The sequence below is a fragment of the Sphingobacterium griseoflavum genome, from assembly GCF_014653155.1.
GTDB lineage: Bacteria > Bacteroidota > Bacteroidia > Sphingobacteriales > Sphingobacteriaceae > Sphingobacterium > Sphingobacterium griseoflavum.
This window is the reverse complement of the sequence record NZ_BNAF01000007.1, coordinates 57,672-173,014: the sequence shown is the minus strand read 5'-3', so window position 1 is coordinate 173,014 and position 115,343 is coordinate 57,672. Positions and strand designations below refer to the sequence as shown.

Below are 115,343 nucleotides of genomic sequence, written 5' to 3'. Positions count from 1 at the left end.
GTTTATTAGGATCGTCAGCAGTTATCGTGAAAGTCCTGTTATTAAATGGAGTTGTTAACTGGTTAAGACCCGCAGACCAATAAGCCACACCAAATCCTCCGCCTAAATTATAAATACTGCCATCCAAAGAGATCCTTACTTGATTGTCGGTGCCAGGAACTAAGGTTATGTTGTGTGTAATAAGACCACCAACTGTACCATTTTGCAAAATATAAACCATACCAGCAAACCCTTGATAATTACCTATATAGTAATTATTTAAGCGAATATTATTATTCGCTAAATTGGTTCGAGCAACATTCCAGTAGCTACGACCGGTAGCACCAACATTACTATAGGACAACGACCATAAATTATTTCTAAACCATAAATTCAGCGGTGTTGCCTGCGGAACAACTTTGATGAGGTTACCCGAATCGGTAAAATATCCTAATGGATACGTTTCTGTGGGCTGGACATAGGATAATGTTGAAAATCTTACGCCTCCCAATTCAACTTCTCGATAAAATTCAAGACCGTTAGGTGTTACACGAAATGTATGCAAAGTTGGAACACCCCCGGAAACATCCTGAAATGTTCGCATATTGTATAATAAATCTGACAACTCGCCATCTTGGTTTTCAAGTTTGAAAACACCATAGTCGTCAAAGGAACGGCTAGCCTCTTGATAGTCAGCTGATAATTCCTCAAACTGATTACCCTGTAAAGGAAGCATCACAATCCTATTCCCACTTTTCTTACCTTTTAGCACAACCGAATCAGCGGAAGCTTGAAGAACAATAAACTCGAAGTCACCCTTTATTCCGGTATCGTCTGCTCCAATTCCACCGTTATCCATACCTGGTTCAGAAAAAAAGTGAATGACTTTATTATACCCGTTAAATGTCAATACCGGTCCAGACTCTTGTACAACCCCATACGTACTCGTAACAACATCTTCATTAACATCTGAAGTAAGTGTTACCTGTGCATTGGAGATAAATTTTGCAAAAATGGTATACCCTCCAAAATCGAGCGAATTGCTCGGGTAGTACTTCATCATCCAGCCAGCTTGATTTCCTTGTAGTACTTGGTAAGCTTTTTCAATAGCCTCGTTAACGCGTATTGTCGCATTCTTCTCAAAAATGGGATCTGTTTCCCGTTTACACGAATTGAAGACAAAAACCGGAAGCAATAGTGCTAATACTATATATTTAAGTTTCATAATTATCTATTTTAAGGATAGTTGATCAAAATCTGGTAATGACGCCTGTCTAGCCAATATTTCATCCCTCAATACGTCCAAATCGATGTTCCAAACGTTCATAAAATATGCACGAACAATATCCAATTTAGCTTCGATCTTTGCTCGACCAGCTGCTCCTCCAGCGCTAATCTTTTGCTCCCATTGAGCGGGCGATAATGTAATGTAAAATGAATAGGTCTCTACAAAATCTTCATTTGCTTCCTTAGATGCATAGGGGGAAATAAAGCCATCGGCGGCTGCGGTTGCGTCGGAATAGATAGAGTTCCAAGAATCGGCTACATAACCAGAACCGGTTATCTGATTGAAAGAGGATGGATAGTCTCTGGTTTGGTGTAGAATATGGGCAAACTCATGATGCATGGTATGAAAATAGTAGCGATTTAGAAATGTCGCATTGGTAGCGGAAGTTTCGTTAAGATCGTTCAATGCATAAAGCGTGATTTTTGTACCGCCTTCAGCTGTTCCTAAAACAAACGTACCGTTATTCCGATATGCAGGTGAGCCAATATAATTTAACAGCTTTGGAAAATACGAGTTAATGAATGCTTTACTCCCGGTAACCTTATCATAGGGTTCAATTCCCAAGTAATAAAGTAGCTTGGTCATGCGTACAGAACTTTCGTACTGCGCAGGGCTTAAATTGTAGTTCAAATCCGACTCGGCTTCCACAAATTTGTAAACGATCGCAATATTATAATCTTTTGTAAAATTATGCTCTATATAATTATCTAGATCGTTTTTATCGACCGTTTTATCAACGAAAACGCTGTCGGTATCCAAAGCATCCTCCGAGCAGGAAAATAGCAAAAATGAGGACAGAAGCAATATTGAATATATTTTCATAATTAATTTCATATTTATCTAGGATTAGGAGTTTGGCCAGCGGTAATGACGTCCAATGGTAATTGCAGAGCCTGTCTTTTATCTCGGGCGATCAATTTCGTATCTGTTTCTACGGAAGCAATTGTCGTTCCCGAGGTGACCAAACGGCGCTCAATTTCTATACCATAACGTTTAACATCAAACCAGCGCAAGCCCATGTGCATCGTCTCAAAACGACGTATGAAAAGCAATGCATGTAACATATTTTCTTGTGTACCGCTTTCATAAGGAATCATCGTAGGATCAAGTCTTTTCTTTGGTGTTGGTTGTCGAGCGGTAAAGTATTCCATCCCGTTGGCCCAGGTGTTGATACCTGCGACTGTAAATGTTGCTGGCGGACTTACCAGGGTATTGTCCACCCAACGCTTCATGTCTACGATAGCTTCATCGTATCGTTTCAAATGAATTAACGCTTCCGCACGAACTAGCATAGTTTCTTCTGTAGTAAACGGGGCATACGCTCCCCGACGAAACCCGATACCCGCCACCACATCGGTATACTCGAACATATAGGAAACGCGTGGCAACAATGATTTATCCAAGTTAGTTCCTTGATAAACAAACACTCGTGGCTTAAAGCCATTTGAGGCCCTTGCGCCGAAGGGAGCGCTAGCCAACAAAGTTTCTGTTGTAGAGATCAGCGTACCATGCGCAAAGCGTGAACCCGTATAATATGCGCCGAAATACAAACCATGGTTTGTTCCGGCTGTAGCTAGCATGAGGTTAGCATTGATTGAACTGCGGTTATAATAAATTGCTGCATCAGTTACACCACCTACTGCATTAGCAGAGATCGCATCATTATCCCGCATGATACTAGTTGGGTTCACCCCGATAGCAGCGTTGGCATAACTAACGGCTTTCTCCCAATCTTGCATATACAGGGCAATCCGTGCAGCCAGTGCATTAGCCGCGCGCGTATTCATATGGTACTTCGGTGTTGATCCATAAGAGGCATCGTCGATTAAAGGAATCGCTTCTTGCAAATCCTGTAACATATAATCGTACACCTGTTGAACGGTGTTGCGTTCGTATTTTGGATCGAGCTCAACTTCGGAACTCATCATATATGTTACACCCAAATCCGTAGCCGCATAATCTTTATGATAATGCTGCGCAAATAAATTCACCAAAATAAAATGTGCGTTAGCACGTGCGGCCAGTGCTTCTGCGCGTTGGGGATTTAAACTTGTTGGATTTCCTTTGTCTTGAATCGCGTCTAAAGCAGCATTAGCACTCGCAATTGCACTGTAACAAGCTTCCCACACCCTTTTTGGGCTGTCGTTCGTCTCTTCGGTTACATCATTCCAACGGAACAATTGCTCCAAATCCCGCTCACTATAGGGGTTATTGACCCCATAATCATCAACATTATCCGATGAAAATTCTGCTGTTACCAAATAAGCGGTACTTGGGTATGCAGACACCAACATTTTGTCGATTTTATCTTCGGTATTCAATATTGCCCGGTTGTCGGGCAACTCATCTAAAAATTTATTGCATGAGCAAAAACTCAGGCCGCAAATCAGGGCCAAGGCAATATATAATTTATTTGTTTTTTTCATTTCAAGGTATCTTAAAATTTCCATTACAATCCCAAGCGTAGCGTTAAGGTGTATTGTCTAGCTAACGGAGCAGCGACACCACCCGCGTTTACATATTCAGGATCTTGTCCATTTAATGCCTTATCGGCATAGATCAGAAATACGTTAGATGCATTCAATCTAAGCCCCAAAGAATTGACATTCCATCCGCTCAACCAAGCTTTAGGTAGATCATAGGTTAAGGAAACATCTCGCAATCTGATGAAATCTCCTTTGGCAGTACGTACTGATGAATAGTTGTACGTATTGTAGGCATATTGCAGGTTATTGCTGTAGGCACGATTCTGCCCCACTGTAGCAATAATAGGCACGTTAGTTCTATCCTCATCCCCCGCAATCATCCAACGGTCTGCAAACTCCTTCGTGGAAGCCGTAAGATCATTGTACTCATGCCTAAATACTGGATTCAATCGTACTACATTACCAAAGGAACCGCTTACAAAAACGTTAAGACTAAAGTTTTTGTAGTTAAACGTGTTATTCCAACCGCCGGTATGTATAGGGTCTATAGAACCTTCGTATTGTAAATAATCTAACCGGTCACGCTCCTGAAAATAGATGCCGGTAATGGTTTCTTCGTTATCTGGCCCGATAAATACAGGAAGTCCTTCATCGTTCAAATGAGAAAAAGGAACAGAATACAATCCACGAACTGGGCCGCCCTCTACTGCAAATCCAGATCCGGTTATCAGATCAATAACACGGCTACGGGTATCCAAGCGCGTTACCTCTGTTTTGACATTGGAGTATATCAAATTCGAAGTCCATTTAAACGGACCGTCCCTGAGGATATTTCCAGTTAAGCTAAGCTCTGCACCATTGGATTTCATATCTGCCACATTTCCCATTTTGGAAATTGTCCCACCCAGACCTTGCGTATTTACATAACCAATAAGGTCAAAGTTGTTCCGCGTAAACCAATCGAACTCCAAGTTGATACGATTATCTAAAAATCCAACTGAGGTACCGATATTGAGCTCATGCTTTTTTTCATACGTTAGCTCACTGTTGGCAAGATCCAAAATCTGCAACCCTGACTCCGAGTCTCCAGCAGTTGGACGCCAAGGGGTATACGAGCCATACACCGCAAAAGAGTTGGTCACATTTGATGGTCCTCTATCTCCAGTTAGACTGTAAGAAGCTTTTAGCATCAAATGAGACAGGGCCGGCGATAAGGTTTCGAAAAAATTCTCCTCATGCACATTCCAAGCACCGGCAATATTGTAACTAGGCATCCAACGTGCGGAGGTTGCCTCACCCAATTTGTTCGCTCCCTCGTAACGGAATGTTCCATTCAAAGTATACTTTCCGGCGAAAGAGTAGGTTAGATTTGTAAAGAAGGCTGCTTGTTTATAACGGCTATTTGAGGGATCATTGGAAGAATTTCGATTAACGTAGTAATACGGCGTACTCTCCTCTTGACCTCTTTTAAAAACCCTATAATCGGTAAACGGACTTTCTCCAAGTTCGTATTGCAATCCCCAACCACGGAACCAAGTGTTATTTCTGTCCGAGGCTGTGATTTCCGAGCCCGCAAACGCGCTTACAATATGGTTTTGATTGAACGTTTTGTTAAACTGGGCGGTAAAACGGAACAATTGTTCGAACATGGTATAATCCGTACGGTTATAGATACCGCCTTCGGGCAATACTGAAATCGGTCTTGCATATGGATCATCTGGATCTTTATACAAAAACGGGTTTGCGTCTCGAATTGTCGCATTTTCCGGGCTGATCCCCGCTCTGTAGGCCATCGCCTGATTTGACAAGTCTTTCACATAATGGTGCTGTGAGGTAGACTGATAACGTACCGAACCAAATGCACCCAGCTCCAATCCGGTGAAAACCTTCCACTTTAGATCTCCCTGAAAGCGTAAATCCGCTACATTCACATCCATGTAGTTATTTTCCAACTCATGCAAAATATTGAAGGGGGCATAGTTGCGTGTGTAAAAAACGTTCGGATCCAAGGTACGTGATGTATTCATTGCATAGGCATAGGGGTTAATATCAAAGTCACGCTTCACCTCACCAAAAACCACATCTGTCGACTGTCCTAATGTTCCAGGCGCCTGTTGGCTACGGTAAGATCCATTAGTGATAATGTTCAGCTTTAGTTTATCAGAAATATTATAATTGGCATTTAAATTACCCGTGTAACGGTTTACACCGCTGCGCTTGGTCCAACCCGGATCAACTAGCGCACTAAGTGAGCTATAATATTGTGATTTTTCAGTACCTGAAGACATGCTCACCGAATGATTATGCTGTAGACTTGGCTGAAACAATTCGCTAAACCAATCGGTGTTACGAGATTCTGCTTCCCTCAAAAAGTTATTCACATGATGTCTGTCGCCAAACAAGTCATTATAGATCTCGCCGCTCTGAATACGTCTATACAAATCACCATATACGCCACTATTGCTCGCAACAGGCAAATTAGCAAATCTGATATAGCCTTTCTCATACATATCCTGATAAACAGACATTTGCTCTTGTGAATTCATAATATTAAACTCGGAATAGCGAGGGATAGCACGCGTAGTATATTCTCCGGTATAATTTAGAGAGCTACGTCCGGCTGTACCCTTTTTTGTGGTGATGACAATTACACCAGCCATTGCACGTGCACCATAGATGGAAGTCGCAGAACCATCCTTCAAAATCTGAAACGATTCGATATCGTGTGCGTTCAATCCGGCAACCGCCGAGCTGATCAACGTTAATGCGTCACCCGAGGATAGTGCGTCTGCATTTACATCTGCAACATCTTCAATAATTACGCCATCCACTACCCACAAAGGCTTTGAACTACCATAAATGGATGTAGCTCCGCGGACACGAATTTTAGGCGCAGTACCGAATGTTCCAGTAACGTTTTGTACTGATACACCGGCAACCCGACCTTCCAATCCGCGACTGGGATCAATTAGCCCGCCTATCTGTGCGGCCTCGCCCGAAATCTGCGATGTTGCTCCCGTGAACAAGCGCTTGTCTACCCGCTGCCCCATACCTGTTACCACGACTTCTTCTATGGCTTGATCCTCAGAAACGAGTTGGACATTAATCGACAGTTGCGCACGCACCGTCACTTCTTTAGCAATGTAGCCCACATAGCGGAAGGATAAAACACTTCCTTCACTTGCAGAAATGGAATAGTTTCCATTCTCATCTGTGGAAGTTCCGATAGATGTACCTTTAACACCGATCGAAACACCTGCTAGAGCCTCACCGCTTAGGCCCGTTACTTTACCAGACACACGGTTCTGCTGCACAGTGGTTGACAACACACGAGCAGGGAGTTCCTTATAGTTCACCGATATCGTTTCCGCAATAATTTTAAAGGAAAAATGATCCTCCGGCAAAACAGCCCTGAGTACATCAAGGACATTCGCGTTACGCATGTCTACGTTGACTCTGGATGATTTTTTTAGGACCTCGTCGCTATACAGAAATTTGTAGGCCGTTTGATCCGAGATTCTTTTAAAAGCATCCTCCAGCTTTGCATTTTTTAAGGAGAGCGTAACTTTCTGTGCTGTCCCTTCCGCGTAGGCACAAGTCATAAAAACCAACAAGAAGAATGTTGTAATTTTCATAATCCGGTAGATTAAGACAATAGGCGGCTTCCATGCTTCCGCACGCCTTTTGTCAAATGAGAAGTTATTCATACATTTGAATAGTTGAGTTAATGGTTAAGGGTTAGTATTCTTTCATTTAACTTAGTGATTTACAGGGGTGCTGCAACACTCCTGTTTTTTTTGATGTTTTAGTACAATTATGTCATGTTTTATTTTTTGGTGATTAATAATTTATTTTTGTTCAGTTTGAAATCTAGATCGCTAACAAATGCCATCATACGTAAAACTTCAGACAGACGTACATTTCTACGAATCTCTCCAGAATAAGTGGCATCCAACGCTACGTCAGTAGAGATAGACACCTCCAAATCGTACCAAAGCTTCAATTGATGCGCAATGTTGAGGATATTATCTTCTTTGAAATAAAACTCATTGTTTTTCCAAGCTAGATCTTTCTGTAAATTTGTTGGCTTGACCTTAAGTTCGCCATTCAACCATTGTACACTTTGACCTGGAAAAACCAATACGGTTTTATTATTACTGGAAACTTCCACCCGTCCTTCTTCCAAACTTGTTTTACTAGCTTTTCCATAAGTCGACACGTTAAAATGTGTACCCAATACCTTTACCTCAGCATCCTCCGTTTTCACGTAAAAAGGCTTTTCAGCATTTTTGGCAACCTCAAAATAGGCCTCGCCACGCAGAAATACGCGTCGTTCGGATCCAGAAAATGTCGTTGGAAAACGTAACTCGCTTTTCGAATTCACCCACACCGCAGTTCCATCAGCTAGTGTCAACTTAAAAAAATTAGCTGCCGGAACGAGTAAGGTGTGGTAGACTAATTGGTCACTTTCGATAGCAACATCCCCATCGATTGCACTCTTCGTAAATTTATGGTCTGAAACAATATCTAAAGTGTCTTCGACTTGAAGTTCACGTCCATTGGCTAATATAATCTTAGCGCCCAAGTTCGCTGGCAGCACATCATGCTTTTCTTTGCCGTCCACCTTTTCAACAATATGTCGGGTTTGCTCCTCTTGCGATTTTAGAAAAAACCAATAGCTTGCAAAAGCGAGAAAAACCGCCATAGATGCCGCAGCTGCAAAAATCTTAAATCGGTATTTCCTAGGTCGACGCTTTCGCTGCACACTATCCCACGCTTCTTCTTCTTTTAATTGATCTAACCAAAACAAATCAAAATTAGCTCCATCTTGCATCAATTTATTGAAAAGCGCTTGGTTTTTCACACTTCTATTCAACCAAATTTCCAAAAAAAGCGCCTCTTCCTCAGAAACTGGAATCATTTTGAATTTCTTAACTAGAATATCCGCTATATCGAAAGGGTTAGTATCCATAATTTAAGCTAAGAAACTTAAACTTGGATTCGGGGTGACAAGAAATTTGTTTTTTTAAAAATTACTTAGGAATAATGTAAAAACTATCGAGAAATAGTCTGAACTCAACTTCGAACGCAACACACGCAGCCCTCTTTTCTTTTGAGTCTTAATTGTATTAATACTGATTTTAAGCTGCTCGGCTATTTCCTCATTCGAAAAACCGTCAACGTAACTCATCGTCATAATTTTCTGGCAGCCATCCGGTAACGTAGATAAGGTAGCATGAATAGCGGTCATAAATTCCGCTCGAATGACTTGGTGCTCATAATCTATATCATCACGTTCCTGATATCCCGTTCGTTGCCAAAATTTTTTTACGGTTTTGCTCTTACGGCTTAAGTTGTAGACTGCATATTTGATTGCAGTATATAAAAATGCTTTAATTGCTTTCTCATCGCTAGCTATACGATCGCGTTCTTGGAAATAGCTGACAAATGCATCCTGCGCTAAGTCTTCGGCTAAATTTTCGTCTTGCACCATTTGCCAGGCAAAATAGCACAAAGATCGATAATACTTGCCAAATAATAATTTATCAGGATCTAAATCATTCATTTCCTACAGCTAATATTAATATATGTTAGTTAGTAAAGGCATCAAATTGAGATTATGAGCCTTTGGTCGAGCCAAGATATTAAAAAATGTCAACATAACGGATAAAAAAAATAAAATATTCACTTTTATTTGATCTATAACACTTTCGATTCCGCTCGCTGAAGCATTCCCTTTAAATTGCTCACCATACAAAAAACGCATCGATTTTGTCCGATGCATTTTTGTATACCTATCTCGATAGCAAGCTATCAATTTGTTTGTAAATCTATTTCTCTATTTCCCTTCCCCTTTATCAATCCGTTCTTGGATCAGGTTCCAGTCGTAATAATGAAATACTTTACCATTGCTCATCGCGACCAACATCCCGTTAGGAAATTTACCTCCAAGATTCAAACTGCTTGCGTCTGCCCCATCACACTCTATCGCTGACACGGGGATATCGGCCAATTTCGTATAGCTATTGGAATTTCCGTTGCTGCCCTCGCGCGGGTATACGACAAATGAATTGTTTTGCTGATTAGACAACAGAATATAACCGGTAGAATCGCCCGTCTTGTAAATCGCGATACCTTCATGGTCTGATTTCACATCTTGCTGTGCGAAGAAGGCCAGTTCTGTGTTGTCTTTCTTTTCCGGATCGGCATAGTATTTACGCACGCCCACGGTTTCATCGGAGTAGTACACATAGCCTAATTCATTGTCGACAGCTATTGCTTCAATTTCTTTCTTCCCACTGTAGGTACCAAATTTACGCACCACCTCAGCGGTAACGATGCCATCCGCGCCTGCACCAATCTTATATTGCCAAAGGTAGGTGCCCGATGGGCCATTTTTTCGTCCCACAATGGCATAGATTGTAGATCCAATAGAATCTTTCTTGGTATAGATCGAAATACCCATACCATCTTGCTCGCCCTCTCCACGTTCGCCTTCGAAGATAGCAATCCCGCCGTTATCAATCGGAGTAAGATCGGGCAAGCTGAATACCCGTATCTTGTGCGCCTTGCGCTCTGTCGTTATCGCTATATCCACTTTTTTGCCATTGATATCTAAGCCGTAGGCGATATCTACATTGTTAGGCCGCTGCAAACCCGTTACTTTTTTAACAATTTTACCTGACAGATCGTAGAGGTAAAGCCCACCCCCAACTTCCTTGTCTGTTCCGAGGATCAAACTTTGAGAGGGATCGGTTGGGTGTATCCAGATGGCAGGATCATCGGTATCAAATGCCGTCTGCTCGGTGACGACCGTCGGTTTGACCGCATTTTCGGCAACGGGTGCCAAGCCCGACGAGCACGACCCAAAAAGTGTCAAAGCAAGTAAAGCTACGGTAGGTATATTTTTGTTTTGCATGTTATGTGTTATATATGAGTTGAAAATTCCTAGGGCAGTAACTTAACGCCCTAAAGGATGCATTACAAATCGAATTTAACCCCTAAATTAAACCGGGCTTGATAATATTCCATCTGCATGGTGCGCGACACAATCCCTTGGTAATAACGAAGGGGCTGATTTGTCAAATTGTTTGCCTCGACAAATAGACGAAACTTTGGCGTAAACTTATACGCTGCATTCGCGTCCAAAAACAACTGCTTGTCGTAATACCGATCTTCAAAGGCGTTTCCGCCCAGCTCGTCAATATAAGACGAGGTATAATTTAAGGAAACACGGGAAGTAAATCTATTGTTTTCCCATGATAAAGAACCGTTGAACATATGGGGCGCTGTTCCGGGCAACTTCACGTCGGTCCGTTGCTCGCCATCTGCATTGGTTATCCCACGTGCGACAGAATTGGTGTTTGTATAGTTCAGGTATATGCCAAAGCCTTTTAGGAAACGTCCGGGCAGAAAATCCAGCTGCCGCTGGAAGGCTACCTCAAATCCGTAGACATCCACATTGTCACCGTTTCTCTGTTGTACGAATCGATAGTTTTCGCCAGCGGGAATAGGGTTTTCTTGGTTGGGGAAGTCTTCCGCAAAATTGGCCGCTGTATATTGATTATTCCGGTAGGTATAGATAAAATCTTTCAGGTTTTTATAGAAAACGCCTCCGGAAAGGATACCTACCGACCGGAAATAATGCTCGGCCATCAAATCAGCATTATAAGAGTAGGTTGCATTCAGATCGGGGTTACCTGCCTGAATTTCGGTGTCGCCAGGCAGCGCGCTGACGTAAGGAGCAAGCGCATAGTAGTTTGGACGTGCAATTGCTGTAGTGAAAGCGGCGCGTAAGACTGTTGATGCTGTTGCCATGTACTTCAAAGAGATGTTGGGAAGCACGTTTGTATAGCTATTTTTATTGTTCACTTCACCCAGCAGCTCCTCTTCGTCCAAGACGAAGTTTCCAGTGTAATCGATTCCTGTATGCTCGATCCGAGCACCCACGATCATCGAAAGTTTATCCGTAAAGTCTTGGTCCCATCGCACATATCCCGCAAATATGCGTTCTTTAGCCCGATAATTTAGGGCTAAAAACTCCGCAGCATCGGCTTCTTCACTGTATAGACTACTGTTTGTTAGATCCAGATGACCTAGGTAATTCCTATCCACAAAATATCCCGGGACATACTGTGAGCCTGCTTGGTACCCTTGTCCTCCATAGAAAACATTCGGTGTTTCGCTTAAAGAACCTAGCGCATTTACCGGTTCATATTCGTAGAAGATATTATCGCGCATTTTATCTTTCAATCGTAAACGCAGTCCCGTGCGCAACCTGCCTTTTTGGCCGTCGATTACCGATAGCGGAAAACGGACGTTTACCTTCGAGCCAAATTCTTCTTCTTTCGTGAAATTATGGTTTTCGGTGATTTTGCGTAGGCTAAAGTCAGACGGATCTTCATCAGCAGTTACCAACGGCCTTCTCGTATCAAATAGGTTTTGTCCCATGTCTACCCCACGCTGCTGAAAATCTATATAGCGCTCATTTGGTCGGTCTTCACTTGCTGTAGCATAGTTGGCTGCCCAGTCCAGATCCAGCTTGGATCCCAGCAAATGCTCCCCGCCAATGGCATAGTTCTGTACGGTTTGTCGCTCTAACCGTGTGTTCCTATTCTTGGAGTTGTCGATACCACCCTTCGTTTCACGACGGATATTGCCCGTATAGCCCGTTATATTTTCGTTCGCATCGTAGACTGCTGCAATATCACGATAGCGGACACGGTACCTATTTTCTAGATCATCGCGCCAGTTGTACATGGCATTGGCGTATAACATATGCTTATCATTGATTTTATAGTCGAACGCCAAAGCCGTGCTTCTCCGTATCCGTTGCACATCATATTTCCGGATATCCATCTCTTGCAAAAAAACATTTCCGTTATCATCCTGATCCCAAACAGCTTCCACATTATCTGATCCAAAACGGTTGTTGTTATAGGAACCGCTGAAAACAACGCCGATCTTGTTGTTTGCAAAACGGTTACCGTATACCAGCCCCGCGGTATAGTTTGCTTTATCGCGGATAGGGCCATAGCCGCCAGCCAATGTAGCCGAAATCCGTTGCCCATTTGGGGAGGCTCTTGTAATGAGATTAACCGATCCGCCGATGGCATCTGCATCCATATCGGGTGTCAACGTTTTGTTCACTTCGATAGTGGATATCATATCCGCCGGGATCAGGTCCATCTGTACGTTTCGGTTATCGCCCTCTGCAGAAGGGATGCGATCCCCATTTAAAGTAACCGAGTTTAGATTGGGGGCCAAACCGCGAATGATAATGTTGCGCGCCTCACCTTGGTCGTTCTGCATGGTGATGCCGGGGACGCGTTTTAAAGCGTCGCCAATGTTAGCATCGGGAAAACGCCCCACCTGATCGGACGAAATAATATTAGAGATATTTTCATTGTTCTTTTGTTGGTTTAACGCGCGTGCCTGACCCTTCAGCATGTCGCCCATCACCACCACCTCCGAAAGTGTGTTGCTGGCCGTAAGCAACCGGAGGTCTATGTTGTTCTTTTGTCCGCGTTTGACGGTAATTTTCGTTTCCAAAGGCTGATAGCCCAAATAAACAACCGAAAGTGTATACGTCCCTTCAGGAAGATCAAGAAATTCAAAATTCCCGTTTTGCCCAGACACCGTGTAACGGTTGCCCTCAGCAATGCGGACAGTGGCCCCAGGAAGCGAAAACTGGTCCGCATCGTCTAGCACCTTACCTGTCAGGACCGTGCTTTGTCCGTAGATCCAGGTAGCAATACTTGTGAATAATAATGTTGTAAAAAATTTCATGATTTGTTTTTTGACATTGCGACAAACCTATGAAGTTAAGATAAACGGAACATGACTATTGTGTTAAGAAAATATTAATTAAGAATGGCTTAACGTACGGATTAAGTACCGCTTCTTATTCATCTCTTCGTCCATAGCAAAAATATCGCTACCTTCTATAAATTAAAAGATATTGAAAAGCTCGACAATGTACCTTGGATCCATACAACATGTCACTAAAAAAGATATCTTGCAGAAAGGAATAAATTCCATATTTTTCAACAACTAAGATTCGATTCGTATGAAGACCAAACTACTTGCTGTTTCTACCCTCTTATTCGTTACCGGCTTTGCTATAGGACAAGAGGTTCCGAAGCGAAAACTTCCTTTAGAAATATCGTTTGCCGCCGGCTTTGAACACGCTAATTTCAGCAACCTCAATGCGCGATTGAAAATGCAGGGGTTGGACAAACAGAGCGCGTTTTTAATGAGTGGTGGCGTCGGCATTGCCTATCGTACCAAACCGCTGATCATCGGTGTACAACACAACATTTCCGGCGATTTTTCGGATAATGATTTCAGCCAAAATTATCTACGGTTTTACCTATCCACCAACACCATATCGTTCGGCTCCATCATTACCGCACCCGAGTTAGGAATCGGCTACCAAGATACGCGCGTACACGTCGTCCAAAGCGATATGTCGGGTACTTTCGATGATTTCCTCCAAACAAGAGCGAACCGTATCCGTGTAGATCAGCGAGGCGCTGTCGCTGATGTAGGCATCACGTTTAAACGATTTGTGAAAGAACGTAGCCTCTACTTACCTTTTTTCCGCGTGGGTTACAAACATGGCCTACATCCAGGCAAATGGCAAGTGGCGAACGCCGAGGCAACAGGTGCACCAGCTGATCGTGTACGCGGTTTCTATGCGCAGCTCACAGCAGGATTTGGGAGATAACAGGCAACTCAAAAAAAGGTTGGCATAGATAACCTATACCAACCTAAAATTCGATTTTGATAGCAGCTGACCGTTTACTTCGTCAAAAACACCCTAGCTTGCACAGGTATGATCTGCTGGCCATCATCGAGCGTGACCAAAAACATAAATGCGATTTCTAACCTTGTCAGTGCGGCATTATTGAGAAAATTTTGAACCAATGTATTGTTGGCAGCGCTACTCGCTCTAAATGCTGTTACCGAGGTATCAAACACCACTCGATTTCCGTTACCAGGTATGGGCGCGCTAATATAAGTGGCAGCTCGAACCCCTCCGGCATTGATATTAGTCGCTCCGCCGAGCACCCTACTGATTTCCCTGATCTGCCGACCTGATCCCTGCGGTATAACCATGGTCAACGAAAAGTTGTCCTGCGATATAGGAACCTCAATAAATGGGTTAAAACCATGCGTAGTGGCACCCTCGAACGTGACAGGGATAGCGGGGCGATTATCGGAATAAAGTTCCGTGTAACTTTTTTCACATGCGCTAAAAAATACAGCAACCAACGTGAATAATATAGATGTATATTTTTTCATTTCCTAAAGATTTTAAGTTAATTGACGTCCCACCATACCGGAACGTTAGACATCGGAACCGCAGTACCTTGCGGAAAATTCGGGTTTCTCTGTTGCTCGGTAAATAAATAAACAGCTCGAACGGGGCGGGTTCCATCAATCCCCCCAGCATTTTGATGTTCAGCCAAAGTGGGATAGCCAGTGCGCCGCCAGTCATTCCATTGCTCTAAGCCATTTGAAAACAAAGAGATATATTTCTGCGTGATGACTTGCTCAATTTGTTGCTCCATACTGCCCGAAAGGGTAACAATACTAGGATTCCCGTTGAAGTATCCGTCTATGTCGCTGGCGTTGATGCCCGCCTCGGCCATAGACGCTCTAATTCCTTGCGCATACAAGGCTTGGGCATCACCGGGCAAGCCGAACCGCAACACTGCTTCCGCAAGAATAAAAGATGTTTGCGCATAGGTCAGCAAGCGTACAGGCCCTTCACCCGATACACCTGTCGCATAGGTATTATATACCGAACGCCCCTTTCTGGCCGGGTTTGTTAACGCCGCAAGGGGCAAAACACCTCGGAAACCGTTATCAATTGTCACATACACAGGCGTTGCACCTGGCGTCCGCTCAACGCGCGTTACAAAATTAGGTAGCCTTGGGTCGTTCAGGCGCTCCAATAGATTCAAAAAACGTGTGCTGATCATCAGTTCATTTTCGAATAGCGAATTATGGGTCAATGTCCACAGCGGCGAATGGCTGCCCACCTGACCACCAAACCTTACCGACAAATTCCCGGCGTTTTCGTTGATATACTGATTAGCGTCCATGACTTCCCGAATGACCTGCGCGGCGATTGCAGGTTCAACCTGGCTGATTTGCATCGCTAATTTGAGCAATAACGAATTTCCGGCACGCCTCCATCGCTCTATATTCCCTCCATAGACAAGATCCGTCGCGCCCGGACGGAGAACACTTTCGCGACTTAGATCGGCTAATCCCTCTCTAACCATGTCCATAAGCCCGCGGATATTTCCCGATGTATTGCCTAGGTAAATATCCCGCTGGGAATCCAATCGAGGTGTTGTGACTTGCATGTCGCCCTGAAGCGCTTCGGAATAAGGCACATCGCCCCATACATTCGTTACAACCGAAAAGGTATAGGCCATCATAATTTTACCGATTCCTACATAGGCAGGCCCCTGCTGCGCTTCGGCAGCTTCAATCATCTTCTTATAGTTGATTAATGCACCTCCGTACAATTCAAAATTCCACTGGTTGCCAAATTCCGCTCCCGTCAAACCCGCGTATATATCCCAAGCAGCAGGACTACCGGCTGCGCCGGCCGTCACGCTCATGATGGTTGAGGCAAAGCGGTTTAACTCATTGGAAACAGCGAAAGCTGTACCGGCCAAGCCGGTGGACAACAGTGTAGAAGGAGGAACCGCCAATGGATTGTTGGGGGTATCGTTTACATCTAAAAATTTGTTGCAGCCAGACCATGCGATTGTTGTCGTCATCAAAACTGCTAGTATTGATCTATTTTTAACGAATTTCATATTGATTTCCAGATTAAAAGGTTGCACGTAAATTAAATCCATAATTTTTGGTAGTCGGCGCTCCATTCAAGTCAAGACCTTGCGCATTGCCGGCACCCTGCGTATTTACTTCGGGGTCGCTGGGGAAACCTGGTGCAAACATCCATAGATTACGGCCGCTAAATCCAACTGACAGCTGGCCAAATGGTGTATTTTTGATCACACTTTGCGGAAGATTATAAGTGAGCGACACCTCTCTCAACCGATAAGAAGTAGCATCGAAAACAGCGGCTTCAGAACCAATACCGCCCAACCCTTGCCAGTAACTTTGGGCAGAGATCTGGATATCATTTGGCCGAAATGTACCGTCTCCGTTATCAATGACACCAGGAAGGATACGGGGCTGCTCGCGATCTATTCCCGTTTCGAAAATCATCCCATTGGATCGCATATCCACCTGGGAAAAGGAGAATAACTGTCCACCTTTTTGAATATCGAACAACGCATTCAAGTTGAAATTTTTATAGGTCAACGTATTAGCTACACCTAGTGTGTAATCTTTTTGCGGATTGGCAATCACTCTATTTCCAACCCCTGGCATGAATTGACCTGTAATAGGATTGATGAGAAGCTCTCCGGCCTCATTACGTGCATGAGCCGCACCAACGATGACTCCGTAAGGATATCCCTCGGCTATGGAAGGGGAAATACCGATAAATGAATTGATTGCAGGAATCACCGTGCTGGTCAAATTATCACCCCCCACAGGCTCGTCACCAAAAATAGAAACCACATTGTTGCGTATCCGGGTGAAATTTAGATCGACCTTCCAGCTGAATGCCGCATTACGAACCGGATATCCGCCCAGCAAAACCTCGATCCCTCTGTTGGTCATTTCGCCGATATTATCGGTCCGATTGTCGAAACCCGATGCATTGGATACCGCGACGTTGAAAATTTGGCTTCTGCTACGGGTACTGAAGTAGGTAAAATCTATGTCGATCCGGTTATTGAACAACCCAAGTTGCGTTCCAAACTCATATGACGTCACAAACTCGGGCCGAAGGTTCGGATTACCGATTCTGGTGCTGATATTAAATCCCGGAATTGCAGACCCGCCCACCGATAAAGGGAATTGGATACTAGCGGTATTGTTGCCAAATGTTCCAATATTGTAAACTGAATACAAGAGGTAAGGATCTGCATCTCGTCCCACACGGGCGGCGTTAGCCCGAATTTTCCAAAAAGAGAGCACGTCAGACCGCAGGCTTTGGAAAGCTGTCGTCGGCACAAAGCTTAACGAAGTCGATGGGTAAAAATAGGTGTTGTTATGTGTGGGCAATGTGGACGACTTGTCTGCACGACCGGTTAATTCGAGAAATAAATAGTCTTTATACCCTAGGCCTAGCTGAGCATAATGCCCTACCAACCGACGCAATTGCCGATTGGCATAGGATCCTGTAAATACAGAAGCGTTACCAACGTTGTCAAATCCAACCATCGATAATCCGCCACCTATGACGCCTGCCTCTCGGAAGATTCTGCTATTGATATTTTGTCCCAACAACAAGTTCGCGGTGAGTCCTTCTAGGAAGAGGTCATCTTTACGTGCATTCACCATCAGATCACCATTAAGCTCACTTCGAAATCGACTCTCCTCATTGATGGAACCCTGCGGCGCGCGTGCAGCGCCTATCCGGAGCACCTGTGATCGCTGATCGATATACGTGTCGCCGGTCATGCGGTAGGATACGTTCAGCCAATCCGTGATATCGTAACCTATGGTTAGATTACCGAACGCCCGATCCACTGCCGATTCAAAAAATTCATTCTCTACACTCCACAAAGGGCTGTTCTGGTTAGGGAGGAAATACTGTCTATTGCCGGCAGCATCTAAAATAGGGGTGCCGTTCAGGTCATACGATACTGGAATACGGGTAATTTGCCCAAAAGCACTCCCCCCATTTCCCATCGTAGAACCACGTTGGTTCGTCTTCGAATACGTAATCGTTCCACCTATCTTGATACCATTGTTTAGGGTACGATTTCCGCCCAAATTTGCCGTATGTCGATTGTATTTGCTATTCGGTACTATCCCCTCCTGTATCGTACTCGATAGTCCTGCAGCAAAATTGCTTTTATCGTCACCACCGGCTAAGTTTAATGAATTTTGAAAAAATGCGCCTGTATTGTAGAAGTCACGAATGTTGTTTGGATAGGCCTGATATGGAACCGTCAATCCTGTACCGCCCTGCACCACTTCACTAACGCTACCGAAAATAGGGCCCCATGAACTGGTGACTTGATTGTTGTATAGATTTTGTGTACCCTGCCCATAAGAGGTTTGGAATCTGGGCAAATAGGCTACATTTTGGAAGTTAGCCGACGAATTGAATGTCACCTCCGTCTTCCCGGCCATTCCTTTCCCACTTTTAGTGGTTATCATCAAGACACCGGCCGAAGCTCTGGATCCGTAAAGGGCGGATGCGGCAGGTCCCTTCAAAATATTTATCGACTCGATATTGTCTGGCGGAATATCGTTCAGCCTGTTGGCCGGCTGCGAACCGAACAAGGTGTTCTGGCTATTATCCGTATCATTACTGAAAATAATACCATCAACAACAATCAGGGGCTGGTTGTTTCCTCCGAAGGAGGTAATGCCCCGGATATTGATATTGGTAGAGGCACCCGGCTGGCCCGACGAGCTCGAGATGTTTACCCCGGCGACCTTGCCTTGGAGTGCATTAAGCACATTTGTTTCAGACCGCTGCACCAAATTTTCACCGGTAACCTTTTGGGTAGCATAGCCAATAGATTTCGCTGCTCGCTCAATGCCCTGCGCTGTAACAACCACCTCTTCCAATGACGTCTCATCCACGGCCAAGCGAACATTCAGTACATTTTGGTTGTTCACTTGAATCCGCTGGCTTACATAGCCGATGTAGGAGAACAGCAGGGTACTGTTTGGCGGCACACTCATCACAAAACTTCCAGCTGCATCGGTTTGCGTTGCTGTAGTGGTCCCCAATAGCGCAACGGAGGCACCGCTAATAGGCGAACCGTCCGTTGCCGAGGTGACCTTTCCACTCACCTGTCGATTTTGTGCAAACCCCTCTCCTAAAAAGCAGGTCAGCACCACAAGAATACTGAGTAATTTTTGTTTCATTTGTTTATTGTTTAGTTAATGAACCTTCTCTGCAGAAGGACTATTTGATAGTAGAAAAATGCTAAGTGGATTCGCAAAAACGGCTTCCAATACAAACAGGCGTGTAATTAATCACGTTGTCCAGTGTTGCTAGCGAAGCGTCAGCACAAAGCTTTTAAGCAAATCATGCTCGGACGTCTGCAGAATAAACGTTGCCTATTCATTAGTCGTCCGGCGGCTTCGCGCGCTAAAGAAACGGTACAAACGGATTTGAAAACCTCTGTCGCATCATAATTTAACCAGTTTAAAACCTACCAAAAAAATGCATCAAAACACAACTAAAAATTAATTATACACACTAATTAATTTCCATGATACATTTAATCACTGCAATGATAAATTAAAATTTTAAAAAAGCAAAATTTCATGAATAAAAAATTAATTGTACAAAAAACACTAATTATCCACAAAAACGACATAAAAATGATTAAACAAACGGCTCAACGCCGTATATACGCTGGAGATACTAATGAATATATTGTATTACAGCGGCTGCACACAAGCAACAAAACAAGCTGTAAATGACAAAAAATTTTAACAAAAAATAAAATGTTATTTTAACAATTGCAAAGTCAAGTTAAAACTAATTGGATTTTCCATTAAACAAACAAAGAAAATTAAAGCGTTAATAATAGGGAAAAGACATGCCTTTAGGAACTTTTATTTCTCAAGAAACGTAGAGGGGGGGGGGGGGGAGCTGACTGGGCTTTTAGGCTTTAAAAAACATTACAGGCATGGCAATACGCTGAAAAGTAATGCCATCGTATTGCGTACATCTAATGATCGCAATCAATGGTTTATAGGTGACGTATACCGGTACTATCCCAATGGAAACCTGGAAAGTTTTACGACATACAATGCTTTTTTCCGCTTTCATGCTTGCAAAAAACACAAGATGAAAATTCACATGTCCAAATCTGTTTGATCATTTAAGTTGTAACAGCAAGAGTACCTAAAACACATCAAGGAAACTTGTAATAGTGAGGTAACAGCAAAGTTTTATAGGAATCAAATGTTGCATATGTACGAAAAGGAGGTGTACTTTTACAAGCACACCCCCCTTTTCGAAAAGCATATAGTAAACCGTCGGTTAATTCATGCCATAGCCACGATTCTGAACAATATTTTCATTAGCAAATATCTCTGACTGTGGAATTGGAAGAATATAGTTTCGATCTGATGTGTTTAACTGTAAAGGAATAGCTGCTCCGCTAGCGATATCCTGCGCGGTACGCACTACCGGCAAGTTACGTCTTCTTAGGTCGAAGAAACGATGACCTTCAAAAGCTAATTCCTTGTAGCGCTCTAGGTAAACCGCCTCGATCAACGCGTTAGCATTGGCAAAAGCCTGGCTGGTATAACCATTAATACGCGCAGCGCGTAAGGCATTCAAACGACTTGTTCCCTCCGCCAAATTATTGGTTTCCGCATAGGCCTCGGCCAATATCAAATACATTTCGGAAACGCGGTAAACTTTAATATTATTAAACCGGTTTGTCGCATTCTGACCGGGATACTTGTTTACTTTCCAATTTTCTCTCGTCACGGGCACTGATGTATCATCCATAAAGAATCTTGCATAACGAATGTCATTTGTTTGATCAAAAGTAGCCATCAATTTATACGAAGGCGAGAAAAACACATCAGTATTATCATCTGTCCATAACGTTCTGATAGATCCTGAATTAGAATTTCTTCGCAATTGAAAGAATACTTCCGACGTATTGGCATCTGTCCAAATACCATTGTATGTTTCGCCCGTAGCTAATGTTCCTTTAGAAGCCAAAGCTTGGTTTGCATAGGTGATCGCATTCGCCCAGTCTTTGTTATAAAGAGCAACTCGAGCGCGGATTGCCGCTACAGCAGGCTTTGTAATCCGGAAAATATCCGTAAATGCCGACGGAATCAACTGATCAGCTTCCGACAAATCAGCTTGGATCAGGGTCATCACCTCAGCCCATGTGTTTCTCGCGGGCTTACCTGTTACCGTCGACGCAGTCATGGCCGGAACTCCTAACGACGTAGGCGTGAATTCCTCCGTAAACCAACGCAACAATTCAAAATGTGCGAAAGCACGAATAGCATGTAGTTCTCCCTTTAAACGCGGCAATGCACTTGCCTCTTCCGCAGTTGTCGTTGTAATATTATCATATAAAGCCAACGCTCTATTTACACGGTCGATAACGTTGTACAAATTTCCCCAACCATCGGTGGCCGTAGCTTCTCCAGCATCAAATGCCCATTTATGTGCACCGGCGCTATAGTTACGTGCATTATTATCAATTGCCCACCGAGATTCATCAGCTAGAACAGTGTTGACGTTGATAGTTTGCTGATAGGCGATATTTGAGTATGCTCCAATGACAGCTTTGTCATAATCCTGATAATTTTCCAAAGCCGACTCCGAGGGAATCGTATCGCTTGGCACTAAATCTATGTTCTTTGAACAGGAAGCCAAAAAAACCGCACCTGTCAAAAATAATTTTACAGTGGAATTAAATATTTTTTTCATCGTAATCTCTAATTAAAATCTTACATCAATACCAAATGAATAATTTCTTGGCGCTGGATATCTAAAGTTATAGATATTGATACTGTTTTCTGGATCGAAACCAGTCCATTTTGTCCAAGTTGCTAGGTTTTGTCCCATTGCAAATACACCTACCCCCTTGATATAATTGGTACCTGCAAACCAAGACGTTGGTAGATCGTAACGGATGGTGATGTTTCTTAAACGCAGGAAAGAAGCATCTTCAATATCAAATGAGCTGAATTGACGTTGCGAGCCTAGGCGGGCAATATTTGTCACATCACCTGGCTGTTGCCATGCATCAGCCATCCTCGTCTGTTGGTTATAGGCGCTAAAGTTTGACGTACTGGCCAAAAAGAATGATTCGTTATTAAACAAATGCTGATCTTTGAAGAAAGCAAACAAGGTACTGAAAGACAGTCCTTTATATCGAAGAGAAGTACCAAAACCTCCAGAGGTTGGTGCAACAGACGTGCCCCACTGTGCTACTGACTGGCCCGCATTATCAAAAACATTAGTTGTTGTTCCGTCCATCTCCTTCGTTTCTTCGTTTCGGTTATAGTATAACGGATCTCCTGTTTGAGGATCAACCCCTGCATAGCCTACCGCATAATGCGAACCAATAGGCAGACCTACACGGATGATTGACGTACCTTGTGGGTATTCCTCTTCTTGTCCCAACGAAGTGATTTCATTCTTGTTATAGGCGATATTTGCATTTACTGACCAAACAAAAGTTGACGTAGAAATTACATCTGCTATAAGGTTAACCTCAACTCCCTTGTTTTGCAAATTTCCGGCATTAATCGCCAACGATCCAAATCCAGATGTTCTAGAAAGCTGCTGATCAATAAAGAGATTATTTGTCTTACTGTTGTACACGTCAACCGATCCTTTTAAGCGGTTATTCCAAAATCCAAAATCTAACCCGACGTTAAGTACGGAAGTATATTCCCAATTGTAATCTGGGTTACCTGGTGTGGCAGGCGCGATACCTGCTACGCCAGCATATGAAACATTTCCGTATGTAGGCAAATAACCAAAGTTGCTTTGGTTCTGCCCGGTTGCTGTTTGACCATAGCTTAGCCGAACAATCAGTTGGTCAAGAAAAGAAACATTTGCTAAAAAATCTTCTTTTTTGGCGTTCCAATTTCCCCCAATCGCATAAAAGCTCTGCCAACGGTTAATAATGGGAAGCTTCGACGATCCATCACGACGGTAGGTTCCTTGCACAGTGTATTTGTCTGCATAGCTATAGTTTACGAGCCCAATATAAGAATTTATACCAAACTGAGTTTTTCCACCACCTACAGAGGGAATCATACCATTTGTATTGGTACCTCCAGTGATACCCGCCGGCGTATTCAACAATTTAGGGTTGATACCATAGCCTGTATAGAAAAACTCAGAATCTCGCCTACGAATCGTTTCAAACAGCGCGCTTGCAGCAAGGCTGTGCTCACCAAAGGACTTACGATAATCGAAGCCGCTTGTTCCTATTAAATTCAATCGTCTGAATACATTATTATTATAGGATCCTTGGTTTCCTTGCTGCACTGCTACACCCGCATGCGATCCAGGGTAAATACTCCGCTCCTGCACCGTTTGGCGGTAATCTAAACCCAAATTCGTTTTAAATGATAGGCCATCGTAAATATCGTAAGCAAAATTAGCACCTACCGTTCCTTTTAACTGATCAGTTTTCAACGTTGTATTATCCAAACGATCCAAAGCATTTGATCCTATACGACTATCACCCAAAACACCATATCTTGAAGTGAATGGATTGAATGGACTAAAACCATTGGTCGTGTTGTTAGTCGTGATAATCCGTCCATCGGGACCGTATGGATTCTCCCAAGGAAAGGCTAAATATGCGGCTGCAAATGGATTTGCTAATGCTACAGCTGCTTCGGATTCGATAAAATTAGATTTTGACCAACCAATGTTGCTTTGTACACCTAGCTTAACACGTCCCGATTGGTGATCAGCATTCAAACGCATAGTGTACCGATCCAATCCGGAACGTACCGCAATACCATCTTGCGAGTAGTAGTTAAAACTGGTAAAGAATTTTGTTTCCTCATTACCTCCTGAAGCAGAAACTTCATGAGATTGAAACTTACCATTTTGAAAAAAGAGTTCATCCCAACGTGTATTAATCTGAGAAATCGAATCGCGCACTTGCGCTCTTCTTTCTGGCGCCAAGGATGAGTTTGTATTATCTGGTGACAACGTCCAACCTAAACCCGCTCGCCCTTGTTCCTGCAAAGCTAGAAGTTGACTGGTGTTCATCATTTCAAAGTTACCTGTAGTACGCACATCCACACCACCTTGGTAGCTATAATTCAAGCGAAGACCGCCTGCTTTTCCTCTTTTCGTCGTAATAACTACAACACCATTACCTCCTCGTGAACCGTAAAGCGCCGTTGTGGATGCATCTTTCAAGATACTGATGTTTTCGAAATCATTTGGATTCATTGTGGAAAAGGTTGCCTCATCAATTGGAATTCCATCTACTACGTATAACGGTGCAGTTGATCCCGCGATGGAGTTTACACCGCGAATCCTTACGGCAGCATTGGTGCCCGGTTGTCCTGTTCCTGAAAGCACATTGACACCCGGCGCCAAACCTTGCAGCCTCTGTGTGAAAGACGCCATGGGAATGTCTTCGAGTTTTTCCCCACCGATAGAGGATGTAGCTCCGACACTCTTTTCTTTCGAAAGTTGCGTATAACCCGTAATTACGACTTCTTCCAGCGAAGCTTCATTGGAGACAAGTTGCACATTAACCATGGAACGGTTCCCTACAGAAACGCGTTGTGAGAGATAGCCAATGTAAGAGAAGTTCAATTCTGCGTTAATGGGAACTTGAATGGAATAATTTCCAGTTCCATCCGTTTGTGTCCCTGTGGAACCACCGACCAAGGTGATAGATACTCCACCTATGGGTGATCCATCCGTGGCGGACGTAACCTTCCCACTCACCTGCCGATTCTGTGCGAAAGAAACCCCTACCACACAGGTCAGCACAAAAAGAATACTGAGTAATTTTTGTTTCATTTGATTTTTGTTGTTTAGTTAGTAAATTCCCTCTCGGGATTCGTAATTGCAATGTTAAGGCCTATAGATCGTGGGAACCACGATAGGCGGTATACGGCGAAAATTGGACATAATCATCTAGGGCCATAAAAAATACAGCAAATATCAGAATAGCAAAAAATCGAATAACGTGATGATTACACCGAAAAGATAATTCGCTGATCCGAAAAAGAAAATATGTAATGATCAGTCCGCTTCGACTAATGTAGTAAAGCGCAGATTTGAGTTAGTGAATTTTGTTCCATTGTTGTTCGTTGTTGTTTAGTCAATAAGTCTCCTTGTCTAGGGGAGTACTTTCAAATTCTAGTTAGTAAGTTGCAAATTTTAACAATCGTTAACATTTACGTTTGCTAATATAAATGCAAAAACAACAAATTCAAAATAAAATTTATTAATAAAAATACAAAAAATTTTGAAAAAAAGTATTTTACGTCGTTAAAACGCTAGAAATGCAGAAAAAACATTTTTCCCAAAATCAAAAAAAAATGTGAGGCGTCCGTAGTTGTAATATAAAATCTACACCAACATGAATTTTCTACTATTAAAATGAAAAACATTAAAAAACAAACGAGATTAGATAGCGCGAAGCCGATATTCAACTGCTGAAACAGCATGCAACAAAGAAAAATTCACCTGCAAAACAGAATTCAAGCCAATATTTAAAAGTGTCAAAATAACAACTATTGAATTTTGCATAAACAAGCAGAACCGAATGCCGTTATAAATATTAGTCTCCCTCAAGTAGACTTTTTTTGAAAATTCGAGAAAATCCGCGGCAAAGTTTAGTACTGCAATCTAAATAAGGTCGTAAACAGAAGGAATATGCGATAAGTTTTTGAATAAAGAAATAGCTTGAAAACTTCACACTTTCATCTGAAAATTCTGCCATAATCAATATTATAGCAAAAAAAATGACCTTGATAATTAAATCAAGGTCATATACTTTTTTCCTTTGGGAACGTATTATCGCTGCAGAACCAGCAAGAAATCTCCAAAAGATCCTGCACTTACTGTATACCCTAAACGGACACTTATCCGACCATTACACGGATCCACGAAGTTGTCATTTCCTGCTACAGAGGTAGCATACAACATTCCATATGGCCATCCAGGACCGTAATCTCCCAATTCTTGTCTAGCCACTTGAATCGTGTTATCCGCAGGATCAACCTTTAGCAAAATAGGTTTGAAATCTGCTATTGGATAGGTAATGGACAAAGTACTCTCGTCTACCTTGGTTACCATTGCAGTACTTCCTTCGCCAAAATCTGCCCAGCCATCTGTCACCACCGTAAAGTTGCCTAAGAAATCATCCGCCTCAAATCCACAAATTGCTCCATATCGGACGGTAGGTGAGGCACCGGGCTGCCCTGAAACGCCAGGTCCGTAGGAAGCGCCACCTCCTAACGGAAAAGCCAAATAGGTCTTTCCCGACTTAATGTAATTTGCGCCAATATCAAATTGATCGCCACTTACAATCTGCTCCTCAAAAAGGTCTGTGAGCATCTGTCCCGTGATATCGATCTCTACCGGATAGGCATTCACATTGCCTTTAAGAACCTTCGCATTGGCCGCATCACCATTTTTGACGACGACTATGTCTAAATAGTCAGGTTTCTCAGAGTCCTTAAAGTATAGATCTACGCTTACTTTGGAAGCAAATGCAAGCGGATCAGTATCTAAAATGGCAGGATCACCACCGGCAACTTTAGTTATTTGAGGTTGATTGATATAGACAATCCCGTCTGGCATAGTCGCATTATCACTCTTTGAACACGCTGAAACCACAACCAATGAAATCAGCATTATAAGGTTTAAAATTCTTTTCATTTTTCAATTATGATTTATTAGGGCATCCAAAAAACCTTAGCAGCACTAAGATCCGTCTTCTGTTCCGGGGCGTTTAAATTCAAATTTAATTCTGATTGTACATAAGGCAAAGAATTAGGGAATCTCCTATTTGAAATAACCCGAACAGCAGGCAGATTCTCTCCCCCATTTCCACCGGCTGGTGGGGTAACAGAACCGCCTACAGCAGCAGGATCAAACAACACAGGATATCCTGTTCTTCTATAGTCAGTGTATTGATCTACCCAAGAGCCAACGCTAGAAAGCCATTTTTCTGTCATAATATACTCTAGCTTTTTAGCGGCATTTCCGGCATTAAATCTTGTCATAACAGCGTCAATATATTCTGTTTCAGCATCTGAAGCAGCTATAGCAGGAATTGTTTGTGATGACCCATTTCCAGCGACTACCTGATCAATCATCCTAAAAGACTCTTTCAAAGCATCGCTCAACGCTGTAGCAGCATTTCCAGCCACAATTCCCTCTTGGATTAATTCGGCTTTCAAAAACAAAATATCTGCATAAGTAATCAATCTATAAGGAGCAGCTCCAGTACCGGACGACGCCGAAGCAGTACCGCCCTGTCCATCATCATAACGGCCACCGACCGGGTATATTCCAAACAGGGTAACCTGATTTTGTAAATTTGCCCCTCTGTTGGGACCTTGGCTTCCAAAATATTTCGAGACAAAAGCACCATCCCTGTATTCCACATCCGCTCTAGGAGCTGCAGAAGCTGTTAGCTGGTTATAAAAGTAATAAGGAATTCGAGGATCTTCTATGCCCGTTAAGATATTTGTATTGTACCCCTTCATAATTTCGTACAACCAAGGGCTGACATGCATGGTACGCTGCGTTGCGTAATACTCACCAAAGCCGGGATTTCTATCATCAGTGGCTGCGTTTGGCCCATAAGGAATCTTAAAGGATTCTGCAGTAGTCGCAATCAAATCGCCGGCATTCAGCAATTGATTGACATCGGAAGTCACGTCCGACACTTTCCTTTGCTGTACTAGCAATTTAAATTTCAACGAATTTGCAGCTTTTATCCAATTACCTGCATTACCTCCGTAAATAACGTCGTCCGCACCAGGGACAAGAAGATTAGGAGCATCGGTATTTTCAAGATCAGCAATGGCACTATTAATGAGCTCGATAAGCTGCGGATAAATTTCCGCTCCATTATCATATTTTGGATACCTGATTTCCTCGACAAGCATATTTGCTTCGGTAAAAGGTACATTTCCGAACAAATCCACCAAGACAGAAAATGTATAAGCCTTCAAGACTTTTGCAATTCCTGCATAGCGTAAATCGCCAGATTCCGTACTTTGCTTAATAATTACATTAGCATTCGTAATAACGTTTCGATATGAGTACGTCCAAGCCTGCTCCCAATAAAAATCGTTTCCGGCCGCACCATATTGGTCTGCACTTCCGTAATGGACCATTTGATGTGTATAGGCCGATAGGTTGTTAGAAAAACCAGAACCCATCGCCATAGCATCCCCGACAAATCTTTCTACACGAGGTAGCAAAACAGCAGACGAGAGTCCTGTGGGGTTATTAGGGTCTTCGTTGACATCAAGTTGGTTGGAACAAGACACTGATGAAATGGCTATTCCAATTAATAATATATTTTTTATTTTATTTATCTTTTTCATAATTCCTCTTATTAAAATCTAGCTACCAAATTCAAACCGTACCGTCTTGTTGTCGGTGCAGCAGATAAATCAATTCCTTGGGTAGACGTAGATCCATAGCTATTCACCTCAGGATCAAAATTCGAGTATTTTGGAAAATTAGGCGCAAAATGCCATAAATTTCGTCCAGTCAAACTCACTGTCAAACCTTTAAAAAAGGAGTTACCAAGCGCAGAACGAGGGATATCATACGCAATGGACACTTCACGCAAACGGTAAACCGTTGCATCATAGATGTTCCATTCTGTCGCCGTATTAATCGCAAACGTTTGTCCTAAAGTAGCCTCGGGCGAGAAATACAAGTCGTTAACAGTCAGCTTAGTCTGGTTAGCAATCTTATTTCCGTTTGCATCCAATATTGCTTGTCCGGTAAGCGGATCGCCATAAACTCCTGGAAGAATAGCATTCAACTCTCTGTTTTCCGTATCCATGGTCACACCACGTCCTAACAATGAGCTGTTTGTTACCGAATACATTTTACCACCTTTCGTCCAATCGAATAAAGCTTGGAAAGAGAATCCTTTGTATGTCACAACATTGTTTATACCCAATTTGAAATCAGGATTTGGATCACCTAAATTATATTCTTGGCTTTGATCCTCGATCATTGCGCCGGTGGCTGGATTAATCAGCAGGTTACCTTCGTCGTCACGAAGCGACCTTGTTCCCCGCAAATAACCGAAAGGAAGACCTGGCTCCAAGTAAGCGGATATCGTCCCGCTTAAGATGCCACGTAGCTGTATTCTTTCTGTGCCATCGATCAGTTCTTCCACCGTATTTTTGTTCCTAGTAAAGGCAGCTGACAAAGTCCACTGTACCGGACTAGATGTTGCAAGAGGCTTCAATTGTAACGAAGCTTCGACACCTCTATTTCTGATCTTCCCGAAATTGGTAAAATACTCATCGTATCCAGACGAGACAGGTACAGAAATAGGCGCCAATAAGTCGGTAGATATCCTATTATAATAGCTTAAATCCAGATTTACTCGGCGGTTAAAGAACGCCAATTCCGTTCCAACTTCAAATTCTTGTGTAAACTCTGGAGTTAGATTAGGATTATTCGAACGAATTGACAAGGCACCATTTGGTTGCCCCAAAAAGTTTGTGCTGATTCCATATAAGTTTTGCAGATTGTAAGGATCAGTATCCCGACCGACTCTAGCCCAGGCTCCTCTAATTTTACCATAGCTCAGAATATTGCTTTCTAATTTAAATGCATCTGTGAAAACAAAAGAGGTCGATACGCCTGGATAAAAATAAGATCTTGAAAACTGTGGCAGCGTAGAAGACCAATCATTACGCGCCGTTACGTTTAAGTACAAGTAATCTCTAAATCCAACTTCCGCATCAGCGAATAACCCCATAATACGTCTTTTCAGCATATCATCTGTAATGAAAAGTTGTTGGGCGTTATTTGTGAGCGTGTAAATACCTGGTGAAATAAATCTTTTGCCTTCGTTTGTCATACGATCGGTTACGCGCTGATTATAGTTAAATCCAAGAATTCCTCGGAAAGAAAAGTCTTCAGAAATCTTTGGCGTAAAGGTTGTGCGAAAAGTAGATTCCAACTCACGGTGGTTTCTTTGGTCAGTAACCAAACCTCCCAAACCCTCATATGCACGTGATGATATTTCATAGATTTCTTTACGATCAAGGAAACTTAAGTTTGCACCCAAATTATAATCCAATTTCCACCAATCATTAATTGCATAATCTGCAGCAAAGGATGTCAAAACTCGGTTTTCAAGAGTAGTCGCATAATTGTTAAAGGCGGACCACGTTGGGTGATCAAATTGTCCACCACCTAACCAGTTGAGGTTTCTACCTGTAAGTGTTTCATAAGGCAACGACCCATCCCAATTTCTTCCAAGAAATAGCGATCTTGCGAAAGAAGACGCCGCTCCATCAACTTGGTTTTCTCCAAAATACCCCCCCACTTGGTTCGAGTTCGTAAAGGCAATATTACCTCGAACATTCATTTTATCGGAGACTTTCAAGTTTCCTCCAGCAGATAAATTATAGCGTTTAAACGAAGAATTCGGCACGTAGCCTTTATGATCCATTTGGGACAACGTTACATTAAACCCAGATTTTTCGCCACCGCCCGCAAAATTTACCGAATTTTCCCAAACACGGCCTGTCTCGAACAGATCGCGCACATTGTTCGGATAGGCTCTATATGGCACGTTGGCACCAAACATATCCGGGTAAGCAGCTAAGTAGTCTGGCCAGGTAGGGATGCTGTCGCGACTACCAAACTTTGGCCCCCAAGAACCATTGGAATTTGAATAGTTGAATTGCGATCCCGCACCATAAGAATTCTGATATTTAGGTAAATTTGCTACATTTTCCAATGAAAATGAACTCCTTAACGTTACGGAGGTAGGCCTGTCTAACTTGGCAGCGCCCGACTTAGTCGTGATAATAACTGCACCGTTTGAAGCTCTAGACCCGTACAACGCTGCCGCTGCCGAACCTTTCAAAACATTCATGGACTCAATATCGTTTGGATCTAAGTTCGAGATACCAGAACCGTAAGCACCACCGCCAGAGGTCATGCTACTTGTTGTTGTCATGCTGTTGTCATAAGGTACACCGTCAACGATAATCAAAGGCTGGTTATCTCCGAAAAAAGAAGTGTTACCCCTTACTTGAAATCGCGTTGCAGCCCCAGGAGTTCCTTGAGATGTTCTAATATCCACACCTGCAACTTTTCCTTGCATAGCTTTCAACACATCTGGTTCAGAGTTTTGCAACAAATCGTCAGGGTTGACCCGACTCGTTGCATAGGTCAAACTCTTCGCAGACCTTTCGATCCCCATCGCTGTCACTACAATTTCCTCCAATGATGTTTCATCAGGCTGCAATTGAACATTCAGCACAGACTGCGTTCCTAAAGGCAATCGCTGTGTCGCGTACCCTACATAGGAAAATGATAAAGTTTGGCTACCACTCGGTATACTTAAGGTATAATTCCCGGTCGCATCCGTTTGAGTTGCGGTGGTAGTGCCGACAACAGCAACTGAAACGCCGCTCACTGGCGTACCATCACTAGCAGAAGTTACCTTCCCACTCACTTGCCGATTCTGCGCGTGGGATACACCAATAAGGCAGGTCAGCACAAAAATAAAACTGAGTAATTTTTGTTTCATGTAAAATAGTGTTTAGTTATCAATTATCAATAATTATTGGCTATTACTCACAATAATAGGAAAAAAATATTGATTGTTAAAAACCGTTAAAACATTTGTTAAATTTTGTTAAACGGTCGGCAAATATAAAATCAATAAGTTGTTATTGCAAGTTTTGAATTATAAAACAGGCTATTAAATAAAAAATCCAATAAAACATGGGATAAAGTAAAAATTAATTAAACAACCGATACATCGTTTTTAATTCGTGTAAAACGATTCATTCCGAATATTATTCTCCAGTATTCATAATTCATGAAATAATAAAAGATATCAAATTTGGAATTATCACTTCAGCGGATTGGCTTAAAGCTGGTATGTATTTGTAACATTTTTAGCAATGCAAAACAACTGTTTCTGTAGCATACGTGATCTCAAACCCACAATATATCAATGAGTTAATTTCAAAAATACTGATGAACACGTACTAATCATCTAACGATTAAGTAAAAATACGTTCACTTATTATTTAACTTGACGCTATTTAGGTACTGGTATAGCGCTATAAAATGCAAAGGCATATCGTTCGGACTCCCAATATCTTCCTATCTTTGCAGCATGCGTTTCGATATCATTACGGTGCTGCCTGGGTTACTGGAAAGCCCCTTTGCACATTCTATTTTACAGCGTGCCCAGAAGAAAAACCTTTTAGAGGTGCATGTGCACAACCTGCGCGCCTATGCCACCAACAAACACAAGTCGGTAGACGACTACCCCTATGGCGGCGGATCTGGCATGGTTATGCAGATCGAACCTTTCGCAGCCTGCATCGAACAGTTACAAAGCGAACGCAACTACGATGAAGTAATCTATATGACCCCGGATGGCACTACCCTCAACCAGCAGATCGCAAACGAACTATCCTCGGAAAAAAACATTATTATTCTATGCGGGCATTACAAAGGAATAGACCAGCGTATACGGGATATTTTCGTTACGAAAGAAATTTCGATCGGCGATTACGTACTATCTGGTGGCGAGCTTCCTGCGGCGATCTTGGTGGATGCCATTGCTCGTTTAATTCCGGGTGTGCTATCCGACGAGACATCGGCCCTATCCGACTCTTTTCAGGACGGTTTGTTGGATGCCCCTATCTATACGCGCCCAGCGGACTGGCGCGGGCATAAGGTACCCGATATCTTGCTGAGTGGACACGAAGGGAAAATTGCCGCTTGGCGCGACGAACAACAGTTGGAACGCACCAAACAACGTCGCCCCGATTTGCTGAATGACTAATATTTGCCCGCAATCGTTGGTTTTTTTTTAAAAAAATTTGATAAACAAAAAATAATGATAAATTTGCGGTATACAAATGACAACAAGAAAATTACATACAAACTGGTGGTGGCTCGAAGCAGATAGCGTCGGGACTTAATTTGGTATGTTATAAAATATTCATAATCAACCAAAACCATTGTGAAGATCAGCCCGACGTTTAAATGTCGGGCTTTTTTTTTGATGGCAATTTTCTTGAAACAGGATATAAGATTTATTTTTAAAACGTTTACTTTTGACCGTGAAAATATGCAATACAAACTGATAACAAACCATAAAAAGCTGCTGGCCGATACCACCACGCCGGTCAGTATCTACTTGCGCCTGCGGGATATCTTCCCGAATAGCCTGCTCTTGGAGAGCTCCGAATATCAAAGCCGTGATAACAACATCAGCTATATCTGCTGCGACCCGATCGCAGGCATCACGTTGAACAAAGAGCACCTGCGCATTACTTACCCGAACCGAGAGGCGTCCGTAAAAGATGCTGCAACGGTTGATCTCCGCGAAGAGGTATCCTTTTTCAGGCAGCAATTTTCGCAAAGTGATATCCCCGGCATCAATGTCTTATCTTCTGGATTATTTGGGTATTTTACCTTCGATACCGTCGCACATTTTGAAGATATCAGCCTTACCTGTGCCCCGAGCGAAGCGCGTGACATTCCACACATGCAATATCATGTGTACCGCTATGTCATTGCGATCGATCATTTTAGGAACCAGCTTTACATTTTCGAGAATCTTTTAGAAGAAGAACCTACTCAATTGGACAGGATGGAATACCTCATACAGAACAAAAACTTTCCTGAGTACCAATTTAAGCGTCAGGGAGCAGAGCGTTCCAACATGGCGGATGAAGACTTTAGGCAGCTGGTAGACAAAATGAAGACCCATATACAGCGGGGCGATGTATTCCAGATTGTTCCTTCGCGTGCCTTCTCAACACCTTTTTCTGGCGATGAGTTCAATGTTTACCGCGCGTTGCGGTCTGTCAATCCATCGCCCTACCTTTTCTACTTTGACTACGGCGATTTCAAGCTATTCGGCTCGTCACCGGAAGCCCAGTTGACAATAAAGAAAAAAGAAGCTACGATCTACCCGATTGCTGGCACATTTAAACGAACGGGCGATATGGATGAGGATGAAAAAATTGCGGAGGCCTTGAAAAACGATGCCAAGGAATCAGCCGAACACGTCATGCTGGTCGACTTGGCACGGAACGACTTAAGCCGACACTGCACGCAGGTGGAAGTGAAATCGTACAAGGAGGCTCAGTATTATTCCCATATCATCCATTTGGTATCTAAAGTTTCCGGCAAGCTGCATGCCGATGTCAACCCTTTCGATGTGGTTGGCGATACATATCCCGCAGGAACCCTCTCAGGCGCACCAAAACATATGGCACTTACCCTTATTGATCGCTACGAAGGCCTGCAGCGGTCCTTTTACTCTGGTGCACTGGGCTATATGGGTTTTAACGGAGATTTCAACCATGCCATTATGATACGCTCTTTCTTGAGCAAACGCAATATGCTGCATTACCAAGCAGGCGCAGGCATTGTGCTGGACTCCGATCCGGAAAAGGAATTGCAAGAGGTAAACAACAAAATCGCGGCATTGCGCCGAGCACTTGAAATTGCAGAAACATTATGATCAGGCCATTGATATACTGTGAAACTATCACACAGCTCGAATCGTCCATTTTGACAATCGATTCGCGCATCGAAGAACTGCTAACGCTACGTCAGCAATACTTGGCCGCGCACGAAGCCCTGAGGTCCGCTGAAGACCTTACATCAACAGTAGAAGACCGACCTGCCCCGAGCGAGCGCGCCAAAACATCTGTATCCATTTAGCATAAATTACTGCCATGAGCAACAATAAAATATTGGTAATTGACAATTACGATTCGTTTACATACAATCTAGTACACCTGCTCCAAGAGCTCCAGCAAGACTATGTGGTGTGGCGAAACGATAAGTTCCAGTTGGAAGATGTCGCCACGTTCGACCATATCCTTCTTTCCCCCGGCCCGGGCATACCGGCAGAAGCTGGCCTCCTGCTTGATGTGATACGAACATACGGGCCATCCAAGCATATTCTAGGCATTTGCCTCGGCCAACAAGCCATCGCCGAAGTGTATGGCGGAGATCTTTATAACATGTCTAAACCACTGCACGGTATCGCGACAGGGATTGTGGTTACCGATAAATCGGAAAAACTATTTCAGGATTTCCCCGACGATTCAAAAATAGGACGCTACCACTCCTGGGCTGTCAAGCGCGAAACACTGCCCGCCTGTTTAAAGGTTACTGCCATCGATGAACAAGGGGTGATCATGGCGCTCTCGCATGTACAGCATGATGTCAGAGGCATGCAGTTCCATCCCGAATCTATCTTAACGACAAATGGGAAGAAACTAATTGAAAATTGGTTAACGAAATAAACAAATAACGAAGTTTAGCAGTTGGATAATATGTCGCCATGCTAGCAACGTGTTCATATTGAAGGAAAAAAATGACTATACTGGACAAAATTGTCGCAAGAAAAACAATCGAGGTTGCTGCGGCCAAAGCGAAAGTCTCGCTGGAACAACTGATGCAATATCCGCTTTTTGATCGAACCTGCCATAACTTAAAGGAATCGGTACTCGATCCTGCCAAAACGGGAATTATCGCAGAATTTAAGCGTGCATCACCGTCCAAAGGCCTTATCAACGGAAGCTCGGCGGTGGAAGACGTTGTGCTGGCCTACCAAAATGCAGGTGCGTCTGCCATCTCGGTATTGACGGACGGTGATTTTTTCCAAGGATCACTAGAGGACCTCACTGCCGCCCGAAAGGTACTTTCCATCCCTTTGCTAAGAAAGGAGTTTATTGTGGATCGGTATCAGATAGCGGAGGCCAAGGCCTATGGCGCCGACATCATTTTATTGATTGCGGCATGTCTGTCGCCCGATACCATCCGGGATCTCTCGGTCTATGCAAAATCGCTAGGACTCAACATTCTTTTAGAAGTACATAACGAAGAGGAACTACTTCTCAACATCATTCCGGAGATCGATGCCATCGGAGTTAACAATCGAAATCTGAAAGACTTTTCGGTAGATCTGCAACATTCTTATAATTTGGTTAACAAAATCCCGGACAACTACATCAAGGTATCGGAAAGTGGGATTGCCGACCCAACCACCATCAAATTACTGAAGGCTACGGGGTTCCATAGCTTTCTGATCGGCGAAAATTTCATGAAGACAAAAGATCCTGCGGCAGCAATTATCGACTTCGTGGCGCAATTGGATTAATCGAGGAATGGTTTTACCAAAAAAGGAATCGATATGATTCCTTTTTTGTCAACTTCTTTTTCGAATAGCGCGCTTAGCTCTCTTCTCGGCCACTTCAATCTTGTAATCCAGCCATTTTTGTTTGAAGAGTCTTCGCATTGTATCATCAAAATGCCTGGTTACAAAAAGATTTCTGGCACCTTTTATTTTCTCGCTCAGCGAATTGGCCAACGCTCTGACCGATATCGAGTAACCTTCCGTGTCGTATTGAATATAGTGCCACCAGCCAGCGGGCATATACAAAGTATCTCCAGGATGGATCAATGCTTCATAGCCGTCCAACAACCTGAGAGCCGGGTATCTAGCTGGATCGCTCGTTTTCAGGTTCGCAATGCTATGAAAGTTGTACGGCAATTTATACATGAGATCCGATTGATCGTTTGGGAAAAGCCAAATACGCTTTGTTCCCTGAAACTGCGAAATGAATACATGCGACATATCGATATCAAAGTGATTACGCGTAGCAGATCCTTCTCCGCCAAAAAACATGTAAGGCAACCATTGCAAAACTTTGCCTCCCGTTACATCGTTGTAAACCACATCTTTTTTCAGTTCCGGTCTAATTTTCAGCAAATTGAACAAAAATAAACGCAGCTCTGTGGGTTCTGCACTTATTTTATCCAGATATTCACCGAAACTCATACGACCGATAGGTGGACTTGCTGCATGATTTTGAGATTCTTCTTCGCGCCCATAAATATCGACTTGCTCGTTACCAGCTATTTCCTTGAAATAGTCGTAACTCCATTTCGTCCAACAGGCACTATCCTTACTGATAAAATCCTTGATAATGACAGGCTGGCTTTTGTTCAGGTAATCCTTCACAAATTCAGCTGGAGCAACTCCTGATATACTATCTACTGGTTTTAGTTTCACTCGTTCTTTTTTACTTATCGTCTATGCACAAACTTAAAAAAAAATAATTCTATCGAAAGAACAAAATGCACGCTATTTTTAACCCATCTAAATAAGTGCCATCTACAGCCTTTTCCAAACGCCAGCAATCGCGCACAGCATCTTTTTTAATAGGACCACAAGTCCTGTTCGTAGTCCATCAACGATTTCTTGATGCGTTCCGATTCATAAAGCCGCTCGACGCCCTCGTTCAGGTAGTCTTTAATACGCAGGTCGTCCGGATTGGACTCTTTAACGATATAGCTAGCAAACATGCGCCGAATGAACACATCATCATAACTTAGTCCTGTTGCATCGTTACTGCGGTTGACAACTTCTTTGTTGACCAGTATATGTCTGGCTTCCGGAAAATAAATCCAAAAAGCGGGTGTGGGATCGATTTGCGGTACAAAAGCATTGTTCCCGGCAGATACCGGCATCACCGGAGCTGGGTTGTTTTCTGCTGATTGTTGTGCAGGCGGCACAGAAAATGGATCAAATGGATCGAAATCTGTGGACGGCGCGCCCGGATCCCCGGTCGAAACGACGCCTGCACTACTTTCCAAACCCGGTATCTGCGGCACGATAAGTGGAGCAATGCCTACAATGCGCGGTTCAAAAACAGACCGCTGCTTATCGAAAATCCAATCTTCCTTAATCCGAAATTTAACGATATGATCACCACTGAATGTCCTTGATTCGTAGCGAGAAGAGACGACTTCATTGTTTTCGTTAAATTCCTCCACCAGCACACTGTCTCCACCAAACCGTGCCATCACCTGATCGATGGGCAAGACATTTTTAAAACTATCGCCGTTGGGGTCATTTTCGGAAGGTGTCGGGTCGTATGCCGTTAGCTCGCCCTTCATCACCGCATCAATTATAATATCGATCAATCTCGATTTCGGTGAGGCAAACGCCTTGTTCATCTTCTCCCGCAGATCGATCTCGCGCCATACCCGCTTTGAATACGCTATGTCGGTTTGCCGAATATTCGCATAAGGCACGACTTTTCGGTTCTCCAAGTCTGTTTTGGCCACATAACCATCTATCGGCTCTTCGATATGGATCGGCTTTGTGCTATTGGATAAATTTTCCTGCTGTCCAAAAGCAACAAAAAAATATCCTAGAGCCAACAATGAACATACTATTTTTTTCATCTCACCAAAATTTTTCAATCTAATTCGTCACTTGAAACGTTATCGGGTCTAAGTTTTGAGCCACACCATCAGGCCCCACACCTACTATATCGTAGATCATCACGACCGATCCGGCCGTCACGCTGCCTAGACCAGTTTTCATTTGAGCGGAAAACGAGGAGCCTCCAGCTTGGTAAGGGCCGATAGGATCTACCCTAGGCTTGGCAATGTACATATTGAATTTCGATATTTTAAACGTCGCATCAAATTCAAAATTGTCCAAGGATGCCGATACCACATTTTGTCCACGTAATTGCGCGGCCGAAATACGCCCTCCTGTTTTCCCCGCCACACGCGCTGTGGGCTTTGGAATACGCTTCACCCTAAATTTCGAACTTCCTATCTGTTGTGCTTTACCATCTACCCGTGCCGAAACATTAACCGTCGCTTCACCAGCACTGCTAACCCGCGCGATATAGCGGCCCCCCGCTTTACTGATCGATACCCCTGTACCCGACACGTCCAAGTTCTCGTTGGCAATTCCCGGAGCAGAAACCGATATCGGGTTGTCTACGCCGATGTATAGTACGTTCATCGCGTCGGGCGAAACAACCGCTGAAGGTTTAGCGACTTGGTAGGTCATGGGTTCGGTTTGGTAAGTCTTCACGCTACCATCTGTTTGCTGCACACGTATCGTCCCTTGCCAAGTAAAGATGCCCGGAGAGCTGGTATTCACTTGGTAGAGGCCTTGCCCATCGCTAACAGGAAGACTGCTTCCCCCAACAGATATCTGCGGACTTGCTTTGGAATCGTAAGCAGTTAAAAAGACTTTTGCTGTGTAGGGCTGTCCTTGAATCAAGTAGGACGTAGGTGCCACTGCCACAGCCGCAAACTTATCCAAATTAACGACCGCCTGATCCATCTTTCCGAAAATATGCTTTACCACGGCTGATTCCGCATTTTTCGCATCGGCATGGATCTTCTCCAACGCGGTTATGGCCGCGGTAAGGGGAATTCCATCACCGAAGTTGGCTTCCTCCCAAGATTTTGTTATCCCGCCACGTGCAGCCGGATCTGCGGCATCCAGCGACAGATTGATCTCATTGTTCGTAAGCTTCAGTAAAGCGACTTTCGTTTCCGTAATAAGGTCGCGCAGCTCCTTACCGCGACCCTCGTTGATCATCAACCGTGCCGATATGTCCGTAGACCCCCTGTATTTAACATCGCCGGTTTCGTCGTCCATACCTCCTCCTTCACTGGTCAATAAACTATTATATTCTTTTACCTGATTGGTCAGTTTCTGAACTAAGGCTTGCGCTTCTTCAGCACGACGGAGGATTGGCTCTGCCCGTTCGGGATTTTCTTTCATCTTTGTTTCCCGAAATGCCAAAAACATGTTGTCAATGCCAGCCTGTGTGTTCTGCGTCGATGTACCCAAACTATTGCCCAGGTTTTTAAAGGCATCCAAAATAGAATCACTTACATTCAATGCCACCAAGCCTAATAGCACGAGATATAAGATACCGATCATCCGTTGCCTAGGCGTTTCTTTCTTACCTGCCATAATATATCTTGATCAATAAATAAGAACAATTAACGAACATTAGGAACGGTTGGTGTTCATCGCAGACAGCATATTACCATAGATCGCATTGAGCGAACTCAAATTCTTATTGAATGTGCTGACTTGTTCTTTAAACTGCTGCATGTCGGCAGATGAGTCGTTGAACGTTTGCAAATCGGCTGCCGCACGCTCAAAAGCGTGGCTTAATTGCGCGGCGCCCGTAGATGCTGCATTGAGCTTGTCCGCAAATTGATTGGTGGCTGCCGCTGTATCTGCTACCTTTCCAATAGCTGCAACCTTATCGCCAAATGTACGCAGGCCATCGCCCAAATTACCGATTAAATGTTCATCGATCTTCGCATCCTGTAGCAGCTTATCCAAAGCCGCCGTATTGCCCACGGCAACTGGCTGTGCCAGGGCGGGCGACGAGGCCGAGCGGATCGGCAAGTCGCCCCGAAAATCTTCATCCAACTCGGGGTAAACCCTCGTCCAGTCTGGTTCTGGTTCAGACTGCACAAAACCTAATACAAAAAATAGCAACGCCTCAACAGCCAGGCCGATACCAATCATCCACTCCCCTCCTTTGAAATGAAGAATCTTAAACATTAATCCAATAATTACAACCGTTGCTCCCCAATTGATCAACGTATTGATGCCGAATTTAAATTTTCGTTTCTTTGCCATATTTAAGTTTTTAAAATTGTAGTAGAATCTTATCTCATCGATTTGCCACGCCCACATATCGGGTCACAGACCGAAAACCGATATAGGATTTCGCCGTATCTTGGTATTCATACTGCCGGGCTCCGTTCTGCAGGAAAAAACCAACATCTTTCCACGATCCGCCACGGATAACTTTTCGCTTGAGTGCTTCATGGTCGGAGGCCTTAGCATGATAGGTATAGGTGGGGTTCATATCGTGGACAAAAGAGTTGGCCGACTCACTGTAACTCGATTGCGTCCATTCTGCGACATTGCCAGCCATGTTATATAGCCCAAAATCATTTGGCCAATAGGAGTAGACCGGTGCGGTGTAGGCAGCACCGTCATCCATGTAATTTCCGCGTCCAGGTTTAAAGTTAGCCATCAGACATCCTTTTGCGTTACGTGCCGTAGGACCGCCCCAAGGAAATTGCATACCGACTTTGCCACCCCGGGCGGCATACTCCCATTCTGCTTCCGATGGCAATTGGTAGGGCAATCGTTGCATCTGTTTGTTCCCTGACGCTGCGTCATTGAACAAACGTGTCCGCCAGGTATTGAATGCCTGTGCCTGACGCCAAGTAACGCCCACGACAGGATAATCGTCAAAAGAGGTATGCGAAAAGTAACCTTCCACCATAGGATCGTTCTGCGCGTAGCTAAAGTCATTCAACCAAACGGTGGTATCAGGGTAAATAAGCATGGTGTCACGCATAATGAATTCAGACCGCGACCTGCTCCGATCGTTACGTGCTGCCGTAGCAGATCGCAGGTCGTACCACTCAAAATGATATTTTAACAAACGTACATCCAGCTCATTTTTCCCGAAGATTCGATCTTCACCTTGATAATACATACTGGATAAGCGATCTCGCACCGAGGGATCGTTGGTGCGCCAGGGAGAATTGCTATTTACCTTTTTCCAATCGATGTATTGTTCATTATTAGGGCCACTGATAAAATAGCTTTGATCGCCAAGAAAATTCGTAATCAAGATAGAATCACGCACCCAGTTTACAAATTGTCTATATTCGCTGTTGGAAATCTCCGTATCGTCCATGTAGAACGATGCGATGGTAACCTGTCGGTTTTGAGCCGTTTGTGAATAGGTGATATCTTCATCGGATTGGCCCATAATGAAGGTACCTCCCGGAATGAGAACCATGCCATAGGGTGTTTTATTTGCTTTTAATTTATGAAGTCTTACACCGATCAATTCCCCGGAATTTGTCGGCCCCTTGCAACCGAAAAGCAATGTAAGACAAAGAATTAACACTACCAATAGCTGGTATCGATGCAATCTCATAAGCGTGTGATGTCAGTTTTTTAGTCTAAAAATCTCTTAAAGATATAAATAAACAATCAATAAGTACAATTCCTTTTTTAGAATTTAAAGAAAGCCAAAGGCCTCCCCATCTGCTTATCGCGACAGAGAAACGTAAATAGAACTGAAAAGGTGGTGATAGGAGCGAAAAATGGAAAAGATAAAATGCAGGCTCTATGGCAGAAAAAAAGCAAGATCGGTGGCATGACATACCGCTCTTGCTTTCTTTCAATCGCTTTCTTCGACTATTTGTTAACCTGTTTGATATACTGTTCAACAGCCATCGTCATGCTAGGTGCTTCTGGTGTTGGAGCCGGGATATCGAGGATCAAGTCATGCTTGAGTAGCTCTTGTTGCGTGCTGGCACCGAAAGCCGCGATGCGGGTATTGTTTTGTGTAAATTCCGGAAAGTTCTCGTAAAGAGACTGTACGCTAGACGGGCTAAAAAACACGATTATATCGTAAAAAACGTCCTCCAAATCCTTGATATCACTGATTACCGTCCGAAATAATACAGCAGGCGTAAAATTGTATCCATTGTCTTGCAGCCATTTCTGGGTTTCTTCATTGGCCACATCTGAGCAAGGAAATAAAAATGCTTCTTTGCTGTGTTTCTTTAATACCTCTTCCAAATCTTTTGCCGTTTGTTTGCCAAAGAAGATCTTCCGCTTACGGTATTGAATATATTTCTGAAGATAGAGGGCGATGGTTTCCGAAATGCAGAAATATTTCAGTTCAGAAGATACTTCATGACGCATCTCTTCACAAACGCGAAAGAAGTGATCCACAGCATTTTTACTAGTAAAAATAACCGCAGTAAAATCGGCAAAGTTTACCTTCTCCTTCCGCACTTCTTTAGCCGGAACACCTTCCACATGAATAAACCCCCTAAAATCAAGCCTCAAATTGTATTTTTCCGCGAGATTAAAATAAGGAGACTTGTCATTTTCAGGTTTTGGCAACGTAACTAAAATGCTCTTTACCTTCTTAGCTCTTGCTAAATCTACTTGCATATTCAATTTTTTTAATTGCTCAAGGTTTTCACCAATATTAAAATCGGCGCTACTTCGAGTGCGCAAAGATACAGAATTAAATAAAAAACCGAAAACTTAAGATTTCCGAAGAGGCGAAACGCCGTTCGCAAAAACCTATATATAAACAAGATAGAAACGACTACACTAAATAAAATTAACACAAATTTAAAATAGTTCGCTGGAACCAGCGTGACAGCCAGCAGAATAGGCATCAAAAACAGCATACTGTTGAAATACACGAGGTATAACACCGTTACGTACTCCCGAACGATACGACCAATGCTGAAGACAAAAGATAAGAAGCGGATCAAGATAATCTTTAAAATGAACAGTATAGCCACCACGGCGGTGGTGCGCAGGTAGTTGTTCCAGTTTAATGCTTCGGTGTGTAAAAAGGATGAATCCAGCAGCAGGATAAAAAGTCCTAAAGCGAGGCTAAAAATCAAGTACAGTAGAATGTAAGGCCAAGAGGTCAGCATGTTATCCTCCTTGCTAATCTGCTGCAAGGTACGTTCATTATAGTAGGCCTGCACAATCATGGCGAAATCTCCCGGGAACAGCAAGCGCACTATGCCTACCGCCAGCAACAATCCAAACACGCTCCATAAAACCCACGCCGGACGCGCTAACTTCTGGGTGCCTGCTACACGCTCACCTGCCCCCTCACCTTTTCCGAAATCCAAGGCCGCCGTCAACTGCGTACTCCGTTTCACGACATTTTCCATCAATTGCTGCAAGAGCTGGTGTGGCCGATTCTTTGCTGGATAGACATAGTTGAAGGCATCCGCCGGTGCATCGTGCTGTGCCATGCTATCAGTCAATGTGACCATGGGCAACGAATCCACTTGAGCAACACCAAGCAGCGTGAACATACTAAATAGCATACTGAATACAAGTGGCTTTACCCAATACATGCAAAAATTTCCTTAATTTGCCGTAAAGTTAGGATAATATTATCAAGCAAAAAAAGAAAAACATGAAGCAAACCGAGCCAACACGCTGTCCTTGGTGCGGAACCGATGAACTCTACGTGAAATATCACGACGAGGAGTGGGGAAAGCAAGTTACCGACGACCACGTATTGTTTGAATTCCTTGTACTGGAGTCTGCACAGGCCGGACTCAGCTGGATTACCATATTGAGGCGTCGCGAAGGCTACAGGAATGCCTTCAGCAATTTCGATTACCATGCCGTCTCGCAATATGGACCAGAAAAAATCGAAGAATTGGTCCAAGATAGTAGCATAATCCGACACCGTGGCAAAATAGAGGCTACCGTAAAAAACGCGCAGATTTTTATGGCCATACAACAAGAATTCGGGTCTTTCTACAGCTACCTTTACGGATTTATGCCGGGCAATAAGGCTGTTGTCAACGCGCTGAAAGACATGAAATCGGCCGCTACGCACACCGAGATATCGGATGCCATCGCCAAGGATTTGAAAAAACGTGGCATTAAATTTTTCGGCACGACGATTTGCTATGCCTTTATGCAGGCGGTGGGCATGGTAGACGACCACTTGGACACTTGCGATTTCAAGCACCGCAACTAGCTTTTATTTCAATTTTATTTTTTTCGTACCTTTGTAGAAATTTGAAGTGATGGCCGTTAAGATAGGAGAACATATTAACCTTGGTGAATTCCCGCTGTTGTTAGCGCCTATGGAAGACGTCAGTGATCCGCCATTTCGTTACGTTTGTAAGCAGAATGGCGTGGACATGATGTACACCGAATTTATCTCTTCGGAAGGATTGATCCGCGATGCAGCCAAATCTCGCCAAAAACTAGACATTTTCGAATACGAGCGGCCCATCGGCATCCAAATTTTTGGTTCCGATATCGAGCATATGCGCCAGTCTGCTGAAATATGCACCTTAGCCAATCCAGATTTAATCGATATCAATTACGGCTGCCCAGTAAAAAATGTAGTATGTAAAGGAGCTGGTTCATCTCTTTTACAGGATGTGGACAAAATGGTAGCCATGACCAAAGCCGTTGTGGAAGCCACACATCTGCCCGTAACGGTAAAAACACGACTGGGCTGGGATGACAACACCAAAAACATCTATGAGGTGGCTGAACGCCTTCAAGATATCGGTATCAAAGCGTTGGCCATTCACGGACGCACGCGCGCGCAAATGTACAAGGGACAGGCCGATTGGCGCATGATAAGAGATGTCAAACAAAACCCTCGGGTTAAAATTCCCGTGTTCGGAAATGGCGATGTAGACTCGGTGGAAAAAGCCGCCGCTTGGCGTCAAGAGTTTGAAGTAGATGGCATCATGATTGGCCGAGCATCGATTGGATATCCTTGGATATTCCGAGAGATCAAACATTTCTTCCAAACAGGAGAACGCTTAGAGGGACCAACCATCGCCGAACGGGTGGAAGTTTGCAAAACGCACCTCACAAAGTCCATTGAATGGAAGGGAGAGAAGACCGGTATATTCGAAATGCGCCGGCACTATGCCAATTACTTCAAAGGCATTCCAAACTTCAAAGAGTATCGTATGCAACTCGTGGGTCTGCAACATCACCACGAAATACAGGAAGTATTGGAAGAAATTAACGATAAATTTGCGGAAGAGGTCGTTTCCTAAGAAACGGCCTTATTTTTTTCGCAACAGCTGTATCGCCTCCGGACAGCTATTTCCGAACAACTTTTAAAACGAAGTTCCGTTCGGAAACAAAAATTAGCAGCATATATACTAAAAGAAAGGCATTTCCCGACCAAACGTTGCGATTAAAAAACGCATAATTCAGGTAGACCAAAAATGATCCTATGCACAGATGCGCCAATATCTTTTTTAGACGATAGGGAATAGCATAGTTTCTTTGTCCCCAATAGTAGGATAAGACCAACATCGTCATATAAGCCACAGATGTGATAAAGATGGCGCCCGCATAACTCCACTGCGGGATAACTAGGTAACATAAAACAACCGTAATGATCGCACCAAAACCAGAAATATATAGGCCATATCTCGTCTGATCAGAGAGCTTATACCAAACGGAAAGGTTCATGTATATCCCCAGCAGAACGTAGTTAAACAATATAATAGGAATGTAGCCTATACCCGACCAATATTCCGCCGTTTCCTTCGCACTCCCTCCTTCAATAAAATACTTTAACCATTCAATATTCATGGATAAGCCCACCATGACCAGCATCATAGCGATAACGAAATATTCCATGATCAACGCATATGTTTTTCGGGCATTTTCGTTTTTTGCATAAGAAAAGAAAAACGGCTCCGCCCCAAGCCTAAAAGCTTGAACAAAAATACTGAGGAAGATCGCAATTTTACCTATCGCCCCATAAATACCTAAGTCACGTTCGCCGATTTGCTCAGGCAGTAAGCTGGGCATTAGGATCTTATCCAAGTGTTCGTTTATGATAAAGGAAACGTTGGCAACAAATATTGGAAAACTATAGGACAGCATAGACCGCACCATAACAATATCCATGCGAAGTCTAATCCCTTTCATATCCCGCATTAACATTAGAAGCGTTACCACACTAGCGACCAAATTTGAAAGAAATACATACCCCAACCAACCCTCGCGAAACCAAGAAAAATACGCTTGATAATCGCTATACTTCCCCAACACCCACGGCAAGACAAGCAAAAACATGATGTTGAGACCTACGAAGACCAAGATGTTACAAAATTTTAGGATACTGTAGCGAATAGGTCTATTTTGCGAACGCAATCTTGCAAAAGGAACGACCGCCAAGGCATCTGCAGCCAAGGTGAGCCCCATACATAACACATAAAATTTATAGTCCGAGACGGGTTGCATCCCTTTCCGACCAAACCAAGATGCTATCGGATCCAGCAGCGACACTAAGCACACCAAAAAAGCCACAGCAGTAACAAGGGTGATTAAAAAAGTATTGTTGGCAACTTTAGGTCGATCTTCTGCATCCACTTTCTGTAGATATCGGAAATAGGTTGTCTCCATCCCGAAGGCTAAGAACGTGTTGATAAATGCTGACCAAGAATAGACATTTGTAAAGATACCATACAGCGATGCGGAGAATTTCGCAGTAAATAGCGGTGTTAACACGAAATTGAGCAAACGTGAAACAATCGTGGACAGTCCATAGACTGCAGTATCACCTAAAAATCTTTTAACGACAGACACTAGGAAGTATTATTTGATTCTTTTTAAAACTTCGAAATTCTTGAAGCCCTGCAGATCGCCTTCGGTTGATTTAACTTCTGTCACCTCTGCACGATCAGGCCCTTCTTGACAAAAGTCCAATAGGGAAACCAATGCAAAGTCATCCGCTTCCGCCTCGATATAAACACTACCGTCTGGCTTATTCATCACGAAACCTTTAACCCCTAATTGGTCAGCGACGGCTTTCGTTGTTAATCGGAAATAGACATGCTGTACCTTGCCAAAAACATGTATGTTCAAATGCTTCATCAGCAACAAATGTACGCAAGAAAATTCAACAAATTAAGCGATTCTTCTTAATGTAACACGATCATGCAAACGCAAATTATTCATTCCTTCCAATAGCACAAGCCCCGGCCGTTTTCCCACTTGAATGGATCCCAGCACATCATCCATCCCTAATGCTCGCGCGCCGTTCAGCGTCGCCCAAGGCAAGATTTGCATAAAATCCAAGTGCTCAAAATAACGAACCAAGATTTTCATCTCCTCCAATATGTCCAGTCTATCGTTCGAAGCGAGGCTGTCCGTACCGATAACCATCGCTTGGCGATCGGGAACGAAATTTAATATCTTTGGAAGCTTATCCTCTATGTAAAGATTTGCATTCGGGCAGATACAGTAGTAAACATCTCGATCTTGACGGTTCACAAAATCGATATCCTTTAGTGAAGTGAAGGTATTGTGCACCAAAATAAGCCGATTGTTCTTCGGCAGATGGGAAAGATAGGATTGCACAGAATTCCGTGCCTGCGCTCTAAAACCTTCCGCGTTTAAGCCCATCTCTTTGTAAAAATCCAGAAAACCTCCCTCTCGATAGCGAAAAAGCTTATTTTCTTCGTCACTTTCCTGATTGTGAATACTGAAGATATTATCTTCATGCACCGTTCGCCGAAAGGCTTTGAACAGATCTTTTGTGCATGAATAGGGTGCATGCGCCGTTATTGATGAGTGTGCCGCATTAAAGTAAAATTCTATATCCCGCGCACGGTCAATGCGTGGTTGTATATCTTCTTTGCTCAAAGCCATAATCTCGACAAAGGTATGATAGAGGATCCTGCTACTGGCTTTAACTTCTGCCGAAAGTTCGGTGTTAACGTGGTCCCCCACCGCCTGTATGCCATTTTCCCACATTTGGGCGTCAGCTTCTGCCATAGCCCGCAAAATATCTTTTTCCTTGCTGCCCCGCATCTTCATCACTTCCGCCAGAAATTTAGGCAAACCGGTGCCCCGTTTTGTTTTCCCAAGCATATGCGACAACTCGATATGGCAATGCGCATTCACAAAACCAGGCACCAAAACGCCGTCGTAAATTTCTTTCTCTTCCTGAAGAATACGCACATCTCCCTGCTCATAAACACCTTTTATGACACCAGAATCATCGATTGCCACCACGCCATTCTTCAAAAAACTGCCCACTACAGGAACTACTATACTTGCTGAAATATACCTCATTACCCTACAAAACTAAATTTTTGTGTATGAAAAGAAACCACCCATCGCTGAGCAGCCCTATTCTTACAACCTTTAGAGAAAATACATTTGCTAATTTATAAATTTTATTCGAAAAACAATAACTCTCCGTAATCTAAAATTACATTTAACATGTTTAAAAAAAAAGATTAACAATTTGTGTTTATAGAATTAATGTTTACTTTTGCTCCTATCAAAGGGGTGCCTTGTTATTTCAACACAAATACAGGCTGAGATTATACCCAGTTCCGTCGTTCATGAAGGAACACACCTGATCCAGGTAATGCTGGCGTAGGGAAAAAGGTTTAGTTAAATAAATAGCTATTAGTAACCCCTGGTAATAGTTGGTTTAACTTTATAAAATTACATTGTTTATGTCGAAGTATGGATGGGTCACGCTTACCTTTTTAATGTATGCAGCTTTGACCTTCGCCCAAACACCATTCCGGGTCGTTGTGGAAACGCCCGATCACAAACCGCTCCGTGGCGCAACGGTTGAAATACAAGGCTTGATGCAATCAACCGATCATGAGGGAACAGCCAGCTTTAATAATGTACGCCCCGAGGCTTCTACACTGAAAGTACGCTATATAGGCTATGGCGCGTTCGCAAAGCATGTTGACCCCACACAAGAGCATACCATTAGGGTAGTATTGCAGCCTACCCACCGCATCACGGGCGACGTACTGGTGATGGCCACCCGTGCCAGCGAGCATGCAGCAACAACATTTAAAAACATTACGAAAGAAGACTTGCGACGCACAAATTTGGGTCAGGATATTCCTTTTCTTTTAGATCAAACGCCGTCTGTCGTAGTCGGGTCAGACGCTGGTGCAGGCATTGGATACACCAATATGACCATTCGGGGATCCAACAGCCAACGGATTAATGTCACCTTAAATGGCATTCCGCTAAACGATGCCGAGAGCATGGGTTCTTTTTTTGTCAATCTTCCGGATTTTGCATCCAGTACCGAAAGCATCCAGATACAGCGCGGAATAGGTACCTCCACTAATGGCGCAGGTGCATTCGGCGCTTCCTTAAACATCCAATCTGATGGTTTGGAGACAACGCCTTATGCCGAATTAAACAATACCTACGGATCCTACAACACTTGGAAAAATACCGTCAAAGTGGGCTCCGGTCTTATCAACAATAAATTTGCCTTTAATGGCCGGCTGTCGCGCATCAGTTCCGATGGCTATATCGACCGAGCGACGTCTGACCTAAAATCCTTTTATGTTGACGCTGGATATTACGGCAGCAAACATCAATTGAAGGCGACGGTTTTCTCTGGCAAGGAAAAAACGTACCAAGCTTGGGACGGCGTGCCGGAAGAGCTGTTGGAAACAAATCGCCGTTACAATGGGTTTGAATATGCAAACCAAACAGACAACTATATACAAACACACCACCACCTGCATTACAACTATTTCGCTTCGGAACAGACGACGCTGAATGTAGCGCTGCACTACACCCGTGGGCAAGGCTATTACGAGGAATACAAAACGGATGAATCTTTCACCAAATATGGCTTGGCGCCTATCACCATACGCGATACCACGATCAACACGACTGACCTTGTTAGACAACGCTGGCTGGACAATCACTTTTACGGAACGGTTTTTTCTTTAAGCCACAAAGTTAATGAACGCCACAGTTTGATTTTTGGCGGGGCAGCCAATCAATATCGGGGCGATCACTACGGCAACGTTATTTGGGCCCAATATGCGTCGGACAGCCAACTCGGCGACAAATACTATTTCAACGATGCGGAAAAGAATGATATAAATGTTTATGGAAAGTGGAATGGACAGTTCGGTGATCTCCGGGTATACACCGACCTACAGTACCGTTTCGTCGACTATACCTTCGAAGGCTTTGACCACAATCGGGAGCTGGCAGATATAAATGTGAAACACCATTTTTTCAATCCTAAGTTAGGGGCTACCTACATGATCTCGCCACGGTCTAATGTCTACGGTTCATACGCATACGGCAGCAAAGAACCCGTCCGTGATGACTTTGTGGCTTCTGCGGCCAACGCGCGTCCGAAGGCCGAAAAAATGCACAATGTAGAAGCCGGCTATCGAATACGGACGGGTGCCATCAATTTAGGAGCAAACGTTTACGGAATGTTTTACAAGGATCAGCTCGTACTCACGGGGGCTATAAACGATGTAGGCGCCTCTATCCGTGAAAATGTTCCTGCAAGCTATCGGATCGGTTTCGAATTCGACGGGGCATGGAAAATGTCGGAGCAGTTCCACTGGAAAGCTACTGCAGGACTCAGTGAAAACAAAATCAAGAACTATACCGAGTACCTCAGCGTTCTTGACGAAAACTGGGAACCAACGGGCGCTCCCCAAGTTGCTAATACCTACCGTTCGACCAATATCTCGTTCTCGCCATCCGTTATCTTATCCAACGAGCTCTCGTACTACCCTGTTGCACCGCTTGAACTTGCTTTGGCCAGCAAATATGTATCAAGACAGTATTTGGACAACACAAGTGCACAGGCACGGAGTGTAGATCCATTTTTCGTCAACAACTTCCGTATTCGATATGGCTTTTCTTTACTGGGCATCCAGCATATAGACGCCAATCTGGCCATCAACAACATCTTCAATGAAAAATATGAATCCCACGGCTACACCTATGGTGGCATCGCCGAATCCGATGGGTCCCGGATATTCGGCAATGCCTTTTATCCGCAAGCAGAAACAAATTTTCTTTTCGGACTGAACGTCAGGTTTTAAAAGATCCGAGAAGCAATGAAAAGAGCATGGTGATATAGCCATGCTTTTTTTATACAGGAGAAAGCAAATGAAATGCATTTAACTCGGTTTGGAGCCCTTCAGCATACTTCAGCCATGTTACCTGATCGCTTTTTTAATCTTTAATTTTTCGCTTTTTATGTGAATACTTTTTTACTTTGCAAACCATGAGAGCAGTCATACAACGTGTAACAAAAGCGAGCTGCACCGTCGAGGGAAAATGCACAGGAGCAATTGAAAAGGGATTATTGGTTCTTTTGGGCGTAGAAGAAAACGACAGCCAACAAGAGATGGAATGGCTCGCACAGAAGTTGGCCAATCTCCGCATTTTTTCCGATGAGCATGGGCTGATGAACAAATCAATTCGGGATGTCGATGGCAATATATTGCTGATTTCGCAGTTCACTTTATTTGCGCATACCAAAAAAGGGAATAGGCCTTCCTTTATACAGGCTGCAAAACCTGCGACAGCAGAACCCTTCTATTTGCAGATGGGCACCATGCTCAGCACCTTATTGCAAAAAAAGGTACAGATGGGGATGTTCGGCGCGGATATGCAGATCGACCTGTGCAACGATGGCCCGGTTACCATCATCATGAACACCAAGGATAAGGATAATTTTTAACAAATCAACAGATGGATATGACGATAAAGGAAGCACAGGCCCTGATCGACAAATGGATCAGCACCACGGGTGTTCGATATTTCAATGAACTAACCAATACCGCCATCTTGATGGAAGAAGTGGGTGAAGTAGCCCGTATCATGGCCCGCAAATATGGCGAACAGTCGTTTAAAAAATCAGATGAACAGGTTGATCTAGCCGATGAAATGGCAGACGTGCTCTTTGTTTTGATGTGTTTGGCCAATCAAACCGGCATTGACTTGACCGAAGCGCTAGCGAAAAACCTCGAAAAGAAATCGATCCGTGATGCAGAAAGGCACCTAAACAACGACAAGCTGAAAAGCTGATCGCTATGCCGTCCTTTCCACCCACGTGGCGTCACTTGAACTCGATTTCCGCAAAAAGGGGAAAATGGTCAGAAGCATCGCTTGACAAGGTTTTGTACGTCCTCCACACCACATTGCTGTGCTTCCCGACCATGATATAATCAATTTCCGAATCGGGGGCTTGATTGGGGTATGTTGGTCCATTGAGCTCCACGTTCCTTGCGAAACAGGTATCCAATAATTGAATTGCTTTACTCTGCGGCTTAGCGTTCATGTCCCCGACCAAGATAAGCGGACGATCATACCAATCACCAAGCTCATTGATGTACCCCGCTTGCGCTACCTTATTTGTTTCGTTCAAATCTAAATGGGTATTTGCGAAAGAGATTGTCCTGCCATGGGGCAACGCCACATCGACAATAGCCAGTGAACGTCCCTCGCTGCTTTCCGGCATGGGGAGTTCATAGCGACGATTACCAACAATCGGATACCGAGAGAGGATGAGCGTACCGTATTCGCCGCCGTCGTAATCAATCCCTTTGGAAAAGAAGTAATACATACCCGTGAGCTGCGCCAGTTGATGTGCCTGATCGATACCACCTGACCGCGGGATCCGCACATCGACCTCCTGCAGACCTACCAAATCGGCTTTCGAATCGATGATCACCTTTGCTATCGCCTCTAGGTCAATCTTACCCGCCTGCGCCGGTGGGTTTCCATGGTGGATATTATAAGACACGACGCGAACCCGCTGCCCAAAAACAGCGGCGAAACAACATAGCAATGCAAAAGTCAACAAGCTTTTTCTCATCATGATCAAGTTGGTTATGTTTCCGTTTGTTAATTGGCTTAAAGTTAAAGAACTTCGAGTCAAAATCGACGATAGCAAGCTATAAAAATTAGGAACAAAACCTTATTTTCAACTATATTTAACCCATGAAATCTTCCGTTTTATTTTTTGTCCTGTTTTTATTGGGCGGCTGTCAAGTGCGACAAAACGAACAGCACGCGCAACATAGCAAAGAATTTTCGCATGTAGCCGTCGTTACGGCCCATCCGTTGGCATCCGAAGTGGGGGTCGCTATACTTCGGGATGGTGGCAACGCGGTAGACGCGGCAATAGCCGTTCAGTTTGCTTTAGCGGTAGTGTACCCCAATGCGGGAAACATTGGCGGTGGCGGGTTTATGGTGTACCGCAGCCGATCCGGCGAGGTCAATTCCTTGGACTTTCGTGAAAAAGCACCGGCCAACGCACATCGCGACATGTACTTGGACAGTTTAGGCGAGCCCATCACGCAGCTGAGCCTCGACGGACAATTAGCGGCAGGCGTTCCGGGAACGGTAGCCGGCATGGAGGAAGCGCACAAAAAATATGGTACCCTACCCTGGTCCGCACTGTTGGCACCGGCAATAGCTTTAGCTGAAAAAGGCTTTTCTCTCACCGCTAAGCAGGCCGAAGAATTTAACCATATGCAGTCCCATTTTAGGGCCCTGAATGCCGGTGGAGCGGCCATTATTCGGGATAAACCTTGGAAAAAAGATGATGTCTTCGTTCAAGCACAGCTCGCCAGCACGCTAAAACGTATTGCAAGCCAAGGAAGTGCAGGTTTTTACACGGGTGAAACGGCCGCGCTAATTGTTGCAGAGATGAAACGTGGGAATGGCATTATTTCGGAGGCAGATCTTGCCAACTACCGAGCCATCTGGCGGAAACCTATCGTCGGATCCTACAAACAATACCAAATCATTTCCATGCCCCCTCCCTCCAGTGGCGGGATAGCACTGCTCGCGCTGCTGCAGTCTGTGGAACCTTACCCGTTAAAGCAATGGGGATTCCAGTCGGACAGCACCGTCCGTGTCATGGTAGAGGCGGAAAGGCGCGTATATGCCGACCGGGCGACACATCTCGGGGATCCCGATTTTCATGATGTACCGGTCGCCTTTCTGACGGATAAGGCGCTGAACCAAGCGCGCATGCGCAAGGTAAACCTACAGAAAGCGACACCGAGCGATCAAGTAAAAGCGAACACATTTCCGGGATATGAATCCGAAGAAACCACGCACTTCTCCATTGTCGACACAGATGGCAATGCGGTCTCTCTGACAACCACATTAAATGGTTCCTACGGTGCTGGTGTATGGGTAGATGGAGCTGGTTTTTTGCTGAACAATGAGATGGACGATTTTTCGGTAAAGCCAGGAACGCCCAATTTGTATGGGTTGCTTGGCGGGAAAGCCAACGCCGTAGAGCCCGGAAAGCGTATGCTGAGTGCCATGTCCCCCACAATAGTTGAAGAGAATGGACAACTTAGGATGGTAATTGGCACGCCGGGTGGCTCAACCATTATCACATCGGTGTTTCAAGGAATCCTGAATGTTGTAGAGTTTGGCATGGATGCCCAAGCATCGGTGACGTCACCGCGCTTCCATCACCAATGGAAACCCGATCGTATCGATGTCGAGGAAGGTGCCATCCGGGCTGGTATTCGCAAAAAGCTAGAAAAAGATGGCTATCCGTTCCACAAAAGGGGCAGCATAGGACGAATGGAGAACATCATTGTTTTACCGAATGGAAAATTACAGGCGGGAGCTGATCCGCGGGGCGATGATTTTGCCGCTGGATATTGACATGGGTAGACATCGAATCAGCGGTTAATCAAGCGGGCGACTACGCAAAAACGCCTGCGCGTCACGACGCGGCACTAGTCCAAAAACCGATTGTCAATCTGTTTGTTCGCTTTTGCGCCCAACGCTTTCAAATGTTCGATTTTCCGAACCACGTTTCCTGCACCTGTGGAGAGTTTCTTCATGGCATCCTGATGCTTTTCTGCAGCTCGTTGTATATGGCTTTCCACTTGCTGCATATCGTTCAGAAAACCGACAAACTTGTCGTATAGCGCGCCAGCTTCTTTCGCTATTTCCAATACGTTTCTATTCTGCCTTTCCTGCACCCAGATACTGGCTATGGTCCGCAAAGTCGCCAGCAATGTGGAGGGGCTCACAATAACGACCCGTCTATCCCAAGCATCAGAAAAAAGATCTGGCTTTTCCCGCACCGCAACACTCAATGCCGATTCTATAGGCATGAATAGCAGCACGAAATCCGGCGAATGGATACCATATAAGTCTTGGTAATTCTTCGCAGATAAATCACGTACGTGGTTTTCGATAGATTGGACGTGCTGTTTCAAGAAGGTGGCTTGGTCGAGTTCCCCCTCCGCGTTTACCCAACGCTCATAGGCCACCAAGGAAACTTTGGAATCAACAACCAAATGTTTATCCTCGGGCAATAAAATGATCGCATCCGGAATCTTTCTTACCTCTTCCTCCCGAAAAATAGACTGCAGCATGTATTCCTGGTCTTTAATCAATCCCGAACGTTCCAAGACACGCTCCAATATAATTTCGCCCCAGTTGCCCTGCTTCTTCGCATCGCCCTTCAGGGCGTTGGTCAAATTATTCGCCTCATTTTTAATGAGCACACTCTGCTGCATCAGCTGCTCGACAACCCCTTTCAGTACATTCCGCTCGGCAGCCTCTTGGTGGTAAGTGCGTTCGACCTTCTCCTCGAATGTCTTTATTTTTTCCTTCAAGGGTGTTAGTATAAGATCCAATTGCTGCTGATTCAGTGCGGTGAATTTTTGTGTTTTCTCTTCCAAAATGGTGTTTGCCATATGTTGGAACTGTAGGTTAAATTGCTCGCGCAGGCGCAAAATCTCCTCTTGCTGTGCATGAAACTTTTCTTGCTGCGCCTGCAAAAATGCATTCGTTGCTTCTAGGGTGCGTTCGACGGCTGCACGCTCATTCCGCTCTCGCTCCAGTGCCGCATCCTGCAAGCCCTTTGTTTCTAACAACAACCGCTCACGTTCCAACGCTCTCGCCAGTTCCATCTGCACCACATGACGCTCATCGATAAGCTTACTGAACTCCGTTTTATCAACTTTTCGCGCATTTGAGCGCACTAATACCAGTAGGAAGAGTACTAAAATGCCAATAACTACGACTACGATTATTTCCATGGATAATAAAGATAAAGCAGGCGCAAAAACAACCAACTTGTTGCTGATGCCCCTCCTTAGATATAGAAAAGGTTATTGCAACTTTTGATGTGTTTTCCACCACAGATCAGGCATGTCACCATCTACCGCCTGCTGATAGTCTTCATAGCGACAAGGAACCCAATAATAACGCTCGTTGATCGATTTAGACCCGAAATAAGGCACTTGCATCCACCAGCGGTCCGATTTCTTGCTCTTTACAAAAACCAGCTCATAATCATCATTTTCCAAGCTCGTTCTGTAAACAATATAGGCCGACTTTGGTATTAATGGTGCGTCATTTTTTCGATTGTAGAACCCATCCACAAAACACCAGACCATTTGAGCCACAAGACTGGCCGTGTGTCCCATGGGATCAAAAGTCGGGTTATACTCGTAGAATCCTACCGAGGAACATTTATCAGACATCCCTGCGTATCGTGCAAGTTGACAAGCTTCATCGCCGAATAGGCCATTCGGAGTAGCATTTGCATTGCCCGGCGCCTCCGATGCTCGGATAGCGCCAATATCGAAACTGAGCATATCTGCTGCTCGAATCAATGGTTCTGCCTGATCCAATCGGCCCGTCATCATACCAATCCGCATGGTATTGAAGAAAAGCTTATCATACATGTTAATGGATTCCTTGCTGACGAGGTAAGTTTGATAAGCCAAATTGCTTAAATTAAAAAGATAATCGGGCTGATGGAGAATAATATGGTTGAGGTAGGTGTGTGCATCCAATGCTGTGTTTTCGGCGTGATCTTGATCCAGATCGAACTTAGCATCCACAATGGCAACCTCTACCCGCTGTTCCAATGCCTCATACGCTGTATATTGCGCGTAAGTAAGATCTTGTCCGCCGCCGATGATAATGGGAATAATATCGAGCTTGATGAGTTCCTCGACAACGGTTTTTAGCGCTACATAGGTATCCCTAATCGTTGCTCCTGCTTGAATATTTCCCAAATCGGCAATACGTACAGCATAATCCCCTTGATACAAGTTGTAAAAATACTTACGGACGGCATTAGGAGACTTTTTAGTACCGCTATTTCCCACAGCACCACGTTCCTCCTCCACACCAATCAAGGCCAAATGGGGCTTAGTGCCCACCGTTTCCAAATCGGGAAACGTCCGTTCATAGGCTTCAATTACTTTCCCGAATTGTGAGTTGTAAAAGTCGGATGCAGCGCAAAATTCCGTACGAGATATGGGTGCAAAAAAATCAGCTAAAGACATTGTATCGTGGGTATAAATAGTACTAAAAAACGAAAACAATACACTATGTATTTCACAAATATGCACTTAAAATACCTCTTTTGGAAGCAAAAACAATCCACAAACTGTTGATATCTATCCAGCAAGCCTAGCCATTCCCCTTCAACCGCGACTATTCCACGAAACGATTTGGATACCAATCCACAATAATCTATCTTTGGAAGGAACAAATTTCAACGATAAGTTAGCTCGTGGTACTCGTAACAGGTGGAACAGGTTTTTTGGGATCAACCTTGATCAAGATATTAGTTGACCAGGGTACTGCTGTCCGAGCCATTAAACGCGAACATGCTGTTATTCCGGACGCTTTAGTTTCGTCATCGCTCGTGCAATGGGTCGATGCAGACATCACCGATTACTTTGCTTTATCCGCAATTTTTACTGACGTTACCCAGGTTTATCACTGCGCAGCCAAAATTTCCTATCAGCCAGCGGACCACGCAGCCATGTTACACGTCAATATTGAGGGCACCAAACATATGGTCAACCTTTGCTTGGAGCATGCGGCACGCCTCGTGCATGTCAGCTCGATCGCGTCGCTTGGCGTCAGCAAAAACGGTGAGCTTATCACCGAAGACAGTAAATGGGATGACGGAGCTGACAACTCGAAATATGCCGTTTCAAAATACGAAAGCGAAATGGAAGTGTGGCGAGCCATCATGGAGGGGCTGGATGCCGTGATCGTCAACCCTTCGGTTATTATGGGTGTAGGATCTGGCAGCAAAGGTTCGGGCGTAATATTTAACATGGTTCAAAAAGGTCTCCAGATATATCCACCGGGAACTGTCGGCATTGTGGATGTGGAAGATGTTGCGCAGCTCATGGTTATGCTCATGAACAAACCGGAGATATCTGGCGAACGCTATATCCTAAACAGCGAAAACATGAGCAACAAGGAACTCTTGGATCGCATTTCGAAGCTTTTGGGCAAGCCATCTCCGACCATTGAAGCCAAGCCTTTTATGTTGGGCATTGCTTGGCGCGCGGCGAAGCTGGTATCGCTGATCAAGCGGGAGCGTCCCTCCCTGACGCGGGAGGCGGCTCTAGCAGCGGCGTCCAAACTGGCCTATTCCAATAAAAAGATTGTCGACGCGACAGGATATCTTTTCAAACCCGTCGATCGCACGTTGGAAGAAACTAGTCGACTATTTTAAACCTTAACCATAAATCAAATACTGTGAAAAATTATTATATCATTGATTTCGACAGTACCTTTACACAAGTGGAAGCGCTGGATGAACTAGCGCGCATATCATTGGAAAACCATCCGGATCGCGAGCAGATCTATCAGCAGATCGAAGATTATACCAACCTTGCCATGGAAGGGAAGATCTCCTTCCGAGAAAGTCTGGCCGGACGTGTACAGCTGCTCAATGCAAACAGGTCGCACTTGGATAAGCTAGTATCGCAACTAAAAAAGAAAGTTTCGCGTTCCTTCGGTCGAAACAAAGAATTCTTCCGGAAAAACGAGGACACCGCATGGATCGTATCAGGTGGCTTTAAAGAATTTATCACGCCTGTCGTTACGCCCTACCACATCAAGAAAGAAAATATCTACGCCAATACCTTTAAATTTGATAAGGAAGGAAACATCGTGGGTTACGATGAAAATAATCCACTTTCGGATGAAGGAGGCAAAGTAAAATTATTGAAAGCGTTGCAAATTGACGGCCGCATCTTTGGCATTGGTGATGGCTATTCCGATTTTCAGCTTAAAGAGTCTGGGCTCATCGAAAAATTCTTCGCTTTTACTGAAAACATTTCCCGTCAGAGTGTGACGGAAAAAGCAGACCACATTACGCCGAGCTTTGATGAATTTCTTTACGTAAACGACCTCCCACGCGCCATTTCTTACCCTAAAAATAGGATTTTATGCCTGATTATTGGTGATGTACCCGAAATAGCCGTACATATTTTAAAACGAGACGGATTTTCCGTACGCACGAAAGATACGTTCGAAGAGAAGTACACGAAGGATGTGGGGATGCTGCTGTTGGCCAATAACATCCGCATCGATGATGAACAGCTCGCCCGTGCCGACAAACTGAAAACGATCGGATACCTCGGTGACAGTAAAGGGCATTTAAGCCGCTTACTTTGTACCGAAAAGGGGATTGTCGTATTTGACGACAAGAAGATCAAAAAGCGCAATGCAGAATTCATCCCCCGTCGAATGGCTGACTTTATCAACAACGGTGACACAGCGATGAGCCGAAACTTTCCAAATCTCATTCTACCACGTTTAAGCCAAGCACATCGGTTACTGCACATCCACCAAAATGTGCCAGGTATAATGGCGCAGATAAACAACGTCTATGCTGAAAACCAAATCAACATCATATCCCAGTTTCTGATGACCAAGGGAGACATCGGATATGCCGTTACCGACATACACGCTGCATACGACAAAAATCTATTGAAGCAGCTCAAACAGATTGATAATACAATTAAGTTTAGAATTTTATACAAATAAAAAATAATCCCGGAAGGGCTGGTCTCTTCCGGGATTATCTACAAGTTTAGCGGATTTCCATTGCGCTACATAGCGACTGTTAAAGAGAAGCTGTAGGTCGCTTTTGGTGTAATCAACATGTCTAGCGGAACATCGAAGGGTTGCACATCTGCTATCTGTTCAATAGGATCAAAATACGAGAGGCCAATTTTCACGCAATCTGGACGGCACGCTGCCAAAAAGCGATCATAAAAGCCCTTCCCATACCCCACGCGATTCCCTTTACTATCGGCAATCAAAAGCGGGATGATCACTACGTCCAGCGCAGTTTCGCTAACGCGCTCGCCCGCTAGGGGCTCCACTATGCCCCAAGCATTCTCCCGCAATACCAAGTCGTTGTGCAGGACCACATGTTCCATGGAGCAATCTACTAGGTTTGTTCGGCTAACAACGACATGACTACTTGGATAGCGCCGTTTAAAAAAATGGATAAACGGCCAAACATCGGGTTCTTTGTGCCTCAAGATTGGAAGAAACACATGGACATAACCTTCTGAAGGCCAGCGTAGATCCTGCAGGCGCGCTATCAGCGCCGCGTTCCCCGCACTCAACTCGTCGACGCTAAGTGCCTGTCGACGCTTTTTATATACATCCCGAAGTTTCCCCTTATCCATATTAAAAAAAACGGCCCCGCGCCCGAAAGCAAACAAGACCGTACAATCAACCTAAACCTGAATATTTACTTCACACGCTCGATATAATCACCACTGCGTGTATCCACTTTCACTTTATCCCCCTGATTAATAAACAATGGTACGCGGATCTCCACGCCTGTTTCTACGGTCGCACTCTTCAACGCATTGGTCGAAGTATCGCCTTTCACGGCAGGCTCCGTATAGGTTATCTCCAATTCTACGGTAGCTGGAGCCTGCGCCATAATGGGTTCCTCGCTTTCAAACGCAATAATGACATTCATCCCTTCTTTTAAGAAACGTGCCGTATTGCCGAACAAAATTTTTGGAATATTAAACTGTTCATAGCTGTTGTTGTCCATGACGACAAAAAACTCACCGTCATCATATAGATACTGGTAGTCGTTAGTCTCTACGCGCGCAATTTCAACGTCCTCATCCGTTCTAAAACGGTATTCTACCAATTTTCCGCTACGGATGTTCCGCATACGTGCCTGATAAAATGCACGCAGGTTTCCCGGGGTACGGTGAATAAATTCCTCCACAGCAACCAACTCTCCGTTAAAACGAAGTATATTTCCTGATTTTACTTCAGATGCTTTTGACATAACAATCTTTTTGAATTTAGCGATACAAAACTACAAAATATAAGGGTTTAAAAAAACCGCTATCATCATTTATACGTGAGCATATTCAGAGACTCTTCACAAAATACATATTCCCGCTCTTGATTTGAACCGACGAGAACAATGCGATGGTTGTGGCTGGTTTCTGCCACAAGATCCAAATACCACTGTTCTCCGGCAACATCTAAATTACTGGTCGGCTCATCCAAGAGTAGCAGCTTCGTATCAGAACAGCATGCCAGGGCAAGCTTCACGCGTTGCTTCATTCCTGAAGAAAAGAACCGAATCTCTTTATCCACTGCATGGTCCAACTTCAATAGCTGAATGATGCGATTGGTATCATAACCGGCAAGAAAGGGCTTAAACTTGAAATGAAAGGCAATCATCTCCCGAAGGGTAAACTCCTCGATCAATTCGAGATACGGGGCAGCTATAGAAACATCGCTAAAAACATCTTCTACAGCGACGTGTATGCTTTCGGATGCTCTGTACAGCACCTGTCCTTCGCTGGGCGATAAACTCCCAGCAACAACCTTTAAAAAGGTAGATTTTCCAGAACCGTTGGGTCCCAGTATCGCATATTTCTTACCTGTTGAAAAGGTATAATCGACATGGCGAAAGATCCATTCTCTATTATACCGTCTGCCTAAATCTTGTAAAGTTATACTCAATAAACGCTACGTTAAAGTGAGGAAATACGACCTTGGTTGAAGCCTTTGATCACACCGCGGTTGGAATTACGTACGAAAGAAAGAATCTCGTCCCGTAGCTCGGTTGGTGCAAACTCCGCTTCAATCAAATCCAATGCTTTGCTTAAGTTCCTGTTCTGTACGAAAAGTACCCGATAAATATCCTGTATTTCGGTGATCTGCTCTGCCGTAAAGCCGCGGCGCCTCAATCCTACCGAGTTTATCCCAGCATACGAAATTGGTTCGCGGGCAGCCTTGATAAACGGTGGAACATCCTTACGTACCAAAGTACCGCCTGTCACAAAAGCATGGGAGCCTATTTGACAAAATTGGTGAACAGCGACCATGCCCGCCAATACCACATAATCTCCGATGGTGATATGTCCGGCCAAGGTACTGGAATTGGAGAAAATACAGTTGTCACCGACAAAACAATCGTGCGCGATATGGCTATAGGCCTGAATCAGGCAATTCTTTCCGATCACTGTTTTATAGCGATCTTTGGTGCCTCGATTGATGGTGACACATTCTCGAATCGTTGTGTTGTCGCCAATTTCTACCGTGGTGACTTCGCCTTCGAACTTCAAATCCTGGGGCTCGCCGGAGATTACCGCTCCTGGGAAAATACGGCAGTTTTTGCCTATTCGAGCACCATTCATGATCGTTACGTTGGATCCGATCCAAGTTCCTTCGCCGATCTCGACATCCTTATAGATTGTCGTAAACGGCTCGACCACCACATTTTGGGCGATCTTCGCCTCGGGGTGGATGTATGATAAAGGTTGTATCATGTTAATTACCTTTTACTTTTACAATTTGGGCCATTAATTCGGCCTCGCTTACTACCCTGTCGCCCACCATACCCACAGCTTTCATGCGAGCTATACCGCGGCGGATAGGCTCCAGCAACTCACAGTTGAAAATAATGGTATCTCCTGGGGTTACCTGGTTCTTAAAACGGGCATTTTCTATTTTTAGGAACAGTGTCAGCCAATTTTCTGGATCAGGCACCGTATTCAACACCAAAACGCCGCCGGTTTGCGCCATGGCCTCGATTTGCAAAACCCCCGGAAACACCGGCGCTCCCGGAAAATGGCCCATGAAAAGATCTTCGTTCATCGTCACGTTCTTTAGTCCCACCACGTGGGTTTCCGAAAGCTCCAGGATCTTATCGATCATCAAAAATGGTTGTCGGTGCGGCAAGATATTCATAATCTGGACGGTATCGTACACCGGCGTCATATTGGGATCATAAACCTTCATGTTTTTACGGTTTTTGTCTCGTTTTATTTGGGCCTTTATCTTCTTCGCAAAAGCAGCATTTGCCGCATGGCCAGGACGAGCGGCCATGATGTGTCCCTTCAATGGTCTACCCACCAATGCCAAATCGCCGATCATATCCAACAATTTGTGGCGAGCAGGTTCGTTTTGATAGCGTAGCTGTATATTGTTGAGGATTCCCTCATGCGCTACTTCCACGGTCTTATTAAATAGGCCTGAAAGTTTATCCAACTCTTCCTTACTTACCTCCTTATCCACGATGACAATAGCATTTGACAGATCCCCGCCTTTGATCAAGTCGTGGTTCAACAAACTTTCGAGCTCATGTAGGAAACAAAACGTGCGGGAAGAGGATATTTCATTTTTAAACTCCGATATATTGCTGATTGCCGCATGTTGGCTTCCAAGCACGGGCGAATTGAAATCGATCATACAGGTCAATCGATAACCATCCAGCGGCATCGCGATGATTTCCACCTTACGATCTTTCTCTACATAAGCGATATTATCTTTGATTTCATAATAATCGCGATCGGCCTCTTGGTCTACAAATCCGATTTCCAACAGTTTCTCTACATAAATCTTCGAGCTTCCATCCAAAATGGGCACTTCCGGCCCATCGATCTCAATGAGGATATTATCAATTTGCAACCCAACAAATGCAGCCATAAGATGCTCAATCGTACTGACAGAGGCCCCATTTTGGGAAATGGTCGTGCCGCGGGAGGTATCCGATACGTTATCTGCATCAACAGCAACCACAGGCGCACCGGCCAAATCTACCCGCTTAAATTTATACCAATGAAACTCTGGAGCGGGCTTGATGGTCATGTTCACAATTTTTCCTGTGTGCAAACCTATTCCCGATATCGCTATTTCGGACGAGATCGTCCTTTGTTTCACATTCATATCTAACATATACTATTTAGCCAAATTATCGCGTTTCGTCGTCCAATTTTTTCAATCTCGCTTCCAACGCGGCCAGCCGCGTTTCCAGCGCCGGCAATTTACCATACAATACTTGTGAACGGAGGTTGCTGCTATAAGGCATGGCCGGCGATCCTCCCCACTTTTTGTTTTCCTGCTCGATGGATCGATTGATACCCGACTGCGCCTGTACTTGTGAACCGGCCGCAATCTGTATGTGGCCTACGACACCAACCTGTCCTCCCAAAATCACCTGCTCTCCAACCTTTGTGCTACCCGAAATACCGGTCTGTGCAGCGACGACCGTATTGGCCCCTATCTCCACATTATGTGCTACCTGAATCAAATTATCCAGCTTGACCCCCTTCGCAATGACCGTTGAGCCCAATGTCGCGCGGTCAATGACTGTATTCGAGCCGATCTCCACATCGTCCTCAATCACGACATTGCCAATCTGCGGCACCTTGCTGTAGGTACCGTCCGGCTGCGGCGCAAAGCCAAACCCATCACTCCCGACGACCACGCCACTGTGCAACACCACGTTTTCGCCAATGCGGCAATCGTAGTACACCTTGACACCGGGAAAGATAATGGAATTATCACCTATAACGACGCCATCACCGATATATACCTGCGGATGGACTTTTACATTGTTGCCAATCTTTACGTCGCGACCTATGTAAGAGAAGGCCCCTAAATAAAAGTTGGAGCCTACAGTGGCCGATTCATGCATAAAGGAGGGCACCTCAATGCCATCGCGCTCATTGCGCAACTTATGGTAGATTTTCAGCAATTCGGAAAAAGCCAAATAGGCATCTTTGACACGGATCAATGTCGCATCAACATCCTTTTGGAGTTGCAAGTCTTCGTTTACGATAACAGCTGAGGCATTGGTCTGGTACAAAAAATGTTCGTATTTTGGATTGGAAAGAAACGCTAACGAGCCACTCGTCCCTTCTTCGATCTTAGCCAACTGATTTACAAGAACATCGGGATTCCCCTCAACGTATCCGCCCAATAATGTTGCTATTTGATTTGCAGTAAATTGCATCTTACAAATGTATACTTTTTCTTAATTATTTCTTATCCTTTTGTTAACCTTCGTATAATGGAAAACCAATCTCCTTGGGGTAAGAAATAGCAAATTTCTCTACCCTTCTTGCCAAAGCTTCCAGATTTGACAAATCAGATGCCTCAGTAATATCTTGAACGCTACCCATTTTGTTCAAAATCTTGATATTGTTGTAGCGAATGTCATACGCACTGTTTTGGATGGTTTGCACGAAGACAAAATAATCCACTTCCCTATCGTCCAACTCAAAATAATGCCTGACCATTTCCTTTACCCGGGAGACCTCCGCGTCTGAATAAGGCACATTGCGAAGCTCCGTACGCAATAGATCTCTATTCATCAGCCGCTTGCAAAGCATGCGCAAGATCCGATCATCCGCATACACCCAATCCTTCACTGCCGACATAATATCTGTATCGTCCAAACGAGTAAACCAAAGTAGATGATCCGGATTGTCTAGAAAATTGTGGCTATCGATCTTGTTTTTTAAAAAATGACGGAGCGCCTGGGTAGCAAACATCTCCTGCCCCTGCATGCTTAATTCTTTGGCCCTGTACAAAATTTTAATCAGCATCTGTTCGGCACCAATAACAGTTTTATGCAAGTAGACCTGCCAATACATCAGCCGCCGCGCAATCAAAAATTTCTCTACCGAATATATGCCCTTTACTTCCACCACGAGATTATCGTCTTTGACGTTCAGCATTTTGATGATCCGGTCAAAAGAAATCACACCTTCTGAGACCCCTGTAAAAAAGCTATCTCTGTTGAGGTAGTCCATACGGTCGGTATCCAGCTGGCCAGATATCAGCTGATGGAAGAATGGCCGATGGTATTTGTTGTTAAAAATAGTAATCGCCAGCCGTAAACGACCGTGGAACTCGTCGTTTATTTTATCCATAAGCCATGCGGAAATCATCTCGTGGGACACCCCCTCAACAAGCGTATGTTCCAAAGAATGCGAAAAAGGACCGTGTCCTACATCGTGCAGCAGGATTGCCGCCAACGTGGCCTCCTCTTCATCGGCGCTGATCTCCACCTCTTTGCTGCGCAACGTATCAAGCGCCAAGCTAGTGAGATGCATGGCGCCGATCACATGCTGAAACCTGGTATGTAAAGCACCCGGATAAACCAAGTGCGTCATGCTCACCTGCTTGATATAACGCAACCGCTGAATGAAAGGATGTTGGATAAGATCAAAAATAAAAGCCGACGGAATTGAAACAAATCCGTACACGGGGTCGTTGATTATCTTTTTCTTATTCAATTTTCGGCAACCTTTTATTTATTATTATTTTTGATATCACGCTGTTCCCCGTTTATTATTCGTCTAAATTAGCGCAAAGATAAGGAGAATGAAGTTAATTAATGTTAAAAATAAAAGTATTAGCGCCCTATTTGGCTATTTTGTGAAAGGTTTGTGAAGGACAATTTCCCCAAACCTGCCTACAGCCTCGGGATTCTCCAAAGGTCAATAAAAAGCACACAAATGATCAATAAGATACATATACTTTGGGCCGATGATGAGATAGATTTTCTTAGACCGCATGTTATGCTGCTGGAAGAGAAAGGCTATCGCGTCAAGACGGTCAACAACGGCAACGATGCCGTGGACGCTTTCCAGAACGAGCCTTTTGACTTGGTCTTTCTAGATGAAAATATGCCCGGAAAGACAGGTTTGGAAACGTTAGCGATCTTGAAAACCATCAATCCAACCATACCGACGGTTTTGGTTACTAAAAATGAGGAAGAACATCTCATGGAGGACGCAATCGGTTCCAAAATCGACGACTACCTCATTAAACCCGTCAATCCAAAGCAGATCCTGCTAACCATCAAAAAGTTTACCGAAAACAAACGCTTGGTTAGCGAAAAAACCTCTATGGCCTATCAGCAGGAATTTAGGAACTTGGGCATGACCATCAATGATGATTTGGACTTCCGGCAATGGATTGATGCGTATAAAAAACTGATCTATTGGGAGCTCTCCTTGCAAAAGTTGGAAGATGCGGGCATGCACGAAATCCTCACCATGCAAAAAGCAGACGCTAATGCTATTTTCTCCAAATTTATAGAAAAAAAATATCTCAATTGGATACAAAACAAGGAAGAAGGTCCGATCCAGTCGCACCAGCTGTTCAAGAAAAAAGTATTCCCAGCGCTAGAGGCCGAACGCCCTACGTTTTTCTTTCTGATCGATAATCTTCGCTACGACCAATGGAAAATACTTAATGAGGTGATCACCGATTATTATCGGCTGGAAGAGGAAGATGCGTATTACAGCATTCTGCCCACCGCAACACAATATGCGCGAAACGCGATTTTTAGTGGATTGACCCCCTTGGAGATGGAGCGTCGTTTTCCGGATCTTTGGCAGAATGACGATGAGGAAGGCGGGAAGAACCTGAATGAGGACAAATTTTTGGCGGATCAGATCGGCCGCTTGTATCGCCGAGACATCAAACATACCTACCATAAGATCTTGACATTGGAGCAAGGCAAGGAAATTGTGGAGTCATTGAACAATTTGATGCAGAACGACCTGAATGTACTGGTCTACAACTTTGTAGATATGCTTTCCCACGCGCGCACGGACATGGCGATGATCCGCGAGCTGGCCAATGACGAAAGCGCCTATCGATCCATTACGTTGTCTTGGTTTGAACACTCGCCCCTGCTTGATACGTTGAAATGGCTTGCACAGCGAAACGTCAAGGTCATCATCACGACCGATCATGGTACCATTCGGGTAAAACGCCCCAGCAAGATTATCGGCGATCGCAACACGAATACCAACCTGCGCTACAAACAGGGTAAAAACCTCAACTACCAAGCCAAGGAAGTATTTGTCATTAAAAATCCCCACGATGCTCAATTGCCGAAGCTGCATGTAAGTTCTTCATTTGTATTTTCCAAAGACGATTATTTCTTTGTTTACCCCAATAATTACAACCACTTTTCCAACTATTACAATGGAACTTTTCAGCATGGGGGCATCTCGTTGGAAGAAATGATTATCCCGTATGCAGTTTATACGCCAAAATAGATACATTTGAGCATGGAAATCCATGTTAACAATCTTGAAGAATTGCCAGCTGCGGCGCGCAAAATCCTATCTGCCCATCAGAACGATAGGATATTTCTGTTAAAGGGCCAAATGGGAGCGGGCAAAACAACCCTCGTACATGCGCTATGCACTGAACTAGGGGTTACCGAAGCAACATCTAGTCCCACCTTTTCTATTGTGAACGAATACGACTCGCCCAGTGGGCCCATTTTCCACTTCGATTTTTATCGGCTAAAAAAAGAAGAGGAAGCGCTAGATCTGGGCTACGAAGATTACTTCTATTCCGATTCCTACTGTTTCGTTGAATGGCCCGAAAAAATCCCCAATCTCATTCCCCACGATGCCCGAGAGGTAAGCATCGAAATCATATCGCCGAGCAGCCGAAAAATTATCCTAAAATAATTTATTATTTTTTTAAAAGCGGATGCAACCTTCCTCTCTTTTTGCTCGTCTTCCCTATAAAGACTAATCAACCTTGGAAAAGCAACAGTTAGAAAGCATATGGAATAAGTGCCTAAACGGCGACCGAAAGGCACAATTCGCGCTCTATCAGCTGTTCTCCAAAAAAATGTATGCCGTTTGCCTTCGCTATGCTCCGGATGAGCAACAGGCAAAAGACATCTTACAGGTTGGTTTTATAAAGGTGTTTCGAAAAGGCAAACATTTTGAAAACAAGGGATCTTTGGAAGGCTGGATTCGCCGGATCATGGTGCATACCGCCATTGAAAATCACCGGCGCAACCAAATGAGCAGCGTGGAATCTTTTGATGAAAGCCACGAAAGCCTAGCGGGAACGATGGAAAGTACGGACAACGTGCAGTACAAAGACCTGCTAGCACTGATTCAGCTACTACCACTTGGCTACCGCACGGTTTTCAACATGTACGTGATCGATGGTTATTCCCATCGTGAAATAGCTGAAAAGCTGAATATAAGCGAAGGCAATTCAAAATCACAGTTATCCAGAGCCCGGCAATGGCTTCAGGAGAAACTACTTAAAATGGAAGGAAAGGCATCATGAACAACGAACAATTCGACAAGCTCTTCAAACAGGAAATGACCGATTTCGAAGTCGATCCAGGGGCAGATATGTGGGCAAAGATCGAAGCCGAATTGCCGGCGGAGCGGAAAACTGTTTCGATATGGAAGAAAAGCGGATTACGATATGCAGCCGCATTGTTATTGTTGGGTGGGCTTGCCGCAATGATTTTCCGACAACAAATCGAAGCGCCGCCGGCACGGGAACAATTGGTCAAGGTTCGTGAACAACCCGATCAGACGGAGAAAACAGAACAACAAGTTGAAGTTTCGGAAAAAGGGAAAGAAAATACGTTGACGCAACACGCACGCATCATCAAGGCTAACAAAAGCCCGCATAAAGAAAGAGAAGCTGCGATCGTTAAAGTACCGGGGTTGGCGAATAAGGAGGCAAAGTCCAAACTGGATTTATACATTCCTGATCTACATATCGCCAAGATAGAAGCTGTACAGGCAGATACCATTCCGCCAGCGTTGGTCAACACGCAAGTCGTAGAGATCGACCCAATCCAGCCATTGGTCGAAAGTCCTGACGAAGAGGAATCCATGCTGGCGAGCGGCTCGAAAGGGAACGCTAAAACGCAACAGGGCCTCGTTACGGGTATCCTGAATCGAATTTCCGACATGGTGAACCCTGACCAAAACAAAACCATACACTTTAGCAATGACGAAGAAGGATCCCTTCGAATTGACATATTACAATCATTCGTAAAAAACCGTAAAAAAAACAGAAGATAATCCTATGAAAAATACATGTATAACCTACATCCTATCCAGCGTTATGGTAGGCCTGCTTTCCTTAACGTCCGTCTCGGCACAGGATCATAAAAACGATAGCACGGAAAATAAACACCGTGATTACATCCCCACGATTGGAAAAAAAGACTATGATGATCAAGGCAAGAAAATCATCTATCCCAGATTCTTCGGCGGCCCTACTTTTGCCCGTGTAGATTGGGGCTTTTCCCGACTGATCGATAATGGAAGCTTCAGCCTCTCTGCGGATAACCAATTTCTTGATTACAGCAAAGCCTCCAACTTTGGCTTTGACGTGGCCCAAGTGGGTCTTCGGTTCAACGACCTATTCAAGATATATGTATCTACTGGTTTTGAGTGGAATTACCTTCGCCTAAAGAATGACATAATTTTAGATACCAAAGAAGTTCCATTAACGTATGCCGAATCAGAAACAGACTACCGGAAAAATGTATTTACGTCGACCTACTTACGGCTACCATTGACATTTGAGTTCAGGAGTCGCAAAAATCGGCATGGCGATCGCGCAAAGATCGCGGTTGGTGCGATGAGCGGCATATTACTCAAAGGCACGCAACGCCTGAAGAGTGAAGAGTTTGGCAAGCAGAAATTCCGCGACAATTATAATTTGGCAAGTTTTCAATATGGGGCCTTTGCGCGTGTAGGCTACAAATCCATGGGGCTTTTCGCCAAATATTATTTAAACGACATGTTCGAGAATAGCCCTAACCAACAATCATTGAACAATTTTACGTTCGGATTGAGCCTGTGGTTTTAGCATAACGAGACCTCAATCAGCTTAAGATATAAATGCTTACTTTTGTGCCGAACAAAAAATGTTCGGCACTTTTATTTATGGCACAAAAAAATGCTTCCTGCTCGTATATTCCGAATGACACACAACGGACCGACGTCCCCTTCATCTTTGGGGATCAATTATCGCACACCTTTGCTTCCAAGGAAGAGGTCATTGCGGTGGACCATGTGGATTTCGGTATTTCCGAAGGGAAGATAACGGCCATCATCGGCGAATCGGGCAGCGGGAAGAGTACCCTACTAAAATTGATCTATGGCCTGCTGGAGCCAACAACCGGAGAGGTGCGCTACCAAGGTTGGCTCGTGCCTACGCGAAAGGACAAACTCATCCCGGGGCACGATGCCATGCGGCTCGTTTCTCAAGGTTTCGATGATCTTAATCTGTATGCCAAAGTCTGGGACAACATTGCGTCACAATTGCCTAATACAAATTTGGCACGTAAGGAGCGTAAAACGCAAGAGACCTTGGCGCGTCTGAAAATAGAACACCTTGCCCAACAGCGCGTGGCCGACCTCAGCGGTGGCGAAAAGCAACGTGTAGCGATCGCCCGTGCTTTGATCAATGAGCCCGAGGTTTTATTGATGGATGAACCCTTTAACCAGGTGGATGCCGCATTTCGGGATGCCCTGCAACAAGACATCCGCCATATCGTGGCCGAAACGGGGATCACCATCCTCTTGGTGTCCCACGATCCCACCGAAGTATTGGCCATGGCTGATGAGCTCATCGTTATGAAAAATGCCAAGATTATCGAACAGGGATCACCGGAAGCGCTGTACTTTAACCCATCCCATAGCTACACGGCGCAGCTGCTTGCAAAAAGCAATATTCTAACTCCAGATTTAGCCGCTGAACTTGGTATCGCATGCCACACCTCTGTAGGCATTCATCAGGAAGATATTGCCTACCACATTCACCCCGATGGTCAGTTTGTTGTGAAAGACATCCGTTTTCGTGGATTCTTCAATGAATTGGTCGTTCGACGCGGACCGCTGAAGCTGCATGCCATCCTCCATCCCATCATCGACATACCGATCGGTACGCGCGTCGATGTGACCATCAAAAGACACATCGTTTTCGAAAACAAGTAGGGGATTAGCTTCTTTATTCCAACTCGTTTAGCCAAATAAACATCCTGTCTGACCACCTACGCGCATCACTTTTGTTCAACAATCCGAACCCATGCCCGCCGACTTGGTACGCAAACAACTCATTGGCAATCCCAAACTCGTTTAGTGCCTCTTGGTAACGGCTAGCATTTGCAAATACCACTGCCTTGTCGTCGTGCGCATGCACCAAGAAAGTTGGAGGCGTCTTTTTGCTCACCTGTTCATCCAGTGAATAATACCGTACATCAGCCTCCTCTGCCTGAACGCCGATCAGCTGTTCTTTCGATCCTTGGTGCGTAACTTCATCCCGCATGGATATCACCGGATAGATCAATACGGAAAAGTCTGGGCGTAGATTTGTTTGTTTCGGATTCTCGATCTTGGTGTCCTCAAAGTGGTTGGACAATGTAGCGGCAAGATGTCCACCAGCAGAAAAGCCAATGACACCAACGCGGTCAAAAGCATAGGTTTCCCGGATGTACTGCATCGCCCGCTGCGCATCTTGCAACGGTCCGATTTTGCGTATGGGCATGGTTTCATCTTTTGGCAAGCGGTAATAAAGCACAAATGCGCTTATACCATGCTTGTTAAATTCTTTGGCCACTTCGTGCCCCTCGTGGTTGATGGCAACGTGGGAATAGCCGCCGCCCGGAATAATGAGCATACCCTGCTTGGAGCCCTCCACCTCATAGCGGTACAAGACCGGAATGTTTTCGTCGTTCAAGCCTTCCTTCGGCACAGTTGCGTTGGGTATCACATCATAAAGTGCGACTTTCTCTTGCGCCAACGTATAGTAATTGAGGAGTGCAACCATTAAAAGAGCATAGATAAATTTCATAGTTTTATTGATTAGCCACAATGAGTAGATCCAAATCCTTGGAGGTCAAATTGAACTTATCGCCGATATCCTTGTTGGTCAGCATGCCTTGGTACAGGTAAATAGCGCTTCGGATGCATTTATCGGACCAGATCATGTTGTTCATACCACCGCTTTCACCAATCTGCAGCAATAGCGGCGTAAAGATATTCGTCAAAGCATAAGTTGCGGTACGCGCAACCCGAGACGCAATATTAGGCACGCAGTAATGGATGACATCATGTTTTCGAAAAACAGGCTTGTCGTGGCTGGTCACCTCGGAAGTCTCGAAACACCCCCCTTGGTCGATACTCACGTCTATCAGTACCGAATTGGGTTTCATCTTTGAAACGGTTTCTTCGGCGATGATGCACGGAGAACGTCCGTTGCTTGCCCGTACGGCGCCTATCACGACATCGCAAGACCGCACTGCCTTGTTAAGGACAATGGGCTGAATCACCGAAGTAAAGACGCGGCTCCCCACGTTATTCTGCAGGCGCCGCAGCCGGTAAACCGAGCTATCAAATACCTTCACCTGCGCGCCGAGGGCGATTGCGGTGCGGGCAGCATATTCGCCCACTGTTCCCGCGCCGATAATAACCATCTCTGTGGGCGGAACACCTGTTACGCCGCCCAACATCAGGCCTTTCCCATCGAAGATGTTGCTTAGGTATTCTGCAGCGATGAGCACCGAGGTCGCTCCAACAATTTCACTCATAGCCCGAACAACGGTCAGGTGCCCGCCTTCATCTTTCAGATACTCGTAAGAAAGGGCCGTTATCTGCTTTCTGATAAGCGCCTTCAACACCTGAAGATCCATTAAGGAAGGCTGATGGGAGGACATCAGTACCTGCTTGTTGCGCATCAGGCCTACCTCCTCCAACGTCGGACTAGCAATTTTAATGATGATATCACTCTGAAACACCTCATTCCTGTCATGGCTGATCCGTGCACCTTGTTCGGCGTAATGCTGATCCAAAAAATTTGAAGCATCACCCGCCCCGGCTTCGATAATCACCTCATGACCGTACTCGATCAAGAGCGCCACGGAAAGTGGAGTCAAGGGAATTCGCTTTTCTTGGAATGAAACCTCTTTAGGAACGCCTATCTTCAAGGCGTTTCTATTTCTACCAACATGTGCCAGCGCTTCCTGTGTCTGGAAAATGGCTTTATGGGCGATTTTTGACATATCATTCATAAGATCGATCTTTCCCTTTTGTAACCAGTGAAATTAAATATTATTATTGATATTCAGCGCACAGAATATTTAAATCCGTTTTTTTTTATACTTTTACCATAGTGTAATATCGTGTTAATGCAAAAATTACCTGTTTTCAACCAAATCGGCATTGTCCCAAGGTGGACTATATTTCTTTTCGACCTATCCATTGCGGCTATTGCTTTTATATTTGCGTATGCATTGTACTATTCGTTCAATTTGCATGCCTATGCCCGAGCGGAATTCGCAATAGAAATTATCTACTGCCTCGCCACTACATCATTTTCTTTTCTGGTATTCAAGCTCTATTCGGGCATTGTACGCTATACCAGCGCGGTTGATTCCATCCGTATTCTGTCTACCCTGCTGTTCAACATCATTATCCTATTTGCGATCAAGCTGACCTTGATTGCATTGCATATCCCATCACTACTCCCAACCAACATCATCATCATCTATAGTCTGTTTGCTTTTACGGGGCTGACTACCTACCGTACGCTGATCAAGATTGTATTTCAGTACAACAAAACAAAAACTTCTGAAAAGAAAAACGTGGTTGTCTATGGTGCCGGCGACCTTGGTATTGCGGTGAAACGCACGTTCGACCACGACCTAAAATCAAATAAAGTGATCGTAGCCTATATTGACGATAATGAAAGTAAAATCGACAAGTATATTGATGGCGTGAAGATCTTCAAGTCCAAAGATCTGGAGCGTTTGATCGAGAAACTGGGCATAGACGAGCTGATCTTTGCTTCGCATCGAGTAGATCCAGAAAAGAAAGATGCCGTGACAGACATTTGTCTGGAGCATAACGTGAATGTGCTAACCTTACCGCCTGTCAGCGAAATCATCAACGGCACCTTGTCGCCAAACCAGATCAAGAAAATCAAGATCGAGGATCTTTTGGAGCGCGCGCCCATTATTCTATCACACGACAATATACGCGATCAGATCGCGGGCAAAAGAATTTTGGTAACTGGTGCTGCGGGCTCTATCGGTAGCGAAATTGCCAAACAACTAGGACTTTTCAACCCACAGCTAATCATCCTTTGCGATCAGGCGGAATCGCCGCTGCACAACCTTCATCTTGACCTGCAGGAGCGATTCAAGAATCAATCCTACCAATCTTTTATCGCTGACGTAAAAAATGAAGAGCGGATGCGGATACTCTTCGAAACATTCAAACCGCAATATGTATACCATGCAGCAGCCTACAAGCATGTGCCGATGATGGAAAACCATCCGATAGAGGGGGTGCGCACCAACGTGTTCGGCACATTCACCTTGTCCAATCTCGCAGTGGAGTATAATGTTTCGAAATTTGTTTTCGTATCCACCGACAAAGCTGTCAACCCGACGAACGTCATGGGTGCAACCAAACGTATCGCGGAGATGTATGTTCAGTCGTTGAACAACCGCATCATGCAGCAGAACAATGGTGTACAGACCAGATTTATCACAACCCGATTTGGAAATGTACTGGGTTCCAATGGGTCTGTAATACCACGCTTTAAAGAACAGATAGAAAAAGGGGGGCCATTAACGGTGACTCACCCCGATATCACCCGTTACTTCATGACGATCCCCGAGGCCTGTCAGTTGGTTATCGAAGCGGGCTGTATGGGCAATGGCGGAGAGATTTTTGTTTTTGATATGGGAAAATCCGTAAAGATTGTCGACCTCGCCGAGAAAATGATCAAGCTCTCCGGATTTACGCCCTACAAAGAGATTGATATTAAATTCACAGGCCTACGGCCGGGAGAAAAGCTATACGAAGAGCTCCTGAACGACCTAGAGAACACCTTGCAAACGCACCACCAAAAAATCATGATCGCCAAGGTTCGCGAAAACAATTTCGATTTTGTCGCCGATCAAGTGAAAGTTTTGTTTGACCAAACAAAAACAAACAATAACCTGGAAGTTGTCAAGCAAATGAAAGTGATCGTTCCCGAGTTTAAAAGCCAAAATTCGATTTATGAGCAGCTGGACAAAGCGGTTTCAAGCTCAACTAATTGATATAAAGCCGAGATTTTTTATTAATACTTGCAATAAACTTTTAAAAGTGTAATTTTGCGTTCCATATTTATTATACGATCATAGCAGATGTCAAACACAAATGTAAATCCAATAGAGCCTAAAAAATCAACTGGTTCATTTTTTCAGGACAACCAAAAGAGCATAATCTTCATCGTTGGCGCAATCATCGTCTTGATATTGCTGTATTGGGGTTATCAGAAATTATACCTGGCTCCGCGTGCAGAGAAGGCTGCCAATGAGATTTACAAAGCTGAGGAATATGCCATGATAGACTCGCTACAGGCCAAAGCAATAAATGGGGATGGATCGTTTATGGGCTTTAAAGAAATCGCCGATGAGTATTCCAACACCAAATCTGCAAACATCGCCAATGCATACCTTGGTGGATTGTACCTGCGTCAAGGCAATTTTCAGGAAGCAATCAAGTATTTGCAAAAATATTCCGATACAGGAAGCGAAATTTTAGATCCTTTGGTTACCGGATTGATTGGTGACGCCTATTCAGAGTCTAAAGATTATAAATCTGCAGCCGATTATTATAAAAAAGCCGCTGACAAAAGTAAAAATTCATACACCTCACCCCTATTCCTGAAAAAACTAGGACTGGTATATGAAGTATTAGAAGATTTCAAAAACGCTGAGAAAGCCTATCAATCGATAAAATCGGACTACCCGGAAAGTCCTGAAGCTAATATGATCGATGGGCCATTGGCACGTGTGCAAGCGAAACAATAGTCATTGATTACCAAAAAGACGCGGAGGCTGCTTATTTCATAAAGCAGCCTTTTTTATTTATCTTTGCCCGCATGTCAAGCAGCATAAAAAATCTTTCCGACTTTTCTCATTTAGAAGTCGGGAATGCAGAGGGGTTAAAATTTGCCATTGTCGTATCGCAGTGGAATGCCCAAGTAACGGGCGCATTACTGGAGGGCGCTATCACAGGGCTTAAAAAGCATGGCGTCAATGATGGTGACATGGAGGTGTTGCAGGTTCCCGGCAGTTATGAGCTGGTGTCTGGGTCTGATATCGTGCTTCGGAATAAGGCATTTGATGCCGTTATCACTTTGGGCTGTGTCATCCAGGGCGAAACAAGACATTTCGACTTTATATGCGACGCCGTGGCACACGGAATAGCAAATGTTGCCATCAAATACAATAAACCGGTCATTTTCGGCGTATTAACAACAGACAACCTGCAACAGGCGCTTGATCGCTCTGGCGGAATACATGGCAACAAAGGCGAGGAGGCGGCTATTACCGCTATCCAAATGGCCCTTTTAAGCCAACGGTTCCCTTCGGTTTAACCAAAACATGGCACATATGAAACGTAATTTCGTCCTCCTCATCGGAACCCTCTTTTTGGGATCTATCATCCTGTCATCCTGTTCTTCGCAAAAACAATGCGCGGCATACAGTACCTATCCCAAAAAAAAGCACAGGACGAAATAGCAAACTCGTTTAGGCATCCCATATTCAGTTAGTGTGGAAGTGGGTGCCATCTCTTTTTTACTCAGCAAAAAACTATGAAAACATATTTAACGGCAGCGATTATTGGTCTTCTCGCTTTAACAGGAGAACAGGTTGTGGCACAAGCTAGCCAAGAATCTGTTTCTTTACTATGGAAAGGTGTTGGTGGAAAAAACCGTTGGGACAATACCAACTACATCTTATTTGCGGCTAGTGGCAACGATTCCAAACACGTTCAAAGCGGCCGTAAGTTCCTTATCGACAAGCGATCCGGTCAAGTACGTTTTGAAGGCCGACTGGGCGATGGCGACAACATCGTCGCTATTTTCAATTGCAAGACCGATAAACTGCTGAAGCTTTCCAGCAATGGAAACGAAGGCAAGCCCAATTCCACGGAGGCAGATGACGTTTTCGCCAAAATAAACGAACAGTTTAAGAAAGACGCACGTTTTATTTTTCTGCCTACCTTGGTCGATAAAGCCGGAAAGGCAAGCTTGAAAATTGTTAACGCCGAAAAACTGCAGCACATCACCTTCCAGCTAAAAGACAACAGCTTGGGTGGGGAGCTCTATTTCAATCCGGAAACCGGCTATATAAAACAATTGGTCGATAAGGATGGAAATGAGTTTTATGTAAACGGCTACAAAGATATCGGCGGAGGTTTGTTTCTTCCCACGACCTTCAAAAGCATAGACAACCAAGATAAGAGCACATCGTTTACCACCGTTGCCGCATTTACGGAAATGGAAGATTCCAAATTTTCAACCCTTTAATCATGAGCTGGAAAAATTTAACCGGGCTACAACAGCTCGAACAACTGAGGGCATCGAACGAGCCCTTCCTGATTTTCAAACATAGCACACGCTGCTCTGTGAGCAGCATGGCCAAACGCAATGTGGAGTATGATATGGATATCCTGCCTGCAGATGTATCGTTGTATTACCTAGATCTTATCCAATTTAGGGAGATATCCGCTTACATAGCGGAAGCGTGGAAGGTCACACATGAGTCTCCCCAGCTTTTGCTGCTCCAAGGAGACTCGTGCTTGTATCATGCTTCGCATCAGGACATCGAGCTTAAAGACGCTGTTTCCGTTATTTCCGAATAACGGAAACCGTTCCGGCCCTGCCCTCGGCATCCAGTACAACAAAGCTATACACTTGCCCTGCCTGCAACACAAGTGGCTCCGTATACATTTGGCTACCTAGGTTAGGCTTGGTTCCATCCGTGGTGTAATAGATTTTAAAAGTGGGATATTCCACATTGGCGTGCAGTTTTCCATCCATTTCCTTCACACCCACTGCCGGCAACCTAAATTTCACCAATCCCGCTATTTTGGGCAACTCTACCTCACTTACTTTGTTGAGGAATTCGCTGTAATCTTTGTTGAATGCATGGATATCAAATTTGGCATCATCTTCATAGCGCTTCCGGGGTGCCCAAGCTCGCTCGGCTAGCGAAAAAAGCCTCGGAAAAACCATGTAGTCCAATCGTTCTCCCGTCACGACCGTTTCTGCCCATAACCCGCCTTTTATACCAAGAAGATGAGATCTGCCCTTTTCATTCAGCCGCTTTTTTCCACGGAAATGTCCCTCTTCGAACTTGGAACCATTGATGCTGTGCTGTATGGATGCGAAGAAATTTTCGGGAAGAAAGGTATAGGATTGGTAAAGATCTGCATAGGATGCCCATTTCAGTCCCGGTTCTTCAAAGTTCGTATCCCATGCCATATCAAAGTAATTATTGTTGGCACTGATATAAACAGTTGGATAACCCGCATTGGCCAAGCGATAGGCCAAATCCTCTTGGCCCGCACCGATGAGGTTGTTCCATACATCCAACTGTATATTGGCCGAAGCGAGTTCTTGGTTCACTTCCATTCCATTACCCTTGTTCACCATACCCATTTCCTCCCATCCGGCAAGCTGCAAACCCTTGTTTTGGCAGAGATGATTTATCTTATCGATATAATAAGGCCAAACTTCGTAAACGGACGCCATGCCTAAACTGTCCATCAATTGCTTGATCTTCGGAGACTTCTCCCAAGCGCCGCTCGGCACTTCGTCGCCACCTAGCGATACCTTCTGCAGTGTTAATCCTGCATCGGCATACATGCTTTTGAATTCATCCAAAACAACAGAAATGAAGGCATAGACGGAAGGCAATGCTACATTCATGACATTGTCGTTCCAATATTGCGCAGAGCTGTAAACCGAACGATCTTCCAGATCGTGTAACAGATATCGTTCTGCCTCTTTCTTGTCTCCTTTCGCTAGGTAAGCATGGTAGCGCGCCTCCATTGCCTTGATCGATGCACGTGCATGGCCCGGCGTTTCGATCTCGGGCACCACGGTTATATGGCGTTGTTTGGCATAACGGAGTATATCGATAAAATCCTCTCGGGTGAGAAAATTATGAGGCGAGGAGGAAGCTCCCGAGCCGTAAGAGGGCTGAATGCTCTGTCCTGAAGCAAACATCGCTGTACGATTGGCACCTACGGCAGTGAGTTCGGGTAAAGCCGCAATTTCTATGCGCCAACCTTCATCATCAATAAAATGGAAATGGAACGTATTGATCTTATAGCGGGAAAGGAGATCGATATATTTCAGGATCGTCGATTTTTCCTTGAAATTGCGCGCGATATCCATCATAAATCCGCGATAGGCATATCTTGGCTCGTCATCGATATCCACCAAAGGTAACGTCACCTTGCTACCTTGAAAAGCAGCCGGCGAAAGCAGCGATCGTAGGGACTGCAATGCATAGAATACGCCCGCACCCTCACTCGCCTCGATTCGTATACCATCTTTCTGGATACGCAGGCTATAGGCTTCGTCGCTGTAACCTGCAACCTGCTTAACGCGTATCTGCGCCTTGTCCGCTTCGGATCCTGTAAAAGTCAGCTGTTCAAAAGCATTGGCGAATCCCTGCAGGTTATTCCGCTCTACCTCAAACGCTGGATCTATCCAATAGGAAATGGTTCCCTCCAGTACGAGCTTGCCCTGACGCTCGTTCATTTTCTTCGGCGTCGGCAGCACCTGCTTCCGGGCAGTAGATAGCTGGCGCGTTTCATTTTTGGTATACAACCGTGCCCAATAGGCCGCCTGCTGGCTATCATCCGGCTGTATCGCAGTAACACTCAGCGAGAGCGGAGAAACGATGTCCGGATTGGATCGATCTTGCAGGTAAAAGCCATTGGGTATGTTGGAAACGTTCAAGATCGGATATTTTGAAGCATAGGTGATTTGCAGCGAGTCTTGTGGTTGGATCTGTGCGGCGTCTGCAAAACGCACCCGAAACAGATTGCCATTTTCATCGCTCAACGTATAGTTCGTCGTCTGCCTTTCCTCAATTGGAAAAATAGCGTTGAACCACAGATCCGCATTGCTTAGATCAACCACCTGTGCACTCGTATTTTTTAGCACCAAGTCTAGGTTAAGGCTATCTTTACCATTATAGGATGCGGTCTTCCGCCAGTACAGGGCAATGGGGGAATTTGCAACCTGCGCATAGGAACAGAAAGAAAGACTTGCGAAACCTACCGTCGCCAAGGTCATCAAGAAGAGAGGTTTTATTTTCATGTTGTTACTGCTATCCAGCTTTTGCTATGGGCTAAATGTACCGTATTTTTTTAAATTATATTTTTTTTAGAATAAATTTTGGAGAATAGACAATCCTTCCTATATTTGCACACCGAAACACAAAAAAGGCCCGTTCGTCTAGGGGTTAGGACGCAAGATTTTCATTCTTGAAACAGGGGTTCGATTCCCCTACGGGCTACTTAAGGAGACACTGCTTATTGGTTGTCTCCTTTTTTTATGGCAGCAAAAAATCTGTGACCCAAACTGTTAGCGTTAGGTCATTTATAGTTCAATATTTTAAGAGACCTATACTAAGTCCAGTGCCTGTAATTCAGCAACAAGCCGATGAAGCCCTTCCTCTATTTTTTTCAGTTGGGGCTGGCGAGGCTTCTTTAGCCCAGAAGAATAATGCTGTAGCTGTCGTTGGAGTTGGAGTTGGAGTTGGTAAATAGTACTTTATAGTACTTTAATAGGCTTTCCACATCAAAATGATATATATTTTCATAATCACTTTTCTCCTCCCCCATAGATGCCTTCGGCATTCTCTGCATAAACACCGAACATATCGGCACGGCGCTCGATGATGATTTTCAAGGTTTTCATAATGTTGTCCCTTTTAGGCTTCATGAGAACCTGATGCTTATTTAAGCCCCAGATCCTTCATGATTTTTTTGCGAAGGCCTTCTCCAATTTCCTTAAAGGCATTTGCATCCAAAGATCGATCAGATCATTCCAAAGATATACATCCTTAAAACGCGTGTTCACTGAGTCCAAAATAGATGGTTTTTCCCTCTCTCGGATTAAGAGGCTCGGGCAACTTTCGTTTACATCCTGCCCAGAATAGGCAGGTTAGCAGACAGCATATACCGTTCAGTCTAGGGTTTTTCATTTTACGTAGGTTATAAATGTCACCAGCAGCACCTTTAGCATAATGCTGCTGATGGCATATTGGGTTATGTAGTCCTATTCTACGACCTCTATATCGATAAACGTCTTATCGTTATTCGTAAAATACATTATTGCATCAGTACGATATCCTCTAGGTTTTCTTTTTCCTGAAAGTATCGTTATACTCAACGCACTGTAAATTATATTACCCTGAGCATCCTTATTGTTCCATGTGTTCTCTACGCCATGATTTATATGAAAACTCCCTGCTCTTTCAAGCCGATATGATCTTTTAAAGCTATAAGATAGGTAATCTGATGAAAAACTTTCATTTCTAAAGTTGTCATTTTGAATAATTGAAATTACATCATACAGGATATCATGCGATCCGACTTTAAAAAACATGAAATCCTTCACCCAAGGGCTGTCTTCTATCATCGAAAAATCTTCCATCCCAAAATCTTTTGGTAAAAATGTCCCCTCGATCGAGACCGTATCCCCTACCGTATAGCTTGTTTTTTCTGGCAATAGAGTTACTAATACTTTAGCTCCGTCAATTCTATTTACACTTTCATATACATAATCATCTTTCTTGCACCGCATAGCAGTGCATATCGATAGCGCTAAGACAGAACTATACAAGACAAGTCTTTTGCAATTTATTCTAATAGCCATACAACCTAAATAACTCGGTATTTTTCATACACATCCTTAAAACGCATGTTCACAGAGTCCAAAATAGATGGTTTTCCCTCTCTCGGATTAAGAGGCTCGGGCAACTTTCGTTTACATCCTGCCCATAATAGGCAGGTTAGCAGACAGCATATAACGTTCAGCCTAGGGTTTCTCATTTTACGTAGGTTATAAACGTCACCATCAGCACCTTTAGCATAATGCTGCTGATGGCATATTGGGTTATGTAGTCCTATTCTACGACCTCTATATCGATAAACGTCTTATCGTTATTCGTGAAAATTAACGGAACATACCCCCGATACCCTTTAGGTTTACGTTTGCCTGTCAATACGCTTATATAAATCAAACTGTATATATTTTGACTCGAAAAGGAAGGATCATTCATTATTTTATATAAACCTGACTTCTTAATTACGTAGGTATACTTTATGTTGTATGCCGTTTTATCGCTATTAAATCCTGTTTTGACACCTACTAATCCAAATGCGTCATAGTCGATATTTGGTAAATTGTTTTGATCGTAAAAACGGAAATCCGAAAGGCTTGGATCCTCTAAGCTCTTAAAATCATCAAGACCAATATCTTGCGGCAACATCGTCCCTGTGATCGAAATCAACTCTCCTACTTTATACGACAAGTTGGTTGGAGTAAGGCTAATATCTATTTTTTTTCCTTCCAAACCCTGTAGGTCATAATAAACATAATCATCTTTCTTGCACCGCATAGCAGTGCATATGGATAGCACTAAGACAGAACTATACAAGACAAGTCTTTTGCAATTTATTCTAATAGCCATACAACCTAAATAACTCGGTAACTTGATTGGCGGTATTCTTAGGTGGATACTGCGCAACTATCTTTTGTCTCAATACTGTCATAGAAGTAACATCAGGAGTCAACAGGTCATAGAGCTGTTTATATGTAAACCCTGAAACCCTGTCTGTTCCGCTGTCCACTATGGAACTATAACTTGTGCCACTTCTAAGCTGCAAAGCATTGTTGTCACTATCCATCAAATCTCGGAATAATCCGGATGGGATCCAACGGGCAAAACTTGCGGCGTCACTCGCACTTCCCGGAATAGTGGAGGGATCACCGTAGTATGCTGTCATATTTCTATTATACCTACCATCCCTTATATTTGGGATTGTTGCGCTTGTAGAACTTGGAAACGTTTGATACATCAGCTGATATTCAATAAAATAAGACCATGCTTCAGCTACGCCAGTATACGTTGCGTAGGCTGGCGATCCATCCCCATAAGTGCCATTTGTTTTATCGAACATAGCTTGATACTGCACATTTGCCCAATAAGCATTGCTTACTTTTGCCTTATGGCTGTAATGTGCCGCTTCATGAAATACCATAGCATAGATCTCACTGGTATTCTTGCCGGAAGTACCGATGACAATATCGGGAAGATTGCCATGGCTAATCGTTGCGCGCGTAATAAGATCCATGATAGGACTGAGGGAAAATATACCTGTCTTCCCAACGAGTGATCCAAAGTTTTCTCCGTTCCTACTTGCAATCCCTGGATAATGTACACTGTAAGATCGGAGTGTGCGGTTGTGGAGCAATGGAGCTCCACCGTAATTCGAACTTTTAAAGACCCAAGTTCTTAAACCATCCGGACGAGCTATCTGATTAGCTCTCGTGAAATCATCGTAAATCACATAAGCATTGTTTATTGTTGCCTTAACCCATAAGTCGCGTTTGCTTCCCGTGGTGTGTTCTATCGTGTAATTGAACACTTTTCCCTCGCCCAATTTATCGCTGACCAAAAATCCAGCATGTTCCGTCCATCTCTGCGTCGTATAGTTCGTGCTGTTCCTATTCCATATCTTAACGGAAGGAGTATGCTTATATCTCCTATTTACAAAATAATAACCGTTATCATTTGTCTGGGATACATCATTCCACCAAAGCGTTTTTATGTATATTGCAGCTCGCCGCAAGGGCACTGATCCACCAAAGCTATTTTGTACCATTATTGTCCCCGAAGGGTTGAACCTCCTGCTGAATAAACCGAGAAGTTCCCTGTCGTTCAGGTTGCTCGACATGAGCTGATGCCCGTTGACAACTTCATTTTCAAGATTATCGGTCATCTTCATCGCTAAGGTCTCAAGTTCATCCTCGCCATCTTCCGGCATGTATATTTCTTCCAAAACCTCGTACTGGACATCGGGGAAACTATAATCATGAGGAACAAATGCATAAAGCCATGTTATTTTATCTTCCGGTATTTCAGGATCATGGTAGTAATCCAAATCCATGGAGTTTTCATAGCCAAACGGAACGGGATCATACAGCAGTGTACTGTCCTGCTCCAGAACTTGCATTTCCTCATAGTCTGCTGGTAGGAACCGTACATATAAATGTGTCGGCGACAGATCACTTACACTTGGAAAATCTGCATCGGGAGCAACAGACATCAATAATTGTATAGCTCTTTTCATATTTGGGAGTGAATAGGGGTTTTCAAGTTTTTCTCCCAGACCCGAAGCAGTTTTCCTAAGATCGTTCCCTGCCTCGGATACGATTTCCTGTCTTTGACATGCTCCAATAAAGACGGTGAGTATGATAATAATCAAGATAAATTTTTTTTGCATATCGGCTTTATTTCTTTAAAGCTATATGGAATTTATTTCAAAAGTGGTAACATTTCGTTAATTAACAATAACATCATTCAGTCTTGATCTTCAATATACTCCTGCATTTGCGCCTTGATGAACGAAACAGTCGAAGAGGGAATCTTGACTTCTTTGTTTACAACTTCATGGGCTATATGCAGGGCTTTATCCCGACGATGTGTTTTCACATAGACATCATGCAAATAGAAGAGAGGTAAAAAACGGTTCGGACACATGTTCGCCGCCAGCTTCAGGTGCTTTTCGGCACTGCACCAGTCTCCCGATCCCCTGTGATTGTCGGAAAAAAGCATCTGGATATCGTAATCATTCCAGTAGTTGAGTGTACCATCGAGGATTTCTAGACTTTGTTGGTACCAACCCCGATGGTTCAGTTCTGCAGCATAATTATATAAAAACATGTGATTCCCGTTCCAAGAGCGGTGGAGTGCTTCATATGCAGGCAACATTTTCCCGGTCTCGCCCGCAAAAGAACGCTCTGCCACCCGATTCCATTTGTATTCAAATCGAATATCTTTGATCAATAAGTAAGCGGCTATACAAATAAGAGAAAAGGTCGCCAGTCTGCTCCAGCTGCCCGAAATAATTGCTATCGACCTGCTTTCTTTGGCTATCTGCACCATACAGTACATCAAAACTACCCCTGTAAGTGGGTATTGAAACGGATACGAAAACAGGGAAAAGATACCGATCGAAATGATGGAAAGCAGATATGGTGAGCACCATTGCGTCTTTCTGATCAACAGCATCCACGTATAGCTCGCCATTAAAAGTGCGCATATTCCATATCGGACAGTTAGCATCAAATATTCGTTAAAGGAATGCATCATATTGTCTGCCAACAGCTTACAACTACTTTCCGGATACCTGGCAAAGTACTCTGCCTGATACAGCATATATTCCTTATGAAAACCGTAGCTTCCTCCTCCAAAAAGGAAATGATCGGCAATCAGATTACCGCTTATTTTCCAAATCAGTGTTCTGCCGATGGCTGAGTCTTGTTTGAGCAAAAATAAGTAACCGCAAAACAAAACGGACACGAGGATCATACCAGCTCCTATATACTTTTTATAGGGTTTGAACTTTGCTGGAAAGTTATGGAAACACCAAATCCCGCTCACGACCGTTATTGATAGCAATCCCGCCCTTGATTCCGTCAGCACAACCGTCAACAACAAGATTAGCGCACAGCAAGCGGACAAGACCTTATACCGCTGGATAAACACCAATAAAAATGGGAACGAAAAAGCCAAGTTTGCCGCCAAACCGGAAGGGTTGCCGTATGATCCCAAAATTCGAAACTCCTGGCCCGTCGGCAAGACCAATATATATTGCAACAATCCATAGCCTGCTGCCAACAGGGAAATTCCGAGACAAAGAAAGTCAATGACTCTTGCCGGAACTACCTGTTGTTGAAAAAAAAGGTACAATACAGATAGAGAAATCAATACGGCAATTTCTATCACCGGTATTTCAGCCAAGACTCCCCTGATCAACAGGTAGAGCAAGAGAAGTGTCAACATCAGCCCTATTTTGTCGACGGCTATCTTGTAATTTCGATCAAATAAGGTCAACAGTCCACCCATACAGGACAGCAATACAAAGGCATACCACTTCGACGTCAGTTGGCCATCCACCAAACAATCCAAGCTCAAGAACATGACCGAGGACAACAATAGCACGATAATGGTGCCGCACGAAATGACCTTGTAGCTGTTCATCTGAAAACAACTTTAAAACTTAAATATCCAGCCCCAGTTCGGCCAGCATCTTCATGTGATTATTCATAAAATATTTGGTTAATCTGTATTGTTCGGTATCTTTGTATGCAATCGGGTGGATTCCTTCAGGAGATACCTGATAGATGTCCGCATCCGGGTAAGCCATCAAGATAGGCGAATGTGTAGCGATAATAAATTGGGAAGACCGATCCACCAATTGCTGAATACGGACCAACATATTCATTTGGCTGATCATGGAGAGCGCAGATTCCGGTTCGTCGAAAATATAGAGCCCGTTTCCATGCAGACGATTGTGCAAAAGGGCCAAAAAGCTCTCGCCATGCGAACGCATATGTAGGGATCCACCATATGCCCCTTGAACGAGATAGTCATCTACCGCGGTGGCTACATTGTAAAAACTCTCCGCGCGCAAAAAAAAACCATCTCTATTACGATATGCTGTACGTATAAGCTGGATGTCTTCGTACAACACAGAATGGGAATCTTGCGTAGAAAAATTAAAATTACGGCTCCCGCCCTCGGGATTGAAACCGGCATTTATGGCAATGGCCTCCACCAAGGTAGATTTTCCCGATCCGTTCTCTCCAATAATGAAAGTGACTTCTTTGCGCAAGTTCAGCTCTTCCAGATTGATAATGGAAGGAATACTATAGGGATAAGTTGTACGGCTCTCTTGCGGCCTGCGATTACGTATCTTGCTGATATAGATCATATATTCTTTATGATGGCAAATTTCATTCGTACGGAAGCCTTCACCTGCTCACGGGTTAATGCAAATGCTACGTATTAAATGATGCCTTCTTTCCTAAGCAATGCTTCCAACGTGTGAAATTTGGCTGTCATTTGTTGAAAGTCTTCCTCTACCAAGGGGAAAAAATCGACAGCTTCCACCACATTGTTACTTAATTTGGAAACAGTAGTTTTTTCTATTATTTTAAAGTCCACCTGTATAATGGTATCGGAAGGTAGGGTCAGACTAAACCGTTTTCTAGGAATAATACGCTCTTCAGGCTTTATTTCCCATCCCTCCAAATCGACGTAATAATATCCATACCTCTGATAGATCAGAACAGCTGTCCATGGCTCCGCAGAAACAATAAAAGTTCGGTCACTACATCGTATTTCAAATCCTTTCATTTTAATCTTCCTTCTTTAATTAGAAACTCTTTTAAATTTTGATATGCAGCGAGCATATGCTGTCTGTCAATATCGCCTCTCTCTACAACGGAACTCACGACCTCTATCTCCGTCGCCATTATTTCAATCTTGTCTCCGACGTGGAGGTTAGCTTGCTTCCATTGCAAAGAAACTCCTAACTCTTCATCTTCGCCATTGATATCGATACCATCGTTGCTGGATAAAGTAATTAAGACAACGCCGGCGTAGACTGCAGCCGTTATTTTTTCCTTTTTTATTTACGGTAATTTCAAAACCCTTCATATAACTGATTTATAAACTGGACAGGTGTTTATCATGATAGATTAGGTATCGTCAAATTAAACCTTCTTCCATCAATTCGTCTCTAAGTTGATAGTATGATTCCAGCGCTACGCTATCCATCTCTTCTTGGTTTGTATAATCCAAAACATCTATTGGGCTTAACTCTTCATAAATATTTTGATAACTTATTTTCAATTTGTCTTCGAAAGATAAATTGTCAGCGCACCAGGTATACGAGAGCATACCCGTCTTATCCATGCTATTAAAGAACACCTGAAGTTTCCCATCTTTGTGTGACACAATAACACCGGTACTCCCGTCTTGGATACCGCCCATTATAGCTTTATGATCATTGATAGATAGTTTAAATCCTTTCATAATAGTCCCCTTTGTTTTAAATCCTGCTCTAATTCAAGGAAAACCTCCCGTTTAGATTTTTTATCTATCTTTTCTACTGTTACTGTTTCCAAAGGCTTGCTTACCTCATTTGTTTCCATAATTTCTAACTCTAAAACATCGCCGATATCTATCGTAGAATCCAACCATACATCCTGTGTAAGAGAATCTTTGTTCAATGAAATCGCATACAAGAAGCCAACTCCGCCATTGTCATAGACATGGATAGTGGTATTTTCCTGCTGCGATATTGGCAACACAAAACTCTCGTTCTTAAAAGTCAATTTAAAGGCTATCATAACTATTTACGTACATATATAAGCTAAACATGAATGGCATTAAGTGCTACAAAAACCATTTTTTAGAAAAAGCAATCGAATGTTCTCCTTATAACAGCCCCTTTTTGATTAATATATTTTGAAGCTTATAAAATTTATCAAGCAGTCGGCTATGGAATTCTTCGTTATTTTCTTCCAATAACGTTACAGATTCAGGAAGTTCAGCTTTTTCCGTGACGGTGCTTGATAAGGTCTTATTTTCATTCCCTACTATGTTAACTTCTATCGTCTCTCCTAACGCTATTTTAGTGTCTAACCATTTATAAGACATTCCGGTCCCATCAGGATTCCTCTCCGTTCCCCCAACTTCGACAAAATACGTCCCATAATCTTGGTATAGGAAAATTGTCGACAGGAACGCTGTTGAAATATTGATCTCTTGGCCCTTATAGTTAATTATTATTCCATTCATTTGATTAAACCCTGTTTAGTGAGATACCTTCTTAAATGATGATACTCGGTAAGCAACGTCTGCACATCTCTATCCTCAGATTCAGCATCTACCGTATTACATGCAACATCAAGCGCGGTGACGGAAATTATGTCACCCGCACTGAGCTCGAACTTTCCCCAGTCCAACTTCTTTCCGGAAACATCATCGACGCCGGTAATTGTTAAGCCTCCCTGATCGTTGTGTATAACAATGAGTAGCATACCTAAGTCTACTCCAACGCGAAAAATTCGCTCATTTATGTTTATTTCAAAACCTTTCATAATTTACAACCAACCATTCACGATACATCTAACGTCCCACCGACCATGATTTCCTATACAATAACCATAACAACTGCTGTAATCCATTTTTTGGCTTTGTGATAAACGACTATTTTTGCGAATACAAGCTTGAAGGTATGGCTGACATCTTGCGTGATAATCAGGTGTATCCCACTCATTAACAAACAAGCCGTCACAATCCAAAGTGCACTAGCGGTAGGAGATTTGTATTAGATCATTCCTTCCTGTTTTAGTATGGCTTCCAGTCTTTTAAACTTCTCCAATCTCTTTTGTAGTTGCCACTCTTCGTCATCTACTAATTCTCGATATGCTAAATCCACATGTGAAAAATCTGGATTTTCTAAAACTTTGCCGGTAGCCTTATCAAAACTGGAAATCGACAACTCGAACACCGTTCCTACTGCAGCTGTTTTCCAAATAGAAAGATATTCAGACTGCAGAATTAGCGTGTCTTGATTTAAGCTTAGATAAACATCGGCAGGAATTCTGTATTCTTGACCGTCCCAATTCGTCATTATCCCAATCATATTTTATTAAATTAATCCTCTTTTTTCAAGCTCTGGCTTCAGATGTTCATATTCTTCTTTAAGGCTAGCAAGATCTTCAGCGGGAGTAACTTTCGGTACCGTGCCCGCCTCAAGGTCCTGAACTTGGATGTCAATAGAATCGCCCTCTTTCAAAACTTTTGCTTCCCATGCAAACCGATTGTTTTGCTCATCCCCCCCATACATCAAAAGATGATACCTATTGTCTATTTTGGTCAAGATAACATGGCTGAAAAAGCTATGGAGTGTTATGGCAGCATGACCATTGATTGCAATTTTAAAACCTTTCATTTTTATCAATTTTATCTATAAGGATTTTTAAAATCCGTGCTACATCTCCATTGGCCATTTGACCGGTTACATTGATTCAAGCATTCGGCACATTTGGACATACTGGTGCCGGGTTTGCTATTTACCTAGGTCGGATGATTAGCGGGGCTTTGACATACAGAAAAAATTTGTGAACATCGCCCAGTGTTATCTAATATCCTATTTACACACCGAGTAATTATATAATGCACCTATCGCCGCTCCCGCAGCTCGTGTCACCCCTTACCGCTTTTTCGCCCACAGCGTTGATATAACCAATAGCTATGGCAAATGCCGACCGCTCTGCTCTACAATTCCTCGATCCTCCGCCATCACCGTTCTCGAAGAATGATTTTAGCCGCGGCACATTACTTCGAACTAAATCGTTCCTTCTTCTTTCAATATCGCTTCCAGCCTTCGAAATTCTTGCATATCCTGACGTAACTGATAATCATCGCCCTCAATCAATTTTTCATGTTCAAAATCTACTTCAGAAAAGTCATTATCTTGGGACAACATTTCCGAAGGCCTATCGATTTCCACCAGTTCAAATTCGTATTCGATGTTTTCCTCTAACTTTTGACGCGAATGGATATACCCGCCACCTTCTAAAATAAACCCATCGCGTGGAGCGGCGATACATAGTACTACGGCACAGGGTATTCTATAATCCCTTCCGTTGCGCTTTGTGATTAATCCTTTCATAGTTTTATTTATAATAGTCCTTTCTTTTTAAGTTTAACCTTAAGTCTGTTATAAGATTCCAGCAATACAGCTCTTTCTTTTGGATTACTGGCTGCAGGAGGAGAAACGTTTTCTATTTTTGCAATCTTAATCCTTATTTTGTCTCCGATCTTTAACTTCTGGTCGGGCCAATTGATATAATTGAATGAGGAATCTGAACCTACCACAGATAAAGAACTCTCTTCGCTTGATTCCCCAGGGTCTAAAACCACTATTAATGTATTATCAGTGGCTACATTAAGTACTTTTTGTGCGCTACCAATAGCTATTTCAAATCCAATCATTTTAAAATTTATTAAGAATTACGACTACGTGATCAATCCCTCTTCTTTGAGAATACGTTGAATAGCAAGATAATTTAACATACTGTCATTCAATATTGTCTCATATTCATGATCACTAATCTCCACGACATCCGAAAAAGCCATTTTTTCAATCATTGGCGCTGAAGATTGCTGAATATCTCTTATCTCTATCTCTATAAGCTCACCGATAGACAAGGTTGAATCAAGCCAATAAGAAAACTCTGCCTTATCGCGAGCTCCTTCTTCCATTCCGTAAACCCGCATATGAAATTGATCGTCTTTTTGATTAATCATAATTATGCCGTTATGTTTAGGCGAAATATTGATCATGCGACCGGCATATCTTATACTAAAGCCTTTCATTTTATTTTTCCCTCATCTTTAAGAAGTTTTTCCAAACGGTAATATTCCTCCAGAAGCGCTGATTTGTGCATTTTTGTATAGTAGCTTTCCGCAAGGTTATTCAACTTCTCGGAAACCATAATCTTAATTTTATCGCCATCATTAAGCTGCGGAATATTCCAATTAACTTGAAGTCCTCTGCTAGTATCAGAACCTGTAATGCTCATACCATTATTCGTTTCAATCAATAAAACAATAGTGCCTCTTACAACGCCGATACCTTGTTTTTGATCGTTCACTTCAATATCTAATCCTTTCATAGGGCAATTAATTTAAAGGACAATTAGCATAATCCCAATATCCCTGACTTGTACAAAAGAAACAACATTGATCACACTGCATTTTTATCCTTATTCCGTTTACATACTTGTGTCCCCTTGTTACGCATTTATTCAGCAATGGTCTACAATGATCTAAGTCTTCTTTTTTCGGACATGTTATCACCTCATATAACAAAACTCCTGCGACAAAAACGGTGGCAACAGACATCACAATCTCACCGGCAGGAGTCGGCTCTTCAACAGCTATAACCCATCCCGTGGCTAAAAATTTACGGCATGCGGCTCCCCATCCTCCTCCGCCATCACCTTCCTCGGAGAATGATTTTAGCGGCGGGACATTAACCATTGATAGATTGCTCGATCAGCCCCTCCCTAAGAAGATACGCTTGCAATGCATAAAATTTTGCTAGTTGCTGGGCATACATCTCCTTTAACCCATCTTCACCCAAAGGGACATCCACAAACGCGGCTTCCTTTTGTGCCGCCTCTGTGGATAGGTGTTCCTCTATGTCTACAACCTCGAATTCTATATATTCGCCGACCTCTATTTTTTCATCAATCCATTTGTGGATAGTTTCTTTGGAATCCAAACCAGAGACCTCAAGATGAAAATAACCAAACCTTTGGTATACGAATATCGATACGGGAAAATCAACCGTTACATAAGAAATATCGTTCCGGAATCGCATTTTCATTCCTTTCATTTTAGAAGCCCTTTCTCCGTAAGCATTGTCTTTAAATCATTGTATTCTTTCAAGATTGCTTCGTTTTCCATCCTTTCCTTCAACACCGGCGGATTTGTGCGATCGATGTCAGCAGCTGTTATTTTGACTTTAATACCATCTCTAAGTGTAATATTACTCCATTTTAAACGCTCTGCTGAGTAAAAATCTAGGCCATTTATATGAAGATCCCCCCCGATATCAACCCCGATAACAACCACCCCATTTCTTACAGCTATGTCAGTTTTTTGTCTATCAATTTTAATACGAAAACCTTTCATTTTGTACTATCAGTTTAAAGGACATGAACGATGGTTCCAATATCCATTAGAAACACAAAAGCTTCTACATGGAGCACATTCCATTTTGACTGGTCGCCCATTAACAATTTTATACCTCTTTTCAACACATCGAATCGCCAAGGCTTCACAATCGGGCCCACTGGATGTTTGTAACAAACAAGCAGTCACAATCCAAAGTGCTCTGGCCGCAGCATATGCACTTTGCTTCACTACATGTTTCACACCGTTTATAACGATTTCTGAGCCCACAGCAATTGCCGTTGCCGACTCAGTCTGTTTACACTCCCCGGTATTACCTCCCGAACCACCATCCCCATTTTTTGAAAAAGACTTGAGCCTAGGATTATTTGACGAAAATAATCCTGTAGGAGCCATTAGCCCCTCCTTCTTTAAGCTATTAATTTCTTTTAAACCATAATACAATGCGGCTGATAGGTTAAAAAGCCGTTCTTGTTCAATCTCCGGCAACCTGTAGATCTCTTCATTTAAAATTTTAAGTTTTTTGAAAAGTGCTTCATCTGATTTACTGATCCTATATTCATCCAATATCTTGTCAATAAGTCTCAGCTGGGCATCCGTTAGCGCACTAAAATTCTCAGGGGGAACCCTACTTTCAAAAGTGAAGTTGGCTTGTGTAGATGTTGTTTGGACTACTCTAGGGATATCCTTATACAACTCGGTGATGACCTGTTTTTTAATGACAGGAGATGTATTGACCCTTGTGTAGTCGATTCCTTTTTTACTGAAATTAAGCGCAATGTTCCTTATTTCTTGTGCCACCGCTTTCCCATACGCTTCACTTTCTTTGGGTAAATGGAGTGCCGATGCATTTTCATCCGGCAGTTCAAGGCCTTCCTCAATCTTCGAACAGCTTTGCGTAAAGGCCATAAAGCACGTAAACGCGACTAAAAATAGTTTTCTCATCTGGTGTGTTTCAAAGTGTTTGTCATGATAGATTATGTATCGTCAAATTAAACCTTCTTCAATCAATTCGTCTCTGAGTTGATAGTATGATTCCAGCGCTACTCTATCCATCTCTTCTTGGTTTGTATAATCCAAAACATCTATTGGGCTTAACTCTTCATAAATATTTTGATAACTTATTTTCAATTTGTCTTCGAAAGATAAATTGTCAGCGCACCAGGTATACGACAGCATACCCGTCTTATCCATGCTATTAAAGAACACCTGAAGTTTCCCATCTTTGTGTGACACAATAACACCGGTACTCCCGTCTTGGATGCCGCCCATTATAGCTTTATGATCATTGATAGATAATTTAAATCCTTTCATAATAATCCCCTTTGTTTTAAATCCTGCTCTAATTCAAGGAAAACCTCCCGTTTAGATTTTTTAATTATCTTCTCTACTGTTACTGTTTCCAGAGGCTTGCTTACCTCATTTGTTTCCATAATTTCTAACTCTAAAACATCTCCGATATCTACCGTAGAATCCAACCATACATCCTGTTTAAGGGAGTCTTCGTTCAATGAAGTAGCGTATAACAAGCCAACTCCGCCATTGTCATAAACATGTATAGTGGTATTTTCCTGCTGTGATATTGGCAGCACAAAACTATCGTTCTTAAAAGTCAATTTAAAAGCTATCATAACTATTTACGTACATTTATGAGATGAATATGGAGGCCATGTTCCTTGAACTAGACAATATCGTAAGCAAATATGACAGCCATTTGGAATAGATGATTTACAACCTGCATATCTCAATTGACAATAACTTTGATTTGGGTTTCCACTTGTGCCTGATGTTCTACAAGTAATCACCTCATATAACAAAACTCCTGCGACAACAACCGTAGCAACAGACATCACAATCTCACCGGCAGGAGTCGGCTCTCCAACAGCTATAACCCATCCCGTGGCTAAAAATTTACGGCATGCGGCTCCCCATCCTCCTCCGCCATCACCATTCTCGGAAAAAGACTTCAACCTCGGCATATGTGTATTAAAACCTCCTGCCGTAGATATATGCCCTTGTTTTTCAAGACGCAGTATCTCATTCAATCCATAATACATGACTGCTATTACATTGAATAGTCGTTCTTGCTGAATTTCAGGAACTTTCTCCGATATTTTTTTTACAATAGTAGATAATTTTTCGGTAAGATCTTCATGAGATGTACTTCGTTCACACGCTTTTACAATTCGCTCCACGAACTCAATTTGGATCGGTGTCAGGTTATTTATTTTTTCAAAATAAACTTCCGGAGTTGTTTGTAATCGATTGATTGAAACCTTCGTCCGCGCTACCGTAGGGCTAGCCTTATAAATATCCTGATAAAACCGGGTTCTAGATTCAGGGGAGCCACCCGTAGTCGAGAGATCTATATCCATTTTGTTACAGTTGTTCACGATCCCTCTTATTTCTTGTGCCACCGCTTTCCCATACGCTTCACTTTCCTTGGGTAAATGGAGTGCCGATGCATTTTCATCCGGCAGTTTAAGGCCTTCCTCAATCTTCGAACAGCTTTGCGTAAAGGCCATAAAGCACGTAAACGCGACTAAAAATAGTTTTCTCATCGTCTATAGATTTAAAATATTATAATTATGGATTAACATGTGCAAGGATATTAATATGAAGATTGGGCTGGTTCAGAGCGTTTGACGAAATAAAGATGTCTCGAGTTAGATCACCCTGATCCTCCGGTTTAAAATAAAACCGTGCGGTATTCGATTTTTTTCCGTGGATAACGATCCCCTCATCAGGCCCTTCCAAACGTACGCAGCTACAGCTCATATTGATCTGTTCAATGTGAAGCGGCTCTTCCCCATCGTTGTGCAGTACAATATCGATGGGTACGTCCTGCCCTATGTTCAAGTTTGACAGGGTAATGCTTTCCTTTTCGGTCCGGATACGGGGAGCTTTCGCCAAGCTAAAATCCGGATCGACAACCTTTTTGGCGGCAATAAATTCATCTTTATAAAGTGCTAGTGTTCCAGATGCTTCCCATGACAATAATCTTTGTGCATTTCTTAGAGAATAAGTAGAGTCTTGGCTCAACAAAGCGGCTTTAAACAACAAATATTCTATATACGGGTATTGCAATGTATCGGCAAGCGGCACGTATTTCTTCCATTTAAAATCCCCTTGGTCTATGCTATGGCTAAATGTCCATGCCTGATTTAGAAAAGGAACTACTGCTTGCTTATTTTTTTGAAATCTATTCGGCCAATGATACGCTGTGATGTGTCGATTTGTGATAGCCTCATTGGTATACAGAAAACTCTCCTTTGCGGCTCCGGGGATCAGGTCAATGAGCTGTCCGTCTGGCGAGAACACACAGGCTAGCGGCAGGGAAACTGGTGTCAACCATTTTATGTACCGCGCACTTTCCTCATCACGGATATCCAAAACGGTGAACACGGCTTTTTTGGCTAGGTAACCATATTCGCCTTTTAGTAATTGGATGTACTCGTTGGAGAGTTCCTGCGCCGAGTCTGTGAGCACCACACAAAACGGCTGCTCTTTTTGCTGGGCAATCTGCTGCACCTCTGCAAAAGTAAGATGCGCTCGTACAGCTGGGTTGTTCGCTGTGCAAGCAACAATCATCATAAAAACACCGCATAACCAATAAATTTGTCGCATACCTTTTGTCGCTGGATTTTTTAAGAATAATTTAACGTATTTCCCTTCTGTAAACGCTAATCGCTACTCGTTGTAAATAAACTGTTGATTTCCTTTTTCATCAATGGTAAACAGCATCTCTTCTTTTCCTTTTGTATCATTTTTCAGCCAATAAAGCTTATTGACATACATATCTTTGAATGGCAGATAGTTCCCCGCAGCTTTCTTTGTTTCGATCGGCGTCCACCCTATGTTTGCTGTCCAAGTATATAAAGTATATACATCGCCCACATCGATACCATTCTGCTCGTTCAGCGGACAAACGCGCACTCTGTCTATTACCTGCGCTTCTTTCAGGTTCAACGAAACGGATGGATATGCGCTGGGTGCTGTCTGGACATTGCCGTCATACTCGGCTTTCGCTGTCATCTCTGCCAGTGGGCCGTCTAGAACCCACACCGAGTCATCCTTTTTAGGAGGCCCCGGAAAATTCGGCAGCTTGGGAGCCACAGCAATATTCTCGTAACCGTAACGTGCTCTGCTTAGGAAATATACCTCCGCCAAGTGTAGGTTTGGCCTTTCCGCGGGCGCTAAAATTTTATAGAATTGATAGGGCCTGTTATTATTTAGATATAAGTCTTGCCGGTAAGGTGTCAGATCATGTTTCAAAAGGTATAGCGTATCTACACTCCCATCGCCAAAATCATAACGATCGGACGCCAAGACCGCAGTTCCTACCAAGGCCGCTATTCGCTCTTTTGTATGCTTTTTTACTGGATATTTTCGTAATAAATTAACAGATAGTCTGTTGCTCGATCCTACATACTCCCGCTTGGACATAGTATGGTCAATCATCTGCACCATGAAGGGGTTTCCAATAGGAGAAAGGCCTCGCTCTTCATCATAGCGGCATGGAAAGTACAACCGCTCTGGAACCACCTGCGCAAAAAAATGCCCTTGCCTTCCGTTGGTTTTCCCCCAAGTAACGGGGACCAAATCACTTCTACTGCTAAAATTACAGAGGTAGATAATTTCATTATCATGCTCTTCCGCAAATTTAACATGAAGTTTACCTGTTTTATAAAATTGGCTGGTGATATCCGATATGAGCGGGTCTCTTAAATTATCGGGAATATCAAATGGATTTTCAGAAAGATTAAAGGGGCTGTTGGGGGCATGCTCGTATAAAATACGATATATATTCAAATTTTGATCATCCGGTTGGTATCGCTCATCTATTTTTACAGGGTAATAATAGCCTCCCTCTAGAGAAAACGCGCTATAGTTGCCCAATTGCGATTCAATAAAATTAAAGGAATGTATGCCATTTAACGACTTAAACCCGCAGTAATAGGCTACGCCGGTAGGCACGCCGAATGCATTTAAACTAAAGGCTCCGAAACTGGATACATCAAAGCAATCCCATCCTGCTACATCGGTGAATAGCAATTCTTCAAATCCGAGTTTTTGATCAAAAGGATACTGCCCACATAGATACCTGAAATTATCTACCGTGGTGTGGTAGAATTTGACAACCTCAGGGACATTGCTTTTCTCAACTTGCGGTAAATACTTTGAAAAGAATGCACTGAAATATTTATTGGTTTTTCGTATGGGGTATCCCACAGTGTTTTCAAATGGAATAAAATATTGCATAAATTTTTCAAGACTTAGGTCGCTAACAAATTTTATTTGCTCACGGATGAAAAAAGCATGATCGACGTGCTCAATAATGTGTGCGGCTGTGATAAGCTCTTCAGCGGGTCCAATCTGTACCCGGGGTTTGAGCTTCTTAAATCCGACAAGCGCGCTATCCACGCTTTTTCTGAGCTCGTTTAACCTGCCTTTGAAATCACCCGATGATAATTCATCTAAACTTCTACCTTTAGCCAATGCATAGTAGCAAGAGTCTACATAATGCATTCCTTTGTGCAGCTGATCCTCGTTGTCGACGACGATCATGGTATGTAAAGAAAGACTTTTTGCTAAATAATGTACCGCTGCAACCTTTTCTTTGTCAGATCCGTAATGCTGGATGACTTTCTGTAGTTCGTCTGTTATAGGAGAGGAGCCGCTACAGCCATGTCCAATAACAACCACAAACACAGCGAAAGACAGCGACATTACCTTGATCTTTCGTATTAATTTATACATTGTACAGACTTTTAATTAACCCTGGGCAATCCTGTTTATATACTGGTCGCAATCCAACAAATAACTATTCACATAGTCAATTTGGTAAATACAAAACGATAATACAAATATATTTTTAAACTTAAAAGAATAATTTAAAAACAATCGTTTGCATAACGCTGATTAATGAATGATTAAAACATAAAATATGCTCAATGAGATAAAAACAGCGAAAGATTAACATAAAAGACATCATTATTTAACCATAGGTGATACACCTATACTATTGCATTTTCCAGCTTGTCGCGAAAAGAGATGCTGCCATTATGGGATCATGCAGCAGATCAAAAAAGAAGCCTTATTTATCGAAGGTCTTGGGATGCCCCAAGCCTGAAAGAAAATCAAAACGGTATAATTAATCGCCTAGCAAAAAGAAGCAGCTAGGCGGCGAAAACGGTATACAACAATACGCTGATGCCGACAATTGCGCAGTAATAGGAAAAGTAGACAAGTTTGGCCTGTTTCACGAGTGCAATCATCCACTTACAAGCAATTAGACCACAAACAAATGCCGCTACAAAGCCCAACGCAAGGGCGGAAGCAGACATCGCTTCGGCAGATTCCAAGCTGGAATTGCCCGCCGCCCCGTCCAATATCTTCTTTAATGATGCACCCATTATCAAAGGGAGAACCATCAGGAAAGAAAACCGTGCAGCGATGGTGCGATCTATTTTTAGCATAACCGCTGTGGCTATCGTGCTTCCGGATCGTGAGAGCCCAGGGAGGATTGCAGCCATCATCTGCGCTGCGCCAATCCAAAAAGCTTTGTACACAGAAATTTTTCCATTATTGGAACGTTGTCGATCCGCAAAATAAAGCAGCAAGGCCGTAATCAGCAATGAACAGCCTACCACGCTCAGATTCGAAAACAGCGCTTCTAGCGTGTCCAGGAAAAACAACCCGGCGATTGCAGCGGGAATCATGGATATGATCACATAAAGCGTGAAATTTATAGCCTGCCTATCGTTAAATTTTAGCAGGCCTTTTAAGATCTGTATGATATCGGACCTAAAAACAACGATGGTGCTTAATGCCGTAGCACAGTGCAATACGATCGCGAACGTCAGGTTCTCCTCGCCGAAGTCAAGACCGAGAAGTTCCTGTGCGATAACGATGTGACCGCTGGAGGACACCGGTAAAAACTCTGTAAACCCCTGAACTATTCCTACGATGAGTGCTTTTAATTCCTCCATATTATGAATTTTACCCGTAATTGCTGTGCTGCAAACTTAGAAGTTTTTTTATGGATGCAGCCCGTTACCCTCCATTTCTTTTTTTCTGACGCAGTACATACAGATAAAGGCTCTCTACTTTCGTTCTGGCCCAAGGCGTCTTGCGCAAAAACTTAAGCGAAGAGTTGACACTAGGAGTGTCGGTAAAGCATTTTATCTTGATTTGCTCGCCAAGCTTGTCGAAGCCACCAAAGTATTCCAGCAATTCCTCCAAAATTGTATCCAGCCGTTTCCCATGCAACGGATCTTTAGATTGTTCCATACCGCTAAAGTTAGGACTATCTTTTAAATAATCCTATCCACCGCGACCCGCTTTTTCTATAAATCAACATACGGAAGGAGCATACTAGGGTATCAAATCACGCCAATTTTTTCTTAAAACACGAAAATTTTTGGCGCAATTTGATACCCTTTTTGAGCAAAAACAGGTCACCTCTTTAGACTAAAAACATGCTTTATCCTATCAAAAAGCGTATTTATGTGGCGAACACACATACTTTACCCATAGAATATGCATTTCACTACGCATTTGCCTCAAATGTATATGCATCCGCCTTAAATGCAAACACATCTGCCTTAAATGCACACGCATCTGCCTTAAATGCACACGCATCCGCCTCAAATGCATATGCATCTGCCTTAAATGCATACGCATCCGCTTTAAATGCACACGCATCCGCTTTAAATGCACACGCATCTATCGCTAATGCCTATGCAGTCAAGCCTTTTGCCTACTGAACTCACTTGCATGCATAGGTATCTGTATCATTTACCTTGTGAAAAGGCACCGCTGCGTCCTCATCTTAACTGATGCCAAACCCTTTAAAGCAAAACTGTTGCGAATCTGATCAGGCATCAGGCCACTACCGCCGGGAGAGTTGTTTGTCGAGCTCTAGCGCCGCGCTGATAAGCCCGAGGTGTGTAAAAGCCTGCGGAAAATTCCCCAGATGTTGTCCCTTCTTGCTGATCATTTCCGCAAAGAGTCCCAAATGATTCGCGTAGCCGATCATTTTGGCGAAGTTTTCAACGGCTTCTTCCAATCGGCCAGCCTTGGCAAGACATTCGATATACCAAAAGGAGCACATGGTAAAAGTACCCTCTTCCCCCTCCAGTCCATCGATTCCCACCTCTTCGTTTTTATAGCGGTATACCAACACATCCAGACGCAGCTCCCTATCTACTGCTTCCAACGTCTTGATCCAGCGTGGCTCCTCGGGTGTCACAAAGTGAAGCAAAGGCATGAGCAGCACACTGCCATCAATCGTGTTCGACACCTGGTCGCCCTGCTTAAATTGCGCCCACATTTGCTTTTCCTCATTCCAAAAGTTGTCAAAGATGTCTTGGTAAATTTCGTTCCGGACGGCGATCCATTCGCCAACGGGAAAAGGAAAAGAGCGGTTCTGTCCTATTTTGATAGCCCGATCCATTGCCACCCAGCACATCAAGCGTGAATGCAAAAATTCCTGCTTCTCATTCCGTATCTCCCAGATACCGTGGTCCGGTTCGCGCCAGCGTTCGATAACAATCTTAATTTCCTTGCAAATGATTTCCCATAGTTCAAAGGTTATCGGCTGGTGGTATTGGTTGTAGATATAGATGGTATCCAATAGCTCGCCATAGATGTCCAGTTGCAACTGGTTGTTCGCTTCATTACCGATGCGTACAGGTCCAGATCCTTTGTAGCCTTCAAAATGCTCGAGTATTTTCTCTTCGAGATCCCATTCGCCATCGATTTTATAGAGCAAATGCAAATCCCGGTTTTTATCCTGTTCGATAATCCATTTCAGAAACGCCGACGATTCCTTGGTAAAGCCCAGCTTTAAAAAAGCATACATCGTAAAGGCTGCATCACGGATCCACGTAAAGCGGTAGTCCCAATTTCGGTCTCCCCCGAGTTCTTCGGGCAAGCTGAAAGTAGCAGCCGCTACAACAGATCCGAATTGTGCTGAGGTCAATAGCTTCAAGGTAATGGCCGATCGCTGCACCACTTCTTTCCAACGGCCGCTGTATGTCGATTGGTTGATCCAATTGCGCCAATAGGCAATGGTACTGAAGTAGGTTTCCTTTGTATAGTAGGATATATCGTTGTATTTGGTATCGCCATTGGACGAAAGTTCCAAGATCACAAATGCCCGCTCGGATTCTTTCAGTGAAAATTCTGCATAGACATCCTGATCATCGATTTCCAGATCAAAGCTGGCCATAAAGCGCATATCTTCTTGATCCGCATCTTCAGTTCGGAACAACAAAGTATCCTCATCGCGCTCAATGCGGTGCTTTTTCTGTGCGTAATCAAAACGTGGCTGAAGCTCTAATCGACAGGTGACGTTGCCACGAATGGATTTTACTTTTCGCACGATCGAATTGCAATGGCCATCTGCGGTCTCGCTCAAAGGCATGTAATCCGTAATTTCGACGATACCTTCTTCCGAAAAGAAACGGGTGATCAACACGGCCGTCTCGGGCAGGTACAACTGCTTGTACTGCATGTTCTTCATGAGCGGGCGTATGGAGAAATAGCCCCCTTTCTCGTGGTCTAGTAGGCGCGCAAATACACTGGGGGAATCAAAGCGGGGAAAACATAAAAAATCGATCGATCCGTTCATTCCGACAAGGGCGGATGTATGCATGTTACCTATGAGACCATAATTTTCAATAGGCTGATAGTTGTGCTGTTCAGTCATATATTTTCACCAATTTATAGGAACGCCGGGCTCCAATTTACCAAAAAAATCAAACGTTGTGCACGCGGCACAGCAGACAACTTATGCGAGAAAGCTGTCTAACCATTTAACCCAGTGCATGTTTAAACGTTAACAATTAAGTAGGATGGTTGTTCAAATTATTTGAAACTAGCGTGATATTTGGCTTAAACGATAGGCGCGATTAACCAATGGTAAATTATTAAATCTATTCTCAAAAAAGTGAGGTATTTTAACGTTACATACCGCGGTTCGGATAATGAACTATGCTCCCTAGCATTGATTACACTGCAAAAAAAACAACATATTGCCGGCTATTTGGCTATATCGCCCAAGATCATCTACACAAAGATAGCAACTGTAGACCCTTCGCTACAACCTGTAGTCAGCGATCTACAAAAATTTTTAATTCTCAAAAACAACCATTTATTACTATCTAATTCCGATAGATTTGTCCTTATCAAAAGCGTACCGATCACATGAAATCGACCGCGCTTGCAACGTAAACCAAAACAACACACGCTTGGATGGATCCGACGCTAATTCGATTTATCTCGATGTGCATGATTCGAAGCGTGTTTTGAAAAGGTGATACTGGGATTACTAGACAAAAGGTTGAACAACGCAAACAGCATATCATGAAACTAAAGTATCAAAACCCAAAAATTGAGGTGATAACCATTCAGATGGAAGAGGATATTGTGAAGTCGTCCGTCCTGCCGCAAAACAAGAATGGTGTGGTCGAGCAGGAGTGGGATGTCCAAGACACCGAGTACAGGACGATCGACCTAAACGACATCTAGATGAAAGCAATAAATCAATTTGTTATGACTAGAAAAAGATTAATACGGAATGGAATAGCGCTGATCATGTTGCTTATTTCTGTTTCCTGCGGGAAAGAAATTGTTTCCGAAAGTTCTACGAATGCCAACGTGACCATCGAACTGCTGGGTTCAGAGATGGAATCGGAAAGCACGGGCGCGATGCAAAGTGCGAACAATGCTTCCAGCGGAACAACGCATGGATTGAAAGCCCAGACAGCGGCATATTCAGGCGATGCATCAACGGATGGTTTAGCAGAACAGACCAAAGTGATAAGTTTGGAAAATGACTTCCTTTTGGTAGCGACTTTAAAGCAGCGCGAGGGCAGCACATCTACCGCAAGCGGAACGGCGGTAAAGGGATTGAAGGCGTCGGCCAAGAATAACAGGTCGGCTATTGTCAGAACACCTTTGGGCACCGGCGTCAAGTATCGCGTATTAGCATACCTTGGAGACAATTTCGTTTCCCAAATGGACTATGAGGCCGGAAAAAGCCCTTCGGGCTTTACTAACTTGGTTGTTGGTTCGACGTACACCTTTATTGCCTATTCGGTAAACAGCTCGGCAGCGCTGCCCGAAGTCACCAACCGTGCTAAGCTGTCTACAGCAACATTTACGAGCAGTGAAGATCTGATGTACTTCAGAAGCACACTAAAGGTAGCCAGCGGCGACAACTATTTAGGAGTGATCCTCAAACATCAATTCAGCCAAATTACCATGACAGCACGTTTGACGGACGGTACGCCGGGAGAAATTGTTTCATTAACCAATGTGCGCTTTACAGGTCAAGGAGACAGAGCCGCTACACCGCGTAAAAGCGGCACGGTGAAATGGAGTGACGGAAGCTTGACCTACAGCACGGATACCACATCAGTAGCGGTGAGTATTCCGAATTTAGGTGGGGGATTACGTACGGTGACCGCAGCACCCACCCTATTGATATCACCACGGATAACAACGGTGGACGTTGCCATAGGCAACCTGCTGATCAACGCAGTTATCAATGGCAAACAGGTATCCACCGTACGGAACAACTTGATTATCGAAGATTTTGTCATCGCTCCTTACCAAAAATACGACCTGGTGCTGCAGATCAAAAACCCGTGTACCGAACCAACGGGCGACGACACGTTCGAATGGCGCAGTCAGTACGGAGACGTGAAAACGAACACCCTGTATGCTAGCGGTGCAAACTACGGGTATACGTTCGATATTTACGAGCTGGACAACTCCTTCAATATGGAAATCAATGGACAGAAGCTGGCTACCAAAGAGATTCAATTTGAATATACCACGGCCACAAACCTACCGAAACGTAATGTGCGGTTTGCCGATGGCAGCATTTGGGGATCAGGTGGAGTATCCCAGATTTGGAACATTGTAGGCAACCGTGATTATCCATCGGTCAAATTAGTGATCAGCTCGAAAGGTGAGGTCTCCCTTTTCGGAAGAAAAAACAACACCGACAGAGCGCTGTATCCGATCGTCTTTACAGACGACACGAAGTTTAATCAGATTACGTGGAATACCAGTGCACAGAATAAAGTGGTGGTCACGCAATCCGTTATAAACATCACCGTTATGCACGGCAGAGGTTACGGGGTGAAGGTTATCCCTTGTCCATAGTCTGGCGCGGCGAAAGGCCGGCGCCGGAGGTGCGGAAAACATAAATCAAAAGATATAACAACGTATCGGGGGCATGATCATGGATCGTGCCCCCGATACGTTTTGGCCTGTCATGGTGGCTAGAGCAAGCAGCAACGCCCAAAAACCTATGCATCAATTTGCTCTTTTTTGCAGCATATACACTATGGCCAGTTGCGCATTACAAAGTAGCCAAGAATAACAATGGACACGACTTTAATAGCCCATTCACCATACAGGATTTTGCGCCACCGAAGCAAAAAAACAGAAGGATGCTGGACACAACGGAACAGAAACCCGGCTAACAGGTAAGGTGCGAAGGGAAGGATGAGCGCATTCTGTTGCGCAGCTTCGCCAATTCGGCCATGCAAGAGCGCATGGATAGCCCGTTGCGATCCACATCCAGGGCAGCTCAACCCGGTCAAGGCTTTGAATGGGCATTTCGGAAACCATGCATGCACCATCGGGTCATAGCGATAGTACAGATAGAGCATCGCTCCAAGCAACGCCAATCCTACACAAAAAACGACAACATTGCCAGTCCGGTAGCGCACAATTTAGTAGTTGTAGTCTCCGCCACCCATGAGTGCCCCAAACATGGCAAATCCGAAAATCAAAAAGTAGAGCAACCACAAGGCGATACAGGACCCGATATTGATCCACATCCATTTTTTCGCGCTGGCAGCATCCTGTTCTGCTCCCAGATAATCTCCAGCATAGTACTTTTTTTCCACACGGGTTGCGTAGATGATGGAAGGAATACCCAAGGGCCAACAACAAAAAATAGTCGTCAGAATAGTCTCTATTAGGTAATTCTTTGGCGGCCTTCCCTGCTGCTGGGCGAATACTGGAGGACGGGGGCTGCTAAATTGTGGAGGAACCGACGAACTGCCAGCGGTGTAATAGGGTTGCTGTCCCGTGGCGATAACGGAAGCCAATTCGGGAACCTGCCGTGCAACAACCCAATTTGGTAGCCCTTCTGTCCAAACGTAGGTATCGCCCGTGATCCCTTTTCCTTCCAACTCTTCTGCCGTGAAAGGCCCAAATGTATTGGTTCCGTCGGTATAATGAAATTTTTGCATCGTAAAGTGGTATATTAGTATAAATATAGTAAAATCTTTTTTTCAATAACGCTAAAATTAATGGCAGACAATCAGATATGGGCATTGGGTAGCATTTTATTGGTAGGCATCCTACTCATTTGGTATGTATTTAAGTATGTGGGCAACAAAAAATACCGCAGCACACAGGTGCTGGACGCCAGGTTTATCCGCAGCGTACTAGCGCAAAAGGTAGTTTTTTTTCAGAGATTGGATGCTACCGCACAGGATCGGTTTGTGGAGCGGGTGAGTTACTTTCTAGCGACAACGATTATCTCTGCCGAGAAAGGCGCACAGGTCACCGACAAAGACCGGATACTCGTAGCGGCGGGCGCCACTATTCCGCTTTTCCATTTCCAAGACTGGTCATACGAAAACTTGGATGAAGTCTTGATCTATCCAGGTACATTCAATGAGAAATATGATACTGACGCACCCGACCGAATGGTTTTGGGTATGGTAGGGGAAGGTGTAATGAACCGGAAGATGATCCTTTCTCTGCAATCGCTAAGGGCAGGATTTGGGGAACAACCGACAGCGGGGAACACCGCCATCCACGAATTTGTACACCTCATTGACAAGGCAGATGGCGATATCGATGGCGTACCAAACTATCTCATACCAGACGAGCTGGTGCGGCCTTGGCTGCAGGCCATGCATAAAAATATGGAAGCCATACGAAAAGACCGCTCCGATATCCGGGACTACGCAGCAACCAATGAAGGCGAGTTTCTGGCAGTCATATCGGAATATTTTTTCCAAAAGCCCAAGCAGCTGGCCATTGACCATCCGGAGCTTTATCAGCTATTGAACGAAATCTATTCCAAACCTGCACCGGCAACAAACCTGTCAGGCTCCAACAGCTGATCTATATCGCGCATATAGCCCCAAAATACGAAAGGCCCCATGATGGAGCCTTTCTTTTTTACTTTTGAGAGAGATGCACGACTTACATCATGCCACCCATGCCACCGCCCATCGGAGGAGCACCAGCAGCAACTGGATTCTCTTCAGGTTCGTCGGCAAGGACACATTCTGTTGTCAATAGCATCGATGCGATAGACGCCGCATTTTCCAATGCCACACGTGAAACCTTCGTCGGATCGATCACACCTGCTCCGATTAAGTTTTCGTAAACATCTGTACGCGCGTTGTAACCAAAATCTGCCGTACCTTCTTTTACTTTTTGTACAACAACCGCACCTTCGATACCGGCATTGTTACAGATTTGGCGAAGAGGCTCTTCTATAGCACGTTTGATGATTTCTACACCAATTGTTTCATCTTCGTTGGCACCTTTAAGATCGGTAAGGGCCGATGTTGCACGAATAAAGGCAACACCACCACCTGCAACGATACCTTCTTCTACTGCTGCACGAGTAGCATGCAACGCATCGTCCACACGGTCTTTCTTCTCTTTCATTTCTACTTCTGTTGTAGCACCAACATAAAGCACGGCAACACCACCTGACAACTTCGCCAAACGTTCTTGCAATTTCTCACGATCGTAGTCAGAGCTTGTCGAATCAATCTGAGAGCGAATTTGTGCAACACGCGCTTTGATGTCTTCTGCATCACCAGAACCATTGATGATCGTGGTATTATCTTTATCCACGGTCACTTTCTCTGCTTGGCCTAAGTAAGATAGTTCAGCGTTTTCCAATTTGAAACCTCTTTCTTCAGAGATTACCGTACCACCTGTCAAAATAGCGATATCTTCCAACATCGCTTTACGGCGGTCACCGAAACCAGGAGCTTTAACAGCAGCTACTTTCAGGGATCCACGGATTTTGTTCACCACCAATGTCGCCAATGCTTCACCGTCCAAATCTTCCGCGATGATCAGTAATGGCTTTCCTGTTTGTACCTGTTTTTCCAAGATCGGCAACAACTCTTTCATATTGCTGATCTTTTTGTCGTAGATAAGGATATATGGGTTTTCTAGGTCTGCCTCCATTTTATCGGAGTTTGTCACGAAGTACGGCGACAAATAACCGCGGTCAAACTGCATACCTTCTACGGTTTTTACTTCTGTCTCGGTACCTTTAGCTTCTTCTACAGTGATAACACCATCGTTACCGACTTTCTCCATGGCCTCTGCAATCAAAGAACCGATGACATCATCGTTGTTTGCAGAGATTGTTGCAACTTGCTTGATCTTGTTGTTGTCAGCACCAACTACTTGCGACTGTGATTTCAAATTCGCTACAACAGCTGCCACAGCTTTATCAATACCGCGCTTTAAATCCATGGGGTTTGCACCGGCAGCAACAGATTTCAAACCTGGAGAGATAATGGCTTGTGCCAACACAGTGGCCGTTGTCGTTCCATCACCTGCTTGATCAGCTGTTTTGGAAGCAACCTCTTTCACCATCTGCGCACCCATATTTTCTAGCGCATCCTTCAAATCTATTTCCTTTGCTACGGAAACACCATCTTTCGTGATCATTGGAGATCCGAATTTTTTCTCGATGATCACGTTACGTCCTTTAGGACCCAATGTTACCTTCACTGCATTTGCCAATGTGTCCACACCTTTTTTCAGTGCGTCACGTGCTTCTACATTATATCTTACTTGCTTTGCCATTTTTTTTAACTATATATATAGAGTTTGAAATGTACCTTTTCTTTAATTTGTTGTCATGTGAACTTAACGTCCTATAATACTGCGTAGATATCAGATTCACGCATGATCAAATACTCTTTGCCTTCATAGGTGATCTCTGTACCAGCATACTTGCCATATAAAACTTTATCACCTACTTGCACAGTAAGCGGTTCTTCTGGCTTACCCGAACCAACTGCTACAATCGTTCCTTGAGAAGGCTTTTCTTTCGCCGTATCAGGAATGTAAAGGCCTGATGCTGTTTTTTCTTCTGCAGGAGCTGCTTCAACGACAACTCTGTCTCCGATAGGTTTAATGCTTAATGCCATAATTATTGCGTTTTATTTTTTTATTTAAGTTTTACTACCTTCCATCATCACCAATTATGCCAAATAGAAAAAAACAGCATTTTTGCCATTTTTTCTTGTTTGGAGCTAAAAGTTGACAGTCGCTAGCAAACGACCTGTGTCATCCTGTCATTCTACCGGCCTTTTAGCATGCCTACAGCCAGCTTTAGGCCGTACTCGCTAATCCAAATAGCGAGAACCCCGATAAGTCTTGGGACCTATCGGGGTTCTTTTTCTTGCATGACCATATTAACAATACGGCCTTTACGGATCCTTATGTTCGGAACAGCTTACTTTGAAGTATCTGCAGCGCTAGGCGCAACGGTTGCTGGCGCTTGTTGCTGTGTTGGCCCATTGAGGTTCAACGGAGATGTTTGTGCAGGCGCTTCAATTTGATCACCTAAACCTCCACCCGCTTTTCCAGCAGATGGCCCCACAATATTGATCGCTAAACAGAACACCATCAATGCGATGGCCAAGCCCCAAGTTCCTTTTTCCAAAAAGTCGCCTGTGCGTTGCACACCCATCAAATTTGAACTTCCAGCAAATCCCGATGACAAACCCCCACCTTTCGGGTTTTGAATCAACACCATAAGTGCCAATAAAACACTTGTCAGTACAATCAGGATAATTAAAAATGTTTGCATTTCTTTATTTCGTTAATATAGTTTCTCTTCTAGTGCTTGAATTTGGGTCGCAAAATACGACTTTTTTTCTGGAAATTTCAAAATTAATTTCTTATAAACTTCGATAGCCTTTACGTACATCCCTTGCCCCGCGTAAATATTGGCGAGGGTTTCCGTGACCAAATCATATTGCTCTTCGGAACTTTTACGGGCCTTGTTTTCCATGTTGAGCTGATCTGCCGGCGGAGGTTGAATCTGCGGCTCCTCCCGAATAAACTTTTCAATAACAGAGGATGTCTTATCGACACGAATGGGCCCTACGGCGCGCTGCTTAACGTCTTCGCTGAGCTTATCTTCTGGCTCCTGCAGATGGATGATATGTTCCCTGATCTGTTGGTCCAGCACAATCTTGTCGAATGCAACGGGATCAAAAGACGATTTTTTATTGGTAGCCAGTAGGGGGCTTGCAAAGGGTTGATAGGTATCCGCATATTCCAACCGTGTCTTATGCAACCACCATCGGAAACTATAAGGCATTAACTCGTCATTATACAAGCTTACATCCTCCTCCTTCTCGATCGCATTAGCGTCTGCACTTTCTGTAGCTTCGGCCTTGCTGCCTCCTAACCCAACGTTGGTTTCCCAGCGAATTTCCTTTCCCTGCAAAGCGAAATAATCGCCTCCACCAATACCTTCTTGCACGAGTGTTTCCAATGCTGCCTTTTGGTCTTCGGATGTTTGATCCGCAACATCCGCTTCCGCAGCGGAACGTTTATCAACGTCTTCCATCTCAGGCAATGCTTCAGCAATCGCAGTATCGCCTCCAGCAATTTGGTGATCAGCTGGAGCATCATCCGCCGCAGGCGTGGTTGCCACAGCTTCTCCGGTAGAATCTTCATCCGCAACGGCTTCTTCCACAACCGGAACATCATCCGCCGCAGGCGTGGTTGCCACAGCTTCTCCGGTAGAATCTTCATCCGCAACGGCTTCTTCCACAACCGGGACATCATCCGCCGCAGGCGTGGTTGCCACAGCTTCTGCGGTAGGCTCTTCATCCGCAACGGCTTCTTCCACGGCCGGAACATCATCTTCCGCAGGCGCGGTCGGCACAGATTCTGCGGTAGGATCTTCATCCGCAACGGCTTCTTCCACGGCCGGAACATCATCTGCCGTAAAACCAACTAAAGGGGCATCTTTAACCGGCATTTGCACGTAATCGTAGAGCCAGTTAGGACTATCGGCCAGCAGAATTGCTTTGTTTCCCAATTTAGTAAGCTCGCCGCCTAAAAATTTCCGCCGTTCAAGCGCAAAATGAAGCGGCTGGGAATATGGATACTTTGATAGCAAAAGTTGAAAGTCTGCTACCGATACCTCTTGGGGATTCAGCAATGCCTGATGATATAACCTTGCAAATGTTTGTCCTTGATTTTCCATATAATCCTTACCAGTTAGCAAATGCTCTATTATAAACATCCTCGGTCAATAACCTGATAATTTCTGTATTCAGCGTCTCTTCTTGCGCCTGCACCTGCCCTGAAAACTCACGAAACTGTGTAAATGATTGTTCAAAATTGCTTTCACCGGTTTGGTCCAAGCGGTTTGTATATTTCACCTTGATCGTGATGGTCAATCTATTTAATGCCGCTCTGTCCGAATTGGCTTCGACCGCAGCAGGGCTGATATCGTATCCAGTGATGACGCCTTCAAACATGGCATCTGCATCGCCGTTCACTTGGCTCAATCTAGATTGACTTCTAATCCGTTCTTTCAGCCCTTCCGTAAAATTCTGACTCAATGTCGGATAAACCATGGGCGCAATGTTTTCAAAAAACTGCACATTGACCGTCTTCATATTCTCAGGAATAGATCCGCCACTAAAGCTATACCTGACACCACAGCCGGAAAAGGCGGTGACAAGCATCAAAATCATCAAGGAGAATACGGCAGCTGTTCTTCGCATAACGGGGACGACTAATCTAAATTTAAATCTTTAATTTTTCTGTACAGGGTTCTTTCCGAAATGCCGAGTTCCCGAGCCGCGGCTTTACGCTTGCCTTTATGTTTACGCAACGCCTTACGAATCAAATCGGATTCCTTATCCAACAAAGATAAAGATTCTTCCACTTCTTCAGCATCTTGCGTCTCATAAGACATAAAATCATTATTCGACTTTGCAGCTTGGTTGGGGTTATGGATCGTCAATTTGGGTGCGGAAATTTCCTCTCTAATATAGGCAGAAGACGGCGTAACCTCACTGTACAACTGATTGATATACGGAGAATTTTCTTCGAAAGTTCGCGGGTTGACCCCATTTTGGATTAATTCGACCACCAATTTCTTGAGATCCACCATATCCTTTTTCATATCGAACAGCACTTTGTACAAAAGATCGCGTTCGGAAAAATCCTCCTTGGCCGATTCTTTCACCAATGCCGGTAGCGAAGACATCTGTTCGGTGGGCAAATAGTTTGCTAAAATAGATGCATTCACAACACGCTCCCTTTCGAGCACGGCAATCTGTTCCGCTATATTTTTAAGCTGGCGAACATTCCCCGGCCAATTGTATTTTATGAGCAGCTCCTGCGCATCCGGCGTCAATTGAACGCCCGGCGAACGGTACTTGTCCGAAAAATCAACGATGAATTTCCGAAAGAGCAGGTTTATGTCTTCTTTACGTTCGCGCAAAGAGGGAATCCGGAGCGGTACCGTATTCAGGCGATAATATAAGTCTTCTCGAAACCTGCCCTTCTTGACAGCTTCATACACATCGACATTGGTGGCCGCTACTACGCGCACATTCGTCTTTTGAACTTTGGACGACCCGACGCGTATATACTCGCCGGTTTCCAGCACACGCAGTAAACGCGCCTGCGTACCCAAGGGAAGTTCACCTACCTCATCTAAAAAGATGGTGCCCCCGTCCACGACTTCAAAATAGCCTTTTCGCGCCTCGTGCGCCCCGGTAAAAGAACCTTTTTCGTGTCCAAACAATTCTGAATCTATGGTTCCCTCAGGAATGGCTCCACAATTGACCGCTATAAAAGAACCATGCTTACGCGCACTCAGTTGATGGATAATATGCGAAAATACTTCCTTACCGGATCCACTTTCACCTTGAATCAAAACAGAAATGTCTGTGGGAGCGACCTGCCTGGCCACATCGATGGCCCGATTCAATAACGGCGAATTACCGATAATTCCAAATCTATTTTTAATATCTTGAATATCCACTATAGTTCGTTTACAGATTAACCTAATCCACTATTTTTCCCATCAATGTTGCAGATGTGCAGCGTTCAGCCAGCACATGTACATACTGCCCAGGCTTGAAGCGGCTATCAACAGGAAACACCACCATGGTATTTTGGTCGTTACGACCGCAATAGTCTTGATCCGAACGTTTGGAAAATCCTTCAATAAGCACTTTATGGACTTTACCTACAAAATTTTGCAAGCGGAAAAGACTATGCTGTTGCTGCTTATTGACAACTTCCGTAAGCCGTCTTTTCTTGACATCTTCCGGGATGTCGTCGGCATAGCGCTTCGCAGCCAACGTCCCCGGACGTTCCGAATAGGCAAACATATACGCGAAATCATATTTCACATAATCCATCATAGACAGTGTTTCTGCATGCTCTTCTTCTGTTTCCGTACAGAAACCAGTAATCACATCCGTTGATATGCCACAGTCAGGAAGGATACGACGGATTGCATCGATGCGCTCCATGTACCAGGCACGATCGTAGGTACGGTTCATTAGATCCAGCACACGGGAATTGCCAGACTGTACCGGCAAATGTATGTATTTACAGATATTCTCGTAACGAGCCATGGTGTGAAGCACCTCATCTGTTATATCCTTCGGATGCGACGTGGAAAAACGAACCCGTAAATCCGGGCTCACATCGGCCACCATCGCCAATAGCTGGGCGAAATTTACGGTAGGTTGCGGCTCCCCTCCTTCTGCAACCGCTGCGGTGTATTTATAAGAGTCGACATTCTGACCCAACAGCGTCACTTCCTTATAGCCTGCCTCAAACAACTCGCGCGCTTCCTTAACGATAGACTGGTGATCGCGGCTACGCTCACGTCCTCGCGTAAACGGAACGACACAAAACGAGCACATGTTGTCGCATCCACGCATAATCGAAACGAAGGCAGATATACCATTGGAATTTAGACGTACCGGATTGATGTCTGCGTAGGTTTCTTCCCTGGACAACAGCACGTT

The 115,343-nt window shown here is 43.9% G+C and carries 104 protein-coding genes and 1 tRNA gene (2 of these 105 cut by a window edge); 29 read left to right on the top strand and 76 right to left on the bottom strand.

Translation table 11 applies throughout. The annotated features are described in order from the left end of the window. The 8 genes from IE165_RS10775 to IE165_RS10740 all read right to left on the bottom strand — a co-directional run. On the bottom strand, positions 1 to 1,204 hold the 5' portion of the coding sequence (locus IE165_RS10775) for a DUF4302 domain-containing protein (RefSeq protein WP_189626629.1). The gene continues 89 nt to the left of window position 1, outside the view; the window shows 1,204 of its 1,293 coding nt (coding positions 1–1,204); its start codon is at positions 1,202 to 1,204; its stop codon lies beyond the left edge, outside the window. A 6-nt stretch (positions 1,205 to 1,210) separates the two neighbouring features. After that, a complete protein-coding gene (locus tag IE165_RS10770) occupies positions 1,211 to 2,089 on the bottom strand; it encodes a zinc-binding metallopeptidase (protein WP_229826507.1) in 879 nt (292 codons plus the stop codon). A 14-nt stretch (positions 2,090 to 2,103) separates the two neighbouring features. Continuing rightward, complete coding sequence (locus IE165_RS10765; protein ID WP_189626627.1) at positions 2,104 to 3,693, bottom strand: RagB/SusD family nutrient uptake outer membrane protein; 1,590 nt, start codon at positions 3,691 to 3,693, stop codon at positions 2,104 to 2,106. Between the two features lie 23 nt (positions 3,694 to 3,716). Further along, complete coding sequence (locus IE165_RS10760) at positions 3,717 to 7,328, bottom strand: SusC/RagA family TonB-linked outer membrane protein (protein WP_189626626.1); 3,612 nt, start codon at positions 7,326 to 7,328, stop codon at positions 3,717 to 3,719. A 191-nt stretch (positions 7,329 to 7,519) separates the two neighbouring features. Then, positions 7,520 to 8,665 carry a FecR family protein gene (locus IE165_RS10755; protein WP_189626625.1) on the bottom strand — a complete coding sequence of 382 codons (1,146 nt, stop codon included), beginning with the start codon at positions 8,663 to 8,665 and terminating at the stop codon, positions 7,520 to 7,522. Positions 8,666 to 8,719: 54 nt separating this feature from the next. Continuing rightward, on the bottom strand, positions 8,720 to 9,259 hold the full coding sequence (locus tag IE165_RS10750) for an RNA polymerase sigma factor (RefSeq protein WP_189626624.1): 540 nt from the start codon (positions 9,257 to 9,259) through the stop codon (positions 8,720 to 8,722). A 273-nt stretch (positions 9,260 to 9,532) separates the two neighbouring features. Continuing rightward, positions 9,533 to 10,612: a phytase gene (locus IE165_RS10745; RefSeq protein WP_189626623.1), complete on the bottom strand. Its 1,080-nt coding sequence runs from the start codon at positions 10,610 to 10,612 to the stop codon at positions 9,533 to 9,535. Between the two features lie 62 nt (positions 10,613 to 10,674). Further along, complete coding sequence (locus tag IE165_RS10740; RefSeq protein ID WP_189626622.1) at positions 10,675 to 13,482, bottom strand: TonB-dependent receptor; 2,808 nt, start codon at positions 13,480 to 13,482, stop codon at positions 10,675 to 10,677. Between the two features lie 280 nt (positions 13,483 to 13,762). Here IE165_RS10740 and IE165_RS10735 point away from each other — a divergent pair, with 280 nt between their 5' ends. Beyond that, a complete protein-coding gene (locus IE165_RS10735) occupies positions 13,763 to 14,422 on the top strand; it encodes a hypothetical protein (protein WP_189626621.1) in 660 nt (219 codons plus the stop codon). Between the two features lie 74 nt (positions 14,423 to 14,496). On the opposite strand, the gene IE165_RS10730 is transcribed toward IE165_RS10735, so the two are convergent. From IE165_RS10730 to IE165_RS10695, 8 genes are all read right to left on the bottom strand, one after another. Beyond that, on the bottom strand, positions 14,497 to 15,000 hold the full coding sequence (locus tag IE165_RS10730; protein WP_189626620.1) for a hypothetical protein: 504 nt from the start codon (positions 14,998 to 15,000) through the stop codon (positions 14,497 to 14,499). A 17-nt stretch (positions 15,001 to 15,017) separates the two neighbouring features. Then, positions 15,018 to 16,496: a SusD/RagB family nutrient-binding outer membrane lipoprotein gene (locus IE165_RS10725; protein ID WP_229826506.1), complete on the bottom strand. Its 1,479-nt coding sequence runs from the start codon at positions 16,494 to 16,496 to the stop codon at positions 15,018 to 15,020. A gap of 52 nt (positions 16,497 to 16,548) precedes the next feature. After that, positions 16,549 to 19,680 carry a SusC/RagA family TonB-linked outer membrane protein gene (locus tag IE165_RS10720; RefSeq protein WP_189626619.1) on the bottom strand — a complete coding sequence of 1,044 codons (3,132 nt, stop codon included), beginning with the start codon at positions 19,678 to 19,680 and terminating at the stop codon, positions 16,549 to 16,551. 1,129 nt (positions 19,681 to 20,809) lie between these two features. Continuing rightward, positions 20,810 to 22,231: a RagB/SusD family nutrient uptake outer membrane protein gene (locus tag IE165_RS10715; RefSeq protein ID WP_189626618.1), complete on the bottom strand. Its 1,422-nt coding sequence runs from the start codon at positions 22,229 to 22,231 to the stop codon at positions 20,810 to 20,812. Between the two features lie 12 nt (positions 22,232 to 22,243). Next, positions 22,244 to 25,312 (bottom strand): SusC/RagA family TonB-linked outer membrane protein, encoded by a 3,069-nt coding sequence (locus IE165_RS10710; protein WP_189626617.1) that lies wholly within the window; start codon positions 25,310 to 25,312, stop codon positions 22,244 to 22,246. A 1,002-nt stretch (positions 25,313 to 26,314) separates the two neighbouring features. Then, positions 26,315 to 27,181, bottom strand: coding sequence for a hypothetical protein (locus tag IE165_RS10705; RefSeq protein ID WP_189626616.1), 867 nt, complete (start codon positions 27,179 to 27,181; stop codon positions 26,315 to 26,317). A gap of 17 nt (positions 27,182 to 27,198) precedes the next feature. Continuing rightward, positions 27,199 to 28,863, bottom strand: coding sequence for a SusD/RagB family nutrient-binding outer membrane lipoprotein (locus IE165_RS10700; protein WP_189626615.1), 1,665 nt, complete (start codon positions 28,861 to 28,863; stop codon positions 27,199 to 27,201). An 11-nt stretch (positions 28,864 to 28,874) separates the two neighbouring features. Next, the gene (locus IE165_RS10695; protein ID WP_189626614.1) at positions 28,875 to 32,054 is read right to left on the bottom strand and encodes a SusC/RagA family TonB-linked outer membrane protein; all 3,180 of its coding nucleotides are present in this window, start codon (positions 32,052 to 32,054) and stop codon (positions 28,875 to 28,877) included. A 597-nt stretch (positions 32,055 to 32,651) separates the two neighbouring features. On the opposite strand from IE165_RS10695, the gene trmD reads away from it, so the two are divergent. From trmD to trpC, 5 genes are all read left to right on the top strand, one after another. Further along, complete coding sequence (trmD, locus tag IE165_RS10690; RefSeq protein ID WP_189626613.1) at positions 32,652 to 33,329, top strand: tRNA (guanosine(37)-N1)-methyltransferase TrmD; 678 nt, start codon at positions 32,652 to 32,654, stop codon at positions 33,327 to 33,329. 288 nt (positions 33,330 to 33,617) lie between these two features. Next, the gene (locus tag IE165_RS10685) at positions 33,618 to 35,021 is read left to right on the top strand and encodes an anthranilate synthase component I family protein (protein ID WP_189626612.1); all 1,404 of its coding nucleotides are present in this window, start codon (positions 33,618 to 33,620) and stop codon (positions 35,019 to 35,021) included. Beyond that, a complete protein-coding gene (locus tag IE165_RS10680) occupies positions 35,018 to 35,224 on the top strand; it encodes a hypothetical protein (RefSeq protein WP_189626611.1) in 207 nt (68 codons plus the stop codon). The genes IE165_RS10685 and IE165_RS10680 overlap by 4 nt, the downstream gene beginning before the upstream one ends. Before the next feature lie 14 nt (positions 35,225 to 35,238). Beyond that, the gene (locus IE165_RS10675; RefSeq protein WP_189626610.1) at positions 35,239 to 35,814 is read left to right on the top strand and encodes an anthranilate synthase component II; all 576 of its coding nucleotides are present in this window, start codon (positions 35,239 to 35,241) and stop codon (positions 35,812 to 35,814) included. A 71-nt stretch (positions 35,815 to 35,885) separates the two neighbouring features. Then, the gene (gene trpC, locus IE165_RS10670; protein WP_189626609.1) at positions 35,886 to 36,671 is read left to right on the top strand and encodes an indole-3-glycerol phosphate synthase TrpC; all 786 of its coding nucleotides are present in this window, start codon (positions 35,886 to 35,888) and stop codon (positions 36,669 to 36,671) included. Between the two features lie 48 nt (positions 36,672 to 36,719). On the opposite strand, the gene IE165_RS10665 is transcribed toward trpC, so the two are convergent. The 7 genes from IE165_RS10665 to IE165_RS10635 all read right to left on the bottom strand — a co-directional run bounded on the left by IE165_RS10665 (position 36,720) and on the right by IE165_RS10635 (position 44,281). Beyond that, positions 36,720 to 37,586, bottom strand: coding sequence for a cupin-like domain-containing protein (locus IE165_RS10665; RefSeq protein WP_189626608.1), 867 nt, complete (start codon positions 37,584 to 37,586; stop codon positions 36,720 to 36,722). A gap of 146 nt (positions 37,587 to 37,732) precedes the next feature. Beyond that, a complete protein-coding gene (locus IE165_RS10660; protein ID WP_189626607.1) occupies positions 37,733 to 38,764 on the bottom strand; it encodes a gliding motility protein GldN in 1,032 nt (343 codons plus the stop codon). Between the two features lie 19 nt (positions 38,765 to 38,783). Beyond that, positions 38,784 to 40,307, bottom strand: coding sequence for a type IX secretion system motor protein PorM/GldM (gene porM, locus IE165_RS10655; RefSeq protein WP_189626606.1), 1,524 nt, complete (start codon positions 40,305 to 40,307; stop codon positions 38,784 to 38,786). Positions 40,308 to 40,346: 39 nt separating this feature from the next. Next, positions 40,347 to 40,991: a type IX secretion system motor protein PorL/GldL gene (gene porL, locus IE165_RS10650; protein ID WP_189626605.1), complete on the bottom strand. Its 645-nt coding sequence runs from the start codon at positions 40,989 to 40,991 to the stop codon at positions 40,347 to 40,349. A gap of 34 nt (positions 40,992 to 41,025) precedes the next feature. Continuing rightward, positions 41,026 to 42,315: a T9SS ring complex lipoprotein PorK/GldK gene (gene porK / locus IE165_RS10645; RefSeq protein WP_189626604.1), complete on the bottom strand. Its 1,290-nt coding sequence runs from the start codon at positions 42,313 to 42,315 to the stop codon at positions 41,026 to 41,028. 263 nt (positions 42,316 to 42,578) lie between these two features. Next, complete coding sequence (locus IE165_RS10640; RefSeq protein WP_189626603.1) at positions 42,579 to 43,346, bottom strand: uroporphyrinogen-III synthase; 768 nt, start codon at positions 43,344 to 43,346, stop codon at positions 42,579 to 42,581. An 11-nt stretch (positions 43,347 to 43,357) separates the two neighbouring features. Next, positions 43,358 to 44,281, bottom strand: a complete 924-nt coding sequence (locus IE165_RS10635) for a DUF4271 domain-containing protein (RefSeq protein ID WP_189626602.1) — start codon at positions 44,279 to 44,281, stop codon at positions 43,358 to 43,360. A 62-nt stretch (positions 44,282 to 44,343) separates the two neighbouring features. Between IE165_RS10635 and IE165_RS10630 the strand changes: the two genes are divergently transcribed. Continuing rightward, the gene (locus IE165_RS10630; RefSeq protein WP_189626601.1) at positions 44,344 to 44,919 is read left to right on the top strand and encodes a DNA-3-methyladenine glycosylase I; all 576 of its coding nucleotides are present in this window, start codon (positions 44,344 to 44,346) and stop codon (positions 44,917 to 44,919) included. Positions 44,920 to 44,968: 49 nt separating this feature from the next. Then, positions 44,969 to 45,967 carry a tRNA dihydrouridine synthase DusB gene (gene dusB / locus IE165_RS10625; protein ID WP_189626600.1) on the top strand — a complete coding sequence of 333 codons (999 nt, stop codon included), beginning with the start codon at positions 44,969 to 44,971 and terminating at the stop codon, positions 45,965 to 45,967. Between the two features lie 46 nt (positions 45,968 to 46,013). On the opposite strand, the gene IE165_RS10620 is transcribed toward dusB, so the two are convergent. The 3 genes from IE165_RS10620 to IE165_RS10610 are packed head-to-tail and all read right to left on the bottom strand — an operon-like array spanning position 46,014 to position 49,007. Beyond that, on the bottom strand, positions 46,014 to 47,516 hold the full coding sequence (locus IE165_RS10620; protein ID WP_189626599.1) for a lipopolysaccharide biosynthesis protein: 1,503 nt from the start codon (positions 47,514 to 47,516) through the stop codon (positions 46,014 to 46,016). Positions 47,517 to 47,525: 9 nt separating this feature from the next. Next, positions 47,526 to 47,804 (bottom strand): acylphosphatase, encoded by a 279-nt coding sequence (locus tag IE165_RS10615; protein ID WP_189626598.1) that lies wholly within the window; start codon positions 47,802 to 47,804, stop codon positions 47,526 to 47,528. A gap of 33 nt (positions 47,805 to 47,837) precedes the next feature. Then, the gene (locus tag IE165_RS10610) at positions 47,838 to 49,007 is read right to left on the bottom strand and encodes an amidohydrolase family protein (protein ID WP_189626597.1); all 1,170 of its coding nucleotides are present in this window, start codon (positions 49,005 to 49,007) and stop codon (positions 47,838 to 47,840) included. Between the two features lie 392 nt (positions 49,008 to 49,399). On the opposite strand from IE165_RS10610, the gene IE165_RS10605 reads away from it, so the two are divergent. The 3 genes from IE165_RS10605 to IE165_RS10595 all read left to right on the top strand — a co-directional run bounded on the left by IE165_RS10605 (position 49,400) and on the right by IE165_RS10595 (position 52,775). After that, on the top strand, positions 49,400 to 51,784 hold the full coding sequence (locus IE165_RS10605) for a TonB-dependent receptor (RefSeq protein WP_189626596.1): 2,385 nt from the start codon (positions 49,400 to 49,402) through the stop codon (positions 51,782 to 51,784). Between the two features lie 185 nt (positions 51,785 to 51,969). Next, a complete protein-coding gene (gene dtd / locus IE165_RS10600; protein WP_189626595.1) occupies positions 51,970 to 52,428 on the top strand; it encodes a D-aminoacyl-tRNA deacylase in 459 nt (152 codons plus the stop codon). A 17-nt stretch (positions 52,429 to 52,445) separates the two neighbouring features. Further along, positions 52,446 to 52,775, top strand: a complete 330-nt coding sequence (locus tag IE165_RS10595; RefSeq protein ID WP_189626738.1) for a nucleotide pyrophosphohydrolase — start codon at positions 52,446 to 52,448, stop codon at positions 52,773 to 52,775. A 31-nt stretch (positions 52,776 to 52,806) separates the two neighbouring features. On the opposite strand, the gene IE165_RS10590 is transcribed toward IE165_RS10595, so the two are convergent. Beyond that, positions 52,807 to 53,568: an endonuclease/exonuclease/phosphatase family protein gene (locus tag IE165_RS10590; protein WP_189626594.1), complete on the bottom strand. Its 762-nt coding sequence runs from the start codon at positions 53,566 to 53,568 to the stop codon at positions 52,807 to 52,809. Between the two features lie 122 nt (positions 53,569 to 53,690). On the opposite strand from IE165_RS10590, the gene ggt reads away from it, so the two are divergent. After that, the gene (ggt, locus tag IE165_RS10585; protein ID WP_189626593.1) at positions 53,691 to 55,382 is read left to right on the top strand and encodes a gamma-glutamyltransferase; all 1,692 of its coding nucleotides are present in this window, start codon (positions 53,691 to 53,693) and stop codon (positions 55,380 to 55,382) included. Between the two features lie 74 nt (positions 55,383 to 55,456). On the opposite strand, the gene IE165_RS10580 is transcribed toward ggt, so the two are convergent. Beyond that, on the bottom strand, positions 55,457 to 56,773 hold the full coding sequence (locus tag IE165_RS10580) for a DNA recombination protein RmuC (protein WP_189626592.1): 1,317 nt from the start codon (positions 56,771 to 56,773) through the stop codon (positions 55,457 to 55,459). Between the two features lie 72 nt (positions 56,774 to 56,845). Next, positions 56,846 to 58,033, bottom strand: a complete 1,188-nt coding sequence (locus IE165_RS10575) for a formimidoylglutamase (RefSeq protein WP_189626591.1) — start codon at positions 58,031 to 58,033, stop codon at positions 56,846 to 56,848. 230 nt (positions 58,034 to 58,263) lie between these two features. Between IE165_RS10575 and IE165_RS10570 the strand changes: the two genes are divergently transcribed. Together IE165_RS10570 and IE165_RS10565 are read left to right on the top strand one after the other, a co-directional pair. Continuing rightward, positions 58,264 to 59,226, top strand: a complete 963-nt coding sequence (locus IE165_RS10570; RefSeq protein ID WP_189626590.1) for an NAD-dependent epimerase/dehydratase family protein — start codon at positions 58,264 to 58,266, stop codon at positions 59,224 to 59,226. 23 nt (positions 59,227 to 59,249) lie between these two features. Next, complete coding sequence (locus tag IE165_RS10565; protein WP_189626589.1) at positions 59,250 to 60,545, top strand: HAD-IB family phosphatase; 1,296 nt, start codon at positions 59,250 to 59,252, stop codon at positions 60,543 to 60,545. A 65-nt stretch (positions 60,546 to 60,610) separates the two neighbouring features. On the opposite strand, the gene IE165_RS10560 is transcribed toward IE165_RS10565, so the two are convergent. The 7 genes from IE165_RS10560 to IE165_RS10530 all read right to left on the bottom strand — a co-directional run bounded on the left by IE165_RS10560 (position 60,611) and on the right by IE165_RS10530 (position 67,078). Beyond that, complete coding sequence (locus tag IE165_RS10560) at positions 60,611 to 61,198, bottom strand: 5-formyltetrahydrofolate cyclo-ligase (protein WP_189626588.1); 588 nt, start codon at positions 61,196 to 61,198, stop codon at positions 60,611 to 60,613. A gap of 65 nt (positions 61,199 to 61,263) precedes the next feature. Beyond that, the gene (gene efp, locus IE165_RS10555) at positions 61,264 to 61,824 is read right to left on the bottom strand and encodes an elongation factor P (protein ID WP_189626587.1); all 561 of its coding nucleotides are present in this window, start codon (positions 61,822 to 61,824) and stop codon (positions 61,264 to 61,266) included. A gap of 65 nt (positions 61,825 to 61,889) precedes the next feature. Then, complete coding sequence (locus IE165_RS10550) at positions 61,890 to 62,513, bottom strand: ABC transporter ATP-binding protein (RefSeq protein ID WP_189626586.1); 624 nt, start codon at positions 62,511 to 62,513, stop codon at positions 61,890 to 61,892. Between the two features lie 11 nt (positions 62,514 to 62,524). Then, positions 62,525 to 63,322 (bottom strand): acyl-ACP--UDP-N-acetylglucosamine O-acyltransferase, encoded by a 798-nt coding sequence (gene lpxA, locus IE165_RS10545; protein ID WP_189626585.1) that lies wholly within the window; start codon positions 63,320 to 63,322, stop codon positions 62,525 to 62,527. Between the two features lies 1 nt (position 63,323). Continuing rightward, positions 63,324 to 64,721, bottom strand: coding sequence for a bifunctional UDP-3-O-[3-hydroxymyristoyl] N-acetylglucosamine deacetylase/3-hydroxyacyl-ACP dehydratase (locus tag IE165_RS10540; RefSeq protein ID WP_189626584.1), 1,398 nt, complete (start codon positions 64,719 to 64,721; stop codon positions 63,324 to 63,326). 25 nt (positions 64,722 to 64,746) lie between these two features. After that, positions 64,747 to 65,790 (bottom strand): UDP-3-O-(3-hydroxymyristoyl)glucosamine N-acyltransferase, encoded by a 1,044-nt coding sequence (lpxD, locus tag IE165_RS10535; RefSeq protein WP_189626583.1) that lies wholly within the window; start codon positions 65,788 to 65,790, stop codon positions 64,747 to 64,749. Positions 65,791 to 65,833: 43 nt separating this feature from the next. Next, positions 65,834 to 67,078 carry an HD domain-containing protein gene (locus IE165_RS10530; RefSeq protein WP_189626582.1) on the bottom strand — a complete coding sequence of 415 codons (1,245 nt, stop codon included), beginning with the start codon at positions 67,076 to 67,078 and terminating at the stop codon, positions 65,834 to 65,836. Positions 67,079 to 67,300: 222 nt separating this feature from the next. Here IE165_RS10530 and porX point away from each other — a divergent pair, with 222 nt between their 5' ends. The 6 genes from porX (at position 67,301) to IE165_RS10500 (ending at position 72,580) form a co-directional block, all read left to right on the top strand. Continuing rightward, a complete protein-coding gene (porX, locus tag IE165_RS10525) occupies positions 67,301 to 68,857 on the top strand; it encodes a T9SS response regulator signal transducer PorX (protein WP_373297920.1) in 1,557 nt (518 codons plus the stop codon). A gap of 12 nt (positions 68,858 to 68,869) precedes the next feature. Continuing rightward, positions 68,870 to 69,280 carry a tRNA (adenosine(37)-N6)-threonylcarbamoyltransferase complex ATPase subunit type 1 TsaE gene (gene tsaE, locus IE165_RS10520; protein WP_189626581.1) on the top strand — a complete coding sequence of 137 codons (411 nt, stop codon included), beginning with the start codon at positions 68,870 to 68,872 and terminating at the stop codon, positions 69,278 to 69,280. Positions 69,281 to 69,353: 73 nt separating this feature from the next. Further along, positions 69,354 to 69,899 (top strand): RNA polymerase sigma factor, encoded by a 546-nt coding sequence (locus tag IE165_RS10515; RefSeq protein WP_189626580.1) that lies wholly within the window; start codon positions 69,354 to 69,356, stop codon positions 69,897 to 69,899. Continuing rightward, the gene (locus tag IE165_RS10510) at positions 69,896 to 70,654 is read left to right on the top strand and encodes a hypothetical protein (protein WP_189626579.1); all 759 of its coding nucleotides are present in this window, start codon (positions 69,896 to 69,898) and stop codon (positions 70,652 to 70,654) included. Before IE165_RS10515 ends, IE165_RS10510 begins: the two co-directional genes overlap by 4 nt. Before the next feature lie 4 nt (positions 70,655 to 70,658). Further along, on the top strand, positions 70,659 to 71,450 hold the full coding sequence (locus IE165_RS10505; protein WP_229826505.1) for an outer membrane beta-barrel protein: 792 nt from the start codon (positions 70,659 to 70,661) through the stop codon (positions 71,448 to 71,450). Between the two features lie 77 nt (positions 71,451 to 71,527). Beyond that, the gene (locus IE165_RS10500; protein WP_189626578.1) at positions 71,528 to 72,580 is read left to right on the top strand and encodes an ABC transporter ATP-binding protein; all 1,053 of its coding nucleotides are present in this window, start codon (positions 71,528 to 71,530) and stop codon (positions 72,578 to 72,580) included. A gap of 13 nt (positions 72,581 to 72,593) precedes the next feature. On the opposite strand, the gene IE165_RS10495 is transcribed toward IE165_RS10500, so the two are convergent. After that, positions 72,594 to 73,436 carry an alpha/beta hydrolase gene (locus tag IE165_RS10495; protein ID WP_189626577.1) on the bottom strand — a complete coding sequence of 281 codons (843 nt, stop codon included), beginning with the start codon at positions 73,434 to 73,436 and terminating at the stop codon, positions 72,594 to 72,596. Positions 73,437 to 73,440: 4 nt separating this feature from the next. Further along, positions 73,441 to 74,652 (bottom strand): alanine dehydrogenase, encoded by a 1,212-nt coding sequence (locus IE165_RS10490; protein WP_189626576.1) that lies wholly within the window; start codon positions 74,650 to 74,652, stop codon positions 73,441 to 73,443. A gap of 117 nt (positions 74,653 to 74,769) precedes the next feature. On the opposite strand from IE165_RS10490, the gene IE165_RS10485 reads away from it, so the two are divergent. From IE165_RS10485 to ytxJ, 5 genes are all read left to right on the top strand, one after another. Continuing rightward, on the top strand, positions 74,770 to 76,692 hold the full coding sequence (locus IE165_RS10485) for a polysaccharide biosynthesis protein (protein WP_189626575.1): 1,923 nt from the start codon (positions 74,770 to 74,772) through the stop codon (positions 76,690 to 76,692). 87 nt (positions 76,693 to 76,779) lie between these two features. Then, positions 76,780 to 77,448 carry a tetratricopeptide repeat protein gene (locus IE165_RS10480; protein WP_189626574.1) on the top strand — a complete coding sequence of 223 codons (669 nt, stop codon included), beginning with the start codon at positions 76,780 to 76,782 and terminating at the stop codon, positions 77,446 to 77,448. Between the two features lie 71 nt (positions 77,449 to 77,519). Then, entirely contained in the window at positions 77,520 to 78,017 is a 498-nt protein-coding gene (gene ribH, locus IE165_RS10475) for a 6,7-dimethyl-8-ribityllumazine synthase (RefSeq protein ID WP_189626573.1), read from the top strand. Between the two features lie 219 nt (positions 78,018 to 78,236). Beyond that, a complete protein-coding gene (locus IE165_RS10470) occupies positions 78,237 to 78,953 on the top strand; it encodes a hypothetical protein (protein WP_189626572.1) in 717 nt (238 codons plus the stop codon). 2 nt (positions 78,954 to 78,955) lie between these two features. Then, the gene (ytxJ, locus tag IE165_RS10465; protein ID WP_189626571.1) at positions 78,956 to 79,288 is read left to right on the top strand and encodes a bacillithiol system redox-active protein YtxJ; all 333 of its coding nucleotides are present in this window, start codon (positions 78,956 to 78,958) and stop codon (positions 79,286 to 79,288) included. Here ytxJ and IE165_RS10460 read toward each other — a convergent pair. After that, positions 79,275 to 81,761, bottom strand: coding sequence for a beta-N-acetylhexosaminidase (locus IE165_RS10460; protein WP_189626570.1), 2,487 nt, complete (start codon positions 81,759 to 81,761; stop codon positions 79,275 to 79,277). The genes ytxJ and IE165_RS10460 overlap by 14 nt on opposite strands. A 127-nt stretch (positions 81,762 to 81,888) precedes the next feature. Between IE165_RS10460 and IE165_RS10455 the strand changes: the two genes are divergently transcribed. Next, positions 81,889 to 81,960: transfer RNA gene (locus IE165_RS10455), tRNA-Glu, on the top strand. A gap of 193 nt (positions 81,961 to 82,153) precedes the next feature. On the opposite strand, the gene IE165_RS18570 is transcribed toward IE165_RS10455, so the two are convergent. From IE165_RS18570 to IE165_RS10315, 28 genes are all read right to left on the bottom strand, one after another. Next, positions 82,154 to 82,288: a hypothetical protein gene (locus IE165_RS18570; RefSeq protein ID WP_262891178.1), complete on the bottom strand. Its 135-nt coding sequence runs from the start codon at positions 82,286 to 82,288 to the stop codon at positions 82,154 to 82,156. A gap of 436 nt (positions 82,289 to 82,724) precedes the next feature. Next, complete coding sequence (locus tag IE165_RS10445) at positions 82,725 to 83,324, bottom strand: hypothetical protein (protein ID WP_189626569.1); 600 nt, start codon at positions 83,322 to 83,324, stop codon at positions 82,725 to 82,727. Positions 83,325 to 83,574: 250 nt separating this feature from the next. After that, positions 83,575 to 84,069 carry a hypothetical protein gene (locus tag IE165_RS10440; RefSeq protein WP_189626568.1) on the bottom strand — a complete coding sequence of 165 codons (495 nt, stop codon included), beginning with the start codon at positions 84,067 to 84,069 and terminating at the stop codon, positions 83,575 to 83,577. A 61-nt stretch (positions 84,070 to 84,130) separates the two neighbouring features. Then, positions 84,131 to 85,957, bottom strand: a complete 1,827-nt coding sequence (locus IE165_RS10435; RefSeq protein ID WP_189626567.1) for a hypothetical protein — start codon at positions 85,955 to 85,957, stop codon at positions 84,131 to 84,133. Positions 85,958 to 86,034: 77 nt separating this feature from the next. Beyond that, on the bottom strand, positions 86,035 to 87,717 hold the full coding sequence (locus tag IE165_RS10430; RefSeq protein WP_189626566.1) for an O-antigen ligase family protein: 1,683 nt from the start codon (positions 87,715 to 87,717) through the stop codon (positions 86,035 to 86,037). Positions 87,718 to 87,736: 19 nt separating this feature from the next. Then, positions 87,737 to 88,450 (bottom strand): AAA family ATPase, encoded by a 714-nt coding sequence (locus IE165_RS10425; RefSeq protein WP_189626565.1) that lies wholly within the window; start codon positions 88,448 to 88,450, stop codon positions 87,737 to 87,739. 74 nt (positions 88,451 to 88,524) lie between these two features. Beyond that, positions 88,525 to 88,875: a hypothetical protein gene (locus IE165_RS10420; protein ID WP_189626564.1), complete on the bottom strand. Its 351-nt coding sequence runs from the start codon at positions 88,873 to 88,875 to the stop codon at positions 88,525 to 88,527. A gap of 354 nt (positions 88,876 to 89,229) precedes the next feature. Continuing rightward, positions 89,230 to 89,556, bottom strand: a complete 327-nt coding sequence (locus IE165_RS10415) for a hypothetical protein (RefSeq protein ID WP_189626563.1) — start codon at positions 89,554 to 89,556, stop codon at positions 89,230 to 89,232. Beyond that, on the bottom strand, positions 89,553 to 89,873 hold the full coding sequence (locus IE165_RS10410) for a hypothetical protein (RefSeq protein WP_189626562.1): 321 nt from the start codon (positions 89,871 to 89,873) through the stop codon (positions 89,553 to 89,555). The genes IE165_RS10415 and IE165_RS10410 overlap by 4 nt, the downstream gene beginning before the upstream one ends. A gap of 88 nt (positions 89,874 to 89,961) precedes the next feature. Further along, positions 89,962 to 90,324 (bottom strand): hypothetical protein, encoded by a 363-nt coding sequence (locus IE165_RS10405; protein ID WP_189626561.1) that lies wholly within the window; start codon positions 90,322 to 90,324, stop codon positions 89,962 to 89,964. Then, positions 90,321 to 90,566, bottom strand: coding sequence for a hypothetical protein (locus IE165_RS10400; protein WP_189626560.1), 246 nt, complete (start codon positions 90,564 to 90,566; stop codon positions 90,321 to 90,323). Before IE165_RS10400 ends, IE165_RS10405 begins: the two co-directional genes overlap by 4 nt. Before the next feature lie 290 nt (positions 90,567 to 90,856). Continuing rightward, positions 90,857 to 91,174, bottom strand: coding sequence for a hypothetical protein (locus IE165_RS10395; protein ID WP_189626559.1), 318 nt, complete (start codon positions 91,172 to 91,174; stop codon positions 90,857 to 90,859). A gap of 6 nt (positions 91,175 to 91,180) precedes the next feature. Beyond that, positions 91,181 to 91,483, bottom strand: a complete 303-nt coding sequence (locus tag IE165_RS10390) for a hypothetical protein (protein WP_189626558.1) — start codon at positions 91,481 to 91,483, stop codon at positions 91,181 to 91,183. 396 nt (positions 91,484 to 91,879) lie between these two features. Beyond that, positions 91,880 to 92,206, bottom strand: a complete 327-nt coding sequence (locus IE165_RS10385; protein WP_189626557.1) for a hypothetical protein — start codon at positions 92,204 to 92,206, stop codon at positions 91,880 to 91,882. An 8-nt stretch (positions 92,207 to 92,214) separates the two neighbouring features. Then, entirely contained in the window at positions 92,215 to 92,529 is a 315-nt protein-coding gene (locus tag IE165_RS10380) for a hypothetical protein (RefSeq protein WP_189626556.1), read from the bottom strand. A gap of 24 nt (positions 92,530 to 92,553) precedes the next feature. Beyond that, positions 92,554 to 92,913: a hypothetical protein gene (locus IE165_RS10375; RefSeq protein ID WP_189626555.1), complete on the bottom strand. Its 360-nt coding sequence runs from the start codon at positions 92,911 to 92,913 to the stop codon at positions 92,554 to 92,556. After that, complete coding sequence (locus tag IE165_RS10370; protein ID WP_189626554.1) at positions 92,910 to 93,212, bottom strand: hypothetical protein; 303 nt, start codon at positions 93,210 to 93,212, stop codon at positions 92,910 to 92,912. Before IE165_RS10370 ends, IE165_RS10375 begins: the two co-directional genes overlap by 4 nt. 359 nt (positions 93,213 to 93,571) lie before the next feature. Beyond that, positions 93,572 to 93,928, bottom strand: coding sequence for a hypothetical protein (locus IE165_RS10365; RefSeq protein ID WP_189626553.1), 357 nt, complete (start codon positions 93,926 to 93,928; stop codon positions 93,572 to 93,574). Between the two features lie 5 nt (positions 93,929 to 93,933). Next, the gene (locus tag IE165_RS10360) at positions 93,934 to 94,236 is read right to left on the bottom strand and encodes a hypothetical protein (RefSeq protein ID WP_189626552.1); all 303 of its coding nucleotides are present in this window, start codon (positions 94,234 to 94,236) and stop codon (positions 93,934 to 93,936) included. 9 nt (positions 94,237 to 94,245) lie between these two features. Further along, positions 94,246 to 95,181, bottom strand: coding sequence for a hypothetical protein (locus IE165_RS10355; RefSeq protein WP_189626551.1), 936 nt, complete (start codon positions 95,179 to 95,181; stop codon positions 94,246 to 94,248). A gap of 42 nt (positions 95,182 to 95,223) precedes the next feature. Beyond that, positions 95,224 to 95,550 carry a hypothetical protein gene (locus tag IE165_RS10350; protein WP_189626550.1) on the bottom strand — a complete coding sequence of 109 codons (327 nt, stop codon included), beginning with the start codon at positions 95,548 to 95,550 and terminating at the stop codon, positions 95,224 to 95,226. Next, on the bottom strand, positions 95,547 to 95,867 hold the full coding sequence (locus tag IE165_RS10345) for a hypothetical protein (protein ID WP_189626549.1): 321 nt from the start codon (positions 95,865 to 95,867) through the stop codon (positions 95,547 to 95,549). The genes IE165_RS10350 and IE165_RS10345 overlap by 4 nt, the downstream gene beginning before the upstream one ends. A gap of 6 nt (positions 95,868 to 95,873) precedes the next feature. After that, positions 95,874 to 96,797, bottom strand: coding sequence for a hypothetical protein (locus IE165_RS10340; protein WP_189626548.1), 924 nt, complete (start codon positions 96,795 to 96,797; stop codon positions 95,874 to 95,876). 25 nt (positions 96,798 to 96,822) lie between these two features. Next, entirely contained in the window at positions 96,823 to 97,830 is a 1,008-nt protein-coding gene (locus IE165_RS10335) for a DUF1573 domain-containing protein (protein ID WP_189626547.1), read from the bottom strand. 96 nt (positions 97,831 to 97,926) lie between these two features. Further along, positions 97,927 to 99,996 (bottom strand): hypothetical protein, encoded by a 2,070-nt coding sequence (locus tag IE165_RS10330; protein ID WP_189626546.1) that lies wholly within the window; start codon positions 99,994 to 99,996, stop codon positions 97,927 to 97,929. A 419-nt stretch (positions 99,997 to 100,415) separates the two neighbouring features. Then, positions 100,416 to 101,228: an undecaprenyl-diphosphate phosphatase gene (locus IE165_RS10325; RefSeq protein ID WP_189626545.1), complete on the bottom strand. Its 813-nt coding sequence runs from the start codon at positions 101,226 to 101,228 to the stop codon at positions 100,416 to 100,418. Positions 101,229 to 101,292: 64 nt separating this feature from the next. Then, positions 101,293 to 101,529 (bottom strand): VF530 family protein, encoded by a 237-nt coding sequence (locus IE165_RS10320; protein WP_189626544.1) that lies wholly within the window; start codon positions 101,527 to 101,529, stop codon positions 101,293 to 101,295. A gap of 601 nt (positions 101,530 to 102,130) precedes the next feature. Beyond that, positions 102,131 to 103,951, bottom strand: coding sequence for a glycoside hydrolase family 15 protein (locus IE165_RS10315; RefSeq protein WP_189626543.1), 1,821 nt, complete (start codon positions 103,949 to 103,951; stop codon positions 102,131 to 102,133). 656 nt (positions 103,952 to 104,607) lie between these two features. Here IE165_RS10315 and IE165_RS10310 point away from each other — a divergent pair. Both IE165_RS10310 and IE165_RS10305 read left to right on the top strand, forming a co-directional pair. Further along, entirely contained in the window at positions 104,608 to 104,772 is a 165-nt protein-coding gene (locus IE165_RS10310; RefSeq protein ID WP_189626542.1) for a hypothetical protein, read from the top strand. Between the two features lie 24 nt (positions 104,773 to 104,796). Continuing rightward, a complete protein-coding gene (locus IE165_RS10305) occupies positions 104,797 to 106,416 on the top strand; it encodes a hypothetical protein (RefSeq protein WP_189626541.1) in 1,620 nt (539 codons plus the stop codon). Positions 106,417 to 106,598: 182 nt separating this feature from the next. Here IE165_RS10305 and IE165_RS10300 read toward each other — a convergent pair whose 3' ends face one another. Together IE165_RS10300 and IE165_RS10295 are read right to left on the bottom strand one after the other, a co-directional pair. Next, the gene (locus IE165_RS10300; RefSeq protein WP_189626540.1) at positions 106,599 to 106,988 is read right to left on the bottom strand and encodes a DUF2752 domain-containing protein; all 390 of its coding nucleotides are present in this window, start codon (positions 106,986 to 106,988) and stop codon (positions 106,599 to 106,601) included. 3 nt (positions 106,989 to 106,991) lie between these two features. Next, complete coding sequence (locus IE165_RS10295) at positions 106,992 to 107,516, bottom strand: CD225/dispanin family protein (protein ID WP_189626539.1); 525 nt, start codon at positions 107,514 to 107,516, stop codon at positions 106,992 to 106,994. A gap of 60 nt (positions 107,517 to 107,576) precedes the next feature. On the opposite strand from IE165_RS10295, the gene IE165_RS10290 reads away from it, so the two are divergent. Then, positions 107,577 to 108,401 carry a M90 family metallopeptidase gene (locus IE165_RS10290; RefSeq protein WP_189626538.1) on the top strand — a complete coding sequence of 275 codons (825 nt, stop codon included), beginning with the start codon at positions 107,577 to 107,579 and terminating at the stop codon, positions 108,399 to 108,401. An 82-nt stretch (positions 108,402 to 108,483) separates the two neighbouring features. On the opposite strand, the gene groL is transcribed toward IE165_RS10290, so the two are convergent. The 7 genes from groL to miaB all read right to left on the bottom strand — a co-directional run. Beyond that, positions 108,484 to 110,121, bottom strand: a complete 1,638-nt coding sequence (gene groL, locus IE165_RS10285) for a chaperonin GroEL (protein ID WP_189626537.1) — start codon at positions 110,119 to 110,121, stop codon at positions 108,484 to 108,486. 71 nt (positions 110,122 to 110,192) lie between these two features. Continuing rightward, a complete protein-coding gene (locus IE165_RS10280; RefSeq protein WP_037498471.1) occupies positions 110,193 to 110,468 on the bottom strand; it encodes a co-chaperone GroES in 276 nt (91 codons plus the stop codon). A 308-nt stretch (positions 110,469 to 110,776) separates the two neighbouring features. After that, positions 110,777 to 111,133, bottom strand: coding sequence for a preprotein translocase subunit SecG (secG, locus tag IE165_RS10275; RefSeq protein ID WP_189626536.1), 357 nt, complete (start codon positions 111,131 to 111,133; stop codon positions 110,777 to 110,779). A gap of 12 nt (positions 111,134 to 111,145) precedes the next feature. After that, complete coding sequence (locus IE165_RS10270) at positions 111,146 to 112,546, bottom strand: hypothetical protein (protein ID WP_189626535.1); 1,401 nt, start codon at positions 112,544 to 112,546, stop codon at positions 111,146 to 111,148. Between the two features lie 7 nt (positions 112,547 to 112,553). Then, positions 112,554 to 113,072: an LptE family protein gene (locus tag IE165_RS10265; RefSeq protein ID WP_189626534.1), complete on the bottom strand. Its 519-nt coding sequence runs from the start codon at positions 113,070 to 113,072 to the stop codon at positions 112,554 to 112,556. A gap of 11 nt (positions 113,073 to 113,083) precedes the next feature. Further along, a complete protein-coding gene (locus tag IE165_RS10260) occupies positions 113,084 to 114,343 on the bottom strand; it encodes a sigma-54 interaction domain-containing protein (protein WP_189626533.1) in 1,260 nt (419 codons plus the stop codon). A 22-nt stretch (positions 114,344 to 114,365) separates the two neighbouring features. Continuing rightward, positions 114,366 to 115,343: the 3' portion of a tRNA (N6-isopentenyl adenosine(37)-C2)-methylthiotransferase MiaB gene (gene miaB, locus IE165_RS10255; RefSeq protein WP_189626532.1), read on the bottom strand. The gene runs 456 nt beyond the window's last position; 978 of the gene's 1,434 nt are visible here — the last part of the coding sequence; its start codon lies off the right edge, out of view; the stop codon is at positions 114,366 to 114,368.

Excerpts from the sequence above, each read along its gene's own strand:
- IE165_RS10410 (WP_189626562.1), bottom strand. The coding sequence starts at position 89,873 with ATGATAGCCTTTAAATTGACTTTTAAGAACGAGAGTTTTGTGTTGCCA.
- IE165_RS10470 (WP_189626572.1), top strand. The coding sequence starts at position 78,237 with ATGAAAACATATTTAACGGCAGCGATTATTGGTCTTCTCGCTTTAACA.
- IE165_RS10575 (WP_189626591.1), bottom strand. The coding sequence starts at position 58,033 with ATGTCTTTAGCTGATTTTTTTGCACCCATATCTCGTACGGAATTTTGC.
- IE165_RS10405 (WP_189626561.1), bottom strand. The coding sequence starts at position 90,324 with ATGAATGGAATAATAATTAACTATAAGGGCCAAGAGATCAATATTTCA.
- IE165_RS10500 (WP_189626578.1), top strand. The coding sequence starts at position 71,528 with ATGGCACAAAAAAATGCTTCCTGCTCGTATATTCCGAATGACACACAA.
- porX (WP_373297920.1), top strand. The coding sequence starts at position 67,301 with ATGATCAATAAGATACATATACTTTGGGCCGATGATGAGATAGATTTT.
- IE165_RS10375 (WP_189626555.1), bottom strand. The coding sequence starts at position 92,913 with ATGAAAGGCTTTAGTATAAGATATGCCGGTCGCATGATCAATATTTCG.
- IE165_RS10440 (WP_189626568.1), bottom strand. The coding sequence starts at position 84,069 with ATGCGGTGCAAGAAAGATGATTATGTTTATTATGACCTACAGGGTTTG.
- IE165_RS10580 (WP_189626592.1), bottom strand. The coding sequence starts at position 56,773 with ATGGAAATAATCGTAGTCGTAGTTATTGGCATTTTAGTACTCTTCCTA.
- IE165_RS10735 (WP_189626621.1), top strand. The coding sequence starts at position 13,763 with ATGAAGACCAAACTACTTGCTGTTTCTACCCTCTTATTCGTTACCGGC.
- IE165_RS10430 (WP_189626566.1), bottom strand. The coding sequence starts at position 87,717 with ATGAACAGCTACAAGGTCATTTCGTGCGGCACCATTATCGTGCTATTG.
- ggt (WP_189626593.1), top strand. The coding sequence starts at position 53,691 with ATGAAATCTTCCGTTTTATTTTTTGTCCTGTTTTTATTGGGCGGCTGT.
- IE165_RS10330 (WP_189626546.1), bottom strand. The coding sequence starts at position 99,996 with ATGTATAAATTAATACGAAAGATCAAGGTAATGTCGCTGTCTTTCGCT.
- porM (WP_189626606.1), bottom strand. The coding sequence starts at position 40,307 with ATGGCAGGTAAGAAAGAAACGCCTAGGCAACGGATGATCGGTATCTTA.
- IE165_RS10615 (WP_189626598.1), bottom strand. The coding sequence starts at position 47,804 with ATGAAGCATTTGAACATACATGTTTTTGGCAAGGTACAGCATGTCTAT.
- IE165_RS10290 (WP_189626538.1), top strand. The coding sequence starts at position 107,577 with ATGGCAGACAATCAGATATGGGCATTGGGTAGCATTTTATTGGTAGGC.
- IE165_RS10640 (WP_189626603.1), bottom strand. The coding sequence starts at position 43,346 with ATGCAAGTAGATTTAGCAAGAGCTAAGAAGGTAAAGAGCATTTTAGTT.
- IE165_RS10325 (WP_189626545.1), bottom strand. The coding sequence starts at position 101,228 with ATGGAGGAATTAAAAGCACTCATCGTAGGAATAGTTCAGGGGTTTACA.
- IE165_RS10680 (WP_189626611.1), top strand. The coding sequence starts at position 35,018 with ATGATCAGGCCATTGATATACTGTGAAACTATCACACAGCTCGAATCG.
- IE165_RS10660 (WP_189626607.1), bottom strand. The coding sequence starts at position 38,764 with ATGAAAAAAATAGTATGTTCATTGTTGGCTCTAGGATATTTTTTTGTT.
- IE165_RS10705 (WP_189626616.1), bottom strand. The coding sequence starts at position 27,181 with ATGAAAAGAATTTTAAACCTTATAATGCTGATTTCATTGGTTGTGGTT.
- IE165_RS10305 (WP_189626541.1), top strand. The coding sequence starts at position 104,797 with ATGACTAGAAAAAGATTAATACGGAATGGAATAGCGCTGATCATGTTG.
- IE165_RS10685 (WP_189626612.1), top strand. The coding sequence starts at position 33,618 with ATGCAATACAAACTGATAACAAACCATAAAAAGCTGCTGGCCGATACC.
- porL (WP_189626605.1), bottom strand. The coding sequence starts at position 40,991 with ATGGCAAAGAAACGAAAATTTAAATTCGGCATCAATACGTTGATCAAT.
- IE165_RS10630 (WP_189626601.1), top strand. The coding sequence starts at position 44,344 with ATGAAGCAAACCGAGCCAACACGCTGTCCTTGGTGCGGAACCGATGAA.
- IE165_RS10420 (WP_189626564.1), bottom strand. The coding sequence starts at position 88,875 with ATGAAAGGATTTGAAATACGATGTAGTGACCGAACTTTTATTGTTTCT.
- IE165_RS10505 (WP_229826505.1), top strand. The coding sequence starts at position 70,659 with ATGAAAAATACATGTATAACCTACATCCTATCCAGCGTTATGGTAGGC.
- trpC (WP_189626609.1), top strand. The coding sequence starts at position 35,886 with ATGACTATACTGGACAAAATTGTCGCAAGAAAAACAATCGAGGTTGCT.
- ribH (WP_189626573.1), top strand. The coding sequence starts at position 77,520 with ATGTCAAGCAGCATAAAAAATCTTTCCGACTTTTCTCATTTAGAAGTC.
- IE165_RS10765 (WP_189626627.1), bottom strand. The coding sequence starts at position 3,693 with ATGAAAAAAACAAATAAATTATATATTGCCTTGGCCCTGATTTGCGGC.
- IE165_RS10715 (WP_189626618.1), bottom strand. The coding sequence starts at position 22,231 with ATGAAAAAAATATTTAATTCCACTGTAAAATTATTTTTGACAGGTGCG.
- lpxA (WP_189626585.1), bottom strand. The coding sequence starts at position 63,322 with ATGATACAACCTTTATCATACATCCACCCCGAGGCGAAGATCGCCCAA.
- IE165_RS10770 (WP_229826507.1), bottom strand. The coding sequence starts at position 2,089 with ATGAAAATATATTCAATATTGCTTCTGTCCTCATTTTTGCTATTTTCC.
- IE165_RS10560 (WP_189626588.1), bottom strand. The coding sequence starts at position 61,198 with ATGGATAAGGGGAAACTTCGGGATGTATATAAAAAGCGTCGACAGGCA.
- efp (WP_189626587.1), bottom strand. The coding sequence starts at position 61,824 with ATGTCAAAAGCATCTGAAGTAAAATCAGGAAATATACTTCGTTTTAAC.
- IE165_RS10345 (WP_189626549.1), bottom strand. The coding sequence starts at position 95,867 with ATGATAGCTTTTAAATTGACTTTTAAGAACGATAGTTTTGTGCTGCCA.
- IE165_RS10295 (WP_189626539.1), bottom strand. The coding sequence starts at position 107,516 with ATGCAAAAATTTCATTATACCGACGGAACCAATACATTTGGGCCTTTC.
- IE165_RS10370 (WP_189626554.1), bottom strand. The coding sequence starts at position 93,212 with ATGAAAGGATTAGATATTGAAGTGAACGATCAAAAACAAGGTATCGGC.
- IE165_RS10725 (WP_229826506.1), bottom strand. The coding sequence starts at position 16,496 with ATGACGACAACAATCGCATGGTCTGGCTGCAACAAATTTTTAGATGTA.
- IE165_RS10390 (WP_189626558.1), bottom strand. The coding sequence starts at position 91,483 with ATGAAAGGTTTTAAAATTGCAATCAATGGTCATGCTGCCATAACACTC.
- IE165_RS10320 (WP_189626544.1), bottom strand. The coding sequence starts at position 101,529 with ATGGAACAATCTAAAGATCCGTTGCATGGGAAACGGCTGGATACAATT.
- IE165_RS10740 (WP_189626622.1), bottom strand. The coding sequence starts at position 13,482 with ATGAAATTTTTTACAACATTATTATTCACAAGTATTGCTACCTGGATC.
- IE165_RS10265 (WP_189626534.1), bottom strand. The coding sequence starts at position 113,072 with ATGCGAAGAACAGCTGCCGTATTCTCCTTGATGATTTTGATGCTTGTC.
- IE165_RS10755 (WP_189626625.1), bottom strand. The coding sequence starts at position 8,665 with ATGGATACTAACCCTTTCGATATAGCGGATATTCTAGTTAAGAAATTC.
- IE165_RS10485 (WP_189626575.1), top strand. The coding sequence starts at position 74,770 with ATGCAAAAATTACCTGTTTTCAACCAAATCGGCATTGTCCCAAGGTGG.
- IE165_RS10590 (WP_189626594.1), bottom strand. The coding sequence starts at position 53,568 with ATGATGAGAAAAAGCTTGTTGACTTTTGCATTGCTATGTTGTTTCGCC.
- lpxD (WP_189626583.1), bottom strand. The coding sequence starts at position 65,790 with ATGCAATTTACTGCAAATCAAATAGCAACATTATTGGGCGGATACGTT.
- IE165_RS10270 (WP_189626535.1), bottom strand. The coding sequence starts at position 112,546 with ATGGAAAATCAAGGACAAACATTTGCAAGGTTATATCATCAGGCATTG.
- IE165_RS10540 (WP_189626584.1), bottom strand. The coding sequence starts at position 64,721 with ATGAATGTGAAACAAAGGACGATCTCGTCCGAAATAGCGATATCGGGA.
- IE165_RS10495 (WP_189626577.1), bottom strand. The coding sequence starts at position 73,436 with ATGAAATTTATCTATGCTCTTTTAATGGTTGCACTCCTCAATTACTAT.
- IE165_RS10695 (WP_189626614.1), bottom strand. The coding sequence starts at position 32,054 with ATGAAACAAAAATTACTCAGTTTTATTTTTGTGCTGACCTGCCTTATT.
- IE165_RS10350 (WP_189626550.1), bottom strand. The coding sequence starts at position 95,550 with ATGAAAGGATTTAAATTATCTATCAATGATCATAAAGCTATAATGGGC.
- IE165_RS10365 (WP_189626553.1), bottom strand. The coding sequence starts at position 93,928 with ATGAAAATGCGATTCCGGAACGATATTTCTTATGTAACGGTTGATTTT.
- IE165_RS10595 (WP_189626738.1), top strand. The coding sequence starts at position 52,446 with ATGACGATAAAGGAAGCACAGGCCCTGATCGACAAATGGATCAGCACC.
- IE165_RS10310 (WP_189626542.1), top strand. The coding sequence starts at position 104,608 with ATGAAACTAAAGTATCAAAACCCAAAAATTGAGGTGATAACCATTCAG.
- IE165_RS18570 (WP_262891178.1), bottom strand. The coding sequence starts at position 82,288 with ATGGGGGAGGAGAAAAGTGATTATGAAAATATATATCATTTTGATGTG.
- IE165_RS10395 (WP_189626559.1), bottom strand. The coding sequence starts at position 91,174 with ATGATTGGGATAATGACGAATTGGGACGGTCAAGAATACAGAATTCCT.
- IE165_RS10610 (WP_189626597.1), bottom strand. The coding sequence starts at position 49,007 with ATGAGGTATATTTCAGCAAGTATAGTAGTTCCTGTAGTGGGCAGTTTT.
- IE165_RS10445 (WP_189626569.1), bottom strand. The coding sequence starts at position 83,324 with ATGGCTATTAGAATAAATTGCAAAAGACTTGTCTTGTATAGTTCTGTC.
- porK (WP_189626604.1), bottom strand. The coding sequence starts at position 42,315 with ATGAGATTGCATCGATACCAGCTATTGGTAGTGTTAATTCTTTGTCTT.
- IE165_RS10675 (WP_189626610.1), top strand. The coding sequence starts at position 35,239 with ATGAGCAACAATAAAATATTGGTAATTGACAATTACGATTCGTTTACA.
- IE165_RS10425 (WP_189626565.1), bottom strand. The coding sequence starts at position 88,450 with ATGATCTATATCAGCAAGATACGTAATCGCAGGCCGCAAGAGAGCCGT.
- dtd (WP_189626595.1), top strand. The coding sequence starts at position 51,970 with ATGAGAGCAGTCATACAACGTGTAACAAAAGCGAGCTGCACCGTCGAG.
- IE165_RS10635 (WP_189626602.1), bottom strand. The coding sequence starts at position 44,281 with ATGTATTGGGTAAAGCCACTTGTATTCAGTATGCTATTTAGTATGTTC.
- IE165_RS10510 (WP_189626579.1), top strand. The coding sequence starts at position 69,896 with ATGAACAACGAACAATTCGACAAGCTCTTCAAACAGGAAATGACCGAT.
- ytxJ (WP_189626571.1), top strand. The coding sequence starts at position 78,956 with ATGAGCTGGAAAAATTTAACCGGGCTACAACAGCTCGAACAACTGAGG.
- secG (WP_189626536.1), bottom strand. The coding sequence starts at position 111,133 with ATGCAAACATTTTTAATTATCCTGATTGTACTGACAAGTGTTTTATTG.
- IE165_RS10355 (WP_189626551.1), bottom strand. The coding sequence starts at position 95,181 with ATGAGAAAACTATTTTTAGTCGCGTTTACGTGCTTTATGGCCTTTACG.
- IE165_RS10745 (WP_189626623.1), bottom strand. The coding sequence starts at position 10,612 with ATGCAAAACAAAAATATACCTACCGTAGCTTTACTTGCTTTGACACTT.
- IE165_RS10480 (WP_189626574.1), top strand. The coding sequence starts at position 76,780 with ATGTCAAACACAAATGTAAATCCAATAGAGCCTAAAAAATCAACTGGT.
- IE165_RS10730 (WP_189626620.1), bottom strand. The coding sequence starts at position 15,000 with ATGAAAAAATATACATCTATATTATTCACGTTGGTTGCTGTATTTTTT.
- IE165_RS10280 (WP_037498471.1), bottom strand. The coding sequence starts at position 110,468 with ATGGCATTAAGCATTAAACCTATCGGAGACAGAGTTGTCGTTGAAGCA.
- trmD (WP_189626613.1), top strand. The coding sequence starts at position 32,652 with ATGCGTTTCGATATCATTACGGTGCTGCCTGGGTTACTGGAAAGCCCC.
- IE165_RS10605 (WP_189626596.1), top strand. The coding sequence starts at position 49,400 with ATGTCGAAGTATGGATGGGTCACGCTTACCTTTTTAATGTATGCAGCT.
- IE165_RS10460 (WP_189626570.1), bottom strand. The coding sequence starts at position 81,761 with ATGAAAATAAAACCTCTCTTCTTGATGACCTTGGCGACGGTAGGTTTC.
- IE165_RS10415 (WP_189626563.1), bottom strand. The coding sequence starts at position 89,556 with ATGAAAGGATTTAAACTATCTATCAATGATCATAAAGCTATAATGGGC.
- IE165_RS10435 (WP_189626567.1), bottom strand. The coding sequence starts at position 85,957 with ATGCAAAAAAAATTTATCTTGATTATTATCATACTCACCGTCTTTATT.
- IE165_RS10340 (WP_189626548.1), bottom strand. The coding sequence starts at position 96,797 with ATGAGAAAACTATTTTTAGTCGCGTTTACGTGCTTTATGGCCTTTACG.
- dusB (WP_189626600.1), top strand. The coding sequence starts at position 44,969 with ATGGCCGTTAAGATAGGAGAACATATTAACCTTGGTGAATTCCCGCTG.
- IE165_RS10760 (WP_189626626.1), bottom strand. The coding sequence starts at position 7,328 with ATGAAAATTACAACATTCTTCTTGTTGGTTTTTATGACTTGTGCCTAC.
- IE165_RS10700 (WP_189626615.1), bottom strand. The coding sequence starts at position 28,863 with ATGAAAAAGATAAATAAAATAAAAAATATATTATTAATTGGAATAGCC.
- IE165_RS10315 (WP_189626543.1), bottom strand. The coding sequence starts at position 103,951 with ATGACTGAACAGCACAACTATCAGCCTATTGAAAATTATGGTCTCATA.
- IE165_RS10710 (WP_189626617.1), bottom strand. The coding sequence starts at position 25,312 with ATGAAACAAAAATTACTCAGTATTCTTTTTGTGCTGACCTGTGTGGTA.
- IE165_RS10750 (WP_189626624.1), bottom strand. The coding sequence starts at position 9,259 with ATGAATGATTTAGATCCTGATAAATTATTATTTGGCAAGTATTATCGA.
- IE165_RS10385 (WP_189626557.1), bottom strand. The coding sequence starts at position 92,206 with ATGAAAGGATTAATCACAAAGCGCAACGGAAGGGATTATAGAATACCC.
- groL (WP_189626537.1), bottom strand. The coding sequence starts at position 110,121 with ATGGCAAAGCAAGTAAGATATAATGTAGAAGCACGTGACGCACTGAAA.
- IE165_RS10720 (WP_189626619.1), bottom strand. The coding sequence starts at position 19,680 with ATGAAACAAAAATTACTCAGTATTCTTGTGGTGCTGACCTGCTTTTTA.
- IE165_RS10380 (WP_189626556.1), bottom strand. The coding sequence starts at position 92,529 with ATGATTGGATTTGAAATAGCTATTGGTAGCGCACAAAAAGTACTTAAT.
- IE165_RS10490 (WP_189626576.1), bottom strand. The coding sequence starts at position 74,652 with ATGAATGATATGTCAAAAATCGCCCATAAAGCCATTTTCCAGACACAG.
- tsaE (WP_189626581.1), top strand. The coding sequence starts at position 68,870 with ATGGAAATCCATGTTAACAATCTTGAAGAATTGCCAGCTGCGGCGCGC.
- IE165_RS10360 (WP_189626552.1), bottom strand. The coding sequence starts at position 94,236 with ATGAAAGGTTTTCGTATTAAAATTGATAGACAAAAAACTGACATAGCT.
- IE165_RS10335 (WP_189626547.1), bottom strand. The coding sequence starts at position 97,830 with ATGATGATTGTTGCTTGCACAGCGAACAACCCAGCTGTACGAGCGCAT.
- IE165_RS10400 (WP_189626560.1), bottom strand. The coding sequence starts at position 90,566 with ATGCTACTCATTGTTATACACAACGATCAGGGAGGCTTAACAATTACC.